Annotated in this window: 128 protein-coding genes and 1 tRNA gene (1 of these 129 running past the window's edge); 39 read left to right on the plus strand and 90 right to left on the minus strand. The window is 71.2% G+C overall.

Going from position 1 to position 107,384, the window contains the following annotated elements:
- Window positions 1–429: 429 nt before the first annotated feature.
- The gene (locus ACZ4TV_RS21620; RefSeq protein WP_468136320.1) at window positions 430–1,467 is read right to left on the minus strand and encodes a rod shape-determining protein; all 1,038 of its coding nucleotides are present in this window, start codon (window positions 1,465–1,467) and stop codon (window positions 430–432) included.
- A gap of 212 nt (window positions 1,468–1,679) precedes the next feature.
- On the opposite strand from ACZ4TV_RS21620, the gene ACZ4TV_RS21625 reads away from it, so the two are divergent.
- Complete coding sequence (locus tag ACZ4TV_RS21625) at window positions 1,680–2,393, plus strand: esterase/lipase family protein (RefSeq protein ID WP_468136321.1); 714 nt, start codon at window positions 1,680–1,682, stop codon at window positions 2,391–2,393.
- A 59-nt stretch (window positions 2,394–2,452) separates the two neighbouring features.
- On the opposite strand, the gene ACZ4TV_RS21630 is transcribed toward ACZ4TV_RS21625, so the two are convergent.
- Complete coding sequence (locus ACZ4TV_RS21630; protein ID WP_468136322.1) at window positions 2,453–3,064, minus strand: hypothetical protein; 612 nt, start codon at window positions 3,062–3,064, stop codon at window positions 2,453–2,455.
- Window positions 3,065–3,142: 78 nt separating this feature from the next.
- Here ACZ4TV_RS21630 and ACZ4TV_RS21635 point away from each other — a divergent pair, with 78 nt between their 5' ends.
- Entirely contained in the window at window positions 3,143–3,868 is a 726-nt protein-coding gene (locus ACZ4TV_RS21635; RefSeq protein ID WP_468136323.1) for an SCO2400 family protein, read from the plus strand.
- A 9-nt stretch (window positions 3,869–3,877) separates the two neighbouring features.
- On the opposite strand, the gene ACZ4TV_RS21640 is transcribed toward ACZ4TV_RS21635, so the two are convergent.
- A complete protein-coding gene (locus ACZ4TV_RS21640) occupies window positions 3,878–4,300 on the minus strand; it encodes a MarR family winged helix-turn-helix transcriptional regulator (protein ID WP_468136324.1) in 423 nt (140 codons plus the stop codon).
- A 94-nt stretch (window positions 4,301–4,394) separates the two neighbouring features.
- On the opposite strand from ACZ4TV_RS21640, the gene ACZ4TV_RS21645 reads away from it, so the two are divergent.
- The 3 genes from ACZ4TV_RS21645 to ACZ4TV_RS21655 all read left to right on the plus strand — a co-directional run bounded on the left by ACZ4TV_RS21645 (window position 4,395) and on the right by ACZ4TV_RS21655 (window position 6,770).
- Window positions 4,395–5,417, plus strand: a complete 1,023-nt coding sequence (locus ACZ4TV_RS21645; RefSeq protein ID WP_468136325.1) for an NADP-dependent oxidoreductase — start codon at window positions 4,395–4,397, stop codon at window positions 5,415–5,417.
- A gap of 64 nt (window positions 5,418–5,481) precedes the next feature.
- A complete protein-coding gene (locus tag ACZ4TV_RS21650) occupies window positions 5,482–5,904 on the plus strand; it encodes an organic hydroperoxide resistance protein (RefSeq protein WP_328925522.1) in 423 nt (140 codons plus the stop codon).
- Between the two features lie 65 nt (window positions 5,905–5,969).
- The gene (locus ACZ4TV_RS21655; RefSeq protein WP_468136326.1) at window positions 5,970–6,770 is read left to right on the plus strand and encodes an EI24 domain-containing protein; all 801 of its coding nucleotides are present in this window, start codon (window positions 5,970–5,972) and stop codon (window positions 6,768–6,770) included.
- A gap of 19 nt (window positions 6,771–6,789) precedes the next feature.
- Here the strand turns inward: ACZ4TV_RS21655 and ACZ4TV_RS21660 are convergent, their stop codons facing one another.
- Complete coding sequence (locus ACZ4TV_RS21660; RefSeq protein ID WP_468136327.1) at window positions 6,790–7,677, minus strand: NAD(P)-dependent oxidoreductase; 888 nt, start codon at window positions 7,675–7,677, stop codon at window positions 6,790–6,792.
- A gap of 96 nt (window positions 7,678–7,773) precedes the next feature.
- Between ACZ4TV_RS21660 and ACZ4TV_RS21665 the strand changes: the two genes are divergently transcribed.
- Window positions 7,774–8,109, plus strand: a complete 336-nt coding sequence (locus tag ACZ4TV_RS21665) for a winged helix-turn-helix transcriptional regulator (RefSeq protein WP_468136328.1) — start codon at window positions 7,774–7,776, stop codon at window positions 8,107–8,109.
- Between the two features lie 16 nt (window positions 8,110–8,125).
- Here ACZ4TV_RS21665 and ACZ4TV_RS21670 read toward each other — a convergent pair whose 3' ends face one another.
- The 4 genes from ACZ4TV_RS21670 to ACZ4TV_RS21685 form a co-directional block, all read right to left on the minus strand.
- A complete protein-coding gene (locus tag ACZ4TV_RS21670; protein ID WP_468136329.1) occupies window positions 8,126–8,848 on the minus strand; it encodes a hypothetical protein in 723 nt (240 codons plus the stop codon).
- A 13-nt stretch (window positions 8,849–8,861) separates the two neighbouring features.
- Window positions 8,862–9,566 (minus strand): carbon-nitrogen hydrolase family protein, encoded by a 705-nt coding sequence (locus tag ACZ4TV_RS21675; protein ID WP_468136330.1) that lies wholly within the window; start codon window positions 9,564–9,566, stop codon window positions 8,862–8,864.
- Between the two features lie 94 nt (window positions 9,567–9,660).
- A complete protein-coding gene (locus tag ACZ4TV_RS21680; RefSeq protein WP_468136331.1) occupies window positions 9,661–10,557 on the minus strand; it encodes an endonuclease/exonuclease/phosphatase family protein in 897 nt (298 codons plus the stop codon).
- Between the two features lie 70 nt (window positions 10,558–10,627).
- Window positions 10,628–11,209, minus strand: a complete 582-nt coding sequence (locus tag ACZ4TV_RS21685) for a TetR/AcrR family transcriptional regulator (protein WP_468136332.1) — start codon at window positions 11,207–11,209, stop codon at window positions 10,628–10,630.
- Between the two features lie 181 nt (window positions 11,210–11,390).
- On the opposite strand from ACZ4TV_RS21685, the gene ACZ4TV_RS21690 reads away from it, so the two are divergent.
- Entirely contained in the window at window positions 11,391–13,868 is a 2,478-nt protein-coding gene (locus tag ACZ4TV_RS21690) for a beta-glucosidase (protein ID WP_468136333.1), read from the plus strand.
- A gap of 87 nt (window positions 13,869–13,955) precedes the next feature.
- Here ACZ4TV_RS21690 and ACZ4TV_RS21695 read toward each other — a convergent pair whose 3' ends face one another.
- The gene (locus ACZ4TV_RS21695; RefSeq protein ID WP_468136334.1) at window positions 13,956–14,852 is read right to left on the minus strand and encodes an SGNH/GDSL hydrolase family protein; all 897 of its coding nucleotides are present in this window, start codon (window positions 14,850–14,852) and stop codon (window positions 13,956–13,958) included.
- A gap of 249 nt (window positions 14,853–15,101) precedes the next feature.
- On the opposite strand from ACZ4TV_RS21695, the gene ACZ4TV_RS21700 reads away from it, so the two are divergent.
- Window positions 15,102–15,596 carry a DUF3145 domain-containing protein gene (locus ACZ4TV_RS21700; protein WP_052875531.1) on the plus strand — a complete coding sequence of 165 codons (495 nt, stop codon included), beginning with the start codon at window positions 15,102–15,104 and terminating at the stop codon, window positions 15,594–15,596.
- Between the two features lie 68 nt (window positions 15,597–15,664).
- Here the strand turns inward: ACZ4TV_RS21700 and fabF are convergent, their stop codons facing one another.
- From fabF to ACZ4TV_RS21725, 5 genes are all read right to left on the minus strand, one after another.
- Window positions 15,665–16,930 carry a beta-ketoacyl-ACP synthase II gene (gene fabF / locus ACZ4TV_RS21705; RefSeq protein WP_468136335.1) on the minus strand — a complete coding sequence of 422 codons (1,266 nt, stop codon included), beginning with the start codon at window positions 16,928–16,930 and terminating at the stop codon, window positions 15,665–15,667.
- Between the two features lie 79 nt (window positions 16,931–17,009).
- Window positions 17,010–17,258 (minus strand): acyl carrier protein, encoded by a 249-nt coding sequence (locus tag ACZ4TV_RS21710; RefSeq protein ID WP_360899160.1) that lies wholly within the window; start codon window positions 17,256–17,258, stop codon window positions 17,010–17,012.
- A gap of 55 nt (window positions 17,259–17,313) precedes the next feature.
- On the minus strand, window positions 17,314–18,318 hold the full coding sequence (locus ACZ4TV_RS21715; protein ID WP_468136336.1) for a beta-ketoacyl-ACP synthase 3: 1,005 nt from the start codon (window positions 18,316–18,318) through the stop codon (window positions 17,314–17,316).
- 19 nt (window positions 18,319–18,337) lie between these two features.
- Window positions 18,338–19,255, minus strand: coding sequence for an ACP S-malonyltransferase (locus ACZ4TV_RS21720; protein WP_468136337.1), 918 nt, complete (start codon window positions 19,253–19,255; stop codon window positions 18,338–18,340).
- A gap of 89 nt (window positions 19,256–19,344) precedes the next feature.
- On the minus strand, window positions 19,345–20,571 hold the full coding sequence (locus ACZ4TV_RS21725) for a PucR family transcriptional regulator (RefSeq protein WP_468136338.1): 1,227 nt from the start codon (window positions 20,569–20,571) through the stop codon (window positions 19,345–19,347).
- 92 nt (window positions 20,572–20,663) lie between these two features.
- On the opposite strand from ACZ4TV_RS21725, the gene ACZ4TV_RS21730 reads away from it, so the two are divergent.
- Window positions 20,664–21,326, plus strand: a complete 663-nt coding sequence (locus tag ACZ4TV_RS21730; RefSeq protein WP_468136339.1) for a pirin family protein — start codon at window positions 20,664–20,666, stop codon at window positions 21,324–21,326.
- Here ACZ4TV_RS21730 and ACZ4TV_RS21735 read toward each other — a convergent pair.
- Window positions 21,323–22,138, minus strand: a complete 816-nt coding sequence (locus ACZ4TV_RS21735; RefSeq protein ID WP_468136524.1) for a serine hydrolase domain-containing protein — start codon at window positions 22,136–22,138, stop codon at window positions 21,323–21,325. The two genes, ACZ4TV_RS21730 and ACZ4TV_RS21735, sit on opposite strands and share 4 nt — an antisense overlap.
- Before the next feature lie 78 nt (window positions 22,139–22,216).
- Between ACZ4TV_RS21735 and ACZ4TV_RS21740 the strand changes: the two genes are divergently transcribed.
- Both ACZ4TV_RS21740 and ACZ4TV_RS21745 read left to right on the plus strand, forming a co-directional pair.
- The gene (locus tag ACZ4TV_RS21740; protein ID WP_468136340.1) at window positions 22,217–22,630 is read left to right on the plus strand and encodes a MerR family transcriptional regulator; all 414 of its coding nucleotides are present in this window, start codon (window positions 22,217–22,219) and stop codon (window positions 22,628–22,630) included.
- Window positions 22,627–23,667 (plus strand): aldo/keto reductase, encoded by a 1,041-nt coding sequence (locus tag ACZ4TV_RS21745; protein ID WP_468136341.1) that lies wholly within the window; start codon window positions 22,627–22,629, stop codon window positions 23,665–23,667. Before ACZ4TV_RS21740 ends, ACZ4TV_RS21745 begins: the two co-directional genes overlap by 4 nt.
- A gap of 49 nt (window positions 23,668–23,716) precedes the next feature.
- Here ACZ4TV_RS21745 and ACZ4TV_RS21750 read toward each other — a convergent pair whose 3' ends face one another.
- The 3 genes from ACZ4TV_RS21750 to ACZ4TV_RS21760 all read right to left on the minus strand — a co-directional run bounded on the left by ACZ4TV_RS21750 (window position 23,717) and on the right by ACZ4TV_RS21760 (window position 26,691).
- Window positions 23,717–24,562, minus strand: a complete 846-nt coding sequence (locus tag ACZ4TV_RS21750; RefSeq protein WP_468136342.1) for a DUF4429 domain-containing protein — start codon at window positions 24,560–24,562, stop codon at window positions 23,717–23,719.
- 74 nt (window positions 24,563–24,636) lie between these two features.
- Entirely contained in the window at window positions 24,637–25,866 is a 1,230-nt protein-coding gene (locus ACZ4TV_RS21755; RefSeq protein WP_468136525.1) for an alpha/beta hydrolase, read from the minus strand.
- Window positions 25,867–26,025: 159 nt separating this feature from the next.
- Complete coding sequence (locus ACZ4TV_RS21760) at window positions 26,026–26,691, minus strand: TetR/AcrR family transcriptional regulator (RefSeq protein WP_468136343.1); 666 nt, start codon at window positions 26,689–26,691, stop codon at window positions 26,026–26,028.
- 381 nt (window positions 26,692–27,072) lie between these two features.
- Between ACZ4TV_RS21760 and ACZ4TV_RS21765 the strand changes: the two genes are divergently transcribed.
- Window positions 27,073–27,483: a peptidase inhibitor family I36 protein gene (locus ACZ4TV_RS21765; RefSeq protein WP_468136344.1), complete on the plus strand. Its 411-nt coding sequence runs from the start codon at window positions 27,073–27,075 to the stop codon at window positions 27,481–27,483.
- On the opposite strand, the gene ACZ4TV_RS21770 is transcribed toward ACZ4TV_RS21765, so the two are convergent.
- On the minus strand, window positions 27,464–28,315 hold the full coding sequence (locus ACZ4TV_RS21770) for a potassium channel family protein (protein WP_468136345.1): 852 nt from the start codon (window positions 28,313–28,315) through the stop codon (window positions 27,464–27,466). The genes ACZ4TV_RS21765 and ACZ4TV_RS21770 overlap by 20 nt on opposite strands.
- 71 nt (window positions 28,316–28,386) lie before the next feature.
- Window positions 28,387–31,119: a pyruvate dehydrogenase (acetyl-transferring), homodimeric type gene (gene aceE, locus ACZ4TV_RS21775; RefSeq protein WP_468136346.1), complete on the minus strand. Its 2,733-nt coding sequence runs from the start codon at window positions 31,117–31,119 to the stop codon at window positions 28,387–28,389.
- 441 nt (window positions 31,120–31,560) lie between these two features.
- Between aceE and ACZ4TV_RS21780 the strand changes: the two genes are divergently transcribed.
- From ACZ4TV_RS21780 to ACZ4TV_RS21805, 6 genes are all read left to right on the plus strand, one after another.
- Window positions 31,561–31,989 carry a DUF3052 domain-containing protein gene (locus ACZ4TV_RS21780; protein WP_468136347.1) on the plus strand — a complete coding sequence of 143 codons (429 nt, stop codon included), beginning with the start codon at window positions 31,561–31,563 and terminating at the stop codon, window positions 31,987–31,989.
- Window positions 31,990–32,167: 178 nt separating this feature from the next.
- Window positions 32,168–32,626 (plus strand): peroxiredoxin, encoded by a 459-nt coding sequence (locus tag ACZ4TV_RS21785; protein WP_468136526.1) that lies wholly within the window; start codon window positions 32,168–32,170, stop codon window positions 32,624–32,626.
- A gap of 147 nt (window positions 32,627–32,773) precedes the next feature.
- Window positions 32,774–33,349, plus strand: coding sequence for a TerD family protein (locus ACZ4TV_RS21790; RefSeq protein ID WP_468136348.1), 576 nt, complete (start codon window positions 32,774–32,776; stop codon window positions 33,347–33,349).
- Between the two features lie 171 nt (window positions 33,350–33,520).
- The gene (locus ACZ4TV_RS21795) at window positions 33,521–34,096 is read left to right on the plus strand and encodes a TerD family protein (protein ID WP_468136349.1); all 576 of its coding nucleotides are present in this window, start codon (window positions 33,521–33,523) and stop codon (window positions 34,094–34,096) included.
- A gap of 34 nt (window positions 34,097–34,130) precedes the next feature.
- Window positions 34,131–35,243 (plus strand): DUF475 domain-containing protein, encoded by a 1,113-nt coding sequence (locus tag ACZ4TV_RS21800; RefSeq protein ID WP_468136527.1) that lies wholly within the window; start codon window positions 34,131–34,133, stop codon window positions 35,241–35,243.
- 122 nt (window positions 35,244–35,365) lie between these two features.
- Entirely contained in the window at window positions 35,366–36,106 is a 741-nt protein-coding gene (locus tag ACZ4TV_RS21805) for a TerD family protein (RefSeq protein ID WP_468136351.1), read from the plus strand.
- Between the two features lie 24 nt (window positions 36,107–36,130).
- Here ACZ4TV_RS21805 and ACZ4TV_RS21810 read toward each other — a convergent pair whose 3' ends face one another.
- A complete protein-coding gene (locus ACZ4TV_RS21810; protein ID WP_468136353.1) occupies window positions 36,131–36,943 on the minus strand; it encodes a TerD family protein in 813 nt (270 codons plus the stop codon).
- Between the two features lie 194 nt (window positions 36,944–37,137).
- Here ACZ4TV_RS21810 and ACZ4TV_RS21815 point away from each other — a divergent pair, with 194 nt between their 5' ends.
- Genes ACZ4TV_RS21815 through ACZ4TV_RS21830 form a run of 4 tightly spaced genes read left to right on the plus strand, consistent with a single transcriptional unit; the run spans window position 37,138 to window position 42,318 of the window.
- Window positions 37,138–38,304, plus strand: coding sequence for an HpcH/HpaI aldolase/citrate lyase family protein (locus ACZ4TV_RS21815; protein WP_468136355.1), 1,167 nt, complete (start codon window positions 37,138–37,140; stop codon window positions 38,302–38,304).
- A gap of 20 nt (window positions 38,305–38,324) precedes the next feature.
- The gene (locus ACZ4TV_RS21820; RefSeq protein WP_468136356.1) at window positions 38,325–40,835 is read left to right on the plus strand and encodes a phosphoribosyltransferase; all 2,511 of its coding nucleotides are present in this window, start codon (window positions 38,325–38,327) and stop codon (window positions 40,833–40,835) included.
- Window positions 40,832–41,662, plus strand: coding sequence for an HAD family hydrolase (locus tag ACZ4TV_RS21825; protein WP_468136357.1), 831 nt, complete (start codon window positions 40,832–40,834; stop codon window positions 41,660–41,662). The genes ACZ4TV_RS21820 and ACZ4TV_RS21825 overlap by 4 nt, the downstream gene beginning before the upstream one ends.
- Window positions 41,659–42,318 (plus strand): O-methyltransferase, encoded by a 660-nt coding sequence (locus ACZ4TV_RS21830; protein WP_468136358.1) that lies wholly within the window; start codon window positions 41,659–41,661, stop codon window positions 42,316–42,318. Before ACZ4TV_RS21825 ends, ACZ4TV_RS21830 begins: the two co-directional genes overlap by 4 nt.
- A gap of 22 nt (window positions 42,319–42,340) precedes the next feature.
- On the opposite strand, the gene ACZ4TV_RS21835 is transcribed toward ACZ4TV_RS21830, so the two are convergent.
- From ACZ4TV_RS21835 to ACZ4TV_RS21845, 3 genes are all read right to left on the minus strand, one after another.
- The gene (locus ACZ4TV_RS21835) at window positions 42,341–42,556 is read right to left on the minus strand and encodes an FmdB family zinc ribbon protein (protein ID WP_468136359.1); all 216 of its coding nucleotides are present in this window, start codon (window positions 42,554–42,556) and stop codon (window positions 42,341–42,343) included.
- Between the two features lie 56 nt (window positions 42,557–42,612).
- Window positions 42,613–43,224, minus strand: a complete 612-nt coding sequence (locus tag ACZ4TV_RS21840; protein ID WP_468136528.1) for a DUF4383 domain-containing protein — start codon at window positions 43,222–43,224, stop codon at window positions 42,613–42,615.
- 273 nt (window positions 43,225–43,497) lie between these two features.
- On the minus strand, window positions 43,498–44,790 hold the full coding sequence (locus tag ACZ4TV_RS21845; RefSeq protein WP_468136360.1) for a hypothetical protein: 1,293 nt from the start codon (window positions 44,788–44,790) through the stop codon (window positions 43,498–43,500).
- Between the two features lie 65 nt (window positions 44,791–44,855).
- Between ACZ4TV_RS21845 and ACZ4TV_RS21850 the strand changes: the two genes are divergently transcribed.
- A tRNA-Val gene (locus tag ACZ4TV_RS21850) sits at window positions 44,856–44,930 on the plus strand.
- A gap of 531 nt (window positions 44,931–45,461) precedes the next feature.
- On the plus strand, window positions 45,462–45,704 hold the full coding sequence (locus ACZ4TV_RS21855) for a helix-turn-helix domain-containing protein (RefSeq protein ID WP_468136361.1): 243 nt from the start codon (window positions 45,462–45,464) through the stop codon (window positions 45,702–45,704).
- A gap of 33 nt (window positions 45,705–45,737) precedes the next feature.
- Here the strand turns inward: ACZ4TV_RS21855 and ACZ4TV_RS21860 are convergent, their stop codons facing one another.
- The 5 genes from ACZ4TV_RS21860 to ACZ4TV_RS21880 all read right to left on the minus strand — a co-directional run bounded on the left by ACZ4TV_RS21860 (window position 45,738) and on the right by ACZ4TV_RS21880 (window position 49,416).
- Window positions 45,738–46,058, minus strand: a complete 321-nt coding sequence (locus ACZ4TV_RS21860; RefSeq protein WP_468136362.1) for a hypothetical protein — start codon at window positions 46,056–46,058, stop codon at window positions 45,738–45,740.
- 24 nt (window positions 46,059–46,082) lie between these two features.
- The gene (locus tag ACZ4TV_RS21865) at window positions 46,083–46,991 is read right to left on the minus strand and encodes a radical SAM/SPASM domain-containing protein (RefSeq protein WP_468136363.1); all 909 of its coding nucleotides are present in this window, start codon (window positions 46,989–46,991) and stop codon (window positions 46,083–46,085) included.
- Between the two features lie 365 nt (window positions 46,992–47,356).
- A complete protein-coding gene (locus tag ACZ4TV_RS21870) occupies window positions 47,357–47,797 on the minus strand; it encodes a hypothetical protein (RefSeq protein ID WP_468136364.1) in 441 nt (146 codons plus the stop codon).
- Window positions 47,794–48,144 (minus strand): DUF6415 family natural product biosynthesis protein, encoded by a 351-nt coding sequence (locus tag ACZ4TV_RS21875; protein ID WP_468136365.1) that lies wholly within the window; start codon window positions 48,142–48,144, stop codon window positions 47,794–47,796. Before ACZ4TV_RS21875 ends, ACZ4TV_RS21870 begins: the two co-directional genes overlap by 4 nt.
- A 96-nt stretch (window positions 48,145–48,240) precedes the next feature.
- A complete protein-coding gene (locus tag ACZ4TV_RS21880) occupies window positions 48,241–49,416 on the minus strand; it encodes a helix-turn-helix domain-containing protein (protein WP_468136366.1) in 1,176 nt (391 codons plus the stop codon).
- Window positions 49,417–49,509: 93 nt separating this feature from the next.
- Here ACZ4TV_RS21880 and ACZ4TV_RS21885 point away from each other — a divergent pair, with 93 nt between their 5' ends.
- Entirely contained in the window at window positions 49,510–50,055 is a 546-nt protein-coding gene (locus ACZ4TV_RS21885; RefSeq protein ID WP_468136367.1) for a flavoprotein, read from the plus strand.
- A gap of 54 nt (window positions 50,056–50,109) precedes the next feature.
- Here ACZ4TV_RS21885 and ACZ4TV_RS21890 read toward each other — a convergent pair whose 3' ends face one another.
- The 28 genes from ACZ4TV_RS21890 to ACZ4TV_RS22025 form a co-directional block, all read right to left on the minus strand.
- Window positions 50,110–51,723 carry an SGNH/GDSL hydrolase family protein gene (locus ACZ4TV_RS21890; protein WP_468136368.1) on the minus strand — a complete coding sequence of 538 codons (1,614 nt, stop codon included), beginning with the start codon at window positions 51,721–51,723 and terminating at the stop codon, window positions 50,110–50,112.
- A 10-nt stretch (window positions 51,724–51,733) separates the two neighbouring features.
- On the minus strand, window positions 51,734–51,940 hold the full coding sequence (locus tag ACZ4TV_RS21895) for a hypothetical protein (RefSeq protein ID WP_468136370.1): 207 nt from the start codon (window positions 51,938–51,940) through the stop codon (window positions 51,734–51,736).
- A 53-nt stretch (window positions 51,941–51,993) separates the two neighbouring features.
- On the minus strand, window positions 51,994–52,377 hold the full coding sequence (locus ACZ4TV_RS21900) for a hypothetical protein (protein WP_468136371.1): 384 nt from the start codon (window positions 52,375–52,377) through the stop codon (window positions 51,994–51,996).
- Between the two features lie 3 nt (window positions 52,378–52,380).
- Window positions 52,381–53,175: a peptidoglycan recognition protein family protein gene (locus tag ACZ4TV_RS21905; RefSeq protein WP_468136373.1), complete on the minus strand. Its 795-nt coding sequence runs from the start codon at window positions 53,173–53,175 to the stop codon at window positions 52,381–52,383.
- Between the two features lie 89 nt (window positions 53,176–53,264).
- Complete coding sequence (locus tag ACZ4TV_RS21910) at window positions 53,265–53,780, minus strand: hypothetical protein (RefSeq protein WP_468136375.1); 516 nt, start codon at window positions 53,778–53,780, stop codon at window positions 53,265–53,267.
- Between the two features lie 8 nt (window positions 53,781–53,788).
- The gene (locus ACZ4TV_RS21915; RefSeq protein WP_468136376.1) at window positions 53,789–56,497 is read right to left on the minus strand and encodes a hypothetical protein; all 2,709 of its coding nucleotides are present in this window, start codon (window positions 56,495–56,497) and stop codon (window positions 53,789–53,791) included.
- A 10-nt stretch (window positions 56,498–56,507) separates the two neighbouring features.
- Window positions 56,508–58,988 carry a phage tail protein gene (locus ACZ4TV_RS21920; protein WP_468136377.1) on the minus strand — a complete coding sequence of 827 codons (2,481 nt, stop codon included), beginning with the start codon at window positions 58,986–58,988 and terminating at the stop codon, window positions 56,508–56,510.
- 156 nt (window positions 58,989–59,144) lie between these two features.
- Complete coding sequence (locus ACZ4TV_RS21925; RefSeq protein WP_468136379.1) at window positions 59,145–59,612, minus strand: hypothetical protein; 468 nt, start codon at window positions 59,610–59,612, stop codon at window positions 59,145–59,147.
- On the minus strand, window positions 59,609–60,067 hold the full coding sequence (locus tag ACZ4TV_RS21930; RefSeq protein WP_468136380.1) for a phage tail tube protein: 459 nt from the start codon (window positions 60,065–60,067) through the stop codon (window positions 59,609–59,611). The genes ACZ4TV_RS21925 and ACZ4TV_RS21930 overlap by 4 nt, the downstream gene beginning before the upstream one ends.
- 64 nt (window positions 60,068–60,131) lie before the next feature.
- Window positions 60,132–60,554: a minor capsid protein gene (locus tag ACZ4TV_RS21935; RefSeq protein WP_468136381.1), complete on the minus strand. Its 423-nt coding sequence runs from the start codon at window positions 60,552–60,554 to the stop codon at window positions 60,132–60,134.
- Entirely contained in the window at window positions 60,547–60,897 is a 351-nt protein-coding gene (locus tag ACZ4TV_RS21940; protein WP_468136383.1) for a hypothetical protein, read from the minus strand. Before ACZ4TV_RS21940 ends, ACZ4TV_RS21935 begins: the two co-directional genes overlap by 8 nt.
- Window positions 60,894–61,211, minus strand: a complete 318-nt coding sequence (locus ACZ4TV_RS21945) for a hypothetical protein (RefSeq protein WP_468136384.1) — start codon at window positions 61,209–61,211, stop codon at window positions 60,894–60,896. The genes ACZ4TV_RS21940 and ACZ4TV_RS21945 overlap by 4 nt, the downstream gene beginning before the upstream one ends.
- Window positions 61,208–61,621 (minus strand): hypothetical protein, encoded by a 414-nt coding sequence (locus ACZ4TV_RS21950; RefSeq protein WP_468136385.1) that lies wholly within the window; start codon window positions 61,619–61,621, stop codon window positions 61,208–61,210. Before ACZ4TV_RS21950 ends, ACZ4TV_RS21945 begins: the two co-directional genes overlap by 4 nt.
- A gap of 8 nt (window positions 61,622–61,629) precedes the next feature.
- On the minus strand, window positions 61,630–62,136 hold the full coding sequence (locus ACZ4TV_RS21955) for a hypothetical protein (RefSeq protein WP_468136386.1): 507 nt from the start codon (window positions 62,134–62,136) through the stop codon (window positions 61,630–61,632).
- Complete coding sequence (locus tag ACZ4TV_RS21960; protein ID WP_468136387.1) at window positions 62,136–62,309, minus strand: hypothetical protein; 174 nt, start codon at window positions 62,307–62,309, stop codon at window positions 62,136–62,138. The genes ACZ4TV_RS21955 and ACZ4TV_RS21960 overlap by 1 nt, the downstream gene beginning before the upstream one ends.
- Window positions 62,310–62,314: 5 nt before the next feature.
- Window positions 62,315–63,514 carry an SU10 major capsid protein gene (locus tag ACZ4TV_RS21965; protein WP_468136388.1) on the minus strand — a complete coding sequence of 400 codons (1,200 nt, stop codon included), beginning with the start codon at window positions 63,512–63,514 and terminating at the stop codon, window positions 62,315–62,317.
- A gap of 20 nt (window positions 63,515–63,534) precedes the next feature.
- The gene (locus ACZ4TV_RS21970; RefSeq protein WP_468136389.1) at window positions 63,535–64,113 is read right to left on the minus strand and encodes a hypothetical protein; all 579 of its coding nucleotides are present in this window, start codon (window positions 64,111–64,113) and stop codon (window positions 63,535–63,537) included.
- Window positions 64,114–64,166: 53 nt separating this feature from the next.
- Window positions 64,167–65,306, minus strand: coding sequence for a phage minor capsid protein (locus tag ACZ4TV_RS21975; RefSeq protein WP_468136390.1), 1,140 nt, complete (start codon window positions 65,304–65,306; stop codon window positions 64,167–64,169).
- Window positions 65,306–66,883 (minus strand): phage portal protein, encoded by a 1,578-nt coding sequence (locus ACZ4TV_RS21980; RefSeq protein ID WP_468136391.1) that lies wholly within the window; start codon window positions 66,881–66,883, stop codon window positions 65,306–65,308. The genes ACZ4TV_RS21975 and ACZ4TV_RS21980 overlap by 1 nt, the downstream gene beginning before the upstream one ends.
- Window positions 66,883–68,157, minus strand: a complete 1,275-nt coding sequence (locus ACZ4TV_RS21985) for a PBSX family phage terminase large subunit (protein ID WP_468136393.1) — start codon at window positions 68,155–68,157, stop codon at window positions 66,883–66,885. Before ACZ4TV_RS21985 ends, ACZ4TV_RS21980 begins: the two co-directional genes overlap by 1 nt.
- The gene (locus ACZ4TV_RS21990) at window positions 68,144–68,695 is read right to left on the minus strand and encodes a helix-turn-helix domain-containing protein (RefSeq protein WP_468136394.1); all 552 of its coding nucleotides are present in this window, start codon (window positions 68,693–68,695) and stop codon (window positions 68,144–68,146) included. Before ACZ4TV_RS21990 ends, ACZ4TV_RS21985 begins: the two co-directional genes overlap by 14 nt.
- Window positions 68,696–68,788: 93 nt before the next feature.
- Window positions 68,789–69,244: a hypothetical protein gene (locus ACZ4TV_RS21995; RefSeq protein WP_468136395.1), complete on the minus strand. Its 456-nt coding sequence runs from the start codon at window positions 69,242–69,244 to the stop codon at window positions 68,789–68,791.
- Window positions 69,245–69,516: 272 nt separating this feature from the next.
- Window positions 69,517–69,648, minus strand: a complete 132-nt coding sequence (locus ACZ4TV_RS22000) for a hypothetical protein (protein WP_468136396.1) — start codon at window positions 69,646–69,648, stop codon at window positions 69,517–69,519.
- Between the two features lie 76 nt (window positions 69,649–69,724).
- Window positions 69,725–70,330: a hypothetical protein gene (locus tag ACZ4TV_RS22005; protein WP_468136397.1), complete on the minus strand. Its 606-nt coding sequence runs from the start codon at window positions 70,328–70,330 to the stop codon at window positions 69,725–69,727.
- A complete protein-coding gene (locus ACZ4TV_RS22010; protein ID WP_468136398.1) occupies window positions 70,327–70,827 on the minus strand; it encodes a hypothetical protein in 501 nt (166 codons plus the stop codon). The genes ACZ4TV_RS22005 and ACZ4TV_RS22010 overlap by 4 nt, the downstream gene beginning before the upstream one ends.
- Window positions 70,824–71,660 carry a protein transporter Sec31 gene (locus ACZ4TV_RS22015; protein ID WP_468136399.1) on the minus strand — a complete coding sequence of 279 codons (837 nt, stop codon included), beginning with the start codon at window positions 71,658–71,660 and terminating at the stop codon, window positions 70,824–70,826. Before ACZ4TV_RS22015 ends, ACZ4TV_RS22010 begins: the two co-directional genes overlap by 4 nt.
- A gap of 61 nt (window positions 71,661–71,721) precedes the next feature.
- Window positions 71,722–72,015 carry a hypothetical protein gene (locus tag ACZ4TV_RS22020; RefSeq protein WP_468136400.1) on the minus strand — a complete coding sequence of 98 codons (294 nt, stop codon included), beginning with the start codon at window positions 72,013–72,015 and terminating at the stop codon, window positions 71,722–71,724.
- On the minus strand, window positions 72,012–72,428 hold the full coding sequence (locus ACZ4TV_RS22025) for a hypothetical protein (RefSeq protein WP_468136402.1): 417 nt from the start codon (window positions 72,426–72,428) through the stop codon (window positions 72,012–72,014). Before ACZ4TV_RS22025 ends, ACZ4TV_RS22020 begins: the two co-directional genes overlap by 4 nt.
- A 184-nt stretch (window positions 72,429–72,612) precedes the next feature.
- Here ACZ4TV_RS22025 and ACZ4TV_RS22030 point away from each other — a divergent pair, with 184 nt between their 5' ends.
- Window positions 72,613–72,879: a helix-turn-helix domain-containing protein gene (locus tag ACZ4TV_RS22030; protein ID WP_468136403.1), complete on the plus strand. Its 267-nt coding sequence runs from the start codon at window positions 72,613–72,615 to the stop codon at window positions 72,877–72,879.
- Between the two features lie 100 nt (window positions 72,880–72,979).
- Window positions 72,980–73,204 carry a hypothetical protein gene (locus ACZ4TV_RS22035; RefSeq protein ID WP_468136405.1) on the plus strand — a complete coding sequence of 75 codons (225 nt, stop codon included), beginning with the start codon at window positions 72,980–72,982 and terminating at the stop codon, window positions 73,202–73,204.
- Window position 73,205: 1 nt separating this feature from the next.
- Here ACZ4TV_RS22035 and ACZ4TV_RS22040 read toward each other — a convergent pair whose 3' ends face one another.
- The 22 genes from ACZ4TV_RS22040 to ACZ4TV_RS22145 all read right to left on the minus strand — a co-directional run bounded on the left by ACZ4TV_RS22040 (window position 73,206) and on the right by ACZ4TV_RS22145 (window position 86,142).
- A complete protein-coding gene (locus ACZ4TV_RS22040) occupies window positions 73,206–74,264 on the minus strand; it encodes a hypothetical protein (RefSeq protein WP_468136406.1) in 1,059 nt (352 codons plus the stop codon).
- A 282-nt stretch (window positions 74,265–74,546) separates the two neighbouring features.
- Window positions 74,547–74,855: a hypothetical protein gene (locus ACZ4TV_RS22045; RefSeq protein WP_468136407.1), complete on the minus strand. Its 309-nt coding sequence runs from the start codon at window positions 74,853–74,855 to the stop codon at window positions 74,547–74,549.
- Complete coding sequence (locus tag ACZ4TV_RS22050; protein ID WP_468136409.1) at window positions 74,855–75,271, minus strand: hypothetical protein; 417 nt, start codon at window positions 75,269–75,271, stop codon at window positions 74,855–74,857. The genes ACZ4TV_RS22045 and ACZ4TV_RS22050 overlap by 1 nt, the downstream gene beginning before the upstream one ends.
- A 73-nt stretch (window positions 75,272–75,344) precedes the next feature.
- Complete coding sequence (locus tag ACZ4TV_RS22055; RefSeq protein WP_468136410.1) at window positions 75,345–75,599, minus strand: hypothetical protein; 255 nt, start codon at window positions 75,597–75,599, stop codon at window positions 75,345–75,347.
- A gap of 48 nt (window positions 75,600–75,647) precedes the next feature.
- On the minus strand, window positions 75,648–75,926 hold the full coding sequence (locus ACZ4TV_RS22060) for a hypothetical protein (protein ID WP_468136411.1): 279 nt from the start codon (window positions 75,924–75,926) through the stop codon (window positions 75,648–75,650).
- Between the two features lie 47 nt (window positions 75,927–75,973).
- Complete coding sequence (locus ACZ4TV_RS22065; RefSeq protein ID WP_468136412.1) at window positions 75,974–76,516, minus strand: WhiB family transcriptional regulator; 543 nt, start codon at window positions 76,514–76,516, stop codon at window positions 75,974–75,976.
- Complete coding sequence (locus ACZ4TV_RS22070) at window positions 76,513–76,953, minus strand: RusA family crossover junction endodeoxyribonuclease (protein WP_468136413.1); 441 nt, start codon at window positions 76,951–76,953, stop codon at window positions 76,513–76,515. Before ACZ4TV_RS22070 ends, ACZ4TV_RS22065 begins: the two co-directional genes overlap by 4 nt.
- On the minus strand, window positions 76,950–77,276 hold the full coding sequence (locus tag ACZ4TV_RS22075) for a hypothetical protein (protein WP_468136414.1): 327 nt from the start codon (window positions 77,274–77,276) through the stop codon (window positions 76,950–76,952). Before ACZ4TV_RS22075 ends, ACZ4TV_RS22070 begins: the two co-directional genes overlap by 4 nt.
- Before the next feature lie 426 nt (window positions 77,277–77,702).
- The gene (locus tag ACZ4TV_RS22080; protein WP_468136416.1) at window positions 77,703–80,438 is read right to left on the minus strand and encodes a bifunctional DNA primase/polymerase; all 2,736 of its coding nucleotides are present in this window, start codon (window positions 80,436–80,438) and stop codon (window positions 77,703–77,705) included.
- A 99-nt stretch (window positions 80,439–80,537) separates the two neighbouring features.
- Window positions 80,538–80,912: a VVA0879 family protein gene (locus tag ACZ4TV_RS22085; protein ID WP_468136417.1), complete on the minus strand. Its 375-nt coding sequence runs from the start codon at window positions 80,910–80,912 to the stop codon at window positions 80,538–80,540.
- Between the two features lie 91 nt (window positions 80,913–81,003).
- Window positions 81,004–81,720, minus strand: coding sequence for a hypothetical protein (locus ACZ4TV_RS22090; protein ID WP_468136418.1), 717 nt, complete (start codon window positions 81,718–81,720; stop codon window positions 81,004–81,006).
- A gap of 25 nt (window positions 81,721–81,745) precedes the next feature.
- Window positions 81,746–82,552, minus strand: coding sequence for a hypothetical protein (locus tag ACZ4TV_RS22095; RefSeq protein ID WP_468136419.1), 807 nt, complete (start codon window positions 82,550–82,552; stop codon window positions 81,746–81,748).
- Entirely contained in the window at window positions 82,549–83,355 is an 807-nt protein-coding gene (locus ACZ4TV_RS22100; RefSeq protein WP_468136420.1) for a phosphoadenosine phosphosulfate reductase, read from the minus strand. The genes ACZ4TV_RS22095 and ACZ4TV_RS22100 overlap by 4 nt, the downstream gene beginning before the upstream one ends.
- Window positions 83,352–83,690 (minus strand): hypothetical protein, encoded by a 339-nt coding sequence (locus ACZ4TV_RS22105; RefSeq protein ID WP_468136421.1) that lies wholly within the window; start codon window positions 83,688–83,690, stop codon window positions 83,352–83,354. Before ACZ4TV_RS22105 ends, ACZ4TV_RS22100 begins: the two co-directional genes overlap by 4 nt.
- Entirely contained in the window at window positions 83,690–84,193 is a 504-nt protein-coding gene (locus ACZ4TV_RS22110) for a hypothetical protein (protein ID WP_468136422.1), read from the minus strand. The genes ACZ4TV_RS22105 and ACZ4TV_RS22110 overlap by 1 nt, the downstream gene beginning before the upstream one ends.
- A complete protein-coding gene (locus ACZ4TV_RS22115) occupies window positions 84,190–84,540 on the minus strand; it encodes a hypothetical protein (protein WP_468136424.1) in 351 nt (116 codons plus the stop codon). The genes ACZ4TV_RS22110 and ACZ4TV_RS22115 overlap by 4 nt, the downstream gene beginning before the upstream one ends.
- Window positions 84,537–84,743: a hypothetical protein gene (locus ACZ4TV_RS22120; RefSeq protein WP_468136425.1), complete on the minus strand. Its 207-nt coding sequence runs from the start codon at window positions 84,741–84,743 to the stop codon at window positions 84,537–84,539. The genes ACZ4TV_RS22115 and ACZ4TV_RS22120 overlap by 4 nt, the downstream gene beginning before the upstream one ends.
- The gene (locus tag ACZ4TV_RS22125) at window positions 84,736–85,110 is read right to left on the minus strand and encodes a hypothetical protein (protein ID WP_468136426.1); all 375 of its coding nucleotides are present in this window, start codon (window positions 85,108–85,110) and stop codon (window positions 84,736–84,738) included. Before ACZ4TV_RS22125 ends, ACZ4TV_RS22120 begins: the two co-directional genes overlap by 8 nt.
- Window positions 85,107–85,322 carry a hypothetical protein gene (locus ACZ4TV_RS22130; RefSeq protein WP_468136427.1) on the minus strand — a complete coding sequence of 72 codons (216 nt, stop codon included), beginning with the start codon at window positions 85,320–85,322 and terminating at the stop codon, window positions 85,107–85,109. Before ACZ4TV_RS22130 ends, ACZ4TV_RS22125 begins: the two co-directional genes overlap by 4 nt.
- Window positions 85,319–85,552 carry a hypothetical protein gene (locus ACZ4TV_RS22135; protein ID WP_468136428.1) on the minus strand — a complete coding sequence of 78 codons (234 nt, stop codon included), beginning with the start codon at window positions 85,550–85,552 and terminating at the stop codon, window positions 85,319–85,321. Before ACZ4TV_RS22135 ends, ACZ4TV_RS22130 begins: the two co-directional genes overlap by 4 nt.
- A gap of 81 nt (window positions 85,553–85,633) precedes the next feature.
- Complete coding sequence (locus tag ACZ4TV_RS22140; RefSeq protein ID WP_468136429.1) at window positions 85,634–85,855, minus strand: helix-turn-helix transcriptional regulator; 222 nt, start codon at window positions 85,853–85,855, stop codon at window positions 85,634–85,636.
- Window positions 85,856–85,863: 8 nt separating this feature from the next.
- Window positions 85,864–86,142, minus strand: coding sequence for an XRE family transcriptional regulator (locus ACZ4TV_RS22145; protein WP_468136431.1), 279 nt, complete (start codon window positions 86,140–86,142; stop codon window positions 85,864–85,866).
- 269 nt (window positions 86,143–86,411) lie between these two features.
- On the opposite strand from ACZ4TV_RS22145, the gene ACZ4TV_RS22150 reads away from it, so the two are divergent.
- The 5 genes from ACZ4TV_RS22150 (at window position 86,412) to ACZ4TV_RS22170 (ending at window position 90,177) form a co-directional block, all read left to right on the plus strand.
- The gene (locus ACZ4TV_RS22150; RefSeq protein ID WP_468136432.1) at window positions 86,412–86,786 is read left to right on the plus strand and encodes a hypothetical protein; all 375 of its coding nucleotides are present in this window, start codon (window positions 86,412–86,414) and stop codon (window positions 86,784–86,786) included.
- Window positions 86,787–86,990: 204 nt separating this feature from the next.
- A complete protein-coding gene (locus ACZ4TV_RS22155; RefSeq protein ID WP_468136433.1) occupies window positions 86,991–87,245 on the plus strand; it encodes a hypothetical protein in 255 nt (84 codons plus the stop codon).
- Window positions 87,235–88,533 carry a tyrosine-type recombinase/integrase gene (locus ACZ4TV_RS22160; RefSeq protein ID WP_468136434.1) on the plus strand — a complete coding sequence of 433 codons (1,299 nt, stop codon included), beginning with the start codon at window positions 87,235–87,237 and terminating at the stop codon, window positions 88,531–88,533. The genes ACZ4TV_RS22155 and ACZ4TV_RS22160 overlap by 11 nt, the downstream gene beginning before the upstream one ends.
- Window positions 88,534–89,315: 782 nt before the next feature.
- On the plus strand, window positions 89,316–89,579 hold the full coding sequence (locus ACZ4TV_RS22165; protein ID WP_468136435.1) for a hypothetical protein: 264 nt from the start codon (window positions 89,316–89,318) through the stop codon (window positions 89,577–89,579).
- A 226-nt stretch (window positions 89,580–89,805) separates the two neighbouring features.
- Window positions 89,806–90,177, plus strand: coding sequence for a hypothetical protein (locus ACZ4TV_RS22170; RefSeq protein ID WP_468136437.1), 372 nt, complete (start codon window positions 89,806–89,808; stop codon window positions 90,175–90,177).
- Between the two features lie 119 nt (window positions 90,178–90,296).
- Here ACZ4TV_RS22170 and ACZ4TV_RS22175 read toward each other — a convergent pair whose 3' ends face one another.
- Window positions 90,297–90,371 carry a 50S ribosomal protein bL37 gene (locus ACZ4TV_RS22175; RefSeq protein WP_100661309.1) on the minus strand — a complete coding sequence of 25 codons (75 nt, stop codon included), beginning with the start codon at window positions 90,369–90,371 and terminating at the stop codon, window positions 90,297–90,299.
- Between the two features lie 110 nt (window positions 90,372–90,481).
- Window positions 90,482–91,828, minus strand: coding sequence for a TerD family protein (locus ACZ4TV_RS22180; RefSeq protein WP_468136438.1), 1,347 nt, complete (start codon window positions 91,826–91,828; stop codon window positions 90,482–90,484).
- A 99-nt stretch (window positions 91,829–91,927) separates the two neighbouring features.
- Between ACZ4TV_RS22180 and ACZ4TV_RS22185 the strand changes: the two genes are divergently transcribed.
- Window positions 91,928–92,677: a TRADD-N-associated membrane domain-containing protein gene (locus ACZ4TV_RS22185; RefSeq protein ID WP_468136440.1), complete on the plus strand. Its 750-nt coding sequence runs from the start codon at window positions 91,928–91,930 to the stop codon at window positions 92,675–92,677.
- A 15-nt stretch (window positions 92,678–92,692) separates the two neighbouring features.
- Entirely contained in the window at window positions 92,693–92,917 is a 225-nt protein-coding gene (locus ACZ4TV_RS22190; protein ID WP_468136442.1) for a DUF2277 domain-containing protein, read from the plus strand.
- Window positions 92,918–93,135: 218 nt separating this feature from the next.
- On the opposite strand, the gene ACZ4TV_RS22195 is transcribed toward ACZ4TV_RS22190, so the two are convergent.
- The 4 genes from ACZ4TV_RS22195 to ACZ4TV_RS22210 all read right to left on the minus strand — a co-directional run bounded on the left by ACZ4TV_RS22195 (window position 93,136) and on the right by ACZ4TV_RS22210 (window position 97,138).
- Complete coding sequence (locus ACZ4TV_RS22195; RefSeq protein ID WP_468136443.1) at window positions 93,136–93,675, minus strand: hypothetical protein; 540 nt, start codon at window positions 93,673–93,675, stop codon at window positions 93,136–93,138.
- A 198-nt stretch (window positions 93,676–93,873) separates the two neighbouring features.
- Window positions 93,874–94,509, minus strand: coding sequence for a DedA family protein (locus ACZ4TV_RS22200; RefSeq protein WP_468136444.1), 636 nt, complete (start codon window positions 94,507–94,509; stop codon window positions 93,874–93,876).
- Window positions 94,510–94,710: 201 nt separating this feature from the next.
- Window positions 94,711–96,399 (minus strand): alkaline phosphatase D family protein, encoded by a 1,689-nt coding sequence (locus tag ACZ4TV_RS22205; protein WP_468136445.1) that lies wholly within the window; start codon window positions 96,397–96,399, stop codon window positions 94,711–94,713.
- 94 nt (window positions 96,400–96,493) lie between these two features.
- Window positions 96,494–97,138, minus strand: coding sequence for an HNH endonuclease family protein (locus ACZ4TV_RS22210; protein ID WP_468136530.1), 645 nt, complete (start codon window positions 97,136–97,138; stop codon window positions 96,494–96,496).
- Between the two features lie 545 nt (window positions 97,139–97,683).
- Between ACZ4TV_RS22210 and ACZ4TV_RS22215 the strand changes: the two genes are divergently transcribed.
- Entirely contained in the window at window positions 97,684–98,265 is a 582-nt protein-coding gene (locus tag ACZ4TV_RS22215) for a TMEM165/GDT1 family protein (protein WP_468136446.1), read from the plus strand.
- Window positions 98,266–98,534: 269 nt separating this feature from the next.
- The gene (locus tag ACZ4TV_RS22220) at window positions 98,535–99,056 is read left to right on the plus strand and encodes a DinB family protein (protein ID WP_468136531.1); all 522 of its coding nucleotides are present in this window, start codon (window positions 98,535–98,537) and stop codon (window positions 99,054–99,056) included.
- A gap of 86 nt (window positions 99,057–99,142) precedes the next feature.
- On the opposite strand, the gene ACZ4TV_RS22225 is transcribed toward ACZ4TV_RS22220, so the two are convergent.
- From ACZ4TV_RS22225 to ACZ4TV_RS22235, 3 genes are all read right to left on the minus strand, one after another.
- Window positions 99,143–99,835: a helix-turn-helix domain-containing protein gene (locus ACZ4TV_RS22225; RefSeq protein ID WP_468136448.1), complete on the minus strand. Its 693-nt coding sequence runs from the start codon at window positions 99,833–99,835 to the stop codon at window positions 99,143–99,145.
- A gap of 135 nt (window positions 99,836–99,970) precedes the next feature.
- Window positions 99,971–100,654 carry an HAD-IA family hydrolase gene (locus ACZ4TV_RS22230; protein WP_468136449.1) on the minus strand — a complete coding sequence of 228 codons (684 nt, stop codon included), beginning with the start codon at window positions 100,652–100,654 and terminating at the stop codon, window positions 99,971–99,973.
- 134 nt (window positions 100,655–100,788) lie between these two features.
- Window positions 100,789–101,640, minus strand: a complete 852-nt coding sequence (locus ACZ4TV_RS22235; RefSeq protein WP_468136451.1) for a peptidoglycan-binding domain-containing protein — start codon at window positions 101,638–101,640, stop codon at window positions 100,789–100,791.
- 231 nt (window positions 101,641–101,871) lie between these two features.
- Here ACZ4TV_RS22235 and ACZ4TV_RS22240 point away from each other — a divergent pair, with 231 nt between their 5' ends.
- Window positions 101,872–103,914 carry a DHA2 family efflux MFS transporter permease subunit gene (locus ACZ4TV_RS22240; protein ID WP_468136532.1) on the plus strand — a complete coding sequence of 681 codons (2,043 nt, stop codon included), beginning with the start codon at window positions 101,872–101,874 and terminating at the stop codon, window positions 103,912–103,914.
- Window positions 103,915–103,931: 17 nt separating this feature from the next.
- On the opposite strand, the gene ACZ4TV_RS22245 is transcribed toward ACZ4TV_RS22240, so the two are convergent.
- Window positions 103,932–104,453, minus strand: a complete 522-nt coding sequence (locus ACZ4TV_RS22245) for a GNAT family N-acetyltransferase (RefSeq protein ID WP_468136453.1) — start codon at window positions 104,451–104,453, stop codon at window positions 103,932–103,934.
- A gap of 106 nt (window positions 104,454–104,559) precedes the next feature.
- On the opposite strand from ACZ4TV_RS22245, the gene ACZ4TV_RS22250 reads away from it, so the two are divergent.
- Window positions 104,560–104,955 carry a nuclear transport factor 2 family protein gene (locus tag ACZ4TV_RS22250; RefSeq protein WP_468136454.1) on the plus strand — a complete coding sequence of 132 codons (396 nt, stop codon included), beginning with the start codon at window positions 104,560–104,562 and terminating at the stop codon, window positions 104,953–104,955.
- 169 nt (window positions 104,956–105,124) lie between these two features.
- Here ACZ4TV_RS22250 and ACZ4TV_RS22255 read toward each other — a convergent pair whose 3' ends face one another.
- A complete protein-coding gene (locus tag ACZ4TV_RS22255; protein WP_468136455.1) occupies window positions 105,125–105,466 on the minus strand; it encodes an antibiotic biosynthesis monooxygenase family protein in 342 nt (113 codons plus the stop codon).
- Window positions 105,467–105,573: 107 nt separating this feature from the next.
- On the opposite strand from ACZ4TV_RS22255, the gene ACZ4TV_RS22260 reads away from it, so the two are divergent.
- Window positions 105,574–107,384: the 5' portion of a bifunctional glycosyltransferase 87/phosphatase PAP2 family protein gene (locus ACZ4TV_RS22260; protein ID WP_468136456.1), read on the plus strand. 274 nt of this gene lie beyond the right edge of the window; the window shows 1,811 of its 2,085 coding nt (coding positions 1–1,811); the start codon lies at window positions 105,574–105,576; its stop codon lies beyond the right edge, outside the window.

Consider the following 107,384-nt stretch of genomic DNA (forward strand, 5'->3'; position numbering starts at 1 on the left):
AGGAACACATGGGGGGAGTGTTTTCTGGTGGGGGAGTGGTTTGGGTTCTTTCGCCCTTGACGGTGCGTTTGTTGTGCTTTTTTCCCCCCCCCCCCCCCCTTCCCCCCCTCCCCCCCTTCCCCCCCCCCCCCCCCCCCCCCCCGTACCGGGCCGTGCACAGCTCGGTCGCGGAATCCACGATGTGCTGGAGGGTCGCGTGCAGCTCCAGCTCGGAGCCGACGCCGAGAACGGCTTCGAGCAGGACCGGGAGGCGCGCCGTGCCCTCATGGGGCTCCGTGCGGGCCTGCCCGTCGAGGACCGCCCTGTCGAGGACCGCCCCGTTGAGGGCCGCCCCGTCGAGGGCCTCGCCGGGCTCCTCGACGGGTTCGTCACCGCGCGTCTCACCGCGCGTCTCGCCGCGCTCGTCGTCGGGCTCCTGCCCGGCGTCCGTCATTCGGCCAGCGGGTTGAGGACCATCGGGGCGATCTTCCCTTCGAGCATCGCGCCGAGACCGAGCACGGCGCACACGTCCGGCCGTTCCGCGATGGCGACGGGCATTCCGGTGGCGCCGCGCAGCATCTGGTCCAGGCCCGGCAGCAGGGCGCTGCCGCCCACCATCATGATCCCCTTGTCCGTCAGGTCCGCGACCAGGTCCGGCGGGCAGTCCCGCAGCACCTTGCCGATGCCGTCGAGGACGGCGGTCAGCGGAGTGTGGATGGCGTCCCGTACGGCCGCGGTGTCCACGTGGACGGAGCGGGCCAGTCCGGTGGCCACGTCGCGGCCGTGGATCAGCGTGGAAGCCGGTCCCTCCGCGGTGATGCCGTTGCCGTGCAGGGCCAGTTGGAGCGGCCGTACGGCCTGGCTGGGCAGCATCAGCTCGTGCGCGTGGCGCAGGTGCTGGACGACCGCGTGGTCGATGGCCTCGCCGCCGACCGGGATCCGCTGGGCGGTGACGATCGAACCGAGGGAGAGGACGGCGACCTGGGTGGCCGCGGCCCCGCAGACCATGATCATCGTCGCGGTCGGCTGCTCCACGGGCAGTCCGCAGCCGACGGCCGCCGCGATCAGGGTGTCGACCAGTTCGACGCGGCGTGCGCCGAGACCGACGAGGGTTTCCACGGTCGCCCGCTGGGCCAGCGGGTCCGCGTCGTGCGGGGTGCAGGCGGCGGCCCGCAGCCGCGGCTTGCGGCGCAGGGCGCGCCGCAGCTTCTCGCCGAGCAGGTGGCGCAGCATCCGCTGGGCCATCTCGATGTCGACGACGGTGCCGCCGGAGACGGGGCGTACGACCCGGATGTAGTCGGGCGTGCGGCCGGTCATCCGCTCGGCGAAGGTGCCGACGGCGATGAGTGCGCCGGTGCGCGTGTTGACCGCGGCGACGCTGGGCTCGTCGACCACGAGGCCGGCGCCCTTGACGTACACGCGGGTCCGTGCCGCCCCAAGGTCGACGGCGACGTGGCAGCGGCGCAACTGCTCAAGACTGACGGTCACGGCAGATCCTCCCGAGAGCGCTGACGCAAGAGGACCGGCGGAAATGCCGGTCACTTTTCATATCTTCTCGGGCATTTCGGGCTAACCGCCCGTTGAGCTGCTCCGGCCGGGGGGTCAGTCGCGGCTGCATGGGGGTGGATTTCTGTACCGACAGGCACCACCATGCCCCCACCGCACGCGCTACTCGCGCGTAACAAGGTAAAGGGGACTCGATGCTGACGGCCCGCCAGAGATTGTCGGCACTCCTGATGCTCTGCCTGGCGCTGCTGGCGGCGCCCTTCCCGGTCCATGCCGCCGACCGGGTCACGACCCCTGTCGCTGACCAGGTGTCACCGCGCAATCCGGTGGTCCTCGTGCACGGCTACAACGCGGATCCGGGCGTCTGGGGAGCCCTGCGCGCGGACCTGCGCGCCGCCGGCTACGCGGACTCGGAGCTCTTCTCCTGGGGCTACGACACCCACCTGTCCGTCAACGAGGTCCTCGCCGGGCGGCTGGGCGCCTACGTCGACCAGGTCCGCCGGGAGACCGGCGCCGCCAAGGTCGACGTCGTGGCGCACTCGTTCGGCTCGCTGGTGAGCCGCTGGTACGTGAAGTTCGGCGGCGGCGCGGCGACGGTGGACCACTGGGTCTCGCTGGCCGGGCCCAACCGCGGCACCTCCACCGCGTGGGCCTGCGCCCTGTGGGACCAGGCGTGCCGGGACATGACCCCCGGGTCGTACGTGGTGAGGAACCTGAACGGCGGGGACGAGACCCCGGGCGCGGTGAAGTACGCGACCTTCTGGTCCCCCTGCGACGAGGTCGTGAACCCGGACGACAGCGTCCCGCTGACCGGAGCCGCCAACGCGCCGGTCGGCTGCCTCAAGCACAACGACCTGCTCGGCGACGACGGCACGTCGGCGGGGGTCCGGGCCTTCCTCGCCGCCTAGGTTGTCTCTTTCGGATCTTGCCGGGCAGCGCGGGCCCGGCAAGATCCGAAAGAGACGACCTAAAGGGTGTCTTGTCCTGTCCTCCTCTCCTCCTCGCCGAGCGCGACCCGCTGGAGCAGGCCGTACGTGAACTCCGCCACGCAGGGCCGGGCCCGCGCGGTGAAGGCGAGGCGCCAGCGGGTCGGCGCGGTGCCCTCCATCGGCCGCACCGGGGCGAAGGCCCGCGCCACCTCGTCCACCGTCGCCGACCAGGGCCGCAGATCGTCCGGCGACTCCAGTACGGGCCCCCGCGCGCCCGGGGCCCGTACGAGCCATTCGTTCCACACCGCTCCGTCCGGCGCGGCCAGCACCTCGAAGCGCAGGTCCGGCCAGAGCGGCACCGGCCACAGCAGGGCCTCGCACTCCAGATCGCCGATCGTGCGGCGCTCCGCGGACTCCGGCGGGCCGAGCACCGAGCGGTAGCGGGCCAGGGCGCCGCGGGCGCGGGACTGGGGGTCCCCCCGGACGGAGTCTGGGGGATGGACCATCGCCTGCCAGCGCTTGTTCGCCTCGCGCTGGTCCGCGAGCGAGGCGCCCAGCCGGCGGCGGGCCTCGTCGGCGAGTTCCGGCTGGAAATCCGCCATCCGCCGCAACAGCACCAACTGGAAGGCGGTCGGCCCGAAGGTTGTCATGGAGGAAACGATTCCACACAGGATCCTTACGTTCTCGGGATATGGATGTTGCCAGGGACCACGTAGCCTGCGGGCGCCATGAACTACTGCCACGCCTGCCAGAGGCACCTCAACGGCGCACTGGCGTGCGCCGGATGCGGAACCCCGGCCGAGTACCTGATGCCCGCCGCGCCTGCTGCCGCGCCGGCGCCCTCGGTCGTCGCGCCGCCCGCCGGCCCGACGCCGACGCCGGCGCTGGCAGACGTGTACGCCGACTCCGTCGTCGTGCTGTCCGTCCCGAACGAGCGCCGGGCCGGCGCGCGCCGCAGGGCCGCGCACCGACGCCGCCGCCGGACCGTGCTGACCATCGGGCTCGGCCTGGTGGTCGCGGTCGGGGGCTCGCTGGCGGTGGCTCGCATGGCCACCGACGGGCAGCGCACCGACCGGGCCGCCAATGTGGTGCTCACCGACGACGGCCCCCGGCAGCCCGCCCCGCTGCCGGACCTGCCGACGGCGGGCGCGCCCGCCGGCCCCTCCGGGAAGGCCACGGCGAAGGTCGCCGCCGGGCCCACGAAGAAGGCCGGGGCCGGGGCGGCTTCCGGAGGCGTCGTACAGCCGGGGCCGACGTCGTCCGCCGCCGCTTCCGCTTCCGCTTCCGCGACGTCGAGCCCGGGAGCCGGTACCCCCGACCCGGGGACCAACGTAAAGCCGACTACATCGGGAAAGCCGTCGCAGAGCGCCTCCAGCAGTCCGCCGCCCCCGCCGCCGCCGACACCCACGCCCACGCCGACGAAGGACTGCTGGCTGTTCTGCGGCTGGTTCTGAGCCGCCGCGTCAGCCCAGCATCCGCTTGAGCAGGTCCCGCAGCACCGCCCGCTCCGCCGGGGACAGCCCGGCCAGGGGCTCGCGCGCGAAGTCCAGCGACTCGCGCAGCCGCTCCGCCGTCTGCAGGCCCTCTTCGGTGGGGGCGGCCAGCTTGACCCGCCGGTCGGCGGGGTCCGGACGGCGCTCGACCAGGCCGCGGCTCTCCAGCCGGTCGACGATCCCGGTCACGTTCGAGGGCTCGCACCTCAGCTTCTGCGCGATGCGGCGCATCGGCATCGGCTCCAGGGAGAGCAGGTTCAGGACCTTGGCCTGGGCGCCGGTCAGCTGATGGCTGGCGGCCGCGTGCTCGTACTCCATGTGGTACCGGGTCACGACGTCACCGATGAGTTCGACGACTTCGACGGTCACTGGGTCTACACGACGACTGGGCATGGAAACAGCGTACCCATTTACTTGACAACATGAAATATCCAGGCGCATGGTTGTTTCACCTACTGAACCAATTCGTTCTGACCAGGAGCGCGCCATGTCCCAGATCCCCGCCGTCAGCCGCGAGTGGCACCTTGTCCGTCGCCCGCAGGGCTGGCCCGTCGCCGAGGACTTCGCCCTGCGCGAGGTGCCCGTGTCCGCCGAGCCCGCCGCCGGCCGGATCCTCGTGCGCAACCTGCACATGTCCGTGGACCCGTACATGCGCGGCCGGATGAACGACGTGAAGTCCTACGTCCCGCCCTTCCAGCTGGACCGGCCCATGGACGGCGGCGCGGTCGGCGAGGTCGTCGCCTCCGCCGCCGAGGGCTTCGCCGTCGGCGACCACGTCCTGCACGGCCTGGGCTGGCGCGAGTACGCGGACCTCGACGCGAAGCACGCCATCAAGGTCGACGCCTCGCTCGCCCCGCTCTCCGCCTACCTCGGCGTGCTCGGCATGCCGGGCCTGACCGCCTACGCGGGCCTCTTCGAGGTGGCCTCCTTCAAGGAGGGCGACGCCGTCTTCGTCTCCGGCGCGGCCGGTGCGGTCGGCAGCCTGGTGGGCCAGTTCGCCAAGATCAAGGGCGCGTCCCGGGTGATCGGCTCCGCCGGCTCGGACGAGAAGGTGACGCTGCTCACGGAGAAGTACGGCTTCGACGCCGCCTTCAACTACAAGAACGGCCCCGTCGGCGCGCAGCTGCGGGACTCCGCCCCCGAGGGCATCGACGTCTACTTCGACAATGTCGGCGGGGACCACCTGGAGGCCGCCATCTCCTCCCTGAACGTGAACGGCCGGGCCACCCTGTGCGGCGCGATCGCCCACTACAACGACACCGAGGCCGCGCCCGGTCCGCGCAACCTCATGCAGGTCATCGGCAAGCGGCTGCGGCTCCAGGGCATCCTCGTCAACGACCACGCCGGGCTGCAGCCGCGGTTCGTCGAGGACGTGGCCGGATGGCTGCGTTCCGGCGAGCTGCGCTACGACGAAACGGTCGTCGAGGGCGTCGAGAACGCGGCCTCCGCCTTCCTCGGCATGCTGCGCGGCGAGAACACCGGAAAGATGATCGTTTCCTTCACCGGTTAGGCTCACCCCACACCGTCGTGACCGTGGGCGCGAGTCGCGGCGATTACCAGGAGGATTTCCTTACATGTCCATCCAGTACTCCGACGTCGCGTACACCGCTGTCGCCACCGCCGAGAACGGCCGTGACGGTCGCGTCGCCACCAACGACGGCCAGCTCGACGTCGTCGTGAACCCGCCGAAGGAGCTCGGTGGCAGCGGCGCCGGTACCAACCCGGAGCAACTGTTCGCCGCCGGCTACAGCGCCTGCTTCCAGGGCGCCCTGGGTGTCGTCGCGAAGAACGTGAACGCCGACATCTCCGGCTCCACCGTCACCGCCGAGGTCGGCATAGGCAAGAACGACGAGGGCTTCGGCCTGATCGTCAAGATCTCCGCCGTGATCCCGAACGTGGACGCCGCCACCGCCAAGGACCTCATCGAGAAGGCCCACGAGGTCTGCCCGTACTCCAAGGCGACCCGCGGCAACATCACCGTCGAGCTCGCCGTCTGATCCGGCAGCCGCCGTGCGAAGGCCGCACCCCCATCGGGGTGCGGCCTTCGCCGTAAACTGGCCCCATGCATGATCTTGCGGGGGGCTTCCGGTATCTGCTGGCCGGACAGCGATGGGTTTTCCGGCACGGCCGGTGGCTGGGCTTCGGGCTGCTGCCCGGGCTCGTGGCGTTCGTCCTCTACGCCGGCGCGCTGATCGGGCTCGGCTACGGAGCCGACGACCTGACGGCCTGGGCCACCCCCTTCGCCGACGGCTGGTCCTCCCCGTGGCTCGGGCTCTTGCGCGGCTTCCTGACCGCGCTGGTCTTCAGTCTCGGGCTCTTCCTCGCGGTGATCACCTTCACCGCCGTGACCCTGCTGATCGGCCAGCCGTTCTACGAGTCCCTCTCGGAGCAGGTCGACCGCAGCGAGGGCGGCGATGTCCCCGAGTCCGGGCTCCCGCTCTGGCTGGAGCTGTGGGTCTCGGCCCGGGACAGCGTGAAGGTGCTCGGGCGGGTGCTGCTGTACGGGATCCTGCTCTTCGCCCTCGGCTTCGTCCCCGTCATCGGGCAGACCGTGATCCCGGTGCTCGGGTTCTGCGTCTCCGGATACTTCCTGACCCAGGAGCTCACCGCCGTGGCCCTCCAGCGGCGCAAGGTGGAGCTGCCCGAGCGGCTGGAGCTGCTGCGCTCGCGGCGGATGCTGGTGCTGGGCTTCGGGGTGCCGCTGGTGCTGGCGTTCCTGGTCCCGCTGGTCGCGGTGTTCCTGATGCCGGGCGCGGTGGCGGGCGCCACCCTCATGGCGAGGGATCTGATGCGGACCGACGAGGCCCCGGCCGTCGAAGCCGCCCCTGCCGGCTTCGGTCCGCCGCCGCCCACGTTCCCGTGACCACCGGTCCCCGGGCCTCCTACCGCTTCAGCAGCAGGACGGCCCCCGCCGTGTCCTCGCCGGCGTGGGCGGCCGGGTCGGCGGCCAGGCGGCGGCGCATCAGGTCCAGGTAGGGGGAGATCAGCTCGGTGCTGACACCCTGCTGCTCGGCGGTCCGCAGCAGGGTGCCGGTGGCCGCGACCTGCATGGCGAGGCCGGACACCACTCCGGTGGTGAAGTCCCGCGAGGTCAGCCGCTCGGCGGTGCTGCCGACGAAGAAGCCCATCGCGCCGAGCCACTCGGACAGCAGCGGAGCCAGGTCCTTCGGGGCGATGTCCTCGCCCTCGATCAGCGCGTAGGCGTGCGAGACGCCCGCGAAGAGCCCGTACATCGCGCTGAGCAGGGCCACGTCGTGCAGGGCGGCGTGACCGGGGTCCTCTCCGACGAAGCGGGCCCCCGCCGGGATCTGGAGCGTCGACCGGTGGGCGTCGAAGAGCGCGCGCGAGCCGCTGTAGAAGACGTACCCGCCGGCCTCGGGGACGCCGATCATCGTCGGCGTGGCCATGATCCCGCCGTCCACGAACCGGGCCCCGCGCTCCTCGGCCCAGGCGGCCCGGGCGCGCCCCTCGGCCGGGGTGCCGGTGGTGAGGTTGACGAGGTCCTTGCCGGTCAGGTCGACCCCGTCCAGGGCGGAGCCCACGGTGGCGTCGTCCAGCAGACAGACCACGACCAGCCCGTTCGCCGCGACCGCCGCGGCGGGGCTCGCGGCGACGACGGCCCCCTCGGCGGCCAGCGCCTCGGCCTTGGCGGCGGTGCGGTTCCATACGGTGAGGGGGTGCCCGGCGGCGAGCCAGGTACGGGCGAGGGCGGTGCCCATGTCGCCGAGTCCGAGCAGGGTGAGCGAGTTCTGCGATGTGTTGTCGGTCATGGCGTTTAGCCTGGTGGCAGGCCGTGAGGCGCTCAAGTACGCACTTTGGAGTGGGTGGTTACCCCAAGGTGAGCGAGCAGGTGGGGAGGGTGTGCGATGGCGGTGGCACGAAGGCCCGGTGCGGACCACTGCGGCATCGCCGCGGCGATGTCCGTGATCGACGGCAAGTGGAAGGTGTCGCTCCTGTGGGAGCTGGAGCAGTGCCCGCGCCGTTTCGGTGAACTGCGCAGGCTCGTTCCCGGCGTGTCCGAGAAGGTGCTCGCCGCGCAGCTGCGCGAGCTGGAGACGGACGGCATCGTGCACCGCGAGGTGTACGACGAGGTCCCGCCGCGCGTGGAGTACTCCCTGACCCCGCTGGGCCAGGACCTGAACGCGGCCCTGGAGGCCCTGGGCGAGTGGGGCAGCAAGCACCTGCTGCCCGACTCGGCGTGAGCCGCCCTTACGAGACCTACCGGCGCGGCTCCACCCACAGCGCCTCGGCGACGGCGCACAGCTCGCCGCCGGCGGTGGCCAGGGCCGTGCCCGCGGTGTACTTGCGCTCCGAGGCGGAGAGCATCCAGGCGTACGAGACGAGCCCCTCGCCCACGGGTACCGGCCGCAGCAGCCGTGCGGTCAGCGCGGCGGTGACCGCACCGGCCCGCCGCCCGTCGAGCAGGCGCCCGGCCGCGTTCCCGGGGCAGTCCAGCGCGCCCCACACCAGCTCGGGCGGCAGCAGTCCGTCCGGGCCGCCCAGTTCGGGCCCGGGGGTCCAGGCGGTGGCCACCACATCGCGGCCCGGCACCCGTCCGCAGTGCAGGCGCAGCCCGGTGGTGGGGGTCCGGTCCAGACCGCAGCCGAAGCAGTCGACCAGCCCGTCCGGCGGGGCCGTCCGGTAGGCCTCGGCCGCCGCCACGGCCTGTTCCCAGGAGGGGGCCCCGGGGGCGTCCGGGCCCGAGGATCCGGCCGGGGTCGCCACGGCCAGCAGCTGCTCGCCGTCCGTCAGTTCGCAGCCGCCGTCCGGGGTCCCGGTGAGGCGGACCGGCGCCCCCGTCGGCACGGGCCGCCGGAAGTCCACCCGTACGTTCTTCGCCGCGGCCCGTCCGGCCAGCACACCCGCCACGTAGCCGCCGAAGGCCACCCCGGGGTAGCCGTGGAGGCGTTCGGGAACCGTGATCGTCTCGAAGTCGCTCATGCCGCCCACCCCATCACACCGAGGCCGTCACCACGGACGGCCCGCGGTCGGCCGCCTCGGCCAGCAGGGCGCCGCCCGGGGCCCACACCGCCGCGCGCCCGCAGCCGGTCCACGGGCCCGCCGGGCCGACGTGGTTGGCGAGGACCACGTACAGGCCGTGCTCCTTCGCGATCCCGGGATGGACGGTGGCGCGCTCGCGGATCCCGTCGCCCGTCCCGTACAGGGAGCTCGCCAGGTGGACCCGGCAGCCGTCGGCCGCGCCTCGGCCGGGCAGCCCGGGGAAGTGGTTGTCGTAGCAGATGCCCAACGAGAAGCGGACCCCGCCGAGTTCAAAGCGCCCGTCGTCCTCGCCGGGCAGGAAGACCTGCTGCTCGTGCTGGTAGAGGTGCTGCTTGGCGTACGTCGTCACGTGCGCCCCGTCCGCGTCGTGGACCAGCGTCGCGATGGCTGGTCGCGGGCCGCCGGTGGGCAGCGCGACGTTCACGGCGGTGGCGATCCCGGCGGAACGCAGCGGGTCCAGGCGGGGGTCGTCGGCGGCCGTCCACAGCCCCGGGTCGGCGGCCAGCGCGGCCAACTCGTAGCCGGTCAGCGTGAGCTCGGGAAAGACGACCAGTTCGGCGCCCTGCTCGCGGGCCTGGGTGGCCAGGGCCGCGGCGTGCGCGGCGTTGGCCCGGACATCGGCGGGTACGCAGGTCATCTGCGCTGCGGCGATTCTCACCCGGCTCAGGATGCCAGCCCGCCGGCGACTTCCTTCAGCGGGGCGGGGAGGGCGCCCGGCATCCGGCCGGGCGCCGACGTGAGCGTCCGGCCGGTCAGGCGGTGGTGACGGCCACCGACTCGATCATGACGTGGTGGTCGGAGAAGGCCGAGTCGGCCACCGCGCACCAGCGCCGGGTCTCGCTGCTGAACAGGTAGTCGATCTTCCCGCCGAAGGAGTGCGTCGCCCGGCCGGTCCGCGAGGCGCCCTGCTGGTCGCACTCCAGGTAGCCCTCGGTGCCGGGACCGGTGGAGTACAGGCCGGCGGGCCAGATCCAGGCGTCCGTGCTGGTCGGGTCGTCGGGGGACTTCGCGTTGAAGTCACCGCCGAACACCGTCTTGGGGAAGGTGTTCACGATGGCCTTGATCTCCGCGAACTGGTCGTCCCGGTAGTCCCAGTCCGGGTGGTCCGGGTTGCTGCCCTTGCGCGAGGCGTGGACGTTGCACAGCCGTACGTCCCAGTACACCGCCGTCGCGCACTGGAAGGGGCTCTGCTGGCCGACGTACGGCTGCGTCACCGGGTACTCCCGGGCATCGGCCATCTGGCCCTTGAGCACGATCGCCGTGCCGATGCGGTCGGCCCGCCCGTCGTCCTCACCGCAGCGGTTGTTCCACTTGCCGGCGTCGCCCTGCGACCACTGGTACGGGGCGAAGCTCTTGCTCCATCCCGCGCCCAGCTGGTTCATCAGCAGGGTGAGGTCGTCCTCGCACACCTCCTGCAGGAGCGCGGCGTGGACGTAGTTGTTCTGGACGTGGTACGTGACCACGCCGATCTTCTGCTGCGGCGTGCCGGTGCCCTCGCAGTGCCAGGTGGAGCGCTGCGAGCCGCACATGTTCCAGGACATGACCTGGAGGTTCTTCGTCTCGGCGGCCACGGCCGACGGCGTCCCCAGGCCGGCGGCGAGCAGCAGCGTGCTCAGCACTCCCGCGGTTCTCTTCAGCAATCTTGACATTCCCACGGAATTTCCGCCCCCTTGATCGAAACGTTCTTGGCGATCAAGGTATACGCCGGTCCGGCGCGGGTCAGCTCCGGGCCTCGGGCCCCCGCAGCAGGGTCAGGAAGGAGCGGAAGGCGGCGGGCATGTCCACCGATTCGGGGGCCAGCAGCCACTGGTACTGGAGGCCGTCCATGACCGCCGTCAGCAGCGGGGCCGCCTCTTCGGGGGTGAGGCCCGAGGGGAGGCGGTCGCCGAACTCGGCGCGCAGCACCGCCGCCATCTCCGAGCGGACCTGGGCGTAGCGCTCGGTGAAGAACTCGCGCGCCGGATGTCCGTCGGTGACGCTCTCGCCCAGCAGCGCCGAGAAGGTCTGCACGATGCCCGGGCGCATGGCGTTGTACTCCACCAGCGAGGCCAGCAGGTCCAGGCGCCAGGCGCCGGCCGAGGCCCGCGAGCCGCCGCCCGTGTCCCAGCGGTCGCGCTCCTCCAGCACCGCGACCAGCAGCGCCTCCTTGGTCGGGAAGTAGTGCATCAGTCCCTGCTGGGTCAGGCCCACGCGCTCGGCGACCGTGCCCAGGGACGCACCCCGGTAGCCGCGCTCCGCGATCACCTCGACGGCCGCGCGGACGATCTCCCCGCGGCGCTCCTCGCTCCTCGTCCTGGCCATCGCCCCGCCACCCCTTCGCGTCCCACTCCTGCCAGCAGGACCGTACGCCATCTGATTATCACGAAGAGATTACAAACCCTACCGCTCAACAGGTAACAGGTCCACGATGGGGCCACCGCACCGCACCGCACCACGCAAGCGCACCGCGCAACCGCACCGCACTCAACGAGGAGGCACGGCCGTGACCGATGCCGATCAGGTCCGCGATCAGATACGCGACGACGCCGTGGAGGCGGCGCTGAGCAAGCTGGATCTCGACACCAAGACCCGTCTGCTGGCCGGGCAGGACATGTGGTCCCTGCCCGCCGTCCCCGGGATCGGGCTGAAGTCCCTGGTCATGTCCGACGGCCCCATCGGGGTCCGCGGCGTGCGCTGGACCGCCGACGACCCGTCCATCGCCCTGCCCTCCCCGACCGCGCTCGCCGCCGCCTGGGACCCCGGGCTCGCCCGCCGCGCCGGCCGGCTCCTCGCCCAGGAGGCCCGCCGCAAGGGCGTCCACGTCCTCCTCGCGCCCACCGTCAACCTGCACCGGTCCCCGCTCGGCGGCCGGCACTTCGAGTGCTACTCCGAGGACCCCCACCTCACCGGCGCCATCGGCAGCGGCTACGTGAACGGCGTCCAGGACGGCGGTGTGGGCACCACCGTCAAGCACTTCGTCGGCAACGACGCCGAGACCGAGCGGTTCACCGTCGACAGCGTCATCGACCCCCGCCCGCTGCGCGAGCTCTACCTCGCACCCTTCGAGGCCATCGTGGCCAACGCCCACCCCTGGGGCATCATGACCGCCTACAACCAGGTCAACGGCACGACCATGACCGAGCACCGGTACCTGGTGAACGAAGTCCTGCGCGGCGAATGGGGCTTCGACGGGTTCAACGTCTCCGACTGGATGGCCGCCCGCTCCACCACCGGCGACATCGAAGGTGGCCTGGACGTGGCCATGCCCGGCCCGACCACCGTCTACGGGGCCGCCCTCGCCGAGGCCGTCCGCGCCGGGGAGGTCCCCGAGGCGGCCGTCGACGAGGCCGTGCGCAACGTCCTGCGCCTCGCCGCCCGCGTCGGCCTCCTGGAGGGCGCCCCCGCCGTCGTCGAAGCCGCCCCGGCCCCGATCGACGGCCAGGCGCTGGCCCGCGAACTCGCCGCCCGCGGCTTCGTCCTGGTCCGCAACGAGAACGGGATCCTGCCGCTCGACGCCACCGCCGGACGCACCCTCGCCCTCACCGGCGCCGCAGCCCGCGACGCCCGCGTCCTCGGCGGCGGCTCCGCCACCGTCTTCCCCGAGCGGGTGGTCTCCCCGCTCGACGGCCTCACCACGGCCCTCCCCGAAGGGGCCTTGACCTACACCGTCGGCGCCGACCCCTCCGACGAACTCACTCCCGCCGGCCAGGGCTTCGAGCTCCGCGCCGTCTGCCGCGACGCGTCGGGGGCCGTCCTCGGCGAGGGCGGCCTGCCGTCCGGTCAGGTCCAGTGGATCGGTGACGACCTGCCCGCGGGCGCCACGTACGAGACCATGGCGAGCATCGAGGTCACCGGCACGTTCCTGCCGCGCGAGAGCGGCGAGCACGCCTTCGGCACCCGCGGACTCGGCGCCTTCACCCTCACCGTCGCCGGGCGGAGCCTCTGGGACGGCGTCCAGGAAATGGGCGACGAGGCCGACCCCTTCGAGGCCTTCTTCGGCGCTCCCAGCGAGCGCGCCCGCGTCACCCTCACCGAGGGCGAGCCCGTCGAGGTGTCGCTGACCTATCAGGTCCCCGACATGACCGCGCTGCCGCTCAAGGCGATCATGTTCTCGCTGCTCCACCTCGGCCCGCGGCGCGACGCCGACGAACTGATCGCCGAGGCCGTGGCGGCCGCCCGCGCCGCCGACACCGCCGTGGTGGTCGTCGCCACCACCGAGCGCGTGGAGTCCGAGGGCTTCGACCGGCGCGACCTCACCCTCCCGGGCCGCCAGGACGACCTGGTGCGCGCCGTCGCCGCCGTCAATCCGAACACCGTGGTCGTGGTCAACGCCGGCTCCCCGGTGGAGCTGCCGTGGCGGGAGGAGGTCGCCGCGGTGCTGCTGACGTGGTTCCCCGGACAGGAGGGCGGGGCCGCGCTGGCCGACGTACTCCTCGGCGACGCGGAGCCGGGCGGGCGGCTTCCCACCACCTGGCCCGCGCGGTTGGCGGACGCGCCCGTCACCGAGGTCGTCCCCACGGACGGCCGCCTGGAGTACCGCGAGGGGCTCTTCATCGGCTACCGGGCGTACGAGAAGCACGCCGTCGCCCCCGCCTACCCCTTCGGGCACGGCCTCGGCTACACCACATGGGCGTACGAATCCCTGGAGGCCACCGCCGACACCGTCCGGGTCCGCGTCACCAACACCGGCAGCCGGCCCGGCCGCGAGGTCGTCCAGGTCTATCTCGCGCCCGTGACCACCGCGCTCGACGGCGCGGGCAGCACGACCGTGGAGCGCCCGGCGAGCTGGCTGGCCGCCTTCGCGGGCGTCGAGGCGGGCCCCGGCGAGAGCGTCGAGGCCGAGATCGCCCTGCCCGCCCGGGCCTTCGAGATCTGGGACGAGGAGAGCCGCGGCTGGCGGCGGATCGGCGGCACCTACGAGGTCCGCGCGAGCCACTCGCACGGTGACACCCGGCTGACGGTGCCGCTCGACATCGCGTGACACGCCGTATGGCCGGAAATCACCCCTGAAAGCCGGTCCGGGGGCGGGCCCTGACACCCGCCCCCGGACCCCTCGGGCACGAGGGCGTCAACGGGGCGGTTCGGCCGCCGTCACCTGGCGGTGCGCCAGTTCCGCCAGCCGCGCCTGCCCGTCCTTGCCCGGATGGAACCAGTCCCAGCGGCTCAACTGGTCCGCCGCGAAGGGGTACTGGAAGACCGCGCCGCCGTCGTAGCGGCACAGCGCGTCCTTCGCGCATACCTGGCGCAGCACCTCGTTGTACTCCACCACCCGCGCCCGCACCTGCTCGCGCCGGGCCGTCGCCCCCGAGGCCGCCGACAGCGGATCGGCGAGCATCGACTGACAGATGCCCAGCTTCCAGATCTGCCGGACCATCGGGAGGTCCTTGCCCTGTTCCCACAGCCGTTGGAGGTCCGGCACGCTGGAGACGTACACCTGGGAGTGGGGGGACGCGGCCCGCAGGTCCGCGAGGGCCTTCTCGAACAGGGACCGGAACTCCTCCACCGGCGTCATCGACGAAGCCGTGGGCCGGCAGGCGTCGTTCGAGCCCACCATCACCGTGACCAGGTCGGGCTTGTGCGCGGCGGCCGCGGCCAGCTGGCCCGGCAGGTCCGCCATCCGTGAGCCGGTCACCGCGTAGTTCCAGCTGCGGGCGGGCGCCTCGGCGTCCCCGAGCAGCCGGGTGGCGAGGGAGCGGACCGCGGGATCGTTCCCGGTGGCCCAGGAAACCTCCGGACAGTCGGCCAGAACCGAACAGGCGTCGAAACCACGGGTGATGGAGTCGCCCACGGCCGCGATCGAGGAGGGTGCCGTGTTCCAGCGAGGTGCGGCCTGCGCCCCGCGCTCGCCCTCGGCGCCCGACCCGGCCGAGCTGCACCCGCTCACCGCCCCGGCCAGGAGCGCAACCGCCGCGCCCCCGCCCGCCAGAGTCCGGCGCGCGCGGCGGCGTGGAGCGGTGGTGCGCATGGGAAGGACGCCTCCTTGTCGCCCCCGCGTCGTTCGGGGGGTCCTGCTGAGTGAAAGCTCTGTGTTTACCGGCCTCGGAGCGACCGTACGTCACACCATGACCCCTGGCGCACGGTAGCTTTTTCCCGTGGCGTTTCGGCCGCAGGTCCCGTAGCGCAATGTCAAATAATTTCCGTTAGATTACATCACGTCACATACTGTCCGTTTTCTGGAGTTTATTCCCGACCTCGTCCCACACTGGAGGTCCCGGTGACGACACGTGGAGTTCTGTACGTGCATTCCGCACCGCGCGCGCTCTGCCCGCATGTGGAATGGGCTGTTGCGGGCGTGCTCGGGGTGCGGGTGAACCTCGACTGGATCAGGCAGCCCGCCTCCCCGGGCACCTGGAGAGCCGAGTTCTCCTGGCAGGCCGAAGCGGGCACCGCCTCGAAACTCGCCTCCGCGCTGCGCGGCTGGCACCTGCTGCGCTTCGAAGTGACCGCGGAACCCTGTCCGAACGCCGAGGGCGAGCGCTACAGCTCCACCCCGGAGCTCGGCATCTTCCACGCCGTCACCGGCATGCACGGCGACATCCTGATCCCGGAGGACCGGCTGCGCGCCGCCCTCGCCCGGTCCGCCCGCGGCGAGACCGACCTGGAGGCGGAGATCGCCAAACTGCTCGGCAAGCCCTGGGACGACGAACTGGAGCCCTTCCGCTACGCGGGCGAGGGCGCGCCGGTCCGCTGGCTCCACCAGGTGGTCTGAGCCTCTGATCCCGTACATGGAAGGGCCCCGCACGGCAGTCGCCGTGCGGGGCCCTTCCATGTACGGGATCAGACGGTACGGAACGCCAGCGTGACGTTGTGGCCGCCGAAGCCGAAGGAGTTGTTGATCGCGGAGATCGGGCCGTCGGCCGGCAGCTTGCGCGGCTCGCCGCAGACGATGTCCGCGTCGATGTCGTCGTCGAGCTGGTCGACGTTGATCGTCGGCGGCGCCAGCCGGTTGTAGAGCGCCAGCACCGTCGCGACGGTCTCGATACCGCCCGCGCCGCCCAGCAGGTGACCGGTCATCGACTTGGTCGCGGAGATCGCGATGTGGTCGAGGTCGTCGCCCAGCACCTTGCGCAGGGCCTTCAGCTCGGCCGTGTCACCCTGCGGGGTCGACGTGGCGTGCGCGTTCAGGTGGACCAGCTCGGCCGGGTCGAGACCCGTGTTGTCGAGCAGGTTCTGCACCGCGGCCGCGACACCGCGGCCGGTCGGCTCCGGCTGCGCGATGTGGTGGCTGTCGGCGGACAGCCCCTGGCCCAGCACCTCGCAGTAGACCCGGGCGCCGCGCGCGGCGGCGTGCTCGGCGGACTCCAGGATGACGACGCCCGCGCCTTCGCCCAGGACGAAGCCGTCACGGCCCTTGTCGTACGGGCGCGAGGCCTGCTCGGGGTTCTCGTTGTTCTTGGACATCGCCATCATGTTGGCGAACGCGGCGATCGGCAGCGGGTGGATGGCCGCCTCGGTGCCGCCCGCGACGACCACGTCGGCGCGACCGGTACGGATCATCTCGACGGCGTAGCCGATGGCCTCGGCGCCGGACGCGCAGGCGCTGACCGGAGTGTGCACGCCCGCCTGGGCGTTGACCTCCAGGCCGACGTTGGCCGACGGGCCGTTCGGCATGAGCATGGGGACGGTGTGCGGGGAGACCCGGCGCACACCCTTTTCCTTCAGAACGTCGTACTGGTCGAGCAGGGTCGTGACACCGCCGATACCGGAGGCGATCACGGTGCCCAGGCGATCGGGCGCGATGCCCGCGTCCTCGCCCGCGGGAGCGGTGTAGCCGGCGTCGGCCCACGCCTCCCGGGCCGCGATGACGGCGAACTGCGCCGAGCGGTCCAGCTTGCGGGCCAGCGGCCGGGGCAGGACCTCGCTCGGGTCCACGGCGGCCGGAGCGGCGATGCGTACCGGGAGTTCGGCGAAGCGCTCGCCCTCCAGGGGCTTTACGCCGGAGCGGCCGGCAAGCAGACCTTCCCAGGTCGAAGCGCTGTCGCCACCCAGCGGAGTGGTTGCGCCGATACCGGTGACGACCACGGTGCGATTGGTCGGGCTCACAGGAATTCTTTCTCCACGTCTCAGGGGGTGCTGAATTGTCACGGCGCCACCGCCAGGTGGCGACAAACGCTCGTCAGGCTCAGGCCTGGTGCTTCAGGATGTAGCTCGCGGCGTCGCCGACCGTCTTGAGGTTCTTGACGTCCTCGTCCGGGATCTTGACGTCGAAGCGCTCTTCGGCGGCGACGACGACCTCGACCATGGACAGGGAGTCGACGTCGAGGTCGTCGGTGAACGACTTGTCGATCTCCACGTCCTCGACGGGGATGCCGGCGATCTCGTTGACGATCTCCGCGAGACCGGCGACGATCTCTTCCTGCGTGGCGGCCATGTGGCGCTCCTTCTCTGGGTAACTGGTAATCAGACCGGGAATTGCGATCCCGGCCCTAGGGGAGGGTAACGACCGTCGCGGCGTAGACGAGTCCCGCCCCGAAGCCGATGACGAGCGCGGTGTCGCCGCTCTTCGCCGCTCCGGTCGCCAGGAGCCGCTCCATAGCGAGCGGGATCGAGGCGGCCGAGGTGTTGCCGGTGGTCTCCACGTCACGGGCGACCGTGACGTGTTCCGGCAGCTTCAGAGTCTTCACCATCGAGTCGATGATCCGCATGTTCGCCTGGTGCGGAATGAAGACGTCCAGGTCGTCCGCGGTGATCCCGGCGGCGTCGAGCGCCTGCTGGGCCACCTTGGCCATCTCGAAGACGGCCCAGCGGAAGACCGCCTGACCCTCCTGCGTGATGGCCGGGAACTTCTCGCCGCCGTCCTTGCCGAGGTACTCGTCCCACGGCACGGTCTGCTTGATGGTGTCGGACTTGTCACCCTCCGAACCCCACACCGTGGGGCCGATGGCCGGCTCGGCCGAGGGGCCGACGACCACGGCGCCGGCGCCGTCGCCGAACAGGAAGGCCGTCGCGCGGTCCTCCAGATCCGTCAGGTCCGAGAGCCGCTCCACGCCGATGACGAGCACGTGCTCCGCCGAGCCTTCCACCACCATGCCCTTGGCCAGGGTCAGGCCGTAGCCGAACCCGGCGCAGCCGGCGGAGATGTCGAAGGCGGCGGGCTTGACCGCGCCGATCCGGTGCGCGATCTCGGTCGCGATGGCCGGGGTCTGCTTGAAGTGCGAGACCGTCGAGACGATCACGGCGCCGATCTGCTCGGGGCGGACACCGGCATCGGCCAGCGCCTTCCCCGAGGCCTCCACCGACATCGCGGCGACGGTCTCCTCGGGCGAGGCCCAGTGCCGGGTCGCGATGCCGGAGCGGGAGCGGATCCACTCGTCGGACGAGTCGATGGTCTCGAGGATGACCTCGTTGGGCACCACGCGGGTCGGGCGGTAGCCGCCGACCCCGAGGATGCGGGCGTAGGGGGAGCCCTTGGCCGGCTTGATCTTGGACATGCTGTGTGGGCTCCTTCTCTCAGGCCGTCTGTTCGGCGACGAGCGCCGCGGCCTTGTCGAGATCGTCCGGGGTCTTCAGGGCCACGCTGGGTACGCCCTTCAGCGCGCGCTTGGCCAGACCCGTCAGGGTGCCACCGGGGCACAGTTCGATGATCCCCGTGACGCCCAGCTCGGCGAACGTCTCCATGCACAGGTCCCAGCGGACCGGGTTCGCGACCTGGCCGACCAGGCGGGCGACGACGTCGGCGCCCGTGGTGACGACGAGGCCGTCCTTGTTCGAGACGTACTTCAGCGCCGGGTCCGCCGGGGAAAGGGCCTCGGCGGCCTTCTCCAGCGTGGTGACCGCGGGGGCCATGTGGTGCGTGTGGAAGGCGCCCGCGACCTTGAGGGCGACGACCTTCATGGAGCCTTCGGGCTTGTCGGCCTGCAGGGCTTCGATCTGCTCCATCGTGCCGGCTGCCACGATCTGGCCCGCGCCGTTGATGTTGGCCGGGGTCAGGCCCAGCTTCTCCAGGTGCGCGACGACCACGTCGCGCTCACCGCCGAGGACCGCGGCCATGCCGGTCTCGGTGACGGCGGCGGCCTCGGCCATGCCCAGACCGCGGGTCCGGACGAACGACAGCGCGTCGGCCTCGGACAGTACGCCCGCGTAGGCGGCGGCGGTGATCTCACCGACGCTGTGCCCCGCGACGGCACCGAAGGCCGTGGGCGAACCGAGCGCCGAGGCGGACAGCAGACCCGCGGCGACCAGCAGGGGCTGGGCCACGGCCGTGTCGCGGATCTCGTCGGCGTCGGCGTTCGTGCCGTAGTGGGCAAGGTCCAGCCCGATGGCGTCCGACCAGGCGGCGACGCGGTCGGCGGCACCGGGAAGGTCGAGCCAGGGAGTCAAGAAGCCGGGCGTCTGAGCGCCTTGGCCGGGAGCGACGAGTACGAGCACCCTCACACTCTCTCTTGTGGATGGTCCCTGCCGCCCGTGGGGACAGGGACGAAGAACCGTCGGGGTAATTGTTGATGTCCGACAAAAGTCTAGGACTGGGGTTCGCCGTCGGCCAGACGCCCCAGAATCAGGGCGATCCGCAACGTGAACGCCGAGCGGACATCGGAAGGAGACCATCCGGTGACGTCGGTCACACGTCGCAGCCGGTAGCGCACCGTGTTGGGGTGCACGAACAGCATCCGCGCCGCCCCTTCCAGGCTGCTCGCCTGTTCCAGGTAGACGCTCAGCGTCTCCAACAGCGCCGATCCCGCCTCTTCCAGCGGTCTGTAGATCTCCTCCACCAGCTGTTCCCGGGCTGCGGGATCCGAGGCGATCGCCCGCTCCGGCAGGAGATCATCCGCCAGAACCGGCCGAGGGGCATCCTGCCACGCCGTGCAGGCCTTCAGTCCGGCCGCCGCGGCCTGCGCCGACTTCGTCGCGTTCAGCAGGTCGGACACCACCGGGCCGGCCACCACCGGACCGGCTGCGAACGGCCCGATCAGGGACTTCGCCACCTGCATCGGGTTGTCGCTGCCGCCCGCGATGACCACCAGACGGTCCCCGAGCACACCCGTCAGGACCTGGAGCTTGTGGTGGCGGGCCGCGCGCCGGATCGCCTCGACCGTCAGCTCGCTGTCCCCCTCCGGCGCGGTGCCCAGCACCACGCACACGTGCTCCGGAGAGTTCCAGCCCAGCGCCGCCGCCCGGGACAGCGCGCCCTCGTCGGCCTCACCGGACAGCACCGCGTTGACGACCAGGGACTCCAGCCGGGCGTCCCACGCCCCGCGCGCCTCCGCGGCCTGCGCGTACACCTGGGCGGTCGCGAAGGCGATCTCCCGGGCGTACACCAGGAGCGCCTCGCGCAGGATCGACTCGTCGCCCGGGGCCGCCACCTCCTCGATCGCGGTCTCCATGACCTCGATCGTGGTACGCACCATCTCGACGGTCTGCCGCAGGGTGATGGCCCGGGTCAGCTCGCGCGGAGCCGTCCCGAAGACGTCCGTGGAGATCGCCTGCGGCGTCTCCGGGTGCCGGAACCACTCCGTGAACGCGGCGATGCCCGCCTGCGCGACCAGGCCGATCCAGGACCGGTTCTCGGGCGGCATCGCCCGGTACCACGGCAGGGTCTCGTCCATGCGCGCGATCGCGTTGGCGGCGAGCCGCCCGGAGGACTTCTCCAGTCGGCGCAGCGTCGCGGCGTGCGGATGGGCGGGATGCGCGGGGTGCGCGGGGTGCGCGGGATGCGCGGGGAGATGCTCGCGTTCGGGTTGAGGCACGTGACAAGACTGCCTTATCGGGAAGGCTGCGCGGAGTCCGGTCCCGTGCCGGGCTCGCGCCCGGGGTCCGTCCGGGGTCTACGGTGGCCACCATGATTGATGTACGCCGCGGCGCCGACCGGTACGAGGGCGGGGATCCGGCCGCCGGGATCACCACCCGGCACGCCTTCTCCTTCGGATCCTTCTACGACCCGGACAACCTGCGCTTCGGTCCCGTCCTGGCCTGCAACGAGGAGATCCTCGCCCCGGGCGCCGGATTCGACGAGCACCCGCACAGCCACACCGAGATCGTGACCTGGGTGGTCGAGGGCGAGCTCACCCACCAGGACAGCACCGGGGAGAAGGGCCTCGTCCGCGCCGGAGACGTGCAGCGGCTCAGTGCCGGATCCGGGGCGCGCCACGTGGAGCGCAACGACGGCATCGGGCCGCTGCGCTTCGTGCAGATGTGGCTCGCGCCCCTCGCCGCGGGCGGCGAACCCTCGTACGAGGTGATCCGGGGCATCGCCGACAGCACCCCCTACGCGGTCCCCGGGGCCGGCGCCGTCCTGCACGTCCGGCGGCCCGGCGCGGGCGAGCGGGTCGCCGTACCGGCGGCGGATCGGGTGTACCTGCACGTCGTGCGCGGGGACCTGCGCCTGGACGGGGAGGAGCTGGGACCCGGGGATTCGGTACGGATCACCGCCGAGCGGGACCTGGAGATCACCGCCGGGTCACCCGGGGAGCTGCTGATCTGGGAACTCCCGGACGCCGCCTAGGGGGCCAGCTCGGCCAGGACCGCGTCGGTGAAGGGGGTCCAGGCCGCCACGGCCCACGGGCCGAAGGCGCGGTCCGTCAGGACCACGCACGCGGCGCGGGCGTCCGGGTCCACCCACAGGAAGGTGCCGGCCTGGCCGAAGTGCCCGAAGGTGCGCGGCGAGGACGTGGCGCCCGTCCAGTGCGGTGACTTGCCGTCGCGGATCTCCATGCCGAGCCCCCAGTCGTTGGGGGACTGGTGCCCGTAACCCGGCAGGACGCCCTTGAGGCCGGGGTGGACGACGGAGGTGGCCGCGGCGACCGTACGGACGTCGAGCAGCCGCGGCGCCTGCAGTTCGGCGGCGAACCGCAGGAGGTCGCGGACGGTGGAGACGCCGTCCTTGGCGGGCGAGCCCTCCAGGGTGGTCGAGGTCATGCCCAGCGGCTCGAAGACCGCCTGGTGCAGGTACTCCGTGAAGGGGATGCCGGTGGCTTTGGCGATGTGGTCGCCGAGCACCTCGAAACCGGCGTTCGAGTACAGCCGGCGCTGCCCGGGCGGGGCCGACACGCGGTGCTCGTCGAAGGCCAGGCCGCTGGTGTGCGCGAGGAGATGACGGACCGTCGATCCTTCGGGGCCGGCCGGTTCGTCCAGCTCGATCGCCCCCTCCTCGTAGGCGACGAGGGCGGCGTACGCGGCGAGCGGCTTGGTGACGGAGGCCAGCGCGAACCGGTGGTCGACGGGCCCGTGGGAACCGGCCGGGCTCCCGTCGGCACGTACGACGGCGGCCGCGGCGGTCTCCACCGGCCAGGTCTCGATGATCCGCAGGCTTTCCATGCCGTTGACGGCCTCCATGCTCTCCATGCGGCCGAGCCTACTTGCTTGGAGTGCACTCAAGGGTTTTAGCGTGGGGCCATGAGCCAGAGCCTGACGCAGACGCGGTACACGATCAGCGAGGTCGAGGCCCGGACCGGTCTGACCCAGCACACCCTGCGCTGGTACGAGCGGATCGGTCTGATGCCGCACGTGGACCGCTCGCACTCGGGACAGCGGCGCTTCACCGACAAGGACCTCCACTGGCTGGCCTTCGTGGGCAAGCTGCGATCCACCGGGATGTCGGTGGCGGACATGGTCCGGTACGCCGAGCTGGTCCGCGAGGGGGATCACACCGTGGAGGAACGCCGCGAGCTGCTGGAACGGACGCGGCGCGAGGTGCGGGCGCGGATCACGGAGCTGACGGACGCGCTCGCGGTACTGGACTACAAGATCGACATGTACTCGATGAACACCGTTGCGATGAAAGCGGTCGCGGGGAAGGCACGGCAATGACGGAGCACGGCACCATCACGGAGCGCGGAACCATCCTCGAACAGGCCGAACTGGGCAGGGGCGGCCCGCTGGTCGGCGTCCAGGGCCTCGGCTGCATGGGCATGAGCGAGTTCTACGGGGACACCGACGAGGCGGCGGCCCGGGAGACCCTGGAGGCGGCGCTGGCCGCGGGGGTCACCCTCTTCGACACCGCGGACGTCTACGGGCGGGGGAAGAACGAGGAGTTCCTCGCCCCCTTCGTGGCCGCGCACCGCGACGAGATCACCCTGGCGACGAAGTTCGCCATAGAGCGCACCGACGACCCGCACTACCGGGGCGTCCGCAACGACCGCGGGTACCTCCGCCAAGCCGTCGAGGACAGCCTGCGCCGGCTCGGCGTGGACGTCATCGACCTGTACTACATGCACCGGCGCGACCCGGCCGTGCCGCTCGCCGAGTCGGTCGGCGCGATGGCGGAGCTGGTGCGGGAGGGGAAGGTGCGCCACCTCGGGCTCAGCGAGGTCACCGGCGCGGAGCTGCGCGAGGCGCACGCCGTGCACCCGATCGCGGCGCTCCAGTCGGAGTGGTCGCTGTTCAGCCGGGACGTGGAGCGCAGCGCGGTGGGCGCGGCGGCGGAGCTGGGCGTGGGCCTCGTGCCGTACTCCCCGCTGGGCCGGGGCTTCTTGACCGGGGCCTTCGCGGACGCGTCCGTGGAGCTGTCCGAGGGCGACTTCCGGCGCTACCAGCCGCGGTTCACCGGCGACAACGCGAAGACCAACGCGGCGCTGCTGGCCCCGGTCCGGGAGATCGCGCGGGAGCTCGGGGCGAGCCCGGCGCAGATCGCCCTGGCCTGGGTGCAGCAGCGGGCGCAGGTGCACGGGCTGACCGTGGTCCCGATCCCGGGCACCCGCAAGCCGGGACGCCTGCGCGAGAACACGGCGGCGACGCGGATCACTTTGACGCCGGCGCAGCTGGCCCTGCTGGAGCCGATCGCCGCCCAGGTCGCGGGAGACCGGTACCCGGACATGAGCTCCACCTCGGCGGCGCGCGAAGCGTAAGCCCGCCCCGGCCGCATCCGGCCCCGCCGGCGATTAGGGGGTGTCCCCGCTACAGGGCCTCCGCGGCGAACCGGTCCCGCAGCGCCGAGTACTCGGCGTCCGTGAGGAGCCCCGCGGTGTGCAGCTCGCTGAAGTGCCGCAGGCGGTCGTCACCGGAGCGGGCCCGGGGCACCGAAGAGACCGGCGTGCGGCCGCGCAGACCCGCGAGGACGGCCGCGGCGAACGGCAGCGACTCGTGCACCGCCCCGTAGCCCACGCCGAAGACGGCCGCCGCGAGGTCGTGGTCCGGCCGGGGGTCACCGGCGGCGTCCCGCAGCCGCAGCCGCAGGTGGCCACCGGGGCCCTCCGGCGAGCTCCACTCGACGCCGGTGACGGCCGCCAGCGGGTACTGCTGATCGCCCGCCTTCCACTTGGTGCTGGTGGCCCCGGTACGGGACCAGTGGAAGGTGATCGCCGAGCCGTCGAAGCCCACCCGCGCGTCGTACGCCTTCAGGTGCACCGGCGGCTGCGGCACCTCGACCAGGAAGCTCGCCGCCGGCTCCTCGGCATCCGGCCCGAGCCGCGACCGCAGTGCGTCGGCGAACGCGGCTGCGGCCGGCGCCCGTTCGCCCGGCAGCACCAGCCGGTACGGGTCGCAGGTCTCCTTCAGCTGTCCGGCGGCGGCCTCCATCAGCGGATCCGCGCCCGGCCGCGGGGCGACACGCAGCACCACCGTGTCCCGCTTCCCGGCGGTCACGGTCACCTCGGACACCGCTTCGAGGGGGATCCGGCGCGAGCCCAGCGCGTGAAAGAGCCTCGGCGTCCTCGGCGTTCTTATCCCCCGTGTGAAGCGGATGAGCATCGAGTCCGAGTCGAACTCCCAGACGGCATGGTTTCCGGCCAGTACGTCACCCATGCGCCACATGGTAAAGGGAGCCGCCCCCGCGCGTCCCCCTCGTTGCGGGGACCGTTTCCGCGCCTCTACGCGCGTCAGTCCTGCTCTGTCCCGGAAATTTCACGCCGACAGGCATCGTCCCCGGTAGCGCACACAACGGAACCGAACGCACCGGTTCCGATTTTGGCGAAGTTGTCCACCGAGTCGGTTCCTGGCGCGAAATAGCCGGTGTGACTCCTGGCCCTGGCCGCGGACAGCAGCCGCGCACCGAAGTCCGGGGAGACCGGATCCGCGCCGTGGCCCAGCCCGCCGACCTCCAGGTGCGGTACGTCCGCGATCCAGTCGCCCTCGTCGCGCATCGCCCAGACCCGCGCCGAAGTGCGCAGCCCGGCGACGTTCTCGGCCCGCATCCCGGGACTGCCCGCCACCACCACGTCCGTCACCCGGTCCGGCAGCTCGTGCGCGGCGACCCCGCACACCACCGATCCGTAGCTGTGGCAGAACAGCGCCACGCTCGCGTCCCCGGGCAGGGCCGTGGTCAGCGCCTTCAGCCGGACGGCGCCGTCGACGGCCATGCGGCCGGTCGCGGCGTCCATGCCGACCCCGGCGGGCGCGGTGTAGCCGGCCCAGGCGATGACCGCCGTGCGGCTGTCCGGCGCGGCCGCGCGCTGGGCCTCGTACAGGGACTCGGCCATGCCGACGGGGGAGGTCAGGCGGCGCTGCGTGCGCTCGAAGGTGATCAGGTCGGTGTCGACGCCGGGGACGATCACCGAGATCCGCTCGGCCCGGTCGAGGTCGCCGAAGACCTCGGCCACGTGGCCACCACCGGTCGGGTCGAAGGCGAGGATCTGCCGGCCCGGCTCGGCGAGCGAGGCGAAGCGGTGGGAGCGGCGGGTGGCCGCGGCCCGGTCGGCCGGGGGCAGGGTGACATCGCGGCTGCGGGCTTCCTCGACCCGGCCGGCCCGCTCCAGGCCGCGCAGGTTGGCCCGGTAGCGGGTGGCGGTGGGGGCCCCGTCGAGGTTGCCGACGACGAGGGGGTAGCCGTCGGCGAGCCGGGCCCGCTGGTCGCCGTCGAGGCCGGCGAAGAAGCGGGCCACCGTCCGTACGGGCGCGTCCGCGGGCGGCACCGGGCGGCCGTCGATCCGGGCCTTGGCCCAGGCGTTGAGGGCGGCGGCCCGCAACGGGCTGCCCCCCTCGGGCCGGTGCACGGCGGTCCAGCCGGTGGTCGCGAGCAGGACGAAGACCACCGCCAGCGCGAGCAGGGTGCGCAGGGCGGCGGGGCGCGGGTCGGCATCGGGGACGGTGGGGTGGGCGAGGCCGGGCAGATTCACTGAGACCAGGGTAGGAGACCATTTCCGGCCGCGGCACGCCGGGTGACAGGGCTCACGGCCGACCGGGGGACCCCGTACGGGCGACGCGGGGACGACAGGGGGACGATGACGGGACGGTGCGGGGACGACGCGCCGCAGGGCATGGGCGACCGGTTACGGGGTTTCGCGCCAGCTCGCGGCCAGCGCCGGGCCGATCCGGTCGAGGTACGCCTCCGTCAACCGCCGGATCGCCTCCACGCTGGTGTCCTCGCCCTGCCCCCAGAGCCGCCCGGTGACCCGCATCACGCCGCAGAACGCGGCGACGGCCACCCGCGGCCTCGGGTCGGCGTCCACGTCCAGTCCCTCGCGGGCGGCGATCAACCGGGAGAGCCGCTCCTCCAGTTCGGCGGAGCGCCGCAGGTGCACGGCGAGCAGGGCCGGGGTGGACTCGATCAGTCGGTAGCCGCGCATGTAGAGGTCGACGGGGACCACCTCGGAGAGGGCCTCCTCGACGGTGTCCCAGGCGGCGAGCACGGCGCCCCGCATGGCTTCGAGGGGGCCCTCGGCGGCCGGCCGGGCGCGCAGCGCGGCGACGAAGTGCGACTCGACCAGGTCCTGGACGGCGAAGACGACTTCTTCCTTGTTGGCGAAGTAGCGGAAGAAGGTGCGCTGGGACACCGCCACGGTGTCGGTGATCTCGTCGACGGTGGTGCGCTCGTAGCCCTGGGAGATGAAGAGCAGGAGGGCCGCGCGCAGCAGCGCGTCACGGGTACGCCGTTTCTTGCGTTCGCGCAGTCCGGCCGCCGGCGCGGCCGGCGCCGAGCGCTCGTCGGTCCTCACCGTGGGCTCCTCTCCGACGCCGAGTGGGCGGTCAGAGTACCCATGACCGAGGGCGCGGCGACTGCTCCGTTAAGCCGTTTGCGACGTGCCTTCCGCCGCTGCCGGACCGTTCGTCCGACCGGTCGCGCGTGACACGTTCGGGTCGGACCCGGCCCGTCCCCGCACGCCTGCCGGGACGGGCGCGGGCCCGTCCGAAGGCTCGTGGAAGCGTCAACTCCGCACGAACGACAGCCCCGCCGGATGGTTCCGGTGCGGCTGTCGCCTATCAGGGTGGACCGGTCCCGGGGCCCTTCCGCCCGCCCGTCGCCGCAGGTCAGCGTGGTGTCGTCGGAGCCCCGGAAACGGTCCGGGCGCCCGCCGTCCACAAGGAGTTGACCCGTCATGCGTACGTGTGGAACCACTCGCTTCACCACCACCCGCGTCACCACCACCCTGGCCGCGATCGCCCTGGCCCTCACCGCCCTCATCCCCAGTACGGCCACCACGGCGCACGCCGCGGGCCCGCCGGTCCTCGGCGCCTGCGCGACCGGGCAGCTGTGCCTGTGGGCGAAACCGGAGTTCAAGGGCGCCCGGCAGACCCACGAGCTGAGCACCCTGGACATCAACAGCTGCACCGCGCTGCCCGCCGGGACCAGCGCCCAGTCGCTCACCAACCGCACCGGGCGCCCGGTGACCACCTACCAGTCGGCGGAGTGCGCGGAGACGGGCGAGTTCCAGACCTATCCGGGCGACGGGGTCTGGCTGCCCCAGTCGCCCTACCAGGTACGGGCGTTCAAGGTGTGGGAGAGGTAGCTTCCCGCGGCGCCGGGGCGTTCGGCCGGCCGGTGGCCGCGGTGGCCGCGGTGGCCGCGGTGGCCGTGGTGGCCGTGGTGGCCGTGGTGGCCGCGGTGGCGTCGGCCGCCGCGTCGCCCAGCCGGGCGACCTCGCCGCGCAGCGCCCGTACCTCTTCCCGGAGTTCCTGGATGGCCGCCAGCTGGAGCCTTTCCACCTGGTCGTCGCGCTCGAAGCGGGAGATGAACCAGGCGGCGATGTTGGCGGTCACCACACCGAGCAGGGCGATCCCGGACAGCATCAGGCCGACGGCCAGGAACCGGCCGAGCCCGGTGGTGGGCGAGTGGTCGCCGTACCCGACCGTCGTCATCGTGGTGAAGGACCACCACACGGCGTCGCCCAGGTTCTTGATGTTCCCGCCGGGGGCGTCGCGCTCCACGCTCAGCACCGCCAGCGAGCCGAACATCAGCAGTCCCACGACGGCCCCGGCCACGTACGTCGTCAGCTGGATCTGCGGGGCCATCCGGGCCCGCCGGCCCACCAGCAGCAGCGTCGACACCAGCCGCAGCAGCCGCAGCGGCTGTACGAGCGGCAGCACCACGGCGGCCAGGTCCAGCCAGTGGGTCCGCAGGAAGTGCTTGCGGTCCGCCGCAAGGGCAAGCCGCACCACGTAGTCGGCCGCGAAGGCACCCCACACCGCCCACTCCGCGTGGGTGCAGGCCCGGTGCACCGCCGGATCCGCGTCGGGCGCGACGATGGGCACGGCGTAGGCGATGGCGAACGCCACGGCGAGCACCAGCAGGGGAGCCTGCGTACGGCGCTCCCAGCGCGCCCGGCGGGAGGGTTCCTTCATGCGGAGCATCGTAAAGAACGAGTAAGGGGTGCTGGGACACCTGTCCCAGCACCCCCACGCAAGGGTGACGGCTACGCGTCGCCGCCCGCCGCGCCCGGGTCGGCCGCCGTGACGTCCAGCAGCTGGTACCGGTCGACGGCCTGCTTCAGCGCCGAACGGTCGATCTTCCCCGCCTTGGCGAGCTCGGTGAGCGTCGCCAGGACCACCGACTGCGCGTCGATGTGGAAGAAGCGCCGGGCCGCACCGCGGGTGTCCGCGAAGCCGAAACCGTCCGCGCCGAGCGAGGTGTACGGACCGGGAACCCACCGCGAGATCTGGTCCGGAACAGTCCGCATCCAGTCCGAGACCGCCACGAACGGCCCCTCCGCACCCGACAGCTTCCGCGTCACGTACGGGGCGCGCTGATCCTCCTCCGGGTGGAGCAGATTGTGCCGCTCCACCTCGACGGCCTCGCGGCGCAGCTCGTTCCAGGAGGTCGCCGACCAGACGTCCGCCTTGACGTCCCAGTCTGCGGCCAGGATCCGCTGCGCCTCCAGCGCCCACGGCACCGCCACGCCCGAGGCCATGAGCTGCGCCCCGATGGTGCCCGAGGTGCCCCGGGACACCCGGTGGATGCCCTTGAGGATGCCGTCCACGTCGACGTCGGCCGGCTCCGCCGGGTGCTGGATCGGCTCGTTGTAGACGGTCAGGTAGTAGAAGACGTCCTCCGCCTGCGGCCCGTACATCCGCCGCAGACCGTCCTTGACGATGTGCGCGATCTCGTAGCCGTAGGCCGGGTCGTACGCCACGCAGCCCGGGTTCGTCGAGGCCAGCAGCTGGGAGTGACCGTCGGCGTGCTGGAGGCCCTCACCCGTGAGGGTGGTCCGCCCGGCGGTCGCGCCGAGCACGAAACCGCGCGCCAGCTGGTCGGCCATCTGCCAGAACTGGTCACCGGTGCGCTGGAAACCGAACATCGAGTAGAAGACGTACACCGGGATCAGCGGCTCGCCGTGCGTCGCGTACGCCGAACCCGCGGCGATCAGCGAGGCCGTGCAGCCCGCCTCCGAGATGCCGTCGTGCAGCATCTGGCCGGTCGGCGACTCCTTGTACGCGAGCAGCAGCTCGCGGTCGACCGCCTCGTACTGCTGGCCCAGCGGGTTGTAGATCTTGGCGCTCGGGAAGAAGGCGTCCATGCCGAAGGTGCGGTACTCGTCGGGCGCGATCAGCACGAAGCGCTTGCCGATCTCCTTGTCCCGCATCAGGTCCTTCAGGATGCGGACGAAGGCCATCGTGGTGGCGATCGACTGGTGGCCCGAGCCCTTCTTGGCGGCCGCGTACGCGCTGTCGCCCGGCAGCTGGAGCGGCTTCGCGCGCACCACACGGGTCGGCACGTAGCCGCCCAGGGCGCTGCGCTGGTCGTGCATGTACTGGATCTCGGGCGAGTCCGGGCCCGGGTGGTAGTACGGCGGCGCGCCGCTCTCCAACTGCGCGTCCGTGATGGGGATGTGCAGGCGGTCGCGGAAGCGCTTGAGGTCGTCGACCGTCAGCTTCTTCATCTGGTGCGTCGCGTTGCGGCCCTCGAAGTTCGGGCCCAGCGTCCAGCCCTTGACGGTCTGCGCCAGGATCACCGTCGGCTGGCCCTTGTGGGCCTTGGCCGCCGCGTACGCCGCGTAGACCTTCTTGTGGTCGTGGCCGCCGCGGCCCAGGTGCTGGATCTGCCGGTCGGACATGTTCTCGACCATCGCGCGCAGCCGCTGGTCGTCGCCGAAGAAGTGCTCACGGATGTACGCACCCGATTCGGTGGCGTACGTCTGGAACTGCCCGTCCGGGGTGGTGTTCATCTTGTTGACGAGGATGCCGTCGCGGTCCTGGGCCAGCAGCGGATCCCAGGAGCGGTCCCAGATCAGCTTGATGACGTTCCAGCCGGCGCCGCGGAACTGCGACTCCAGCTCCTGGATGATCTTGCCGTTCCCGCGCACCGGGCCGTCGAGGCGCTGGAGGTTGCAGTTGACGACGAAGGTCAGGTTGTCCAGGCCCTCGCGGGCGGCGATCGACAGCTGGCCGAGCGACTCCGGCTCGTCCATCTCGCCGTCGCCGAGATACGCCCAAACGTGGGACTTGGAGGTGTCCGCGATCCCGCGCGCCTCCATGTACCGGTTCATCCGCGCCTGGTAGATCGCACTGATCGGGCCGAGGCCCATCGAGACGGTCGGGAACTCCCAGAAGTCCGGCATCAGACGCGGGTGCGGGTAGCTGGAAAGGCCGTACGGGGCCTTCGACTTCTCCTGGCGGAACGCGTCGAGCTGCTGCTCGGAGAGCCGGTCCAGGAGGTAGGCGCGGGCGTAGATACCGGGGGAGGCGTGGCCCTGGAAGAAGATCTGGTCGCCGCCGTCGCCCTCGTCCTTGCCCCGGAAGAAGTGGTTGAAGCCCACGTCGTAGAGGGAGGCGGAGGAGGCGAACGTGGCGATGTGGCCGCCGACGCCGATACCGGGACGCTGGGCGCGCGAGACCATGACGGCCGCGTTCCACCGGGTGGCGTTGAGGACCTTGCGCTCGATCTCCTCGTTGCCGGGGAAGAACGGCTCGTCCTTGGTGGCGATCGTGTTGACGTAGTCCGTGCTGCGCATCTCGGGCACGGCCACGCGCTTCTCGCGGGCCCGCTCCATCAGCCGCAGCATCAGGTAGCGGGCGCGCTCACGGCCCCGCTCGTCGACTGCGGCGTCCAGGGAGTCGAGCCACTCCTGCGTCTCCTCCGGATCGAAGTCCGGGACCTGGCTCGGCAGGCCGCCAATGATGATCGGATTGCGATCGGATGCGGAAGCCACGCTGTTCCTTCGCTGTCAGGGGAGTCGTGCCTTGGGTTTCGCCGCCTCCCATGGTCTTACTCTCAGCCGAAATCGTCATCTTTACCACCGGGTAACCCCTGGAGCGGGTTGGGGTGCGGGGAGGAGCGGATCGGCGGCAGTCCGGCCGAACCGCCACCTTACGCTCAAGCCGGGCATCGCCTTCGTAAGGCCGTTCGTCCCTCAAACAGGTAGGAAAGACCTCATGCGATGCCGAACGAGCTGGAATGCTGTGGGATGAATCACGGCAGGTGCACGCGGGCAGGCTGAAAGTTGCGGCGAGACGGCCGCAATCGTCACCGTTTCGACGGTCTCGACGGCCGGGTACTTGCGCGATCCGCCGCGCCCGTGTGGACTACGCCCAATGCTGCGCGTACGCGCGCCGCCGAAAGACATTCACCGAACATGAGCAGGAGGCACCCCGTGAGCGCGACCGCGGACCACGCGGAGAGCCTGGCCGCCCGGCTGGGTTTCCAGTCCGAACAGGTGGTCCAGGAGATCGGCTACGACGACGACGTCGATCAGGAATTCCGTGACGCCGTTGAGAGTCACATCGGCAACGATCTCGTCGACGAGGAGTACGACGACGTCGCCGACGCGGTGCTGCTGTGGTTCCGCGACGAGGACGGCGACCTGACGGACGCCCTGGTCGACGCGACCGAGCTGGTCGAGGACGGCGCACTGATCCTGCTGCTGACCCCCAAGACGGGCCAGGACGGCTTCGTCGAGCCCAGCGACATCAGCGAGGCCGCCGAAACCGCCGGCCTCTCGCTGGCCAAGGGCATGACCGTCGGCAAGCTGTGGACCTCCACCAAGCTCGTGACGCCCAAGGCAGCCAAGTCCAAGCGCTGAGCCGCGCCCCGCGATCCATGCGGACACACGCCCCGCCGACCAGGTGACCCCGGTCGGCGGGGCGTGTGCGTACGCGGCACCGCCCCGACCGGGCCCGCGTGGACACCCCCTAGGCTTTGACTCACCCGAACAGCCCCATGCAGAAATGCAGAAATGCAGGAACGAAGGGATGCGAGAGATGGCGATCGAGGTCGGCGACAAGGCCCCGGACTTCGAGCTCAAGGACAACCACGGCGCGACCGTGCGGCTCTCCGACTTCCGGGGGGAGAAGGCAGTGGTGCTGCTCTTCTACCCGTTCGCCTTCACCGGCGTCTGCACCGGCGAGCTGTGCGAGCTGCGCGACCAGCTGCCGCGCTTCCAGAACGACGACGTCCAGCTCCTCGCGGTCTCCAACGACTCCGTGCCGACCCTGCGGGTCTTCGGGGAGCAGGAGGGCCTGGACTACCCGCTGCTGTCGGACTTCTGGCCGCACGGGGAGACCTCCCGCGCGTACGGGGTCTTCGACGAGCAGAAGGGATGCGCGGTCCGGGGCACCTTCATCATCGACAAGGACGGCGTGGTGCGCTGGACTGTCGTCAACGGGCTGCCGGACGCGCGTGACCTGAACGAGTACATCAAGGCGCTCGACAGCCTCTGAGCGTTCCTGCGCGGGCCGCACGCCGGTTCGCGGCAGATCCCTGCGAAAACCGCTTACAGGCGGGAACCCGTCACTAGGATCGAAACGTTGATCCGGTAGCAACCGCACGACGGGGCACCGCCCCACACAGAACCCAATGGAGGACCCGTGGGAGTCAGCCTCAGCAAGGGCGGCAACGTCTCGCTGACCAAGGCCGCGCCTAACCTGACGGCGGTCATCGTCGGTCTGGGCTGGGATGCTCGCACCACCACCGGTGTCGACTTCGACCTCGATGCCAGCGCGATCCTGACCAGCGACCAGGGCAAGGTCACCAGCGACGCGAACTTCGTCTTCTTCAACAACCTGAAGAGCCCCGACGGCTCGGTCGAGCACACCGGTGACAACACCACCGGCGAGGGCGAGGGCGACGACGAGGCGATCAAGGTGAACCTGGCCGGTGTCCCGGCCGATGTCGCCAAGATCGTCTTCCCGGTCTCGATCTACGAGGCCGAGAGCCGCCAGCAGAGCTTCGGCCAGGTCCGTAACGCGTACATCCGCGTCGTGAACCAGGCCGACAACACCGAGCTCGCCCGCTACGACCTCTCCGAGGACGCCTCGACCGAGACCGCCATGGTCTTCGGCGAGCTGTACCGCAACGGCCCGGAGTGGAAGTTCCGCGCCATCGGCCAGGGTTACGCCTCCGGCCTGCGCGGCATCGCGCAGGACTTCGGCGTCAACGTCTGAGTCCGAAAGCAGTTCATCCGTCCGGCGCCGTGCACAGTGTGTACGGCGCCGGACCCGCTTCACCGGCCTTACGGCCTCACGGCCCGACGGCTTCGCCTTGCAGACCGCGCCGCACTGCCGCACTGCCGCACGCGGCACACCGCCACACCGTCGTCCGGGGAGGACCACAACATGGGCGTCACACTCGCCAAGGGGGGCAATGTCTCCCTCTCCAAGGCCGCACCGAACCTCACCAGGGTTCTGATCGGGCTCGGATGGGACGCGCGCTCGACCACGGGCGCCGACTTCGACCTGGACGCCAGCGCGCTGCTGTGCAACAGCGGCCGAGTGCTGGGGGACGAGTACTTCGTCTTCTACAACAACCTCAAGAGCCCCGAGGGCTCCGTCGAACACACGGGGGACAACCTCACCGGCGAGGGGGACGGCGACGACGAGTCGATCATCATCGACCTCACTAAGGTGCCGGAGCGCGTGGACAAGATCGTCTTTCCGGTCTCGATCCACGAGGCGGACTCCCGCCGGCAGAGCTTCGGGCAGGTCAGCAATGCCTTCATCCGCGTGGTGAACCAGGCCGACGGCCAGGAACTGGCCCGCTACGACCTCTCGGAGGACGCCTCCAGCGAGACCGCGATGATCTTCGGCGAGGTCTACCGGTACGGGGCCGAGTGGAAGTTCCGTGCCGTGGGGCAGGGGTACGCGTCGGGGCTCAGGGGCATCGCTCTAGACTTCGGGGTCAACGTTTCGTAAAGCCGTACCAAGACGCATGGGGTGCCAGGTGCCAGTGGTTCTGAAAACCTTCGGCTGGTCGTTCGCCATCACGGCGCTCGGCCTCGCCTTTGCCGCGTGGCAGTGGGGGTGGGAGGCGTTCGGGGTCGTACTGATCCTGTCGATCCTCGAGATCTCGCTGTCCTTCGACAACGCGGTCGTCAATGCCGGAATCCTGAAGAAGATGAACGCCTTCTGGCAGAAGATCTTCCTCACCGTCGGCATCCTGATCGCCGTCTTCGGAATGCGGTTGGTCTTCCCGGTGGCGATCGTCGCCATCAGTGCCAAGGTCGGCCCGATCGAGGCCATCCAACTGGCGCTGGACCACCCCGAGCAGTACGAGGCCCTGGTCACCGACGCCCACCCGGCCATCGCCGCTTTCGGTGGCATGTTCCTGCTGATGATCTTCCTCGACTTCATCTTCGACGAGCGTGAGCACAAGTGGCTCGCCTGGCTGGAGCGTCCGCTGGCCAAGCTCGGCAAGGTCGACATGCTGTCGGTCTGCATCGCCCTGATCGCGCTGCTCGTCTCGGCGATGACCTTCGCCGTCAACGCCCACACCAGCACCGGCCACGCGGACAAGTCCGCCACCGTGCTGCTCGCCGGCGTCGCCGGCCTGATCACGTACCTCATCGTCGGCGGCCTGTCCTCGTTCTTCGAGAACAAGCTGGAGGAGGAAGAGGAGCGCGAGCACGAGGAGGAGGAGAAGGCCCAGGCCGCGGGCAAGCCCGTCTCCGCCGTCGGCCTGGCCGGCAAGGCCGCTTTCTTCCTCTTCCTCTACCTGGAGGTCCTCGACGCCTCGTTCTCCTTCGACGGGGTCATCGGCGCTTTCGCCATCACCAACCACATCTTCTGGATGGCGCTCGGCCTCGGCATCGGCGCCATGTACGTCCGTTCGCTCACGGTCTACCTGGTCCGCCAGGGCACGCTGGACGACTACGTCTACCTGGAGCACGGCGCGCACTACGCGATCGGCGCGCTCGCGGTCATCCTGCTGATCACCATCCAGCACGAGATCAGCGAAATCATCACCGGCCTCATCGGCGTGGTGCTGATCGCCGGCTCCTTCTGGTCCTCGCTGCGCCGCAACAAGCGCCTGGAACTGGAGGGTTCCGCCGCCGAGGCATGATCGCGGCGGTAATGCGGAACGCTCAACTGCGGGGCGGTCCGCCGGGTCGACGGACCCGGCGGGCCGCCCCGTTTCCGTAGGCTTCAACGGGACCAGGGCACCAGGGGACAGGGGGGTAGGGGATGGGCTTCTTCGACGGCATCTTGGGCAGCCGGGCCGTGCAGTTCCAGTCGGGCAGCGCCTCGTCGAACGCGATCGAGCTGACGAAGCGACATTCGACGGTGTCGCTCACCAAACAGGGGGCCGTCCACGGCAATCTGCGCGTCAACCTGTCCTGGCGCATGCGCACCTCGGACATCGGCGGCCGCTCCGGCCAGAGCGGCCAGCTCTTCCGGCACCCCTTCAAGCTGTTCAAGCCGGACATGGTGCAGGCCCACACCCAGGGCATGGTCAATGTCGACCTCGACATGGGCTGCCTGTACGAACTGACCGACGGCACCCGCGGCGCCGTGCAGCCGCTGGGGAACCTGCTGGGCGACCTCAACGACCCGCCGTTCGTCAAGCTCAGCGGGGACGACCGGTTCGGCTCGGCGTCGGGGGAGACCCTCTACGTCAATCTCGACCACGCGGACGAGATCAAGCGGCTGCTGATCTTCGTCTACATCTACGACCAGACCCCGGCCTTCGACCGGACGCACGCCATGGTGACCCTCTACCCCGTGACGGGGCCGCGGATCGAGATCCCGCTGGACGAGCGGCACCCCCAGGCCCGCTCCTGCGCGGTCGTCTCCCTGGAGAAGGTCAAGGGCGAGCTCGTCGTGCGGCGCGAGGTGAAGTTCGTGTACGGGTTCCAGGCCGAGCTGGACCGGCTGTACGGCTGGGGGCTCCAGTGGGGGCGGGGCTACAAGAGCACCAAGAGCTGACCGGAGCCCCGGGGCGCGGCGACGTCAGCGGCGGATGAACTGCGGCCCCTGCACCGGCAGCCGGAAGGACGGATCGCCGCCCGGCCCCGGCACCGGCGCCGGGGACACCGGCTGCGGGTACCCGTAGGCGGGCTGGACGGCCGGCGGAGCCTGCGTGGGCGGGGCCGGCGGGGCCATCGCCGCCGTCTGCTCCGCGGTGGGCCCGCCCGCGCCCCCGGACATGCTTCCGCTCGCGGCGGCTCCGGCCGGGGCCGGCCCGGCGGACTCGGCGGGCTCGGCGGGCTCGGCGGCGTTCTCGTCGACCGAGATCCCGTGGTCGGTCGCCAGGCCCACCAGCCCGTCGGAGTAGCCCTCGCCGAGCGCGCGGAACTTCCACCCCTCGCCCCGGCGGTACAGCTCGCCGCAGATCAACGCCGTCTCGGCGCCGGTCTCGGGCCGTACGTCGAAGTGGGCCAGCGGTTCGGAGCCGCCGGTCGCGCCGGCGTCGTAGAGGAGGATCCGCAGGTCGTGGACCCGGCGGAAGGGGACGTCCTCGGCCGAGGCGACCACCAGGATCCGGTCCACCGCCGGGGTCACGGTGCGCAGGTCCGCCTGGACGGCGTCGGTGACCGCGTCGCCGAGCTGCTTCTTGCCGAGTCGCCAGACGGCCCCGGAGGGGTGCCGGGGCTGGTTGTAGAAGACGAAGTCCTCGTCCGAACGCACCCGGCCGTCCGGGCCCACGAGCAGCGCGGAGGCGTCCACGTCCGGAACCTCGGGGCCGCCGGTCCAGCGCAGCACCGCCCGGACCGCCACGGCGGCCACCGGGATGTTCGAGCCCTTCTGCATCGCGTGCGTCATGCACGTCATCCTGCCCTCCCGGGGTGGAGCGGGACAATGCGGCCCCCCGTAGGGCCTTGTCTCGAACGCCAGAGCTGGGCATGGTGCAAGAGGGTTACCTGAACTTCATGTGCTTGAGGAACTCTTGACTCACGTTCGTACGTACTATTACCGGCCATGCCAGTTGGGCCGCCGAGGCAGTACGGGGGAAGCACATGCGTCACTTTGGGCACATAACGCCCACCGTCCGTAAGGACCTCTTCCATCAGGAACCGGCGGAATTCACCGGAGCCTCACCGGCCCGTGTCCTCGCGGCGGCGCTCGGAGCGACGCTCTACAGTCCGGCCACCCGCCCCTCGCTCGCCGCGGACATCCGCAAGCAGGCCGGCCGCGGAGTCGTCTCCATGGTCCTCTGCCTGGAGGATTCCATCAGCGACACCGATGTCGCCGGCGCCGAGGAGAACCTCGTCCGGCAGTTCTCCGAGCTCGACGGCGATGGCGCGGAGCTCCCGCTGCTCTTCATCCGCGTCCGCACGCCCGAGCAGATACCCGACCTGGTGCGCCGCCTGGGCGGCTCCGTACGGCAGCTGGCCGGATTCGTGCTCCCGAAGTTCGACGAGAGCCGCGGGATCGCCTTCCTGGAAGCCGTCGCCCAGGCGGAGGCCGCCAGCGGACAGCCCCGTCTGTATGCCATGCCCGTCCTGGAGACCCCGGGCCTCCTCCACCTGGAAACGCGCGTGGAGACCCTGGCCGGCATCTCCCGTACGGTCAACAGCCACCGCGAGCGGGTCCTGGCCCTGCGGCTCGGCGTGACCGACTTCTGCTCGGCCTACGGCCTGCGGCGCACTCCCGACATGACCGCCTACGACGTCCAGATCGTCGCGGGCGTCATCGCGGACGTCGTCAACGTCCTCAGCCGCGCCGACGGCACCGGATTCACCGTGACCGGCCCCGTCTGGGAGTACTTCCGCAGCCAGCAGCGCCTCTTCAAGCCCCAGCTGCGCCGCAGCCCCTTCCTGGAGGAGGGCGTGGAGGAGCTGCGCACCGCACTGATCGAGCACGACCTGGACGGCCTGCTGCGCGAGATCGAACTCGACCGGGCCAACGGCCTGCTCGGCAAGACCTGCATCCACCCCGCCCACGTCACGCCGGTGCACGCGCTGTCCGTGGTCTCCCACGAGGAGTTCTGCGACGCCCAGGACATCCTGCGGCCCGAGCGCGGCGGTGGCGGAGTGATGCGTTCCGCCTATACGAACAAGATGAACGAGGTGAAGCCCCACCGGGCCTGGGCCGAGCGCACCATGCTGCGCGCCGAGGTCTTCGGTGTGGCGAAGGAGGAGGTCGGCTTCGTCGACCTGCTCACGGCCGGACTCCAGGTGTGAACACGCTGGTGACGGCGCCGATGACGAGGAAAGGCAAGACGATCGAAGCGGTGTGGTCGGGTACCTGGGTCGCGGACCGGCTGGGCGTGAGCCTGCAGGACTCCGAGGAGGGTCCGCAGCTCACGGAGCTGCTCGGACTGGCCCTGCGGCGCAACCCCAAGCGCGCGCACCTGCTGGTCTCGCAGGTGCTGGGCAAGCACGTCCCGCAGGCCCCGGAGGTCGTGTACGCCGCCGGGTACGGCCTCGGCGAACGGGTACGGGCCCTGCTCGGCGAGGACGCGGCCAGGGCGGCCGTGGTCCTCGGCTACGCCGAGACCGCCACCGGGCTCGGCCACTGCGTGGCCGACGGCCTGGGCACCGCCCCCTACCTGCACTCCACCCGCCGGCCCGTGCCGGGCGTGGAGCCCGCCGGCGGCTTCGAGGAGGCGCATTCGCACGCCACCTCGCACCTGCTGCTGCCCGAGGACCCGACGCTGCTCGCGGGCAGCGGACCGCTGGTCCTCGTCGACGACGAGTTCTCCACCGGCAACACGGTCCTCAACACCATCCGTGACCTGCACGCCCGCCACCCCCGCGCGCACTACGTGGTCGTCGCCCTCGTCGACATGCGCTCCCCGGCCGACCGCGACCGGCTCACCGCCTTCGCCGCCGACCTGGGCGCGCGCGTGGACCTGATCGCCCTCGCCTCGGGCACGGTCACCCTCCCGGACGGCGTCCTGGCGAAGGGCCGGGCACTGGTCGAGGAGTACGAGAGCCAGACGGAGCCCCAGGCGCACACGGAGGCCCCTGCCGGGCAAATCCAGCCCCGCCGGCGTTTGAGGCGCGGGGTCTGGGGCGGAGCCCCAGCAGACGGCCCGCGGCCGATCACGCGCGTCTCGCTCGACTGGCCCACCGGCCTCCCGGACGGCGGCCGCCACGGCTTCACCCCCGCGCACCGCGCAGCGCTGAACGAGGCCCTGCCCACCCTGGCCCGCCAGCTCTCCGCCGCGCTCGGCGCCGCAGCCGCACGGGTCCTCGTACTCGGCAACGAAGAGCTGATGTACGCGCCGCTGCGCCTCGCCAAGGCCCTGGAGGAGGTGGGCGCGGCCCGCGAGGTCCGCTTCTCCACCACCACCCGCTCGCCGGTGCTCGCCGTCGACGACCCCGGCTACGCCATCCGCACCCGGCTCGTCTTCCCGGCCCACGACGCCCCGGCCGACGGCCCCGGCGACCGCTACGCCTACAACGTCGCGGGCGCCGGCTTCGACACCGTCGTCGCCGTCGTCGACTCGGCCGGCGACACCCCGGAACTGGAAGCGGGCCTGCTCGCGGCCCTCGCCCCGCACACCGGCCGCGTCGTGCTGGCCGTCGTCCCGTCCTACATACCCGACCGGCGGGAGCTGGAGCCGATCATGCCCGAGCCGTTGCGCGGCCCCGCCTTCTCCTCGTACGCCCCCGAGGACGTCGGCTGGCTGCTCCAGGACTTCTCCGACGTCGAGCTGGAGGCCCCGACCGAGGAGCGCGAGGAGGCGATCCAGGCCGGCGGCGCCCACTACGCCGAGTCCCTGCCGGTCGAGTACCAGCCGTCCCGCCAGTACCAGGAGCTCTACCGCAGCGCGCTGACCGCCTCCGCCGCCCGGATGGCCCGCGCCGTCGGCACGGTCACCGAGACCGTCCTCGCCGAGCGTTCCCCCTCCCCGGTCCTGGTCTCCCTGGCCCGCGCCGGCACCCCCGTCGGCGTACTGATGCGCCGCTGGGCCCGCGCCCGGCACGGCCTGGACCTGCCGCACTACGCCGTCTCCATCGTGCGCGGCCGCGGCATCGACGCCAACGCCCTGCGCTGGCTGGCCGCCCACCACGACCCGGCCGACGTCGTCTTCGTGGACGGCTGGACGGGCAAGGGCGCCATCACCCGCGAGCTGAAGGTCGCCCTGGAGCAGTACCCGGGCTTCGACCCCGAGATCGTCGTCCTCGCCGATCCCGGCTCGTGCGTGTCGACGTACGGCACCCGCGAGGACTTCCTGATCCCCTCGGCCTGTCTCAATTCCACCGTGTCCGGTCTCATCTCGCGTACGGTTCTGAGGTCCGACCTGGTCGGTCCCGCCGACTTCCACGGCGCGAAGTTCTACCGCGAGCTCGCCGGAGCCGACGTCTCCGTCGCTTTCGTCGACACCGTCGCCGCCCACTTCGACCAGGTGGCCGACGCCGTCGACGAGGAGGTCAAGGAACTGCTCGCGGCCGACCGCACACCGACCTGGGAGGGCTGGGCGGCGGTCGAGCGGATCAGCGAGGAGTACGGCATCCACGACGTGAACCTCGTCAAGCCCGGCGTCGGCGAGACCACCCGCGTCCTGCTGCGCCGGGTGCCGTGGAAGATCCTGGCGCAGCGCGGCGCCGGGGCCGACCTGGACCACGTACGGCTGCTCGCCGAGCAGCGCGGCGTCCCGGTGGAAGAGGTCGACGGGCTGCCCTACACGTGCGTAGGACTCATCCACCCCCGATACACGCGCGGCGCCACCGGCGCCGACGGAAAGGCTGTGGCCTCGAAGTGACTGTCCTCGTAGCCAGTGATCTCGACCGTACGCTCATCTACTCGGCGGCCGCCCTCGGTCTGACCATGCCCGACTCGGTGGCCCCACGGCTGCTGTGCGTCGAGGTCCACGAGAGCAAGCCGCTGTCCTACATGACGGAGACGGCGGCGGGACTGCTGGCGGAGCTGACGGCCGATCCTTCGGTGGTCTTCGTGCCCACCACCACCCGTACGCGCAAGCAGTACCAGCGCATCCGCTTCCCCGGCCGCCCGGCCGCGTACGCCATCTGCGCCAATGGCGGGCAGCTGCTCGTCGACGGGGTCCCGGACCGGGACTGGCGCCGGCAGGTCGCGGCGCACCTGGCGCGGGACTGCGCCCCGCTGGAGGACGTCCACCAACACCTGCTGGCCGTGGCCGACCCGGCGTGGCTGCGCAAGGCGCGCGTGGCGGAGGACCTCTTCGCGTACCTCGTCGTCGAACGCGCCCTGGTCCCGGACGAATGGCTCAAGTCCCTGGCGGAGTGGTCCGAGAGCCGCGGCTGGACGATCTCGCTCCAGGGCCGGAAGATCTACGCCGTCCCGCGCCCGCTCACCAAGAGCGCGGCCATGCACGAGGTCGCCCGCCGTACGGGAGCGACCGCGACCCTCGCCGCGGGAGACTCCCTCCTGGACGCGGACCTGCTGCTGGCGGCCGACGCCGGATGGCGCCCCGGCCACGGCGAACTGGCCGACGCGGCCTGGACGGCGCCGACGGTGACGGCCCTGGCCGCGGCGGGTGTCCTCGCCGGCGAGGAAATCGTGCGCGCTTTGACCCGCGAGGCGGGCCGACTCGGCACACTGGGCGCATGACCAAGGGCAACAGCACCAAGATCACGGACGAGCTCTACCAGTACATGCTCGACCACAACCCCCCGCTGGACGCGGTCCAGCGGGAGCTGGTGGCGACGACCTACGCCACGTTCCCCGACGTCGCCGGCATGCAGTCGGCGCAGGAGCAGGGGCCGCTGCTGGCCTTCCTGGTCCGGCTGACGGGCGCGCGCCACGTCGTCGAGGTCGGCACCTTCACCGGCTTCTCGGCCCTGTCGATGGCCCAGGCGCTGCCCGCGGACGGCCGCCTCATCACCTGCGACATCTCCGAGGAGTGGACGGCGTACGGCAGGGAGGCCTGGGAGAAGGCGGGCGTCGCGGACCGCATCGAGCTGCGCATCGCGCCGGCGCTGGAGACCCTGCGCGCGATGCCGGCCGAACCCCACATCGACATGGCCTACGTGGACGCGGACAAGGAGAGCCAGATCGCCTACTGGGAGGAGCTCGTGCCGAGGATGCGTCCGGGCGGCCTGATCGTCACGGACAACACGCTGTTCCACGGCACGGTCCTCGATGAGTCGGCCACCGGCTCGGCGGCGGGCGTCCGCGCCTTCAACGAGCACGTCTCGGCGGACCCGCGCATGGACTCCGTCCTCCTGGCGATCTCGGACGGCCTGACCTTCTCGCGCAAGCGCTAGCCAGGGCGCTGGCCAGGGCGTGTCAGCCGCAGCCGCCGCCACCGCAGCAGCCCCCGCCGCCTGCCGCCCGGGCGGGCGCGGGCGCGCTGCTGGTCCCACCGACGGCGACGGCGGACAGCAGCTTGACGGTGTCGGCGTGACCTGCGGGACAGTCGGCGGGCGCGGAGGACGCGGCCATGGGCCGGCTGACCTCAAAGGTGTCGTCGCAGGTCCGGCAGCGGTATTCGTATCGAGGCATGCGCACAGGCTAAGCGGGGCCGGCTCCTGAGCGCTACGGGCGCCCTCTCCGGTGCGTCATGCGCGCCCTCTCCGCTGCGATACGGGCCCTCCGGCCCTCCCCGCGCTCCCCGCCCTGGCCGCTGCCCTGGCCGCTGCCCTGGCCGCGCCGGCCCGTGTGCGGTCCTCCAGGGCCGCCTGCTCGGGGTGTCGGGCCCGCCAGTACGGATTGTCGTGCGGCAGGGCGCTGCCCACCCGCCCGTACATCCCGAACCACATCAGCATCACGCCGACGACGAAGCTGAACAGCACGTTCTGGATCCGGAAGGCCAGGAAGTTGAAATCGCTGTCCAGCAGGGCGAGATTGACGAATCCGCTCAGGATGAACGCGACACCGAGCACGATGTTCAGGGTGGAGGCGAAGGTTCCGCCGATCACCATCCCCACGAACAACAGCCCCCCGATACAGATCGACAGGACACTCAGCGCGCCGTTGGTGTTCAGGGCGAGCACCGTGTCTCCACCGGTGTCGAAGAACCCGATCCGGTCGATGAGGCCCAGGATGCCGAAGGCGACCAGCAGCAGCCCGGTCAGGCCGGCGCCGACCCGGTAGATCTTGCTGAGCTTGTGATCGGTGGGCAGATGCTCGTCGAGCCGGGCATTGACGGGATTCAGAACGCGTCGCAGCACCGGGTGGGAGACCTGTGGTGGTTCGTTGGACGCATAAGGCTCATGGGGCACGTACGGCGCGTAGTTCTCATGGGGCTCGGTGCACCCGTAGAGCGCATGGGACACGTAAGACTCATGAGACTCATGCGGTACGGGGGGTGCCTGGCGTGTGCGGAACGCACGCGGCCTGTGGAAAATGTGGGCAGCCATACCGCCCTCCTCTGCTCCGTTCCCGGAACCTCCAGCATCCGCCGACGCCCACTCCCGGACAACTCCGGCCGGACAACTCCGGCCTCACCCGACGCCGCGTTCGGCCCGCATGTCCGCCACCACCCGGCCCACCGCCATCCGTACCTCCTCCATCTCCTGCAGGAAATGCCAGTAGTCGGGATGCCGCCCGTCCAGCGCCGCCAGCGCCCGGCCCACCCGTGCCACCGCGTCGTCCAGGGGCCGCGCGTGCCGCGGATCGGGCACGCTGCGGCCCGCCATCGCCAGCCGCTGCGCGTCCCGGATCGCGAAGCGGGTCCGGTCCACCTCCGCCTGCGGATCCCGCGCCACCGCCTCCAGGCGCGTCAGCCGGTCCTGCGCGGCCGACACCGCCTCGTCCGTCGCGTCCAGCGAGGCACGGACCGCCTCGATCAGCGTCCCCACGTCGGCCCAGCGCTGCTCGTCCCGGGCCCGGCCCGCCTCCTTGAGCCGGTCCTCGGCCTCCGCGACATCCCGTACCGCCTGGTCAGGGACGTGCTGGAGGTCCTGCCAGCACGCCGCCGTGAACCGCCGGCGCAACTCGCTCAGTACCGGATCCACCCGGTCCGCCCGGTTGCGCAACGCCTGCGCCCGCGTCCGCAGGCTCACCAACCGCCGGTCGATCTCCGCCGCCCGCTCCGGCAGCCGCGCCGCCTCGACCCGTATCGCCTCCGCGTCGCGCAGGATCCGGTCGGCGCGCTGCACGGTCTCCTGCACCCCGTGCCGGCCCGCGCCCTGGTTCAGCTTGGTCAGCTCCGGCCCCAGCGCCGCCAGCCGCGCCGCCAGGTCATCGGCCCGCATCCCCTTGGCCCGTACGGCGTCCAGCGCGTCACTGGCTGCGATCAGCGCGGCCTTGGCCCGCTCCCGGGCCGGCGCGACCCGGGCGAGCTGCGTCTCGGCCTTGTCCAGCAACGGCTGCAACCCCTGCGCGAACCGCTCCAGCTCCCCCTTGACCCGCACCAGCTCATCGCGCGCCCGGGTCAGCTGGTCGCACGCCCGCGTGGCGACCGAGGCCTCCAGCTCCGCCCGATCCAGATCGTGCGCGTCCACGGCCTCGATGTAGACATGGCTGACCTGGTCGATCCGCCGCCCGAGCGCGGCGAACCCCTCCGTGGCCTGCAGAGCGGCGGGCGACCCGTCCGCCGCGGCGATCGTCTCGATGGAGATCCGCAGATCCCGCTGCGCCGTATCCAGCTCGTAGAACGCGGCGGCGGCGGCATCCTTCGCCGCCTGCGCGTCCGCCCGCCGACTCTCGTCCCGCCCACCGAACCACCGCCGGGATGCCGTCGTCACAATGCCTCTCTCGTGCCGCGTCCGCTCGTCCGCCATGCCCCGGTCCATTCTCCCCCACGGAAACGGGTTTGCGTGGGGGGTGTGCCCGCCATGTAGGCTGTCCACTCATCCACGGGTGCGTAGCTCAGGGGTAGAGCGCTGCTCTTACAAAGCAGATGTCGGCGGTTCGAAACCGTCCGCGCCCACCAGTAGGAAGTAGCAGGTGAGAGCCTGTATTTGGCCCCCCGGTCGTGTTCGATTGGGGGGCCTTTCTCATGCCGGACGCCACATCGACGCCACATCGCCACCCGGATGCCCTCGGTCATCACCCATCTGGGGGCATACAACTGGCAGATCATCGGGTTATGGTGCAGGAGAGCGGGGCCGGTGCGACTCCCCACGCGCGCCAGATGTACGCCGCTCGGATTCTGTGCGCTGTGGCGGGGAGGCCCGGCGTACAGGCGGAAGGCCCCCGGCGCATGTGTCGCCGGGGGCCTTCTCGATGCCTACGTTAAACCGCCCGGCCCCGCAATGGGGACCGGGCGGCCGCCCCGATCGGAATCGGGGCCAGGACGGGCGCGCTCGGCGGATGTACGAACGCCGGCCGGGCCGTCCTGCTCACCCCTGATCGCGCGAGGCGCGGGGGGAGCTTGGGGGGTATGTGGAGGCCGGGCGTCCGGAATCACGTATGTAGGGTGCACCCTACATACATCCATTCATGATCACGCCAGCGTGTACGGGTGTCTCGTGCTCACCCCGTACCCGCTCACGTCATCGTCAGACGACGGCGCATCGCCGCGCAGATCCGGGCGGCCCGGGTGGACAGGAAGCTGACGCAAGAGGTCGTCGCCGACCGCGCCGGCGGGATGGACCGGGCCTCATACGTCCGCATCGAGCAAGGCCAGGCCTCCCCGCTCCTCGACACGCTCATCCTCATCGCGGACGCCATCGGCGTACCGCTCGCACATCTGGTCAGGGAGTAGCCCCGGCCGGAAGGGGGCCCGGCCGGGGCGGTCTCACACGGCCAATTCGCGCAGGGCGCTTAGCCGTTCCTTGAACAGTGGCCCAGCCGCGTAGCTCGCGGCCTCTGCCGATGGCGCGTACACCTCGATCAGGTGGTGCGAGCGGGCCTTCAGCTCGGCGGCCCAAGCCAACGCGTGCTGCTGCGCGGACCGCCCGCACTGCCGGGGCTCACCCGGCAAGCAGGCAGGCAGCGCGGGCCCGAGCTTGTTCACGGCGTGCCGGACCTGCCCGGCGATGGCCGCCCACTGCTCCTCGGTCCGCTCCTGTCCGGGCGGGGCCGGCCAGCTCAGCATGTGGTCGCCGTGCGGGTCCATCGCGGGTCCTCCAGGGTCAGGCGGTCAGGTGGTGGTGATCGTAGCGGCGCCGAGTGGCGCCTCCTCCGGGTCGCAGTGCCCCACCGACGGCACACATGGCCCGCACGGACCGCACATCGGAAGGAACTGGGGCGGCGCGCACGCGGCGGCGCCGGGGCCGTGGACGGCTGCGATGTCCGCGCGTGCCTGGGAGAGACGGTCGCCGGTCCAGATGTCGGCGAGCGCCTCCTCGCGGACGTTGCCGACGTCGATGAACCTGCCCAGGACGCACGGCCACACGGCGCCGTCCGGGCCGATCGCGCACTTCTCGTGCGCGCAGTGCCCGCAGAGATCCTTGATCAGCGGGCGGGCCCCGGCGCTGGCCCGGCCGAACGCGCGGATGCGATCACCGCCGACCTGCTCGACACCGATGGACTGGAGGTCGGTGACAGCCTCCATCGCACGCTGCCCCTCGCGGAGGGAGACGACGCCGCCGCGGATCGGGATCCCGAGGCCGACGGCCTTCGCCACGTTCGCACGTGTCTTGCGGTGAGCGCCCCGGAGCTGGGTGATCGAGTCGTGCTCGGCGGCGTCGTCGCTGTAGTACGAGGTAGCGAGCTTGGCGCCGTGCGCGGTGATGGCTTCCCAGACCTCGGGCCGGATGTGGGTCATGTTCGAGAAGACCTCGACGCCGAGCCCCCGGCCGGCCGCGTGCGCGATCAGCTCGGGCAAGTGCGGGTACAGGGTGGGCTCGCCCCCGATGAACTGCACATCCATGCCGCCCATCGCGGCGAGTTGGTCGATGACGGACACCCAGTCCGCGACCGTCATCGAGCCGTGGCCCTGGTCGGGCCCGGAGTCCGCGTAGCAGTGGTCGCAGCGTTCGTTGCAGAAGCCGGTGACCTCCAGCCACGCGAACTTCAGCGCGGTGCCGGGCGAGATGGTGGTACTCATGGGTGGTGCCTCCTCGTGGTGTTGGGGAGGTGCGGCCCGTCCGGTCGCGGTCCTGCCAGGGATGTGCGCGGCCGGACGGGGGTCAGTGGGTGCCGACGACGATCACGGCAAGAAGCGCGAGCAGGATGAGCACGAACAGGGCTTGTCCTCGCCAGTCGTTCACTGCGGCCGCCGGGAAGCACGCGGCGCCATGCGCATCCGGCGAGCGAAGCAGGCGGCGTGGGCGTACATCGACGGACGCGCCGCGGAGGCTGAGAAGTCGGGACCCACCCGGTTCGCGGCGACGGCCGCAACCGGCTTGTCGCAGTAAACGCAGTACTCGCTCGCGCTCAATTCGGCTCGTTCCTCTCTGGGTGGCGACTGGGTCAGTGGATGAGGCCGAGGCGCCTGTCTGCCTTGTAGCCCACGGTTCCGGTCAGTACGTGGTCGGGCCGGGACGGTGGCAGGACCGGGTCGAGGCAGACGCCGACGTGCGCGGCTCGGTCAGCCTGGGCGCGCAGGGCCCAGCCGTGCGGCGGTCGGGGGAGCGTGAGGAGCGTCTCCGGGTGCCCGTAGTCGAGGGCCCAGAACCCCTTCACGAAGTGCAGGACATGTGGAGTGGAGGGGTACCCCTCGCCCTCGTGCAGGCCGAGGCCGACAGCGATTCCGCGCAGATAGCGGTCGATCGTCGCTTCCCGTCGCACGTGCGCCTCGGGGTGGCCCATCATCACGTACGCGCATCCGTGGACGCCCCTTGAGAAGTTGATCCGCACCTCGTGTAGGAAGGCCGCGTCGGGCATGACGGCTCGGGGCAGGACGATGCTCACGCGTCTACCCGCCAGTGGCTTACCGCCTCGCGGCGCCGGCCTTCCTCCAGCAGTGCGTTGTGGAGGGTGCGCACGATGCGGGCGAGGGAGCGTGCGTGTCCCCAGTTCGCCAGTGGCTCCGGTCCGGGACCGGCTGCTGTCAGGGTGTCCCAGTCCGCGAGTGCGTCCGTCACCCGCGGGGCGCCAGCGTCCATCCTGCGGGCCCGGGCCACATACCGCTGTCCGTGTGCGACGAGTCGGTGCGTGAGGTCGTCGATCACCTCATCACCGGGTTTCAGGTTGTACGAGACGAGGATGCGCCGAACGAGTCGGGTGACCTCGTCGATCTCAGCTCTCGTCGGCTTCATGTCGGTGCTCCCTACCGTCGTCAGCGGGTGGTGACACCAGCCTGACGCCGCGGCGGAGCGTGAACACTCACAGATTTGTGAGTGCCTGTGAGCGCCCTACAAGCCGATCCAACGGGCCATCCCACCCAGGCTGTCCGGGGCCCGCCGCGACATGTGCACCAGCCCGCGGATCGTCGTCCGCGTACCCGGGAGATGCCGCGTCTGCTCCGGCGCCACGCGCCGAGCCTGCGCGAGGTAACGGAGCGACGCCTTGGGGGAACCGGCCTCCATCTCCACCAGCGCCCGATCCACCATGTAGCGGGCCCGCCGGGAGGTCAGCATTGTGTCCGGCACAGTGAGCACTCGGGCCTGGCCGAGGGCCGTGTCGAATTGCCTCATCGCGATCGACGCCCCCAGTTCGTGCAGGCGTACGTTGACCGCCCCGAAGCTCAGCCAGTGCACGTCTCCGGCCTCGCCGCCTACACGGCGGGCGAGGTCGCGGGCCGCGGCCAGGTGCGACTCAACCGCGGTTGCATCGCCGTCCTTCGCTGCCACGGTGGCCAAGCCCAGGTGCAGTTGGCCGGTCACCGCGAGGGCCTCCCGCGTCGTTTCACCCTCCAGCAGGGCCTGGCCGACGGTGATCAGGTGCGCGCTCGTCGCGCAGCGCCACAGCGTCGCCCGCTTGTACCGCTGGACCGCCTCGATGCACGGGTCCGAGGCGTGGCTGGCGGCCCAGCCCATCCGGTCCAGAGCGATGCGCGCCAGGTCTGGGTGATCGAGTTTCAGGGCGACGTCGTGGGCGGTTCGGTACGAGGACGCGAGCGCACGCCACGCCTCCGTAGACGAGGCCGTCCAGACGGTGTGCGTGAGCTCCAGAAGCAGCGCGGGCAGGGCCTTGGCTGCGGCGCGCAGGTGCGTCGCCCGAACCTTCTGGCACAGGACGTCCGCCGCGGTGGCCAGCTCCCGGACGGGCCGGACCGTCGGCAGCTCCGGAATCGGGCCGAGGTCGTAGCGGTCGAGGGCCTCACGGATGGGGGCGACCAGCGCGACCAGGCGGTCAGGCGGCAGCGACGTCACAGCGGGGGGTCCTGTCAGGTCAGACGAGTCCACCCCGAGGGCCTGCGCCACGGCCGCCACGAGACCGTCAGAGGCGCGGCGGGCGCCGCACTCCACCTGATTGAGGAGGCTGAGGCTGTACGGGATCCGGTCGGCTAGCTGCTGTTGCGTCAGGTGCTTCAATCGCCGCTGCTCCCGAATTCGGGATCCGGTGTGGTCATCGTCGGGTAGAGGCATACTGGTCTCCGTCCAAGACTCGTCATCATGGACGGTACCGCTATCGCCCCCGACTCCACCCGGACCGGGGGCGGTTGCATAGGCTCGGGCGTCATGACGACACGAACGCTGTACCTCTTCGGCTCGGCCGCCCCGCCTGTGTTCGACGTCGCCCACGTCATCGAGGACGCACAAGCGCGCGGCTGGGACGTCTGCCTCGGCCTCACCCCATCTGCTGCAGAGTGGCTGGAAGACGGCCTCGACGGGCTCGCCGCCCTCACCGGCCACCCGGTCCGGAGCCGGTACAAGCGGCCCGGACAGCCCGACGTATGGCCCAAGGCGGACGCGATCCTTGTGGCGCCGGCGACCTTCAACACGGTGAATGCGTGGGCGCTCGGGCTGACCGATCGATTCGTCGTCGGCGTCGTCGCCGAGGGCATCGGTAAGGGAATCCCGACCGCGGTGATGCCGTGCGTGAACGCGGCCTACGTGCAGCACCGGGCGTTCGATCGATCCGTGCAGGAGCTGCGAGGCATGGGGGTGCAGGTCTTGTATGGCGAGGGCGGCTTCGTGCCTAACCAGCCCGGCGAGAAGAAGCCGTACCCGTGGGGGCTCGCCCTGGACGCCGTAGAGGGCTTGGCCTCCACCCACGATCGGTAGACGCGCGAAAGCGCCCCCTCCCAGCCCGCAGGCTGAGAGGGGGCGTTGTGCTGTTCAGGCAGGCATGAGTTCGCGGATCGCTGCGGTAATCCGCCGGGCCAGGTACACGTGCCCGGCGTCGGTGGGGTGCACGTTGTCGCCGCCGATGTACCCGGCGACGAGGCCGGAGGTGATGAACGCCCCGTGCGTGGCCACCAGGGCGCCGGCCGCGTCGTAGCAGGACCCGGTGATTGGCGAGATGAACGGAATCCCGGCCGTCGCCGCAGCGGTGCGCAACGTGCTGTCGGTGTTCGTGATTCCGGCGGACGGACTGCCGCTCGGGGACCAGCAGCCGATGACGTACATCTCGCACGCGGGCAGCCCAGCCTTGAGGGTGGCGTACAGCGCGGCAGCTGCGGTGCCGATTGCTCCTTGGTCGCCCGAGCTGTCGTTGTAGCCGCCCCAGACGATCAGCCGGGTGGGCGCCCAGGGAATCACGTCTACCGGCGCCCGGGTCGTGAACGTGGCCGTGCTGCCGGCGGTGATGTAGCCGGTCCCGCCGCGGCCCTGTTCCCACGAGTCCGTGGCGCCGAGCAGCCGAGCCGCCCGGGACAGCCACGTGCCCGCGCCGGCGCCGGTGTTCTGCGATGCCCCGTCCGTGATGGAGTCGCCGAGGACCATGAGCCGGCCGCCCTCGGCCGGGACGTGCCACATGGTGGCCGTGGGCGGTAGGTAGACGCCGCCGAAGGGGAACGTGGCGAAGTCCAGGCGGATCCTGCGTGGGGCCGCGCTGCCGAGGTCGACGGTGATCAGGTGTCCGGAGCCCGGGGTGATGCCGCCGCTGGTCTGCATCAGGTCGGTGACCTTGCGGCCGTCGATGGACAGCCTGAACATGGTCGCGGCGCTGATGTACTTCATGCGGACCTGGAAAATGGCCGCATCCGTGCCGAACTCCAGGCTCCAGATGCTCTGGCCGGACGCGTAGGTGTTGGGGTACTTCGACGTCGGCAGGACGTAGCTGGTGTCCGGCGAGACGGTGCCGATCTGGAACCCGGCCGCGCCCAGATAGGTGAACGGCCCGGTGACGTCCGAGCCCGCAAGCGCCACCCCGGCCGGCGCCCACTTCACGTACCCAGCCGTGGGCGTCGTCGTCTGCGCCGTACCGATCGTCGGCGCGGTCCCCGCGTACAGGCTGTCCGCGGTTACCAGGTCGGGAAGGTCCCGCCGCCGCCACGTGGTCGCGATGGGCCCAACCGGTCCGGTGGCCCCCGTAGGGCCCGGCACACCTTGAGGGCCCGCCGGGCCCGTAGCACCGGTGGCCCCTGTCGCGCCGCGTACGTACCCAGGCAGGCCAGGATCGGCGACGATCAGATCGAGGATGTCGACCGAGGAGCCGTCGCCCGTCGGCAGCTCGAAGTAGCGGACCCGGACCGGCACCCCGTTGACCGAGTCGGTCACCCGGTAGTAGCGGCCCGTGGCGGGCTCGATCCCGGGCTCGTCGGTGGGCAGCAGCGACGCTGACCAGTCCCCGTTGGTGACCGTGACCGGATGGTCGGGCGCCGCCAGGACCCGGCCGCCGGTCTCGTCCGTCCAGCGGCGTGGCAGCGCCGCCAGGGTGACCACGGCGCCGGCGGCCGCCGTGTCGGTGAACAGGTCATCGAGCGTCCCGTGGACCGTACGCCTGGGCATGGCGTACCTCCTACCGGGCCAGTAGGGCGAGCGCCCCGGTCACGGCCCCGCCGACCCCGGCGAGGACGCCGATCGTCGGCAGGGGCCAGCGGGACCGCTCCAGGGTTCGTATCCGTGTCTCGTGGTCCGCGAAGTCCTTCCGGAGGTCCTTTGCGTCGTCGAGGATCCCGTCGAGCTTGGACTCGATGCGCCCGACCGTCTCTGACAGCCCCCTCACCTCCTTATACATCTGTGCTGGGCTGATGTAGACGCCAGGGTCGGGGGCCGTCATCACACCCCCTGAGGAGCGTTGATTTTGACCGGGCTCGACTGCTCGATCGCGAGCGCCGCGATCGGGGCCGTCACCTCACGGCGCAGCGCGAGCGCGACCGCGCCCTCTACGGCCGCCATCCACAGAGCCTGCTGTTCGGCCGCCATGTGCAGGCCGAAGGCCATGAAGAGGGCGAGCGCGCCTTGGGCGAGGTTCACGAGGGCGGCCGCTGCGGCGCCGGTGCGGAGCACGATGGCGCTGGCGAGGGCGACGATCAGGGAGAGGACGGCCATGATGGCGCCCTGCTGGGCGTCGGAGACGTCCACGCCGTATGCGGCGGATAGCTTCAGACCGATGGCGATGAAGGCGAGGATGTAGACGGGCTCACGTCCGAAGATGCGCATGGGTCAGCTTCCGTTCGCGGTGGTGGCGGGGGTGACGGTGATCTCGACCTTCAGGGTGCCGTCAGCGAGGGCCTCGGTGAGCTCGGCCGGGGTCATCTCGGCGGCGGCGAGGAGGGCCGTGTACGCCTTGAACTTGGCGTTCAGCTGCGGGACCACGTTGGCCAGCGGGTGGGTGCCCGCCTTCTCGGGGGTTTCGGACATTGCCTGGTTGAGCCAGTACAGGACGGAGTGCGCGACGTCGTCCGGGGTGAAGCCGGCCATAGGGTCCTCCTCGATGGGGGCGGGGGTGGTGGTCTGTCCGTTGGCGCGGGCGACGATGCCTGGGAAGACGACCTCGTGGAACTGCTTCGCGCGGGCGTCCCCGGGGCAGTCGGTGCCGCCGTCGGACCACTGCGGGAACATCCGGTGGTAGCCGAAGCCGGGGTCGTCCCAGGTGCGGCAGATCCGCAGCGGAATGCCGTGCTGTCGGTGCACCCACACTCCGAGCCGGATCATCGTTTCGATCTGCGCGGCGGTCCACGGGTCGCTGTGCTCCAGGTTGGAGGCGCTCTCCAGGGAGAGGGCTCCGGTCCCATCCGCCCGGCGGTTAGCTCGGAAACAGGCGTCGGCCCGGGTCTGCGTGCCGATGTACTGCGCCAGCGATCCGTCAAAGCCAAGCCCCCAGTGCGACTCCAGGTTCGTGCTGTCACGCCAGTACTCGTACGTCCGCTTGGGCGTCCACGGGGCGGCGATGCTGTGCAAGAGCAGCTGCGTCGGGACGATGGCTTGCTGGTTGTCCGACTCGGGTTGAAGCTCCATCCGGATCGCTCCGGGATACCAAGCCATGAGGCCTCCAGGGCATGAAAAAGGCCCCGGCCGTCGGCTCGGGGCGGGCAGGGTGAGGTCGGTCAGGTGTTGCGGAGCAGGCGGACCCACGATCCGGCGTACATGGTCGTCGCGGTCGCTGAGGACGAGTTCTGCGCCCACCTCAGCTGGAGGTTGCCGGCCGTGCCTCCGATCGTGACGTAGCCGCGTGGCGCGGCGCCGTTACGGGTGGCGCCGATGCCATACGCGCCAGCGGACAGGGCCGTGGTGTTGGCGCCTGTGGTGGACGTGTACTTCTGCGTCAGGTCGCCGCTGGCGTTACCCAGCAGCCCCCAGCGCAGGGTCGCGCCGGCGGGGATGGTCCAGTCGAATTTGATGTCGCCCGGGGCCCCGACGTTGCCGTCGTAGTCGAAGAACCCGTCCAGCATGTAGGTCGCGTTGGCGACCACCGGCAGGATCAGATGCGTGTCGTTGGTCAGCGTCGTGGACGAGACCGCGGACTGGTTCGCGGTCTTCACCGCGGTGGTGAACTGCATGGACGTCAGGGCAGCGGCGGTGACGCGCTGGCCTGCGGTCCAGGTCGGGTAGGACGTTGCCACTGTGCCTCCTACAGGGCGAGGATCATGGGCTGGGCGAGACGAACGTCAGCGGCCGCCAAGTGGGCCTTGACGACCCCGTTGACGGAGCGGGTGACCGTGACGGTCTGCGGGGAGGAGGCGCCGGTGAGGTTGGTGACCGTCATGACCTCGCCGCCGATCTCGATGTCGAAGGGCCGCTCGCCGGATGATGTGGACCAGAGATTGCCGGTGGTCGTCGCTACGGACAGGGACGTTGCGGTGCTCGTGATTCCTGAGACCAGGCTGGCCCCCGCGGTGTCGAGCCGGTCGAGCGTCGAGTCATCGAGCACCCCAACCGACCATGGGCCGGCAGGCGAGCACGACAAGGTGATCGTCCACTCCAGCGTCTTGAAGACCTCCTCGGCGCCCTCGACCATCAAGTCGATCGGGCCAGGCGGCAGCCACACGGGCAGGTCGGTGATGCGGATGATGTCGCCGGGGCGGAGCGCGGCCACCGAAGGGACCAGTGCCGGGTACTTGTGGAGGTAGATCCGCACGCGCGGGTAGCGGGCCTCGTCCCACGTCCCACGGTGAAGGAGCCATGCAGCGATGTCCTGGATCACGTCATCTGAGGCGACGTTGACGGTGCGGGAGTCGTCGTATGTGCCCACCCCGGCCGGCGGCGCGGCCGTGGACAGGGACCCGGTGGTCAGGACCGCCCGCGCGCTGCTGCCGCCCGTCCTTTGGACGGTGCGGTCGTTGCGGAGCCACCGGTCATCGTCGACAGGCTCCAGCGGCGGAGCGAGCTGCCCGTACGGGATGGTGACGGTCGGAGTCTGGCTGTAGAGAGTGGTGCGGGTGCGGTAGAAGAGGGCGGCCCGCTCACGGTCCTCGAAGAGGATGCCGCCGTCGGCCTCTTCGCATTCGGCGAACAGGTCCATGAGAGTGTTCGAGCGCTGCGGGCCCAGGACGGTTGTCGTGTGGGGGCCCTGGGAGATGGTGATCGGCACGTTTTCTTCGCGGCCGAGCCGGAAGAAACGCGCGCCGCCGGTTTCGCCCCTGTATCCGTTGTCGGCCTGGCCCCAGACCGTTACGTCGGAGCTCGGGAAAACGGCCAGGTGACCCACCCGCATGCCCGACAGCAGCGACCCGAACGCGGTCCCGATGTAAACGACGTTGCCCGGGGTCCCCGCGACAGAGAAGTTCCATTGGACGCCGGCGCCTTCCACGTCGACAAAGCCGAGATGGAAATCAGTGTTCGCCCCATTGAGCTGGGCGGTGACGTCGAGGCGGAACCACTTGTCCGGCCCGAACACGCTGGAGTTGCCGAACGCCTGCGAGGTGATCAGCGAACCGGCGGCGTCGTATAGGTCGGCGACGACCTGCGTGGACGTGAAAGAGAGGACGACCTCAGCCGCGGTGCCGGAGGTAGAGAAGGCAAACCACCTGCTCTTCGACGCGGGCATCGTGTCGATGGCGTAGATCATGGCGACGAGGTAGCCGTTCGTGGCGCTCGTGTATGCCGGTACGGGGCCCTGCATGACGGCGGCCGTCCCGATGGAGGGGAGGGCGTCGGAGCCGGGGCAGGAGTCATCTGACGCGAACGAGAAGTCGTCGACCGACAGTGGCACACACCCAGTGATCGGCGAGTAGGCATGGGTGGCTTCCGTGCCGTCTTCGAGGGGCCAGTACGCCACCGGGCCCACCGTGGGAAGGCGGCGGCGCAGCGTGCTGGCGAGTGGCTTGGCGCCCTGGCCGAGGCGGCGCAGGATCCCCGCCGCATCGATGGGCGCGGTGACGTCGTGGCCGCTGGCGCCCCAGCGGGGGGCCCAAGACGAGGCCTCCAGCTCGGCGCGGATCCGACGGTCGGTGACTTCGGCGCCGTTCGCGACGGTCCAGGCCCGGCCTGCCGCATCCGCGAACGACGTGGTGCCGGAAGCCTGCGCGGTGAAGACGGGGTTGGCGACCGCCGAGCCGCTGATCCCGTTGCGGATCTCCACGGCGTGGAACTGCCTGGAGACAGGCGCGTAGCTGGTTACGGCGAAGTCGCCGACCTCGACCCCTGTTGTGGAGTTGAAGATCGACGTCACTCCGGAGCCGGTGACCGTATTGCCGAGCTGCGTCCAGGGCCCCGCCATGGTGGGCGCCGTGTAGAACACGACCGTCCAGCCGCCGGAGCCGTTGTTGACGTCGAGGGTGACGCGTACGGCCCCGCGCTGGCCGGGGGCGAACGGCGTGTACTGGGTTGCGACGGCTGCAACCGTGTTCGTGCCGTCGGGCGACCACGCGAAGTAGAGGCCGCTGCCAAGCTGAAGGAACACCCACGACCGCTGACCCGCGGCCCCGTACTTTCCGACGAACTCCCAGGCGGCGCCTGTGTGAGTGCCCTCCCAGGCGGATGGGGTGACGTCCACTCGGATGTCTATGTCTCCGGTGATGTCGAGCGCGGCCGTGTCGGGGGTGGTGGCGCGGCCCTGCGTGCCGCTGGGGATGACGAGGGCGACGGGTGCACCCCCGTGCGTGATCCGCACGGGGGTGTTGCGCCCCAGCTGTCCGTAGTAGGGGCTGTTCGGGTTTCGGTTGGAGTACGTCCCCGTCGGATTGCGCAGGCCCAGGGAGGCTGCGGCAGGGTCCGTACGGGCGCCCTCGCCGCGACGGCCCCAGCTGTACCGGATAGCACGGTCGTTGAGGACGTCGTTGGTGACGTCCGTCCAGGTTCCGGCGATCCGGAGCTCCACCCGGGCATCAGGCACGGCCATGCGGTCCTCCTCAGTTCTCTCCGAATGCGGTCTGGACGCTGCCGCGGCCGACGGTGGCGGTGATTTCCCGGATGAGCCGGGTCATGGACTCCGGGCCGTCGACGGTCACCCGGACATTCACCGGAACGCCGCCCCCGGCCATGCCGCCGCTCGCGCCCATGGGCCCGAGCGCCATTCCGGGCAGGGCGCCGGTGAGGCCGCCGAGCTGCTGTTGAAGCGCCGGTGTCTGCGCGGCGATACCGCGCTGGAAGCCCTCGATCAGGGAGCGGCCGGCGGGAGTGAGGATCTTCGCGTCGACCGCGGCCGGGCCCTTCCAGTCCGGCAGCATCCCCGTGAGCGTGCTGAGGGTGGACCGGACTCGCCCGAACTGGGCTCGGATGCCATCGATAAAGCCGCTGATCAGGCGCGAGCCCGCGTTCCACAACAGGGAGCCGAGGTCGCCGAGAGCGTTCCTGGCCATGGCCGGCAGCTCCCGGACCCGGGCAACGGCCTCGTCCCGCTTCTGGCGGAGGCTGTCGACCATCCGGCCGCCGGCCTCCGATACACGGGACCAGAGCGCCCCGGCGAGCCCGGCGAGCGCTTCGGACGCGCGGGCGGGCAGGTCGCGGAACATGCGGATCCAGGAGTCGATGATCCCGGACACCATGCGCTTTGCGGCTTCCCAGGCGCCGGAGAAGTCTCCGGCGAGGACCGCGGCGATCATCTGGAACGCGGGGACGACCACGCCCGAGATGACGGCCGCCAGCTCGTCACCCAACACGCCAGCCAGCTTCGCCACGAGTTCGATGATGGGGATCAGGATCGGCGTCATCTTGGTGAGGATGTCCGCGACGAGCAGGATCAACTGCGTGATGACCGGGGCCAGTGCGACGAGCAGCGTCGCGAAGGTCTGCGCGAGCTGAGCCACGAGCGGAGCGAACGCGGCGGCCTGCGCGGACAGGATCGGGAAGATGGCCTGCACCAGCACCATCAGCGCGTCGACGATCGGCTGGATGACCGGGATCAGCGCGGCGAGGATCGGGGCGAGCGCCGACATCAGGATCTGCGCGAACTGGGCGACCAGCGGCGCCAGCGCCTTGAAGATGCCCGCCACCAGGGTCAGCAGCGGGGTCAGCGCGGGCAGGAGCTGCGCGATCAGCGAGCCGATGACGGGCAGCAGGGGAGAGATCGCGTCGAGGAAGGCGCCCACCGCGCCGGCGGCCGCCGCCAGGACGGGCCCGAGGGCGGTGATGATGGGCCCCAGTGCTGCACCCAGCATGGTGATGAGCCGCTGGATCGGCGGCCCGAGGGCCGTGAACACGGGCGCGATGCCCTGGAGTGCCATGACGAGGAGCGGGCCCACCGTGCTGGCGAGCGTCGCCATCGTCTGGAAGATGGCCTGCAAGCCGGATTGGACGGCCGGGCTGGCGAACGCTGTCTTCAGGGAGCCCGTGATCTGCTGGAGGACCCCGAGGAAGCCGCCACCGGACACCTGCGCAGCGCCGAAGATCGAGCCGATGATCGACCCGACGTTGCCGAGGATGGCCCCGAGCTGACCGATCGTTGCGATCGCCGTCTCGATGGCCCGCTGCACGCCACCGTCATGGAAGGCCTTCGAGAACCGCTCCGAGAACCGTTCGAGCGCACTGCCAGCGCCAGCCGTGACCCGAGCGAACGCAGGCCCGGCCGCCGCAGCCACCTGCGTCAGCGCGCCGAGGAAGATGGCCGGGGCGCCCGCCAGGTTGTAGAGCCCGGCGTTGGCGCCGCTGATGGCGCGGCCGAGGGTCCCGGACGTCGACAGGCCGATAGCGGCGTTCCCGACGTTCTTGGCCATCAAGTTGAGGGCGCCAGCGCTGTTGGTCAGCCCGGTCTTGAGGATGGGCAGCGTGCTCGTGCCCATCTCGCGGAGGATGCCGTCCAGGCCCTGGAACAGCTGCTCCTGCACGGACTGCTGGAGGGCCTTGAACTCGGGCTGAAGGGTACGGACCTCGCGCGCGAAGGCCTGCGCGGAGGGCGTCAGCTTCTTCAGCGCCTCCTCAAACGCTGCCGGGGTGCTCGGGTCCATGGCGGCCTTGACCGCGTCCCCAACACCCTTCATGCCGAGCTTGAGTGCCTGCGACGCCAGGACCACCGCGAACAGACCCGTCGCGGCCAGGCCGGCCGCCGGAGCGATCTGCGCCACGGTCGAGGCCAGTCCCGCCAGCAGGGGCGCGGCAGCGCCGAGCATCGCGGCGATCTTTCCAACGGACAGGGCCACCCCGCCGAGGCCGCCCGCCATACCCACGATCCGGCCGAGCCCCAGGTGGAAGGACCGCCCTGACCGCTCGGCCTCGGCGAACCCCATGCTGATGCGCTCGGCGAGGGTGGCGAACGTGCCGTCCAGGCGCCGGAGGCGGCCCTCGGCGTCCTGCGTGAATCCCCTCAGGCGCAGCTCGGCAGAGTTGAGGCCGGCCCGCATCCCAGAGTCGTCGGCGTCGATGTTCGCGACGAGTTCGCCCACGGTGAGCGCCATGAATGCCACCTCCGGGCTGTGGTCAGCCGCGGAGTGCGGCGCGGATCTCGTCTGGGTCGTCGATCACTGCGATCTCGTCGCCCGCGACCCGTCGGAACATGGCCTCGGCAGAGAGCCCGGAGAGCAGGGTGTAGAAGCGGCGGCCAGTCAGGTCCGCTATCGCTTGCGGGCCGAGCTGGTACTCACGGAGGAAGTCGCTTTCGACCGCCCACCAGTAGCGGCGGACCGCTGCCTCCGTGCGGCTCGGTTCGGCGGTGCCGCCAGGGCTTTTCCCTCTTCGCCCTTGCGGACGGCGTCCAAGGCCTGCTCGAAGCTGAAGTCTGCGCGGCCGGTGGCCTGCGCGATGCCCCACGTGAGGATCACCTGGAACTCGAAGGCGCCGATGCCGGCCTCTTCCCAGGCCCCGTAGACGTCCTGGCCGAAGAGCAGCGCGACGAGCTCGGCGATGTGCTCCTCGTCCCCCGAGTCCTGGAGCTCCTCGATCCGCCGGCGCAGCCGCATGGGCATGTCGCCCGGCACCGGGACTTCGATGTCACGGATGACGGTCGTACGGCTGCCGGTGACCTCGCTCCAGAACGCATCCCAGGACTGCTCTGCGGCCGCAACTGTCTTGCGGGCCGTCACGGCTTGGCCGCAGTGGTCGACGGGCCGCTGCGCGTGAACGTCGCCGACCAGCTGACGACGTCGTTGTTGCCGCCGCCCTGCTCGCCGAGAGTGACGCGGGCCTGCGCCCACACGACCCATGTGGTGTCGGTGGTGTGCGCGTACCGGAAGCCGCTGAGGGAGTTCAGCCCCAGCCGCTCGTTGAGCCCTTCGACGAGGGCCTGACCAGGGTCAAGCGCGCCGGTCGCGGGGTCCCGCAGGCGGAAGCCTTCCAGTTGCATCGTCTTGCCGATCTCCATCTTCTGTGATTCGGCCTGACCCGCCGACCCGAACGTCGTCGTCGGGGTGACCTCCTCCTCCTCGCCCTTCGTGAAGGTGGTGATCGCGCCGGGCGCGATGCTCACCCACGTGCCGGGGCTGGCGTAGTTCTCGATCTGGAACACGACGTCGCGTGCGTTGTACTTCTGCACTGCCATGGCTTTCTCCTCCGGGCATGGCGAGGAGCCCGCCGGCACTGCCGGCGGGCTGGAAGGAAGGGGGTCAGACGCGGTGCGCGGTCACGGACCGGACGTGCAGCCGCAGGTTGACGACGTGCTCGTGGCGCCGGTTCTCGTCGGCCCCGAGGGAGGCGGCCGCGTGGGTGGCGCGGGCCAGAATCAGGCCGGTGCCGTCCGGGAGGACGGTCTCGCCGAGACCGTGCAGCTCCGAGCGGATGGACTGCGCCAGCGTGCGGGACACCCGCGGGTCTGTCGTGCCTCGCACGCGGACTTGGACGGGCACGTCGTCGTAGCCCAGCCGGGTATCCGCCTCGCCGCCGTCGTCGTAGATGGTGAGCACGATGCAGGTGTCGGGGGTGCTGGGCAGTGCTTCGATGAAAATGTTTCCGGTCGCGCCGGTGGGGTCGTAGGTGCCGTGCCCGCGGGCGGCAAGGTAGCGGGCGAGGCCGTCGAGGAGGTCAGCCACGCAGCCACCTCCGCAGGGACACCCGCATCAGCTCGCGGGTCGTCTCCACCGACCGCATGAGCGCCTTCTCCAGGTACTTGGCCTCTCGGCCCGGGGCGTGGCGCCAGGTGAGTTCCTCGTGCTGGCGGCGGGCGTACACGGTGTCGTAGCTGACGGTGCCCTCCAGCCCGTCGCGGGTGACGCGGCCGGAGCGCTCCAGGGTCCCCTCGTCCAGCGGTACCAGCTTGTTGGACTCCGTGAGGACATGCTCCAGGCTCTTCTGCACCCCCTCCTCGGCGAGGCGCCGGCCGCGGCCGCCCCACATCCGGTCACCGTCCCACCGCATCGTGACGCGCTGGCTCATGTGAGGGTCACCTCCCGGTGGTCGGGTGTGGGCAGGCCGCCGCCGTCGTGGAGCGCGCTGGTGATGACGGAGGCGACCCGGCCGGAGGGGCCGGTGAGTCGGGACTCCGGCGGACAGTCCTGGGTGGGAAGGAGGTAGACCGTGGTCGACGCGGTGACCTCCTCGCCCGCCTTGTCGCGGACGGTGCGGATCTTCTCCTCCACGAACGCGCGCGCAGTGACCGCGGGCCCGTACTTCGGCCCGTACGCGGTGTCGCCCAGGTAGGGCTCGATCGTCACCGTGTGCCGGAGCAGCCAGCCCGGAATCACGCTCACCACGCCACCGCCCCAAGCTGCCACCGATCCGGAGCCAGGTCCGGGCTGCGCAGCGCATCCCACACTGCGGGAGCAATCTGCCGGCCCGGGGCATCGTCGCCGGACACCGAGGTGACTGAGCGGCCAAGCTGGACGGAGCCGATCGACACGTTGCCCCAGCCGACTCCGGCCGCCCCGGTGACGTCTCCGACCTCCACACCCCACTGGACCTGGGCGCACACGGCGCGGGCGATGGCCGCTGCAACGATGCTGTCGGACGGGAGACCGGCGTCGTCCACGGCGTACGCGCAGAGACGAAGGACCTGGCTGTCGAGGAATTCGGAGGCCCTCGCGAGCCGGTACTGGATGTCGGCGGGGGCCGCCGCGTAGGTGTACTCCTCGTACTGCTCGGCGGTGGCGTACACGCGCATGACGCCTCCTAAGCGGAGCAGCCGACGATAACCACGTCGTAGGTGACCGACGATCCGGCCGCCGAGTTGGCCACCTTGAGGATGTCGCCGGTCCCTGCGGTGACCGCGTAGCCGGTGGCATCCGCCGCCCCCGCGAAGAACCCGCAGGCCGCGCCGGGGCGGAGCGTGACGGTACCGGTTGCGTTGAGCATCGTCGCCCAGGGGTTGGTGCCAGCCCCGATCACCACGTTGTTGGTGTTCGCGGCGGACGCGGCGACGAACAGGCCCTTGACCCTGGCGAACGTGAGGACGGTTCCGAACACGTCCGTCAGGACGGCGGCCAGGTCGAGATCCTCGGTCGCGGACGCGGCCAGAGTCCGGGTGTCGTGGAACACCCTGTCGGCCAGGCCGGCGCCGGTACCGGAGTCCAGGTGTGCGGCCCAAACCTTGGCGAGCGGGTCGGACGATGTGGTGAGGTCGTTGGCCTTGGTCTGGAGGACCGAGGTGGTGAGCGAAAAGTCGCTGATCACGGGCATCAGGAGCCCTCCTTGCCCTTGCTACGGGTGGTCTTCTTGGGCTCCTCGACGACGCGCCAGCCGGACGCCGGATCCTCGGCGAGCGCCGCGTAGGCGGTCTCCTCCTCGGATCCGGGCAGGGTCTGTACGCGGTCGGCAACGTGGCCGCCGACCGCTCGCTGGTAGATGGTCACACCCATCACACCTTCAGGCCGGTCATGGCAGCGTGGGCGCGCTCGTTGCCGTACTCCAGGCCGATCTCGCCGTACAGCTGGACCTCGTCGGAGGCGCCCGTCTTGGCCAGGGGCTCCTCGAACATGACGCCCTTGCCCGGCACGTTGAGGAAGACGGGGGAGCACTGCTCCAGGGAGACGACCGTGATCGTGTCCTGCGGGGCGTGGCGGTCCATCATCACGTTGAGCGTGCCGAAGTCAGTGATGATCGTGTCGACGGCGACACCGCCGACGGTCCGGCTGGTCTCCTGGAACTGGCCGTACGCCGAGGCGAACGCCTTGGTCAGGGCCCGGCGCTGCGCCGAGTTGACCAGCAGCGTCGCGGTCTCCTGCTCGGAGATGCCGCCGTTGTCGTAGGCGAGCTGGAGCAGGTCCGAAACGTGGTCCGGGGTCAGCGCGGTCGCCCACGGCTTGACGTAAGCGATGCCCGTGACGGTGCCCAGGGTGATCGCGGCGCCGCCGCTGGAGGTCGACACCTTGAAGGTGTTCACGTCGATCTGGTCGACGAAGTAGATCCGGCCAGCGGTGATGCCGGTCGCGGTGCTGGTGTTCGTGAACACGATCTTGTCACCGTCGACGAGGCCGTGAGCGGTCGAGGTGACCGTGTCGGTGGCCGCGGTCGCACCGGTGACCGTGGTCGCCTTCGCGATGCGGTTCGTGGTGATCGCGGCGAGGAGGCCGCGGGTCTTGCGCGCGGTGGCGTTCGTCGTCGGGTTGGAGAACGAGCCGTTGATGAACGAGTAGTTCACGTCCAGTGCGATGGACTTGAGGGCCTGGGCGACCTGCCAGTCCAGCTCATTGCTGACCGGGTTGGAGCCGTCCACGCTCCGGAACGGCGCCGCACCCGGGGTGGCGAGCATCCCCATGGTGGCCTGCTTGGTGTAGCTGACCGACACCTTCTCCTGGTGGACCTGCACGACGTTCCGGGCGTTCGCGCGGATGCGTTCCTCGGCGGTCGGCGCGGTCGCTCCTTCCACGCGGGTGCGCTGGGACGGGTCGCGCAGGTCGTAGGTCTGCCACTCGAACTCGGTGCCGGTCGTCATCCGGCCGCCGGTCAGGCCGCCGATCGCGGACAGGAACGGCGTGTCGGCCGGCGTCAGGGCGAAAAGTTCGCCCGCGTAGTTGGGAAGGTCGAACGTGGTCGCCAGTCCGGTGATACCGGCCATGGGGTCCTCCAGTCAGGGGGTTACGTCTGCGCGGCGCGTTGCCGCTTGAGTCGGATGACGGTTGCGAAGTCCCGCCGTGCGGTCGCCTCGGCGATCTGCTTGTCGAGGGACGCGGGGGTCTCACCGCCGGCGCCGTGGTCCGCTCCGGACCGTCCGGGGCTGCGGGGGGCGAGCTTGGCGAGCTTCTTGACCGCGGCCTTGATGGCGTCGGTGTCGACCTCGCCGTCGGTGACGAACTTGCTGGTGTCGATGAGGTCGGTGGCCTCGCCGAGGTCGATTCCGGCGGCCGCTGTGGCGGCCCGGAACTCGGCGGCGGCCAGACGGACGGCGTACTCGGCGGCGGCGGCCGTGCGGCCGTTCTTCTCCGCGGCCGCTACGGCCTTCTCCTGGTCGGTCATCGCCTGCTCGCGCAGCTTGGCCAGCTCGTCAGAGGCGCCCTTGTTCTCCTTGGCGCGCTGCTCCCACTTGCGGGCCTCGACCTTCCAGTCCGTGTCGTCACCGCCGGGGGCGGGGGCGACCGGAGGTACGGACAGGGGTGTCGCGGGCGGGATCAGCGGGGTGACTTCGGGCGGACCGGCGGCGGGCGGAGGGGTACTCATGTGCTGCTCCCTTTTCGGGTGTGCCCGTGGCCGTGCGGCCGTGGGCGGGTGGGTCAGCGCGCGGAGCCGATCTGCTCGCGCGCAGGCTTACGGACGATGGCGTCGTGCGCGGCCACGTGTTCGCGGGCGGCGGCCTGCCATTCGCGGACCTTCGCGCGGGCCCGGGCCCGGGCTGTGTCGTCGATCGCTGCGGCCTCGGCGCGTTTCCAGCGGCGGATGTGCCGCTCGATCTCGCGTTGCCGCTGCGTGTGCTCGTAGGTGGTGCCAGGGGTCGCCACGTGCGGGGGGCGGGTGGTCACGCCAGGCAGGTACAGGCCCAAACTGTGACGGCAGTTGGGGTGGAAGAGGCCTGCCGCGCGGGCCTCCGTGAGGGACCCGGCAACGTGCACCGCAACGGTCTCCGTGCGGGCGAACAGGCCGCGGGGCTGGATCGCATGGTCGAGACGGACCGTGCGCGGTCCGGGCTCGCCCTGGAGGGCCAGGACTTCACCCTCCCAGGGCCGGCAGAGCGGGCACTCCAACGGCGCGTCGGAGACCATGACCAGCGCGGCGCCGACCTCGCCGAGGGCGTCAATGTGGCCCTCGATCGCGGCACGCGCGGTCACAGATCGCACGGACATCTCGGCGTACGCGGCCAGCTCCCACGAGCGGCCGCGGGAGTCGATGAAGCCGGTGACGCCGCGGCGGGCGAACTCGTTCAGGGCTCGCTGGGAGGCGTCCCGGCGGGACTGCCCCGTGAGGAGCTGCGCGCCGGCCGCTCGCGAGGTCACGCTCCGGTACACGTCCACAACGGCCCGGGTGATGCGCTGGTACAGCGGCCGGGTGTCCTCGGCGTACGACGCGGCGAGCCGGTCGACGGCGGGCGCGCCCGCCAGGATACGGCGGGCGTGGAGCTCCCGACCGATATCCAGTGCGCCGAGCTCGGCGACGGCGGCTTGCCGGCCCCGCCCGTACGCCGTGGCGAGGGCCTCGGCCACGGCGCCGTTGGCGTCGGTCTGGAGCGCGTTGGCGACTGTCTCGATGGCCTCGCGGAGGTCACCGATGGAGCGGAGTTTGACCTCGGCCCAGCGGGGGCTGTCGATTCCCTCGGCCAGGGCCTTTCGCAGGATCTCGATCAGGGCGAGCTCGGCGTCCTCGTACAGCACGGTGATGGCTGCGGCGAGGTCTTCGGCCATGGCGGGGGAGACGGGCATCAGTCCGCCTCCTCACCGCCTGCTCCGCCGAAGCTGGGCACCCCAGGGCCCTCAGCGCCGGTCATCATCGGGTCCGCGGTCACTCGCCCGGACTCGCCGAGGATCAGATCCACCTCGGCGGTCACCTGGGTGTCATCCCAGTCCGGATGCTGCATCCGTACCAGCGTGTCCGTGGACGCGGCCTCGGCACGCCGCAGCAGCTCGGCGGTGGTGGCCAGCTCGACCGGGCCCTCCGAGATGGAGTCCTGGAATTCGACGTCCGGCGGGGTCAGCTCCAGCCCGGCCACGCCGAACAGCGGGCCCACCTCCACCGCTAGGAGCGCGGCCGTGATGTCGGCGACCGCCGGTTTCCAGTACAGGGCCTTACGGGCACGGGTACCCATGCTGCGCCGGGAGCGGGCCCGGATCTCGGTCGCGGTGACCGCGGCTCCGTCGCCGGACTCCCCGAACGTGCTGGCGGAGTAGCCGGCCTGGCGCACGGCCTGCTCGATCAGCTCGGCGCAGGTGTCGCGGTGCTCGGCAACCCGGATGGCGAACTGCACGTCGGTGATGGGGTTGGGGTCGCCGGCGCGCGGGAGCATGTTCAGCCCGGCGTAGACCTCGCGGTCCTCGTCCCAGGCGGCGCCCTCTCCGGGGCCGCCGGACTGAAGCAGGGTGTTGGCGACGATGATGCGGCCCTTGCCCTGCCGGACGTCCCGCATCCACGAGGAGTACGTCTCGTCGAGCGCGTCGAGGATGCCCTCGATGCCCTGGTAGTCGGACTGCCCCCAGTACGCGGCGGACGGGATGTGCCTCCAGGCGCGCGCCGGGCGCACGTTGGGGATGTAGGCGGCGGTGAGGTGGTCGGGGGCGCCGGTGTCGATGCCGCCGTACGCGTCGACCATCGCGGCGAGGGGGGCGGTGGCTGGGTGGTCCTGGAGGGGAACGGCCCGGCCGAGGCTGCCCGTGCCGCCCTCATACAGCCCGTGGTAGATGACGCCCTTCTCGTGGCGTTCCAGGTGCCGCCACACGCGCCGGTCGTTCGGGTCGCCGGAGTCGAGGAGTGTCCAGAACGTGACGGCGCGCAGACGCCCGTACGTGAACTCGGGAACGGCGCAGTCCGCGGCGACCGGGGCGATCCACGGCCGGTCGGCAACATCCTCGTCCCACACGATCCGCAGGTACGACCCGCCGAGCGCGGCACCCAGCTCGCCAGCCTCCAGCAGAGTCGGGTGGAGGCCCTTCTCGACCAGCTCATCCAGGCGGGACTGGGTGGTCTCGTTCTCGCTGCTGAGCTTGGGGGGCTCGGAGAACAGCAGCTCGGATGACGTGCGGGCGATGTCCCCGGCGAGGGGGACGTGCAGCTTGGTGCGCTTCTGCCCGGCGGTGGTGGGGTTGCCCCAGAACCAGCGGGCGAGACGGCCGCGGACGCCGGTGGCGTACTGGGCGGGCCGGTCGGTGCCGCGGTAGCCGCGGCCTTCGTAGCGCTGCTCCAGGCGGTCGGGGTCGGCGGAGAACCAGGCGTCCCAGTCGGCGAGCGCGGTCTGGACGCGCGCGTCGGTGGGCGGCCAGACCTGGTCAGAGGTGGGCAGGGGCATCAGGCCACCTCCATCAGGGTCGGGATGTGCGGCCGCCACAGGGCCTCGGTCGTACGGACGCCGTACCGCAGCGCATCGCACGAGTGGTCGTCGAGCTTGATCGGGGCGTCTTCGCCCTTCTCGGCCTTCTCGTCGTCCCAGGAGTAGCCGGGGATCTCCTCGATCAGGCCCCGCGCGGACGCGTGGATCCTCAGCCGGTCCCCGGCGAGCAGGGAGCCGACCGTGCGGATCCCGTCCAGGACCGTGTTGTCGGCCGGCATGACGCCGGACACGCCGTCGCGGTGGAGCTGTTCGATGTACGAGGCTGCTGACGGGTCCACGATGGTCCACTCCGGCCGGATCCCGAGCACGTTGGTGCCGGGGTGGGGGACGGCCTGGAGCCAGGCGCGGCGGGCCGCGGAGTACTCGGCGTCGGTCTTCTTCCGGCGCTGGGCGCGGGAGTCCCACCGGTACTCGGAGGCCACGTACAGGCGCTGGTCGACGCCGAGCCCGATGAGCAGGTCGGCGTACGGGTTGGTGGTGCCGTAGTCGATGGCGTCGCACAGCCAGCGGGTGATGTGCGGGACCTCGGCGACGACGTGGCGTTCCTCGTCGAACGCGTCGTAGATCGCGCCTTCGGCCTGCACCCAGTGCCCGAGGATGTTCCGCCGGTAGAACAGGCCGGTGTAGGTGGCCTTCAGGGCGGCGACGTACTCGGGGTCGAGGAACGGATTGTCGTCGAGGACGAAGTGCCAGGACGCGAGGCGGGTGGCTGCGGCCCGCTTGAGGTAGTCGCGCTTCACCCAGTGCCCGGGGTTGTCCGGGTTCGTCGTGGCGAAGATCTGCGCCCCGGGGACGGAGCAGCGGGCGACGAGCTGGTCGAAGAACGTCTTGGGGAGGGTGGTGAGCTCGTCGACGTACGCGCCAGCGCAGGTCATGCCTCGGACTTTGGGTTCGGCCTTGGCGTCGTTCGCGCCGAGGACGTGCACGGTCCGGCCGAGGATCGTCGCCATGGGGGCGCCGTTGTTCGCCCGGGTCTGGGAGGCGAGTTCCCCGAACAGGTCGGGGTTCATCAGGGGCGCGATGATGTTGCGGTAGAGGCTGTCGCGGGTCCGGCCGACCATGACGAGTTCCCCGCCGCGTGGCGCGGACGCCACGTAGATCAGCCAGCGGAGCAGGGACGCGATCGTCTTCCCGGAGCGGACCGAGCCTTCCCACAGGTTGATGCGGGCGTCGGCCTGGACGATCGAAAGGATCTGCTTACGGGACAGGGGCAGGGCATCAAGGAGACTCACCGTCCGTCGCCTCCTCGGCCTGGTCCTCCTTCGCGACCTCGGCCAGGCCCTGGAACAGCTTGCCAAGCATCGACCGGGCGTCGGCCGCGCCGGACTCCTCGGCCGGCGGGACGAGCCGGACGGACTGGGCGGCGGCGGCCGCGGCGGCGGCCATCAGGGCGCGCTTGTCGGCGGCGAGGGGCTCGGGGATGTCCCGGGAGTTGTAGGTGTGGTCCTTCCCGCCGAAGGAGTGGATCGTGGCGGGCTCCCACACCTGCGCGGACAGCCGCAGCGCGTCATCGGTGAGGGCCTCGGCCAAAATGACCCGCTTCTCCTCCAGATCTGCCTTCCGGGCGCGGGTGGCTTCCTCGGTCGCGGTCCGGTCGAAGGACAGGTGGAGGCGAGCGGCGTAGATGCTGATCGTGCGGAGGCCGCGGCCCATCTCGCGGGCGATCGCGTTCCGTCCGAGGCCCTGCGCATGGAGCCGCTTCAGGGTCTCGATCTCCTCGTCGGTGACGCGGCCGCCGGGGCTGAACTGGTTGGCGCCCATCTCGGCCATGGCGGTCACCTCCCGGGGGGGGGGCCCGCCGTCCGGGGCGTCTACCGCGCGCCCTCGTGCGCGGGAGCCTGCCGGACGGCGGACGTGTTGGGGTCAGCAGCCGTCGTACCGCCAGGTGCCGGCCTCGCGCGCCCAGGGCTGGCTGCTCTGGTTGAGCTTGGGCACCGAGTACGTGTAGGAGACGCGGGCCATGTCGCCGGCGAGCTGGTCGATGGTGAGCGTTTGGATTTCCTGCTTGCCGTAGGCCTTGGCCGAGGTGTCGACGACGATCGCGAACACGTCGGCGTCGCCTGCCTTTTCCTGGCAGCGCTTTGACAGGGTGGCGTAGGCGGTGGCGCCGTCGGGCTTGAAGTAGGCGTCGCTGTAGGCGCGTACGGCCTTCTCCAGGTCGGCGCGGGCGGGGTCCACCTTGGGGGCGGGGGTGGCGCTGCTGCCGGCGGGCGCCGGGGCGGGGTCGTCGGTCTTGGCGGGGGCCGGGTCGGTGGAGCAGCCGGTGAGGGCGAGGAGCCCGGCGGCGGTGAGGAGGGTGATGGTGTGGTGTGTGCGCATCGCGCCACTCTGTCGGGGCGCGGGATGCTGTGGGGTGGCTGTGACCGGTCTGTGACGCGGGAAAGCCCCGCGCGGTGGCGGGGCTTCAGTGTCCGGGCACGCCGGAGATGGCCCCAGGATGGGGCACGGGCGCCGGTTTTGCAACTAGGTGCAGAAGAGCCCCGCCGCGCGGGGGGCGAACGGCGGGGCTCCTCCGGTGGTGGCCCCACCGTCAGCGGTGCTCACGCTACGCCCGGGATGGCTGGAACAACACCCCTCAGGCGTGGCCGGTTTCAGGTCTTCGGAGTGCCCGGGACGGGCTTCGGCTGGCTCGGGTAGTGGCCGCCGCGGGACGCGCTGTACGTCGTCTGGTGGTCCTTCAGGCGGGGGTCGCCGGCCGGGGGCTTGGGCGGGCGCAGTGCCATGATGGCGGTCCTGTCTCTCGTGAGGGATGGGTGTCCGGGGCGGCCGGTCAGCTGCCAGGCGGCGGCCGCCCCGGGGTCAGACCTTGTACGCGCGGCGCTCGGTCGGAACGCGGACGACGGCGCCGCTCTGGCCGATGGGCTCTACACGCAACCCCTCTCGGGGTTCGTCGGGCGCCGCGTTGTTGGTGTTGGTGTTGGCCGGTGAGCTGCACAAACAACCCCCAGAAGGGGCGGCCTTCCCAACGCTCGGAAGGGGCGGCACATCGGTGTGGTGTACGCCGGGCCCATTGCGGCCGCCGGCGCGGACCCCTGGCCGCCACGGGATCCCCGCCTCGACGAGGAGCGCGCGGACGACCTTGGTGTCCGGGAGCTTGGCAGCCTCTTGAAGCTGGGTAAGGCGGACGTGTTCACCGCCCGCGGCCAAGCCCTGGAGGACGGCGACGATGTCGACGGGCTCCTCGTCCTGCTCCCCGCCCGCAGCGCGGCGTCCGGCCGCCCACGCGCGGGCCCTGCGCACGCCGGACGCGGCGAGGAGTCCAGTCACGAAGTAGGCGGTCTCCGGTACGGCGTAGGCCACGCCCCCCGCGCCAGCAAGGGCGACGGCGAGGACACAGCCACCCGCAACTCGGTTGCCACCCTCCCCCACCTCATCGACGTCCGGGGCCTGCTCGGCGGCGGTCACGACACGATCCCCGTCAGCCAGACCCCGGCCACGTTCACGGCGGACGCCAGAGGGACTGCGGCGTACCGGGCGACGCCGGCGGAGAGGCCCATGCCGATGCCGGACAGCCAGCCGCGCAGCTTGGAGCCCTTGGCGCCCTTCTTGCGGCGGGCGATGAAGCCGCCGAGGACGAGCACGGTCATGAACAGGCCGCCCTGGGTGAGGGGTGCGGCCTCGGAGCCGGGTGCTGTGCCGGTGCTGGCTCCGACGCCGAAGACGAGGAGTCCGTCTCCGAACGTGTTGAGGCCCCACAGGGCGGTGTCGCCGGCCCAGCCGACGACTCCGCCGACGACCATCACGGTGAGGGCGCCGATGCCCCAGCAGAGGACGAAGGGCAGGAGGTCGCCGAGGTACTCCAGGGCGTTGGTTCGGAGGGTTTTCACGCCGGGGTACCAGACGGCGATCTCCCAGACGAGGAAGAGGAGGCCGACGAGGACGGCGCCGAGAGTGGGGTTCATGACGCGCTCCGGACCATCGTGCGGAGGTACCGGTTGACGGTCTCTTCGGAGGCGTTGGCGTCGGCCCGCTTCCGGACGTATCCGAGGACGAACTCCGGATTGCGGATCCCGCTGTCCACGGCGGTCCGGACCGCATCCTTGATGGTCATGGGTGCGGTGAGCTTCGACGCGGGCTCCTCGTCCGGACTGTCCGCGGACTCGTCCGGACGGTCCGGATTGGTGTCCGGACTGGTCCGGATCGGGGTCCGGGCCTCGATCCGGGCGAGGTGCCGGAGTTGTCCCTGGAGGGCGAGGCGGGCGCCGGCGCGGGCCTGCCGCTGGAGCAGCCAGGCTTGGGTGCGGGCGTCGAGGGGCCGGGAGTGGGCGCGGAGGACGAGCGTCCAGCCCGCCTTGGCGAGGGCGGAGATCGCGGCGGCGGCGAGGCCGACGGTGAGGGAGTCCTCCAGCCAGCCGTGGGCGCCGACGGCGAGCATGGCGATACCGAGCGCGGCGTGCCCGGCGCGGCGCGGGAGGGTGGCGCGCGCGGGGTCGTAGCGGGCGAGCCACTCCAAAATCATGCAGTTGATCCACACGAGGTCGAAGGCGATCGCGGCCGAGTAGGCGACGCCAACGGCCGCGGCGCGGGCGAGGAGGTCGCCGGCGCTGGCGGTGGACCAGACGACGGACGCCAGGACGAGGGCTGCGGTGGACGCGGTGACGGCGTTCAGTGCGATGTGGTCCCAGTCCCGCGGGGGGAGGGGCACGGCGACGGTGTAGGTCTCCTCGACCAGTTCGGTCTCTCCGTCGATGGTGTGGGCGACCTGGCGGGTGCGGGTCTCAGTGCGGGTGCGCACAGGGTGCTCCGGGGCGGTGGGGCCGGGCGCGCGAGGGCGGGCCCGGCCGGCTGGTGAGGGGTCAGGCTCGGACGGCGGCACGGAGGCGCAGCGCGTACTCGCCGCGGGTCTCCGAGGCGTACGGGACCGGCATCGTGGCGAGGAGGCTGCGGAGGAGCTCGGCGGCACGGTCGGAGTCCATGGCGTTGCCCGCGATGCTCTTCGCGGAGGCGAGGTACAGCCGCGAGGCTTCGCGGATCGAGTCCATGGGGCGGGCTTCGGTGAGGTAGTCGGCGACCTCGGTGACGAGCTTGCGCACGGTGTCGTCGGCCTGGGCGCGGCGGAGGGCTTCTTCGGCCTGCTGCTGGGCGCTCACCGGGCACCGGCCAGGATGTGCAGCAGCGCGACGGCGGCCGGGGCGCCGGTGGTGCGGGCGGCCTCGACGAGGCTGTCGACGGGGGCGTCGACGGCGCTGATGATGGCGCGGACGGTGGTGGGGAAGTGCTCGTCGGACGGCTGGACAGCGAGGCCGAGCATGGCCGCGACGTCGCAGCCGCGGCGCATGCGGAAGGCGTCGGCCCTGTTGGCGGCCTCAAAGCCGCGGCCGAACGGCCGGTCGTAGCCCATGGGCAGCCGGCGGCCGTCGATCTGGTCGATGTACTCCTGGGCGGCTTCGGCGGTGTAGCGGCGGAGGCCGGGGCTCATGCGGGCGAGCGCGGTGAGGGCGTGGGCCATCTGGCGCTGGGCGGGGCTGTTGGCGTGGTGCGGGTGGTCGGTACGGTGTCCCATGGCTGTCCAATCCTGTTCGCGCAGGTGGATGGCTGGCCCCGGCCAATGGCGTTCGCGCGCCGGCCGGGGCCAACTTGCTTTGTAGCTGGGCTACTTCCATGGAGCGTATGGGACCCATACACTCTTGGCAAGTAGCCCGCCCGAACGGAGAGGTGCGGCTGTGAGCGACGAGGAGGTACGGCGAGTGTCCGAAGCCCTTGACGCCGTGGAGCGGATCGCGGACCCAGAGGCGCGCGTCCGCGCGATGAGCCAGGCCATGGCCGAGCAGGTGAAGCGCACCGCGGCCTGGAAGGAGGAGCGCCGCGCCCTGGTACTCCAGCTGCGCGAGGAGAAGGTGTCGCTCCGGAAGATCGCCGAGCGGGTCGGTACGTCGCTGGGTACGGTGCAGGACATTCTGCGCGGGCACTCCGGATCGTGGAGCGCGCGCCCGAAGCCGCCGGCCGTCGAGTAGCCCCCGCAGGACGGAGCCCCCGGTCCCGGCGGATCGGGGGCCCTGTGCTGTCCGGACCTGTCCGGATGCGTCCGGGGTCGTCCGGCGGCAGGGTGGAGGCATGTCGGACCAGACGCAGATCATCGTGCATCCGGTGTCGCCGCAGGGCGGCCGGAAGGTGACCGCTCACGTCCACGGCGTCGACGCGGACCTCGGGCGGGCGCACACGCCTGCGGACGTGGTGGAGTTCCTGCGCCGGGCCGGGCTGGAGGATGTGGACCTGTCCGAGGACGGGCCGATCCGGTGGGAGGGCGGCGGCCCCGAGGTGTGGACCGCCGCCGAGTGACCTACGCGGCTATCGGCTCGGGCAGTGTCCAGCCGCGCGCGCAGTCCTCGCAGCGCGCCGACGGGGGGCGGCCGGCGCCGGTGGTGACGAGGATCCGGCCGGAGCAGAGCGGGCACGGTCGGGCTGCGGGTACGGCACGGGTGGTGAGGTCGAGGGCGGACGCGATCCGTCCGGCGCAACCTGCGGCGACCTGCTCGACGTGGTGCAGCTGGGCGGCGGACAGGGGTCGGAAGGGCCCGTCCTCGCCCTGGACGCGGGCGTGGAGCCACCCCGCGGCGTACTCGGCCGTCCGTAGCCCGACGTACCGCCAGCGCCGCGGGTCGGCCTGCTCGTCGTCGGCGCACTGGTTGCGCAGCGCCCGGTCGACTGGAGTCCAGCCGCGGGCCTCCCAGTCTGCCGGCGCATGGCTGATGGCGGGCCGGGTGATCTGGGGGGCGATCGTGTCGGCGAGGTGGACGAGGGTGGCTTCCACGAGTCGGGCGGTGTCGAGGATGCGCAGGGACACGGGGGCCGGCGTCTCCCCGATCTGCTGGGGGTCGCGCTCCAGGGCGCGGAGGGCTGCGGCTTCCTCCCGGTCGACCGTGTCGAGGGCGCGGATGAGGTCGGCCTTTCCGGCGGGCGGCCAGGTGTCGGCGCCGCGGCCGTCGAGCATGTCGTTGAGGTGGGGCCAGAGGATGCCGATGCGGGCGAGGTGGTGTGCGGCGGTGGGGCTGGTGGTCATCGTGTGCTCCGTGGGTGCGTCGCGGTACGGTGATCGCACCTGGGGGCGCATCCGGTCTGTGGCGGACGGTGGATGCGCCCCTCGCGCGTGCTCAGGCGGGCTCGTCCAGGGCGGTGCGGAGGGCGCGGGCGGCCTCGTGGATGTAGACGTGTCGGTCGCTCGGCATCTGTTCCCAGCACGTTCGGTCTCGCGGACGCGGGCGTTGGCGGCCTCGGCGCTGGCATAGAACGCGGCGTAGCCGTTGGTGACCTGTCGGAGCTGCTCCAGCTCGGCGTACAGCTGGTCGAGGGCGTCGCTGGTGATCGTGTCGACGGTGTGCCGGACGGGCTGCTCGGTCATCGCCAGTCCTTCCACGCGCGGTAGAGGGCGTACAGGCCTGTGAGGAGGCCGAGGGCGGACCAGGCGGCGACGATCGCGACGAGGTAGGGCGGGACGGTGACGGTCATCGGTGTCTCCGGTGTTGGTTGGTTCGGGCCCATGCGGGTGTGTGGCGGCGCGCTGCGAGGGCTCGGGCGCGGGCGGTGTGCTGGCGGCGGGCGCGGCGGTTTCCGGCGGCGAGGAAGATGCACAGCGGTACGACGGCAATGACCCATAGCGCGGGGCCGGCCAACGCCCAGCCGCTCACCGGGGGGCCTCGGGCGGCCAAGGCGAGGAGCGGATGGGCGCCGGGCTGCGCGGGGGCGGGTCGTGGCGGGTCCGCCAGGCGTGCAGGGTTTTGCGGGGCTGGGTAGCGAGGAGCCAGAGGAACAGCGGGAAGTAGATGGCCTCGCGCGCCCACCAGCGCCACTGTCGGCGGGTCAGCGGCGGTCGGTGGTAGTCGAGGCGGTCGGCCCAGTCCCAGAGGGCGGTCGCGGTATGACGGACGGGCTGGACGCGGCCGAGGATGTAGCCGACGAGCAGCGCGGCGAGGGCCAGCAGCGGGGCGGCCATCAGAGCCTGCTCGGGTGCGCGGCGATGTCGGCCTCGGCCATGGCACGCAAGCACGCGGCCTCCGGGTCCTCAGCCTTGCGGAGGGCGTCCGCGGTGATGCGGACGCCGGGCGGCAGGATGGCCGCGGCACGGGCGCGCTGCTCGGCGGCGATCGGCGCTCCGGCGAGGACGGCGGCCGGGTCGACGACGTGCTCGGTGACGTCCTGGCCGCCGAGGTCGACGCGGAGCCTGCCGGCCTGGCGGGCCATGTCGCGGAGACCTGCGATGACCTCCTCCAGCCGGTCGAGCGGGATGAACACGGCAGCATGCTCGGCCCGAGTGTTGGTGACGCTGAGCCAGACGTGCGGACCATCGGCGGTCGTGGCAATGTCGGCGCGGATGCGGCCACCAGCCCGGGGCCTGAACGTGAACGTCATGAGGGCGGGTCCTTCCGGTGGTGTGGGTGGTGTCCGGGCCGGCCGCCCCGGGAGGACGACCGGCAGGCGGAGGTCAGGCGGACGGGACGGCCAGGCCCACGGCGGCAGCGAGTGCCTTGTGCCCCTCGTCATCGGTGGAGCACAGGACCCGGCCGTCCTTCAGCACCTGCCACTCGGCACCTCGGACGATGTCGTGGGCTTCCTCGACGGAGCTGAAGTGGTGGACGAACTCGTCCTCGTCGAACTTGTAGCCGCAGACGGTGCAGGCGACGGTGATGCAGGTGTGCGTCCTGAAGCCGATGGGGAGGGTGGCGGATTGCTCGGGCATGTGGGCTTCTCCTTGTGCGCGCGGGACGGGGAACCGGATAGGCCGCGGTCAGGCGTCGGGCGCGTCGTGGTCGTCATCGCCAACGAGCGGGTACCCGGCGGTGCGGAGTCGGTCGGCGAGGTCGTTGCAGTCGATGCCGCCGACGTCGTTCGACTCGATGACGTAGTCGGTGACGATCTGCATGACGGGGGCGACGGCTTCGTAGGCGTGGTTGTTGAGGAGCTTGTTGGCCTCGTAGGAGTTGAGGCCGTGGCTTTCCGAGACGGGGTTCCAGGTGGGCCACATGAGGCGGCTGTAGGCGGCTGTGCGGGCGGGCTTGTCGGTCATGGGGTGCTCGCTTTCAGGCGGCGTCGGGGTGGCTGCCGGTGGTGGGGTCAGGCCGCGGCGGTCTGCCGGAACGGGCGGCGCCGGCGTCGGCCTGCGGCAATGCGGTTGGCTTCGCAGCGGGCGCGGTTGACTTCGCGGCAGGCGTCGCAGGGGTCTTCGCCGAGGGCGACGTGCGCGTGGTAGCCGATCATTGAGCCGCCGTGCGCCGCGTGTTCCGCGTCGAGGCGGGCCCGGCGTTCCCGCGTCAGCTGGGCGGCGCGTTTGGCCTCGCAGGGTTCGCAGGCTTCCTTGCGGCGCCGGTGCTGGAAGAACGAGGTTGGGCTGTCGCAGTCGACTGGTACGACGCTGCTGCGTCTCGGTGCGGCGGGCTTCACCCGGTCCGAACGCCGGGCCCGCTCGGTGAGGCCGCCCCAGATGCCGTGCGTGGGGCGCTGTTCCAGGGCGTACTGCTGGCACGGGACGAGCAGCGGGCAGCGCTCGCATAGGGCTACCGCGGTCTTCTGGTCCTTGCGGTCCGAGGAGAACCAGCGCTCCGGGTCCGTCTGGCAGGGGCGGGCGACGGGTGTGGCCATCCAGGCGGGGGTGGTCATGATGCGGTCCTCCACTGGAACGCGGCGAAGGTGAGCTCGTCGACGGCCTGGATGTGCAGGGAGATCCGGCCGCCCTTGACCACGGGGCCGATGCGCATGTCTGGCCCGACGACGCGGGTGTGGTCGTCGTCCTCCAACACGCCCGCGTCGACGAGCCCGTCGACCGCGGCCTTGAACGACGGGTAGAAGTTCGCCGGGTCGACGCGGTTGCGGCGGGCCGGGTGGAACACGCCGAGGATGTAGGCGCGCTGCATGACCGGACCGTCCCCGGCGGCGACGAGCGCGGCACGCATGGTCGGGTCTTCGGAGCAGGCTTCCTGTGCGGCGCCGCGGATGGCGCGGGTGAGGTCGCCACGGACGCGGTGGTGCACGCGGTCGTTCGCGTTGAGCAGGGCCAGGCCTGCGGGGAGGTGGATGGTGAAGTGCTGTTGTGTCACAGCAGGGCCTCCTGAACGGGCTGGGGTGGGCAGCGGTGGTCACGGAGCACGGGGTGCTTGTGGTGGGGGACGGTGAGCGGGTCGCGCCAGATGATGCGGCGGACACCGAGGGAGCTGGTGAGCAGCCGCCAGGTGAGGCGGCCCTCCAGCCGGGCCTGGATCTCTCCGGTCAGGTCGAGTGGCGTCGGGTCTGCGGTCACGTGGACTGCGGCGACCCGGCCGGCCCATGCGGTGAGGATCGGGGCCCGGCAGCGGGGGCAGGTGCGTGCGATCGCGTGGTCTGCGGCGGCTGCGATGCGTGCGGCGATGCCGGGATTCGTCATCGTCGGCCCGCCCTGTTGGTGACGATGTGTAGAGCAGGGGAGGGCTGCGGGGACTTGCGGGTACTAGTTCCGGTCGATCCGCTGCTATACGTGAAAACGTCTTTAGCGTTCTCTCTATACGTAAAGGTCAGAAAATAGTCCCCGCTAGTACCCGCTAGTACCCGCAGTGTGCCTTTAACCAGGCAGTTCTCAAGATCGAAAGTGCGGGGACTAGAGCCGGACGGCACCGCAGCTAGTCCCGCAACCCGCCGCGTAGTACCCGCAGTACCCGCGTCGGAGATGGCGGCGCCCGGGTTCGGCGCGCTGAACGCGCACTGCTCGGCGGGGCCAGTCCCGCTAGTACCCGCAAATGCGGGTACTGCGGGGACTACAAAATCCCAGTACCCGCAGCCTGATTGTCGACGGAGAGTGACACGAGCGGCCATGTCAGGCCCCCTCAGCAGGCGCGCCGACGGTGCCGTTCGGGTCCTGTTCCACGTGGTAGAACCAGGTCTTCTTGTGGCTGTCGTAGTCGCCGCGCAGGACCAGCTCGCCGAAGTACCGGCCGCGCCGGCTGGCCAGCATCATGCCCAGCCCCCGCGGGGTGGGCAGCGTCCCGTTGGCGCGGGTGACGAAAGTGCCGTTCCACGGATCCGGGAGACCGAACCCGGGCGCGGTCTGCGTGCTCTGCAACAGATCGGTGGCCGTCTTCGGCTCGGTCCCGTAGCGCTCATCCCACGCGGTGAGGAACGCGGCCCACGACGCGGCCTCCTCGTCCTGCTGCTCCAGCTGCGCCGTGTTCCCGAGGAATCCGCCGATCTCGTGGAACGCGAGGAACCCCCCGAGGCTGCGCGCCCACCGGCGGAACGACCGCATGGCGTACTCCCCTTTCGGGGCGCCGCCTACGATCCACGCGCGGGCCAGCAGCAGCAGACTGTGCAGCAGCTTGGCCCGATGGTCCGGGTCCTCCAGCCATTCGCCGAGGTCGGGGATCTGGAACCCGGTGCGCAGGTCGGGCCGGGCGCACTTCGGGTCGAGCTGGACCAGCACGGTGCGCTGCGCGAGGTCGCCGCCGAAGCGGATGTTGTTGCCGGTGACAAGCCACAGCCGGTCGTTGGTGAGCCGGGCCTGCTCGCTGCGGCCGAGTACCCGGTCGTCCCATGCAGGGCTCGTCAGCAGCTTGGCCAGGGTCGGGGCTTCGACGCTGTCCTGGTCGCCGACGTTGTCGAAGGTGACGACCGCACTGGTACCCATGAGGGCCGCAGTCACGGCCTTCCGCAGTTCGTCGTCATCGCTGACCCAGGGCCGGACGACCGCGCCGTACAGGGTGCCGATCACGTCGGCGAGCAGGGTCTTGCCGGAGCCCCGGTCCGAGGCGCTGATTGCGCCGAGGGGGATGAGGCCGCCGACGTACGGGCGGAGGATCGGCGAGACGAGCAGCGCCACGAAGTTCGCGCGGTCAGAGTCGGTCGCCCAAGGGAAGTCGCCGAGGACGTGGTCGAGGACGAACTCCAACGCGGCCGCGACCTGCTCGGCCGTGGGGGTGGCCGGGACCACGGGCAGTTCGGAGTGCGGCGCGTAGTAGAACGCGGTCGCCGCGTCGTACCCGGGGGTCTGGAGTACGGTGCCGTCCGGCCGGAGCACGGGCGCACCGACGAGGTTGACAAGCGGCTTGACCCCGGGCCAGTTCGTCTCGGTGAGCACGGCCTTGCAGATGGCCACGGCCGGGCTGGCCGGGACCTCGCCCGGCGGCTCGCCCTTCTTGCCGGCCTTCACGCGGTAGACGTCCGCGTGCCGGGCGAGGAGGCGGCGGAGACTGTCCGGGCCGATGCCCTGGATGGTGCTCTTCAGCATCTGCCGCTGCTCGGTGAGGACGTCGCCGCTGACCTCGGCCACCTGGACCAGCTCGCCGTTGCGGACGTACGAGTCCGGGATCGTGCCGTTGCACACCGCATCGGTGATGTGGATGATCGCGTCCGGGTCGTAGGAGATGTCCACGCCGTAGCGGGCGGGGATCTGCTGCGGCTGGGGTGCGAGCGCGGCCGTACCGTCGATGGCCGGCCGGGCGCTGGGGACCGCGGACAGGTGCCGGACCGGTTCCGCGGCGCGCTCCCCGAAGCCCTGGCGGCGGAGCTCGCGCGCGGCCGCGGAGTGGTCGCCGCTGTGGTTGAGCGCGGCGTAGGCCCCGAACTTCGTGTAGGGGCGTTCCGCGGTGAGCTCGGTGCTCGTAGTGAAGACGTACAGCCGGTCGCGGTCCATCGCCCGGCCGGTCGTGGCGCTCGGTTCCCGGCCGTCCTTCCCGGGGCGCTGCCAGTACGTGGTCGCCCCGGAGCGGAAGAGTGCCTTCCAGCCATGCGGGGTGAGGATGTCCGGCCAGGTGGCGCGGGCCTCGAAGTCGTCCCCCGGGGTGAGGCCACCCTCGACGCTGGCCGGGCGGTCGCCGCCGAAGAGGAACGCTGCGGCCTCATCGAGTTCCGGCGCGGCCTGCGCTGCGATGGCGACCGGCTCGTCGGCAGGGACGGTGTCGAGCATGCGGCACACCGCGTGCAGGGCCCGGTGCTCCTCGGCGGTGATCGTCGGAAGGGCCCCCGGTCCCCCGGAGAGGAGTTCGTACGGACGCCCGGACGCGTGCACGGCTCCGTGCGAGGGCGCGGTGACGACGAAGCCGCCCTCGCCGCGGGTCTCGATGAGGCCGCGCACGATCTTCTTGTGGGGGTGCTTGGCGAGGAGGTCGCGTTCCTGCTCGGTGAGTTCCTCGTCGCGGGCCAGGCGGTTGGCGAGCTTGGTGTTCCCGGGGGCGCCACCCTCGACTCGGTAGTGGAAGTGGAGGCCGCCGGATGGGCTTCGCTCCAGCCACCCGGTGGCGACGCGCTGCCACAGCTCGGCCATGCCGGAGTTGGCGAGGATCTCGACGAGCTGGGCGAGCACGCCCTCCTCGACGGCGCGGCCCTCCAGTTCGAGGAGTTCCAGGCCACCCGACACCGCACCGCAGACGACACCCACCCCCGGGTGCCCGTTGGCGAACAAGGCGCGCACCTGTTCTTCCGTGGCGCGCTCAGCTTGCGCTGCCTTCCAGTCGCCCTGGGGTCTTTTCGAGCCGTCCGCTCTGACGGCGACGACCGAGCAGCCGGCCGCGTGCAGCGCAAGCGCCGCGGCGAGCATGTCGGGTGCGGTGTCGCTCAAGATGGCTCCTTGTGCCGTGGTGCGTGTGCGGTCGGGTTCAGTGCCCCGGGCGGGAGTCGATCCCGCGCCCTCGCGGCTGGATGCCGGGGCGGTGGCGGGTCAGGGGGTGGCGAGCGGGAAGCCCCAGATGCTGCGGCCGTCCGGCAGGGTGATTTCCCAGGGGCCGCGGAACAGGCCGTATGCGGTCCACGTGCAGCCGCGCCCGGACCACTCCTCGTCGGTCTTGGCGGCGAGCGCGCCGAGGGTGCGGCCGATGCACTCCTGGCCGACGATGCTGTACGCCTCGACGGGCTCGCCCTTGCGGTCGCGGGGGTGCTCGGCCAGGGCCTGCTGGAAGTCGCGGCCGTTCGCGGAGTCGCCGCAGCTGGGGCAGCGGAACGCCCAGAGGGCGGGGTCGTCGCCGAACGCGGCCTGCGCCTCGGCGACGAGTTCCGGCTGGGTGAGCTTGCGGTGCGTGTTCGCGGTGAGGGTCATCTGCTTCTCCTGGTGAGGGCTGAGAGCTGGCCCGCCCGGGGCTGCGGAGCGGGAGGTCGGCGCAGCCCCGGACGGTGGCGGAGGGGCGGGGCTAGAACGGCGGCGGACTCAGCGGGGGCTGGGCCTGCTGGGCCGCGGCCTGCTGGGCCAGGAGCGCGACGATCGCCGGGTTCTGGACCGCGGACTGGAGCTGTTCCGCGGTCAGCCCGGGGACGACGTTGCCCGGGTTCCCGGGGACCATCGGCGGGTTCGCCGGGTACTGCTGCACTGGGGCGGCGGCCGCGGGCGGAGCGGCCGGGACGTGCTGCTGCGGCGCCGGTGCGGCGTACTGGGGTGCCGCGGTACCCGGGTCCGGGGTGAGCAGGGCGTTCGCCGCGGCCGGGGTGTACGTCGCCGAATACTGCTTCGGCGGGTCGAATCCGCGCTGCGTGGCCACCCCGTCGTGCGTGTACGTGACGGTGAGGGTGCCTCCCACCTCCAGGCCCTTGGCGCCGGCCGAGCGGACCGCGTCGGCGATCGCGTTCTTCATCACGCTCTTGACGAAGAGGCGCCGCTTGCCGTCGTCGTCCTCGATGGAGGGGTCGCGCTGGTCGGTCTGGACGGTGACGACGAGCTGCATCATCGGGTCGCCGTTGTTCCAGAACTTCTTGTCACCGGTCTTGATGTCGCGCTGCTGCTCGACCGTGGGGCGCTCGGTGATCCGTCCGCCGACTGAGGCGCCCGGCTGGGGGAATTTGGCGCTGGCCGCGCCGCCTCCGCCCATGAGGAAGTCGTCGGCGCTGGGGGCCTGGTAGGGCTGCTGGGTCATTTTCTTCTCGCTTCTGCTTTGGTGTTCAGGCGATGAGCGCTTCGAGCGAAGCGCCCGCGTTCGGGGTGGGGGCACCGGGGCATCCGGTGGCGAGGTCGTCGCTGCCGGGCTTTAGCCAGGGGCAGAACCGGCAGTTCGGCTTCTCGGGGATGGGGATCTGCGCCCAGTTCTCTGGGTGGAGATCGAGCTCCAGGGCTTGGGCTTGGTCGCGGATCCGGTCGAGGCGGGTGAGCGCGTCGAGGGCGATCTGCGGGTCGTAGGGCTCGGACCACACGTGGACCATGAGCTCGTGGTGTCGGCCGATGAAGGTCACGGCGACCCGGGCGGGCCGGTGCCCGCCGTTTTCTTGGCCGAGACCGTAGAGGTGGGCCTGGATGCGGTACTTCTCGCCGGGGCCCTGCCGCCGGTACTTGTCGTGGCTGCTCTTGCCGACGAGCTTCCAGTCGTTGTTGAGCATGGCGAGCCGGTCGTACAGGTCGGAGCTGCCCGCGAGCGTGCCGGCCTCGGTGTGGCCCTGCCGCACGGTGACGCGTTCTTCGATGCGGTACCGGGGCTGCCCGTCGGGCATCACGGTCTGCCGGGCCTCGAACTTCTCGGCCATCCACATGTGGAACCCGGTGCCGATGATCGCCGCGATCGGGTCCCGGGACGTGTTGGTCTCGGGCCAGTCGAGGATCTTGTAGGAGAGCTGCCGCTCGCACGGCTCGCCCACCTCGGAGGGTCCGATGGCGCGCTGCCGGGACCGGGCGCTGCCCGCGTCCGCGTCGATGATGAACTGCCCGATGCGCTGCGCGAGCAGCTCGCCGTACTCGTCGTTGCCGGTGGCGATCACGTCATGCACCACCCTGCGTCGCAGAGGCCGTCGGCCTCGTCGAACATGGGGAGCAGGTCGACGCCGTCGGGGATGGCCTCGCGGAGGGGCTTGCCGAAGCGGGTCAGGTAGACGTGGTCCTTGCCGAGGACGTCGCGGCGCTCGTTGAGAAGGTCTTCGAGCAGGCACGATTTCTCGAACAGGTCCGGCTCGTTGCGGCGCATGTCGTGCCAGGTCTCGGGCCGGTGGAACGGGCAGAAGTAGCAGCTGCTCTTGGGCGGGACCGGCAGGCCGGCGTCACGGATGATCCGCGCGCAGTCCGTCCGACGGAGGCCGAGGTCGAGGAGCGGGTAGACGATGTCCTCGTGCGGCTCGCAGTGACGCTTGTTCGCCCGGTGGATCTCGTCCACGCTGATGCCGATACCGATGGTGGCGGGGGCCTCCTTGGTGGCGCCCCGACGCTTCAGCTCTCGACCGATGACCTTGATCTTGAAGTCGGCCGTACAGGAGCGGGTGCCGGGTGCCCCGTTGGACATCCGCACCGGGATCGCCAGCGATCGTGAGCCCTCCTTGACGAGCTGGCCGTGCAGCGTGCGGGTCTCTCCGCTCCGGACCATTACGCGGTCCAGGAGGACCAGCTCGATGCCGTGCTCAGTGGCATACGGGCGGGCGTACTCGTCGAGGTAGCGGAGGGTGGCCGGGTGCTCGGAGTCGTCGCCAACGTTGGCCATCAGGAACGTCTTGAAGTCGATGCGGCCGGTCGCGGCGAGGACGAGCAGGGCGGTGGACTGGACGCCGCCGCCGTAGCTGACGGTTCGGATCACTTCGCCACCGCCGTCGGGGTGTACGGCTTGTCGGGGCGGCGCTGCTGCCAGCGAGCTCCGGCCAGCACCTGGTCGGAGTTGAGGCCGAGCACCTCGTCGAGCTGCTCCTGCAGGTGGTCGATGCGGCGCTGCTGCCGGGCGAGCGTGGCCTCATGGCTGGTGCGCTGCTCGGCGAGCTCGGCCCGGTACCGGGCGCAGGCCCTGGCGAGCCGCTCGCGGCGATCCGCTGTGGGTGCGGTCTTGCGGTGCTCGGCACGCCGGGCCGCGACGTACGCCTCGGCGTAGGCCTCGGCGCGGGCGACGAGCCGCTGGTAGGTGCTGCGGCGGATGAACATCAGTGGCCGCCCTTCGTGTAGTTCGGGGTGTAGGAGACTCGGCCCGGGTCGCGGCGCTCGTGGAGGTAGCCGTGCGCGGCGAGGGCCTGGAGGGAGTGCCGGGTGAAATGAATCGGCGGCTTCGGGCGGATCGCCTCGGTCACCCAGCGGTGAGCCTTCCCGGTGGTCCACACCCCGCCGGTGTTGACGATGTGGTCGGCGAGTCGGAGCGCCCGCTCGTCCAGGCCGGGACCGGAGGCACCGATCAGGCCGGCGAGCTTGGCCCGCGCCTCGTCGTCGAGGAGGAGCGCCACCGGACGCCCGTCCTCGGCGATGCAGCACACGACCATCTCGGTCTCGCCACTGTCGCGGTCGGGCTCGATGGAGCAGTCGACACGGCGGACTACCAGCGGCGTAGAAGCGACCTCGGCCAGTACTTCCCGCCGGTGGTCACCGATGTGGTCGTGGTCGTCGCGGGTGCAGCCCACGTCGATGGCCTCGGCCAGGTGCTCGGCGGCGCTCACGCGGCACCTCGCTGCCCCGGGATGGCTCGCGGGGCGACGGTGCGGGTCAGGGTCTCGGCGAGCCGCAGGACTTGCTGCCCGTATACGGGGATCCGGCCGCCGGCCACCAGCTCGTCGAGCAGCTGCTCAACCGCGGTGTCCCGCTCGTGCAAGGCCGGGGAGTCCGGGCCAGCGTGGGCCAGCGACGCGATGTGCTGCAGCTCGTCGAGGAGGCTCTCGCCGTCCTCGTCGGCGATGTGCGCAAGCTGGAGGACCAGCGCGTTGAGGTAGTGGCTGATGTCCAGCTCGGCGCCGCTCGGGCTCGCGGTGACGCTGATGCGGAACGGGCCGTCCACGGGGTAGGTCATCGGGTGCCGCCCTTCGTGTGGATGCGGTCGGACGGGCGGAGGGTGCAGCGGCGGCAGCGGGTGTGCGGGGTGCTCGTCCAGGACGGGACGACGCGGACCGGGTCGACCTGGTGGGGCGTCTCGGCCTCGTGGTCGCAGCCGGGGCAGGAGTCCTGCATGAGCACGTAGTTGTGGGCGCAGAGCACCCGGGCGCGGTCAGGCATTGCGGGTCTCCGGGAGGTCGCGGCCGAGGCGGTAGGCGTGCGGCTCGGGGCCCTCGTGCGGGGCGTCGACGGGGTCCGGTCGGCAGGGCGTGAGGCTGGAGTGCGCGTCCTTGCCGCAGCCGCAGCGGTAGCCGCGCGGCCCGTAGGCGATGGGGTCCGGGTCCAGCGCGAGCGCGGCCTCCAGCTCGGCCACCCGGGCCCGCAGTCGGGACAGTTCGGCGGCCGTCTCGGGGGACTGGAGCAGCTGCGCGGAGCCGAGCGCGAACACGATCGTGGCCGCGAAGTCGTACGAGGAGTCCGCCGACATGAGGGCCGCGTTCGCGGTCTTCAGCGCCAGCAGCTCCGTCGGGGTCGGCGAGTGCGTCATGCCGCACCGCCGAGGGGCTGGATCGTGAACGTTGCGAGGAGCGAGCGGCCGGAGAACGCGGCCCCGGCGCCCTGCTCCAGGTCGACGGTGACCTCGGACGGGTCAGCCACGCGGCGGAGGTAGCGGGCGATCTGGCCCTCGGCGGTAGCGGCCATGGCCGTGAGGGGCTCCAGGTCGGTGGAGGCGTCGAAGGTGACGCGGACGATGCTCACGCGGCACGCTCCACACGGGTCAGCGGGCCAAGCGCGTCGATCAGCTCGGACGCCTTCGCCCACACCCAGCGCGGGCAGGTCTCCGGGTTCGACTCCGCGGGGATGAGCAGCAGACCGGCGGCGTCGGTTCCGACGACCTGCCACGTCTTGCCGTTCGGGGAGGCGTACAGCTCAACCGGGTGCCCGGTGAAGCCGTTCTGCCCGGGGAGGTTGGTGGGTAGGGTGGTCATGAGGTGTTCCTCGATTCGTTGGGTTGAGGAATGCCGGGGGCTGTTCCGGATGGCCGTCCGGGCGGCCCCGCATTTCGTTGATCAGGCGGCGGCGGCGTGCTCGTCCGCGATCCAGGCCTGTACGCGCTCCAGGTCGAAGCGCCGGCCCCGGAACGGGGTGGGCTCGATGGGGCAGCCGCGCTGAACCCACTGGTTGACGGTCCAGTTGGAGACGCCGTAGCGGGCCATGAGCTGCTCGGTCGTCAGCAGCGGCGTGAGCCCAGTCGGCCGGAGGGTCTCGGTGCGAGTGGCGAGAGTCGCCATCAGGGGCTTTACCTTTCTACTGTGTCAGTTGAAACTGAGGGCATGAGGAAGAGCCGTTGCAGGGGCTCATCAAGGGCGGTGGCGATCAGCCACGCGGTCCGGAGCCGGCATTCATCTACTGCCGTCTCCCCTTTCCCTGCGATCTTGTGGACGGTGCCGGCGCTTATGCCGCGCCCGGCCACATCGATAGCCCTGGTGGCCTCCGCGAGCCTCTCGCCAGACAGTCCGTGGCGCTTCATCGCGTCTCGGATTGGCTTGCCAGCGCCCTTGCGGAGCAGGTGGGTCATGGATGCCTCGGTGCCGTAGTGGACGGTTGGAAGCGGTGCGCTTCGCCGTTGACACATTTCTACTGTGTCAGTTGAAGCTGTGTCAATGAGTCTTGGTGAGTTTGGGTGAGGTTTCTGGTGGGCTTAATCGGGTATCGCAAGCTCGTTCGAGTCTGATTGCATATGCCAGTACGCCGGAGCGTGACGGGGAGGTCGCGCGCCGCGTTCAATCACGCCATTCCTGCTACTTTCACTTGCAAAAGTAGAAGATCAGCAGGCACTCTTACCCCGTGGAGCATGAGGGGCAAACGACCGCTGGCGAGGATCTCGCGCAGCTGATCAAGCGACTCAAGGACGTCTACGGCGTCAACGAGTCCGAGATCGCGCGCGCCATCGGCGCTGCTCCGGCGACGGTTAACGCCTGGGTGAACCGCAAGCGCGGCGGGGTCAAGGGTCCGCGCCGCAGTCTCCTGGAGAGGCTCCACACGGCGTACCCGAACTTCTCCCGTGAGGAGATCTTCGCGGCGGCCAGCAGGCAGGTGCCGGGCGAGCTGTCCGAGACGGATCAAGCCGAACTCTTCGAGCTGTTCGGCGGCCTCACTGCGGAACAGCAGAAACTCACGAAGATCCAGATGAAGGCGTGGATCGCCGCCAACTCCCAGTGATGGCCGTTTTTCGCGTCGCGTACAACCTTCCGAGCTCTTCACAGGTCTGACACAAACGGCCTTCGTCACTCCATGTGAAGGTGCCCCCACTTTTTGTACGCACAGTGGTCGCATATTCACCTAACACCCGGTAGTTTCGGTCACACGGCCGACGTCCTCCCCCGCGGCTGACATCCCGTCGATCCTGCCCACGGGGGAATCAGCATGTGCATCCGCATCACCTTCACCAGCCGCCCCGCGCACTCATACCGGACCTACGACCCCTCCACACAGGTCATAGCCCTGCCGGCCTCCCTGCCCCAGGAGTTCATCGAGTTCGCCGTGCGAGCGGTTCTCTCCAAACTCGCAGTGCCGCAGCCCCGAGTTGGTGCACGCTGCCACTGCGGGGCCGCCATCCGGCTGCTGCCCCGCGTACCCCAGCAGCGGAGGAGCGAGCAGGTGAGCCACCATGGCGCCTAAGAAGGCGGCGACCAACCCCCGGCAGATGCGTAGCAAGACGTGCGGCTGCCCCCTGTGCCTGGCCGAGTTCCCGCCCGGCCAGTACAAGGAGCGGGCCCCCCGCCGGGACTGCACCGGCAACTGGCAGGCCCGGTACCGGGACCCGAACGGCAAGCAGTGCGGGCCATTGTTCCCCAGCCAGAAGGAAGCGGCCGCCCACCTCGACAAGGTGCGCACCCAGGTCCGCGAGGGTACCTACCAGGACCCGAAGCGTGGCGCCGTCACGCTCGACGAGTGGTACGCGATCTGGTGGCCCACCGTGAAGAAGAAGTCCGTGACGACCACGAACCGCAAGCTCAGCGCGTGGACCGTCCACGTGCAACCGAAGTGGGGCCGGCGGAAGCTCAACAGCCTCACCTGGGTTCAGGTCCAGGACTGGATCACCAACGAGGTCAAGGGCCACGCGACACAGAAAAAGGTGCTGGAGCTCCTCCGGCACATGATGGTGGCGGCGCTCCGCGACCGGCGGATCAGCGTCAACCCGTGTCTCGACATCGAGGTGTCCCCGGCCCCGGCCAAGCACCCCGACGACCTCATCCCGCCGACAGAGGCTCAGTGCGACCTGATCCGCGAGCACCTCACGACGTACTACCATCCCCTCATGGTGTTCGCCCAGGAGACCGGGATGCGGTGGGGCGAGTACACCGGCCTGAGGGCCTGCAATGTCGACCTTCAGCGTTGCACGGTGAAGGTCAAGGAAGTTCTCATCGACGACAAGGGCAGGATTCGGCGCAAGATGGCGCCCAAGTCCAAGGCGGGATTCCGCACGGTGCCCCTCACTCCGGCCGCAGTCGAGGCAGTCAAGACAATGATGGAGCAGCACCACCCCGCGGCGACCGAGTCATCGATTGAGGACGGCATGCACCCGGAAGAGCTGGTCTTCCGCGGGCCGCTGGCCGGCCGGTCGAGGAAGGGCAAGGACGGGGTCGCGGTCGACCTGGACGCGGTACTGACCCGCCCGAACTTCCGGCGCCACTGGCTGCCCGCCATCAAGGCGGCCGGGCTGGCCCGCATCGTCAAGAACCCAGAGACCGGCCGCAGCGAGTACTGGCCGCGCGTGCACGACCTGCGGCACACCTTCGCCACACGCCTGAAGGATGCCGGCGTTCCTGAGAAGGACGTTCAGGTCATCATGGGGCACGAGCGGGGTGGCCGCGTGACGTGGCTGTACCAGCACGCTGGGCCCGAGCTGGTCGAGGAAGTGCGTGCTGCGCTGGTCAGGGGCCGGACGCTGCGGGCCGTGTCGTGAGGGATCGACGCCACGCGACGCCACATCGACGCCACAACACCCCCTCACTGAGACTCACTGAGACTCACTGAAACCGAGGATTGGGATGTGGAAGGCTCCAAATCGAGGCTCACTGAGCCTCACCGAGACTCATTCACCCTCACTTTGGGTTTACGGGTTCTTACAAAGCAGATGTCGGCGGTTCGAAACCGTCCGCGCCCACCAGCACAAAGGCCCCCAACCGATCATGGTTGGGGGCCTTTGGCATCCATATCTGACATCAACGGGGACGGTCCGAGGTCTGCATCGCCACTCGAGGCGGCACCCCGGAGGCAGTCAGCAGAGTGGCGGTCCCGTGCCGCGCGTCGTGCAGGCGGACCACCCGGAGTCTGGCCTCCTTGGCCACCGCGGCCGGCGGGCACACCTTGACTGCGTTTCGAGCCGCGCCAACGAACACCAAGTCCGGCTCGACGGCACGGGGATTGAGCAGTGGCTCTCCAGAACTGCGCGAACGCGCAGCAGGCGTTCAGAGCCGGTAGCGCTTGCCGTACAACGGTGGGCCGTGAAGGAGGGGTGGCCTCTTTCGCGTGGTCGGCCGTCTGCCGAGGGCGCGCGGGGGCGCATTGAGGGCAAGGGTCGCACCACTTCGCGCCTGGTATCGCCGTAGACGGCGGCCCTCGCCGAGAATTAGCATCACATCACAATTTCGCCAAACGGCCAGAAGAGCACAGCAACCCCGGGACATTCTGGCGGCGCTGGGCGACGAACCCACCCACGATCCACGGCTACTTGCCAACTTTCTCGTGGAAAAGAACCGGATCATGGATCGGCAGTTTAAAGAATGGCTGGCAATTCCGGGTCCTAAGGGTAGCGAGCAGGTTTTGAATGAAATCGGATCGCTTCTCTCAAGCTTTGTGCACCAAACCAATCTGGCGATCCAATCCTTCCGTCTCGGTGACAGCGAGCAGGGTAACCGGCACATCGAAAAGTCAGGAGACTATGGTGCCCAGGCCCAACAGAAGGCCCGCGGCTTCGGGCTCATGATGTGCCCCACAGGGAGGCGCTGACCTTTGGTTTCAACCGGGTCGCAACGCTTTCGTGCGGCGTCAGCGTCAGCGTCCGCGTCGAGTGCTCACCGATCGGACTGGCGGTGCGCATCGAATACCACAGGGCCGACCTCCTTGGCTGGGGAATGGAGGTGACTTCACCCGAAGAGTGGTGACAGCTGGCGCGGGCTCATGACGGCTCGCTAAGAAGTGCTCGTTGGATTTAGCACTTCTTAGGGAGGGGCGCATGTCGACCTCTGACGAGGTTCAGGCATTGAGGCTGCGCAAGTTGAAGATCATGGACGACCATCGCAAGAGGGCCCGAGAGCTTCAGCGGGAGCTCGACGGAAAGCTGTGGAAGCTGGACAGCGAGATCGCCAAGCTCGCGGACACCAGCGCCAAGCTTCCCTGTTTTGTGCGCCGCACGCCGGGTCCAGAGCTGACCGTGTACCACTCCAAGGACGCGCCGTGCGGGCGGGTCCAGAACCAGCGCAATTTCATGGTCATGTCTGAGGCGAGGGCCATTGACGCATCGCCGTTCGCCTACTTGGGACGCTGCTCTGCATGCCGTTGGAGGGAGGCGGCCAGAATTCACGGTAACCGCTTGATGGAAGAGTGACCCCCCGTCAGCCCCACCACACGATTACGGCGTGAGCGTCCTCGGCCTCGCCTAGCGGCCTCACGTCATGGAAGACCCCCGTCCGGGGTGGGGTGGGCGGGGGTCTCTTGCCTTGGCGGTCAGGCGTTGGGGCGCTTGCCGTGGTTGGCCTTCTTCTTCTTGCGGGCGCGGCGCTTGTTGCCTCGTTTGGCCATGGTGTGGGTCTCCCTCGTCGGCGACTTTTCATGCCTCGGCCAGTCTAGGTTCGGCCCGGTTCGTCCGCATCAGCGGACTTTGGTCCTCCGCTGTGAGGGGGCGGGGCGGGTCAGCGCCGCTTGAACTCCACGGGGCCGCCGTTCATCTCGATGGCGCCGTCCGCGTGGAGGACCGGGCGGCGTTCGGTCATACGGGCGCTGTAGGCCTCGATGTGGCGGATGGCCACGCCGTCGGGCGCCGTGAAATCGACCAGGGCGATGGCGACCCAGTAGCGGGTCCTGGTGTTCTCGAAGAGGGGCACGGTGACCGTGGAGCCGCGGCCATCCGTGATGACCACCTTCGCCCCGAAGCTGCGGAAGGAGCCGAAGCCGTTGCTCACCGCGGAGTACGCGCAGAGCAGGACGTACCCCTGCTCCTCGGGACGCACGATCCGCAAGGTCTCGCAGCCGGGCTCGCGCGCATCCCCGTCCAGCTGGATGAACGGCCGCTCGCGCAGCGACCCCAGACGCTTGTAGTAGACGACGTCGGGGCCCTCCCCGCCGTGGTTCCCGGAGGTCAGAGGGGCGCCCCGGGGGACGTGGCCCGACTTGACGAGGCTGCCGGGCTCCGTGACGCCGTGCAGGGCCCCCGACGCCGGCACGAAGACGGCGTAGAGGTCGAGGTCGGCGCCCCGCTTGCGCCGCTGCGCGCTGCCGCCGTCCCACTCCAGGGCGGCGGTGACCACCAGCTCGCGGTCCTGCTTGTCCAGGCCGATCGAGACCTGGCCGCCCTTGTCGAGGCTGACCGTGCCGAGTGGTGGCTTGAGCAGGCTCGGTGGCGGTGCGGGGATCGATGGCGGCGCGGGTGCCGGTGGCGGTGTGGGGGCCCCCGGCCCGGCGGCCTGCTGCGGCCCGGCGGCCTCGGCTGCCCGGAGCGGGGGTTCGCCGGTTCCCGTCGGTTCCGCCGCCACCCGTACGCCGAAATCCGTGGCCAGCCCCGCGAGGCCGTTCGCGTACCCCTGGCCGATGGCGCGGAGCTTCCATCCCGGTCCGCGGCGGTAGACCTCCAGCAGCAGTACGGCGCGTTCGCCGTCGGTGAGCGGTGGCGGAAGGAAATCGACCGGCTCGGCGCCGTCCTGCGTGGCGCGGACCCGTACTCCCCGCACGTCGCGGAAGGTGCGCGTGGCGTCGTCGGGATCGCAACTGCCGATCAGGATCACCCGGTCCACGTCGGTGGGCAGGGCCGCCGGGTCCACCTCGACGCGCTCGGGGCCACCGGCGTCCGCCGCGAGGTGGCGGACCGCGCCGGACTCGGCCGACGGCTGGTTGTAGAAGACCATGTCGTCGTCGGACCTGACCCTGCCGTCCGCGGTGACCAGCAGGGCGCTGAGGTCGACGGGGGCACCCGCGCAGTGCAGTTCGACGGTGAGGCGCTCCACGCCGATGACCGTGTTCGCTCCCTTGCCGAGCTCTGGCATACCCGCACACCTACCCGCTCTCCCGACGGCCTTTCGGCCACTGTGCCACAGCCCTCCAACTCCCTTGGCCGCAGCGTCGGGGCGTGGGATCGTCGGGAGATGGGCGAGTGGCTCGCGTGGGGTGGGGTGGTCGTGGCGGTGGTCGCGGCCGCGGTGATGCTGACGCTGATGGAGCGGTCCCTGGGGGCGGGATTCGAACGCAGACGGGCCGAGGAACGGGCACGGCTGCTCGCGCACCTCACCGAGCCCGCCGAGCCCGCCGAGCCCGCCGAGCCCGCCGATCCGGCCGATCCGGCCGAACCCGGCGAATCCGCCGCACCGGGCGGACCCGCCGGACCCGCCCGACCCGTCTGGCCCTCCGCCCTGCCGGGGGCCCGTAAGTTCGAGGACGTGGGCGGGATCCGGTTCCGGTACCCGCCCGCGCAACCCGGCGACCGGCGGGACGACTTCACCCCGGTGCTCGTGGAGTACTACGCCTACGGGCTGACCCAGGCGCGGAGCAGCTTCGCCACCAGCCAGCGGTTCGCCGGGGCCGGGGCGGCGATCCTGCTCGCCGGGGTGGCGCTGGCCGTGTGGAAGGCCGAAGCCGGCGGGGAGCTGTACCTCGGGATCGTCACCAGCTCCGTGGGACTGGTCACGGCCCTGATCGGGCAGCTCTTCCACCGCCGGGCCGACATCGCGCTCCGGCACATGGCCGACCAGACGGCTTCGCTGCGCGACGACCGGCGGGCCGCGGAGACCACCCAGCAGGCGATCGCGCTGCTGGAGACGGTCGAGGACCCGGGGCTGAGGGCCCGACTCCAGGCCGGACTGATCATGAAATTGTCCGGGGCCGAGCTGCCCCGGTAGCGGGATAGTAGGAGTATGTGCCGTTCCATTAAGACCCTGCGCCCGCCCGCCATCCCCGAGAAGGCGACCGAGGAGGAGATCCGGGCCGCCGCCCTGCAGTACGTACGGAAGGTGTCCGGGTTCCGGGCGCCGGCCGCCCACAACCGTGAGGTGTTCGACGTGGCCGTGGACGCCGTCGCCGAGGCCACGGCGGCGCTGCTCGACGGGATGCACGTACGGGGGCAGGCCGCCCCGGCGTGACCCGGAAGCGGCTTACGAGGCCTACGAGGCTTGCGCGGCCTACGCGGCCTACGCGGCCTACGCGGCTTACCGGGCCGTGTGGGGCTGACGTGGCCTACGGGGCGTACGGGCTCTCGGGCCCCACGCAGCCGCCAGGGCCGCCGCAGGCAGTCGCCCGTCCCCGCCCCGCCGCCGCCACGCGGGCCCGCCGTGCGCGGGCCGCTGACGGCGGTCGGGGATCAGGTGGCGGAGCGGCGGCGCAGCACCCACACGCCGGCGCCGAGCGCGCCGGCGGCGAGGGCGCCGCCGATGGTGATCTGCCATCGGCTCATCGAGCCGATGCTGCCGCCGGTCCCACCGCGTGCGCCGGCCGGGGTGACCAGGAGGGAGAGCGTGACGCGCTCGCCGCCGGGGCCGCCGCACTCGAAGACGACGCGGTGCGTGCCCGGGTTGGCGTTGCGGTAGACGGTGGCGCTGCCGAAGAGGTTGGCATCCGGATTGCCGGCGGTCAGGCGTACGTCGCCGAAGGCGCTCGACGTCACCCTGGCGGTCCTGGTGCCGCAGCCCGCGAGATTGAGGGCGACCCGGCCGCCCGGGGCGACGGTGCTGGGGGAGACGGTGGCGGAGGGGATGGCGTAGGCGAGTGTGGTGGGGGTTGCGGCGGCGGCGATGAGGGTCGCGGCCGCGACGGTCATCAGACGGCGCGCCACGGCGGACCCTGCGGCGGGCGGCGTGGCGGACGATGTGGCGGGCGGCGTGGCGGGCGGTTTGGCGGGCATGGAGAGAACTCCTCGGCTCCTCGAAACGGCGCGGCCAGGGCACGGATGTGACGCGGATTCGGTTGCGCACCGTGTGGTGGACGCTAGGAGCCCGGGCCGGGCGCGGCGATCGGGGCCGGGTGAACGGGTGAGCCACTGCTCCGCCCGGGGGAGCCCAGGGGGCCCAGGGGAGCCCGCCGGGGCACCCGAGGACCCGGCCTACGCCGCCGGGGCCGCTGCCGTCGCCGGGGTCGGGCGGCGGACGAGGAAGGCCGCCAAGGCACCCGCGGCGAAGAGGGCGACGATCGAGAGCGCGGTGCCGAGCCACTGGGTGCCGAGCCACTGGGTGCCGAAATACCCGAGGGCCACGCTGTAGCCCGCCCAGGCCATGCCCGCCAGGACCGACCAGGGCAGGAACTCCGCCACCTTGCGCTGGGTCTTGCCCGCGCCCAGGGACACCACCGAGCGCCCGGCCGGGGCGAAGCGGGCGATCACCACCAGGGCGCCGCCGCCACGTGCCAGAGCCGTGCCCAGGCGCTCCTGGGCCCGGGTCAGCCGACGGGAGCGCGCGATGGCCCGGTCCAGCCGGGCTCCACCGCGCCGGGCCAGCCGGTACGCGGCCATGTCACCCAGCACCGAGGCGGTCGTGGCGATCACGAGCAGGAGCAGGATGTCGGGCACTTGCGCGGGCACGGGCACCGGACCCGCCGCCCCGGCAGCCGCCGCGGCCGCTGCGGCGGTGATCACCAGAACCCCGCTCGGCAGCACGGGGAGGAAGACGTCGAGCACGACGGACACCGCCACCAGGGCGTAGATCCATGGGCTCGCGGTCAGCGAGCCCAGAGTCTCAAACAAAGCGGGACTCCCCAGTCCGGTTGACGTGCTGCGGCATGAAGCGCCGCGACGTCGCGGGGAGCGGCAGGAGCGGCTTGACAGCCATACAGCGTACGCCCGGCGCTCGCGCCCGGGGTGCCCGGGGCGGTTCCCACACCGCCGCCGCGTCAACTCCGCCGCCCCGCACCGCCGGAGCCAGCCGGATACCCTGCTCCGGCCCGGTCAGCTCGCGGTCAGCTCCCCGTCAGCTCCCGGTCGGCTCTCCGTCAGTTCCCGGTCCAGCACCGTCACCAGCCGCGCCCCTGCCCGGTTCTTGCGCGCCTGGTCCAGCCGCAGCCGCGCCGTCCGCCCCGACAGCGCCAGCGTCATCAGCTGATTCCCGAACCAGGGGCCGCCCGTACGCCGCCAGTTCAGCGGAGGCCGCCCCGTACGCCCGTGCAAGGAGAAACCGCGCCCCAGCCACCGCCCCGTCCGCGACCAGCCCAGCCGGAAACCCCACTTCACGGCGGTGTGGATGGAATTGTGAACCGGCGAACAGGTCAACTGGAACACCCGCGCCGTACTCGGTATTCGAGGCTCGGCCACATACGCGTGATGCACGTCCCCCGACAGCACGCACACCGTCGCCGGCGCCCGCGGCCCCGTCCCCACCTCCTCGATCAGGTCCGTCAGCGCCGCGAACGACGCCGGGAACGCCGCCCAGTGCTCCAGATCGCTGCGCCGGCGCAGATCCTCCCCGATCCGCGCCCACCGCGGCCCCCGCTCCCCGCGGCACAGCGCGGCATTCCACGTCTCGGCATCGTGGACCAGCGGCGGCATCAGCCAGGGCAGCGAGGACCCGATCAGCAGGTGGTCATAACCGCCGTGCCCGGCGAGGGCGTTCTCCCGGAGCCACTGCTGCTCCGCCGGATCGAGCATCGCCCGCCCGTCCTCGGCCAGCACCCGCGCCGCCCGGGTGTCCACCATCAGCAGCCGGGTCCGGCCGAAGTCACGCCGGTAGCTCCAGCGCACCGTGCCCGGATCGGCATCCGCCGCGGAAGCGAAGGCCCGTAGCGCGTCCGTACCGTCAGGGGTCTGCCGTATCGACTCGTACAGCCCGTCGGCCGCCAGCTCGGCGGGCGAGAGATTGCCCATGTGCTGGTACACCCAGTACGACATCAGTCCGCTGAGCACACGCTCCCGCCACCACGGCGTCGCCCGCATCTCCGCCAGCCAGGCCTCGCTCGTGTTCCAGTCGTCGATGACGTCGTGGTCGTCGAATATGTGCAGGCTCGGCACGGTCGACAGCAGCCAGCGGATGTCCGGATCGAGCCAGGACTCGTAGTAGAGCCGGGTGTACTCCTCGTAGTCCGCGACCTGGGCGCCGGGCGCCTCCCGCAGGTCCCGCCGGGCCGCCAGCCACTGCCGGGTCTCGCGGGACAACGCGTCGGCGTAGACCTGGTCGCCGAGCAGCAGCAGGACGTCCGGGCGCACCGCCTCCGGGTCGGCCGCCAGCCGGGCCGCGAGGGTGTCCAGCGCGTCCGCGCCGTGCGGCCCGTGCCGGCCCGCGGGCGGCGCGGCCTGCCGGCAGGAGCCGAAGGTGACCCGCAGCCCCGTCGCGGGCCGGCCGGGGCCCGCCACGGCCGGAGTGGTGATCGTGCTCGGCGGGAAGCCGCTGTCGGGCAGCGGCCACACCCGCCGGCCGTCGAGCAGCACCTCATACGCCGTCGTCGCGCCCGGGGTCAGGCCGGTCACCGGCACCAGCGCGTAGTGATGACCGGCTATCTGGAAGGTGCGCACACTGCCGCCCGCCCCGTCGGCGCACCGCACCTCGGCCGTGCACGGGCGGTCCACCTCGACCCATATCGTGGCCGATCCGCCCGTGTCCCAGTCGACGTGGCGTAGCAGCGGCCCCAGACGCAGTCCGGCCATGTAACTCCCCCTCCTCCGTATCCCCTTCGATCACGGTACGACGGGGAGGGGGAGCCACGCCTCCCCCTGACGGGGGAAAGATCGGCCGGCTTCGTCAGCAGCCGTTGAGGACGTTGACCAGGGCCGTCTTCTCGCCGGAGTCCATGCTCAGGCCCCAGTACTGCTTCACGTGGACCCACATCCGCGCGTACGTACAACGGTAGGCCGTCCGCGGCGGCAGCCACTCGCCCGGGTCGAGGTCGCTCTTGGCCTGGTTGACGTTGTCGGTGACCGCGATGAGCTGCGGGCGGCTGAGGTCGTTGGCGAACTGCTGGCGCTTGCTGGTGGTCCAGGAGCTGGCACCGGAACGCCAGGCCTCGGCGAGCGCGACGACGTGGTCGATGTCGAGGTCCGAGGCGGCGGTCCAGGTGGCGCCGTCGTACTCGGAGTACCAGCTGCCGCTCACCGCGGCGCAGGCGGAGTCCTGGACGACGTTCACGCCGTCCCGCTTGAGGACGGTCTCGCGGGTGTTGCAGGTGCCGGAGACGGTGCTCCAGTGCGGGAAGAGATCGCGGCTGTAGCCGGTGGTGGATCCTTCCGCCCTCGGCGTGACGGTCGCCAGGTACGAGCGGGCGGCCGAGGCGCTCATGGGGGTGGGCGGGGCGGCCTGGGCGGTCGGGGCGTTGAGGAGGGACGTGAGTGCCGCGAGCGCGGCTGCTGACGCGAGCACGCCAATTCGACGCGCGTAGACGCTGGGTATGAGTGCCATGAGGGGCTCCCTGTGTGCGGGGGGTGTGGCCGTACGGCCCCGGCGGGGCGTGGCCATGCTGGCGGCGCCGGGTTTCGCGGGGATGGGCGCCAGGTGACAGCCTGGCGACATGAGCACGTCACATCAAGGCGGGCAACGGCTCGCATTTAAGTGGAAGTTGAGCTTCCGCGACTGCGAGGGCGGCGAGGTGGCCGTGGATCAGGGTCGACCCGCAGGGATCGGCCGGGTCAAGGCAGGACCAAAGGCCCATTCCGCCCCGGCGTGGGCGTCACGTACGCTGTCCGGAGCAGAAGGGGAGTAGCTCTTCGCCGGACCGTCGACATACTGCTGGGTCACCCCAGCCGGCGCCCGGAGGCAGGCCGCGGACAGCGGCCGGCCAGCGAGACCTTCGGCCGCAGTGTCCTGTTCCGGCGTAGGCGCGTTTCTCCGTACGCGCATACGCACGCCAGGGCGCCGCCGAGCCGAAGCGACCCCTGACACACCCAGGTCTCTCGGTACCGATGGCGTCCTGCCCGACCGATTGAGGTTCCACCCCCGTGTTCAGCTTCAGCATCACGGCGATCGCCTTCGGCGTCGTCTTCCTTGCCGAACTCCCCGACAAGACGGCCCTCGCCGGCCTGATGCTCGGCACGCGCTACCGCGCCTCGTACGTCTTCGCGGGCGTCGCCGCCGCCTTCGCCGTGCACGTCGCGCTCGCCATCGCCGCCGGCAGCGTGCTCACGCTGCTCCCGCACCGGCTCGTCCAGGCCGTCGTCGGCATCCTCTTCCTCCTGGGGGCGGCCATGCTGCTCCTGAAGAAGGACGACGGGGACGAGGAGATCAAGCCGCCCGCCGACCAGTCCTTCTGGAAGGTCTCGGGGGCCGGCTTCATGCTGATCCTGGTGGCCGAGTTCGGCGACCTGACGCAGATCATGACCGCCAACCTCGCCGCGCGGTATGACGACCCCCTCTCCGTCGGGGTCGGCGCCGTGCTGGCCCTGTGGGCGGTCGCGGCCATCGGCATCCTGGGCGGGCGCACCCTGATGAGGTACGTGCCGCTGCGGCTGATCACCAAGGTCGCGGCCGCGGTGATGGCGGCACTGGCCGTGTTCTCGCTGTACGAGGCGATCGCGGGCTGACGGATCGGGGCGGGAACGCGGAACGTGGGACGCGGAGCGCGGAGCGCGGAACGCAGAACCCGGGAGCGGCGGGCCGGGGGCGGAGCAGGGGGACCGGACCTGCGGCGGATACTCCGTTGCGGGAAGCACGGACAGGGATCACGCTCGTACGCGTGACCGAAACCAGTGGCCCCGCCGCCCCCACCAGCCAGACCAGCCCCACCAGCCCCACCAGCCCCACCATCAAGCCCGTGGCCGCCGCGTCGGACCGGCACTTCGGCTGGTCCAACATGTTCGTCCACCCCGATGAGGACACCCGGACCGACGGAGGGTTCCAGGGCGAACGGGCCGTGCTCGCCGGCTACCTGCGCGACCAACGGCTGACGCTGGAACTCAAGTGCGCGGGCCTCGACGCGGAGGCCCTGGCGCGGCGCTCCGTGGAACCGTCCGACCTGTCCCTGCTGGGTCTCGTACGCCACCTCGCGGGCGTCGAGCAGCACTGGTTCCGGCAGGTCATGGCAGGCCAGGACGTACGCAGGCACTACCGCTCGGAGGAAGACCGCGCGGGGGAGTTCACCGGCGCGGTGGCCGACCCGGCGGTGGTCGCGGACGCGTGGGCGACCTGGCGAGCCGAAGTCGCCTTCGCGGAACAACTCGTCGCGCAGGCCCCCAGCATGGACGTCACGGGTGACAACGACGGTGAACCGATGGAGCTCCGCGAGGTCCTGGTCCACATGATCGAGGAGTACGCCCGCCACAACGGCCACGCGGACTTCCTGCGGGAGCGCATCGACGGACGGGTGGGGCAGTAAGGGAGGCCGCCGCCGCGGCCGGGGAAATCCGCGGCCGGTGTGAGGGACCCGTCGGACGGAACAGCGATGACGGGGGCGGATGTTCCTCAGTCGTCGAGGAGCCGCCATGCGGCGAGGGCGAGCGAGGCCCGTATCAGTCCGGTGGGCTCGGTGAGTTCGATGCCCAGGGTCCTTCCGATCTGTTCCAGCCGGCGGGCGACGCTGCTGTGGTGCAGGTGGAGAAGATCAGCGGCCCGGCGCAGGGAGCCGGTGGCGCAGTAGGCATCCAGAGTCCCCAGATCTTCCGGGCTGTCAGCCATGCGGGCCATCGCGGCCACATCGGCGTTGTCCCGCGCGACGTCCCGGGGTACGTCGGCCAGGAGCGCCAGCGCGCCCAGGTCGGCGTAGCGGATGACGGGTTCGCGCTGGGTGGTGAAGCGGAGGGCGGTGCGGGCTTCCCGCCAGGACCGGTCGGGGCTCGCGGCAGCGCCGATGCCCGCGCGGGCACCCGCCGGAAACCGGTCCGGGTCCACGGTCGTGGCCAGGATGACGCCCACGCCGGCGAGCGGCGCCGCCTTCACCGGTCGGCCCGGGCACACCAGGCCGCCGAGCTGGTCGAGCGGCAGCCGCGACCGTACAGCGACGGCCCGGAGCGGCAGGTCGGCGGCGAAACCCAGGAGCCGCAGCGCGCGGGCGCGGGCCGCCTCGTCGCTGTCGGAGCTGATCGCCAGCTCGACGAGGGCGGGGTCGGCCATGGTGGTCCGGGCCGGGCCCCTCGCGGATCCCGTAGTTCGCGCCATGGCCGGAGTGCCGCAGGCACCGCCGGAGTACGCGGTCGCCCGCCTCGGGCTGCCCGCCTCGGGCCGCGCAGATCGCGCCGCCCGCATCGCGCCGTAGGCCGCCCCGTGCACGGGCCGGGCCGGAGTTTGTGGCGCTCAGGCCTTCGGGGGCAGCGTGATGCGGATCGAGCCGTCGGGGGTGGTCGTGATGTGGAGGGGCGTCAGGTCCGGGACGTGTGCCGTGGGGGCGTGGGCGGCCGCGCGGGGACCCACGCCGATCACGCGCATGCCCGCCGCCCGGCCGGCGGCGATGCCCGCGGCCGAGTCCTCGAACACGATGCAGTCGGCCGGGTCCACGCCCAGCGCGGCCGCGCCCTTGAGGAAGCCCTCGGGGTCGGGCTTGCTGGCCCGGACGGACTCGGCCGTGACCCGTACCGCGGGCATCGGCAGGGCGGCGGCGGTCATCCGGGCCGCGGCCAGCGCGGCGTCGGCGGAGGTGACCAGGGCGTGCGGCAGGCCGTCGATCGCCGCCATGAACGCGGGGGCGCCCGCGACCGGGACCACGCCGTCGGTGTCGGCCGTCTCGCGGGCCAGCATCACCGCGTTCTCGGCGTGGTTGACCTCCATCGGGCGGTCCGGCAGGAGCACGGCCATGGTGGCGTAGCCCTGGCGGCCGTGGACCACCTTCAGGGCCTCCTGCGGGTCGAGACCGTGGGACACCGCCCAGTCGTGCCAGCAGCGCTCGACCACCGCGTCGGAGTTGACGATCGTGCCGTCCATGTCCAGGAGCAGCGCCTTGGCGGTGAGGACTACGGGTGCGGTGGTGGTGCTGGCCGGCATCGCGGGGCTCCAGACGGGGCGGGAAAAGAGAACAAGTGGTTCCGTCCACCGGTCAGGGAGTGAGGACGGAACCACTTTGTTCCAACACGATACAAAACGAAGGGCGGTCCGCGCCACCAGCGGGCGTGTGAGCCTTATCCCTCCAGCGCCTTGCGGGTCACCGGGCCGTAGAAGCCCCACTCCTGGTCGTCGATGCCGTTGTCGTACTGGAACTCCGACAGGGCCTCCTCCACCCTCGTGTCGAACCTCCCGTGGATCTTGCCCCGGTACAGGCCCTCCGCCGCGAGCAGCCGCTGCAGCTTCTCCACCTCCGGACCCGAGTCCCCGTACCGCAGGATCGGGGCCGCCGCGGGCGGCGGGCTGGAGGAGCGGCTCGCGCTGGGCGACGGGGCCGCTGAAGGGGGCGCCGACGAGCGGGACGCGCTCGGTGACGGTGACGGGGACGGCGACGCCGACTTCGAGGCGCTCGGCGACGGGGAGGCCGAGGCGGACGGGCTGCCCGGCGTCGGGCTCCCGGACGGGGCCGCCGGAGCGGCGCTCACCGCAGGCGCCGTCGCCTTCGCCTCCAGCAGGGCGGCATCACTGCCCGCGGAGCTCGGCAACACCCACACCGCCATGGCCGTCCCGCCGAGGGCGACCACCGCAGCGGCGCCGAGCAGCAGCGCCAGCGGCCGTCGGGTCGCCGAGCCGGTCCGCTCCTCCGGGCCCCCGCCCCCACCCCCTCCGCCACCATCGATGCCACCGGATATGTGCCCTGCGTCCGGGATCGCCTGGAACTGGGCCGTGTCGGCCGGGCGCGGCGCATGCTCCGGCACGTCCGGCCACGGTTCGTGCACCGGCGGTACGGGCGTCCCGTACGCCGGGGTGTCGTTCCGCGCCGCCACCGGGCGCGGGTCCGGGGTCACCACGCCGGATATCGGCGGCGGGGACGCCGGGGCGTCCGGCTCGCCCGGGTCCGGCAACGTGACGTACGGACGGATGCGCAAGGGGTTGAAACCCACACCCGGCGCACACCCGCAGCCGGCGCCGACGACGCCGCAATCCGGACAGTGCTCACCGCTCACTGGACTCCCTCCCTGGCCGTTGCCTGCGATTATGCAGACCCGTCAAGGCCCTCCCAACCCGCCCGAGAGGCCATAACCGGACACACCGCTCAGGATGGAGATGTTGATCCGGCCTGAGGAGGAAACGTGGCTCAGGATGTGACCAGGGAGGCCGTGGACCCCGGTCCCGGCCCGCGGAAGTCCGGACCCGCCACCGAGCACGCCTCCCGGGAAGTGCTCGTCTCCATCGGCGCCCTGCTGCTGGGCCTGCTGATCGCCGCACTCGACCAGACCATCGTCTCCACCGCCCTGCCCACCATCGTCAGCGACCTCGGCGGCATGGCGCACCTGTCCTGGGTCGTCACCGCCTACATGCTCGCCTCCACCGCCGCCACCCCCCTGTGGGGCAAGCTCGGCGACCAGTACGGACGCAAGAAGCTCTTCCAGTACGCCATCGTCCTCTTCCTGATCGGGTCGGCGCTGTGCGGACTCGCCCAGGACATGCCCCAGCTCATCGGCTTCCGCGCGCTGCAGGGCCTGGGCGGCGGCGGACTGATCGTGCTGTCGATGGCGATCGTTGGCGACATCGTCCCGCCCCGCGAACGCGGCAAGTACCAAGGCCTCTTCGGCGCCGTCTTCGGCGCCACCAGCGTGCTGGGTCCCCTGCTGGGCGGCCTGTTCGTGGACCACCTGTCCTGGCGCTGGGTCTTCTACATCAACCTCCCCATCGGTCTCGTCGCCCTCCTCGTCATCGCCGCCGCCCTGCGCATCCCGGCGCGTGCCTCGAAGCACACCATCGACTACCTCGGCACCTTCCTCATCGCCTCCGTCGCCACGTGCCTCGTGCTCGTCGCCTCCCTCGGCGGCACCTGGGGCTGGGGCTCGGCCCGGATCATCGGCCTCGCCGTCCTCGGCGCCGTGCTGCTCGTCGCCTTCGTCGCCGTGGAGCGCAAGGCCGCCGAACCCGTCCTGCCGCTCGGACTGTTCCGCATCCGCACCTTCACCCTCTGCTCGGCGATCAGCTTCGTCGTCGGCTTCGCGATGTTCGGCGCGATGGTCTACCTCCCGACCTTCCTCCAAGTCGTCCAAGGCGTCTCGCCCACCATGTCCGGCGTCCACATGCTGCCCATGGTGCTCGGCATGCTGATCGCCTCCACCGCCTCCGGCCAGATCGTCAGCCGCACCGGCCGGTGGAAGGTCTTCCCGCTCACCGGCACCGCCATCACCGCCATCGGCCTGCTCCTCCTGCACCAGCTGCACCGCACCAGCTCGACCTGGGAGATGAGCGCCTACTTCTTCGTCTTCGGCGCCGGACTCGGTCTGGTCATGCAGGTACTCGTCCTGGCGGTGCAGAACGCCGTCCGCTACGCCGACCTCGGCGTCGCCACCTCCGGTGCCACCTTCTTCCGCTCCATCGGCGCCTCCTTCGGCGTCGCGATCTTCGGCACGGTCTTCACCAACCGGCTCGACGACAAACTGGCCGCCGGCCTCGCGGGCGTCCAACTACCGCCCGGCGCGGGCGTCGCGCAGCTGGAGGCCGACCCCCGCGCCATCGGCGCACTCCCCGCCGAGCTCCGCCCCCGCGTGCTCGACGCCTACGCCACCGCCATCACCGACGTCTTCCTCTACGCCGCGCCCATCGTGCTGGTCGCCTTCGTGGTCGCCTGCTTCCTGAACGAGGACAAGCTCCGCGGCTCGGTCACCGCACCCGATGTGACCGAAACCCTCGCCTCCAATCCCGTGCACCGCTCCTCACACGACGAGGTCGCCCGCGCGCTGTCGGTCCTCGGCACCCGCGAGGGCCGCCGCCACGTCTACGAGAAGATCACCGAGAAGGCCGGCTACGACCTGCTGCCCGCCGCCAGCTGGCTGCTGCTGCGGATCAACAAATACGGCTCTGCCGAGCCCGCCATGCTGGCCGAGCGCACCAACGTGCCACTGAAGGCCATCACGGACGCCGGCCGCCAGGTCGAGGAGCGCGGGCTCGCCGTCCGGGACGGGCTGGCGCTGATCCTGACCGACCGGGGGCGCGAGACCGCTGCGAGGCTCGCCGAGGCGCGGCAGGAGTCCCTCGCCGAACTGCTCGGTGACTGGTGGGGCCCCGACCGCCCGACCGACCTGGTCAAGCTGGTCCAGGAGATCAACAGGGAGCTCTGCGGCTCCGACGCCGAGGAGCCCTACGACTCCGCACCCCGGCGGGACCACGCCGCGCGCTAGGGGGTGTCCGCGAGGGATCAGACCAGGCGCTTCTCGAACCAGTGCTGCGCATACGGGCCGGAGTTGTACGCGGGTATCTCCGCATACCCGTGACGCGCGTACAACGCCCGGGCCTCCACGAGATCCGACCGCGTGTCCAGCCGGACCCGCTCGGCGCCCAGCGCACGGCCCTGCGCCTCCAGGACCTCCAGCAGCGCCGCCCCGCCGCCGGTACCGCGGGCGCGCTGGTCGACGTACACCCGGGTGAGCTCGGCGGTGACAGGGTCGAGCAGGCGTATCCCGCCGCACGCCATTGGCTCGCCGCCCCACCGGCCGACGACGAACTGGCCCGTCGGCGGGACCAGCCCGTCGTCCGGGAAGTCCAGCAGCCCTTGATCGATCTCGGCCTCGGTGACCTGCCGCTTCCAGTACCGGCCGGCGACCTCGGCGTAGTACGCGCGGCGCAGGAGCGTGGCATCCGGGGTGGTGAACGGCTCGGGGGCCACGGCCCACGTCCTGGTGGCTGTTGTTGTCGTGCGGTGCTCGCTGTGAGTGTTCATGGGGTCATTGTGGAGGTCGCGGTGGAACTCCCGCGTGGAATATCCACAAGGGCGGGCTGATGATAGGAAAAAGGACAAAACGCGTACCCGGAGGGTGTGAAACGCCATGTCAGAGCATCCCGACTGTGCCCTGGTCCGCCGCGGCTACGAGGCCTTCGCCAAGGGTGACTTGGACACGCTGAGCACGCTGTTCACGGCCGACGTCATCTACCACGTGCCCGGCAACAACCCGCTGTCCGGGCACCACAAGGGGCGGGAGAACGTCCTCGACCTCTACCGCCGGCTCGGCGCGGAGACGAACGGCACCTTCCAGGTGCACCTGGAATCGGTGCTGGCGGACGGGCGGGGGCACGTGATGAGTTTCCACACGGCGCGCGGCGACCGCGGCGACCGCGGCATCGAGATCCGCCAAGGACTCTTCTGCACGATCGTCGGCAACAAGGTCACCGACATCGACCAGTGCACCGCGGACATCGACGAGGAAGACACCTTCTGGAGCTGACGCTCCGCAAAGCACCGCAAAGCACGGCAAAAGTACGGTAAACCACCGCAAGGCAACTGCAAGGCAACTGCAAGGCAACTGCAAGGCATCGCGCCGCAGTACCGCGCCGCAGCCGACACGGCCCGGTTCGGGGCCCGGAGCCCCCGAACCGGGTGAGTCAGGCCAGCCGTCAGGCCTTCTTCGGCGCCGCCTGCTGCACGACCTCGAACGACCACACCGTCGACGCCGAAGCCGCCGGCTTCGGCCGCTCGCCGCCGCCCTCCCCGCCGCCCGCGGCACCACCCTGGTGAGCGGCCTTCATCGGCCCCTCCATCCACGCCTGGAAGTCCTCCTCCGACCGCCACCGCGTGTAGACGAGGTACTGGTCGGTGCCCTCCACCGGGCGCAGCAGCTCGAACCATTCGAACCCGTCCGAACCCTCCACCGCCCCCGCCCGAGAGGCGAAGCGCCGCTCCAGAACTTCCCGCTGCTCGGCGGGAACCGTCAGTGCGTTGATCTTCACGATGCTCATGGGAGCCATCCTAGGTATCCCGCGGGGGATATCGTCGTGCGGGTAATGGAGCGCGGCAGCCAGGCAAAGTCAGGGTTGCGGTCAACAGGGCGGGAGGCCGGCGAGGCGTGGCTAACGCGGCAGAGCACAGCGGTGCGAACGGACATGCCGGGGTCATAGGCGATAACGGCAGGCTCGGGGCGGCACGTCTCCTCCTGTGGGCACTGGCGGGCGCCCTCGCCGTCAGACAGGCCGCCGCCGTGCTGCGCGTGCCCCCCGGAGAGTGGCTCAGCGGCTTCCACCTCCCCGGCAGCCTGCCCGGATCGCTGTACGACACCGGCCAATTCGCCGGCACGCCCTTCGCGGGGCTGGTCCTCAAACCGCTCGTCGGCTTCGGCGCGCCGTCACTGGAGGTCGCCTGGACCTGCGTGACGCTGCTGTTCGTCGCCGCCATCGGGCTCGTCGCCGCCCGCGGCCTGCCCGACCCCGTGCCACGGCGCACCGCGCTGCTCGCAGCGCCCGTGCTGACGGCCCTGATGATGGTCTCGCTGCCCGTCCGCGAGGCCGCCTCCCCGGGCCAGACCGCCGTCCTGCCCGTGCTGCTGGTGCTCCTGGCCGTCTTCCGCGTGCCCGGCGACCGGCCCGCGGGCTTCCTCGTCGGCCTCGCCGCCGCGCTCCAGCCCGCACTGCTGCTCTTCGCCCCGCTGCTGTGGCTGACCGGGCGCCGCCCCACCGCCCGGACCGCCGCCGTGACCTTCGCCGCAGCCACCGCGCTGTCCTGGGGGGCCATGCCGCGCGACTCCTGGACGTACTGGGTCCAGTACCTGGTCGGCACCGGCCTCGGCGGCGCCCCCGACGGCCTCGCCAACCAGTCCGTGCACGGCGCGCTGCTGCGCCTGGGCCTGAGCGGACCCGCCGAGATCCTGCTCTACGTCGCCCTCGCGGCCGCCATCGTCTTCTTCGGCCTGCGCCGCGCGGTCCGCTACGCCCACGACGGCCAGCTGCTGCTCGCCGTCGCCGTCACCGGCTGCGTGGCCGTCGCCGTGTCCCCGGCCGGCTGGCGCCACCAGCTGCTGTGGGTGCTGCTGGCCGTCGCCGGCAAGGTGGGCAAGCGCGCCGCCGACCGGCCCGTGTGGCCGGTGGCCGTGGTCCTCGCCATGACCCTGCCGAGCGCCGTGCTGCTGCCGAACCTGGCCGCCTTGGCCCCCGTACGCGACAACGTGCTGCTGCTCACCGCGGTCGCCGCGGCCTGCGCCGTACCGTTCCTGCCGCGCTCGTCGCCGTACTGGCGCGAGCCCGTCCCGACCGCCTACGGGCGGCCGGCGGCGGCCCGCTGGGCGCGGGTTCCCCTGCTGCCGTTCTGGCGGCGCGTGCTGTCCCGCCCGAACCTGCTGTTGGAACTCCTGCTGATACGGGTCGGCTACTCGCTCTACTCGCACATCCGGGCGGCCGCCCCCACCAGCCGCTCGCTCGCCGAGGGCAACGGCAGCCAGATCCTCGGGATGGAGCGGGTGCTGGGCCTCGACATCGAGCACGCCGTGAACCTCGCGGTGGTCAACACGCCCTGGCTGGAGGCCTTCTTCAACTTCTACTACACCTCCTTCCACTTCGTGGTCCCGCTGACGATCCTGGCGGTCCTGTACTGGCGGCGCCCGGGCGACTACCGCTGGGCCCGGGCCTCCCTGGGCCTGGCCACCGTCCTGGCCCTCATAGGCTTCTGGCTGTACCCGCTGGCGCCGCCGCGCCTGATGCCCGGTCTCGGCTTCGTCGACACCGTGCACGGACCGCAGGACCTGGCCAACCCGTCGTACGGGGCCATGACCGCGATCTCCAACCAGTACGCGGCGATGCCCTCGCTGCACTTCGGCTGGTCGCTGTGGTGCGGGGTCGTGATCGTGGTGCTGGCGCCGAAGGGCTGGCAGAAGCTGCTCGGGGCGCT

The organism is Streptomyces sp. NPDC028910, assembly GCF_055564955.1.

Coding starts and splice junctions, on each gene's coding strand:
- ACZ4TV_RS21625 (WP_468136321.1), top strand. CDS start 1,680: ATGCTGACGGCCCGCCAGAGATTGTCGGCACTCCTGATGCTCTGCCTG.
- ACZ4TV_RS21630 (WP_468136322.1), bottom strand. CDS start 3,064: ATGACAACCTTCGGGCCGACCGCCTTCCAGTTGGTGCTGTTGCGGCGG.
- ACZ4TV_RS21635 (WP_468136323.1), top strand. CDS start 3,143: ATGAACTACTGCCACGCCTGCCAGAGGCACCTCAACGGCGCACTGGCG.
- ACZ4TV_RS21640 (WP_468136324.1), bottom strand. CDS start 4,300: ATGCCCAGTCGTCGTGTAGACCCAGTGACCGTCGAAGTCGTCGAACTC.
- ACZ4TV_RS21645 (WP_468136325.1), top strand. CDS start 4,395: ATGTCCCAGATCCCCGCCGTCAGCCGCGAGTGGCACCTTGTCCGTCGC.
- ACZ4TV_RS21650 (WP_328925522.1), top strand. CDS start 5,482: ATGTCCATCCAGTACTCCGACGTCGCGTACACCGCTGTCGCCACCGCC.
- ACZ4TV_RS21655 (WP_468136326.1), top strand. CDS start 5,970: ATGCATGATCTTGCGGGGGGCTTCCGGTATCTGCTGGCCGGACAGCGA.
- ACZ4TV_RS21660 (WP_468136327.1), bottom strand. CDS start 7,677: ATGACCGACAACACATCGCAGAACTCGCTCACCCTGCTCGGACTCGGC.
- ACZ4TV_RS21665 (WP_468136328.1), top strand. CDS start 7,774: ATGGCGGTGGCACGAAGGCCCGGTGCGGACCACTGCGGCATCGCCGCG.
- ACZ4TV_RS21670 (WP_468136329.1), bottom strand. CDS start 8,848: ATGAGCGACTTCGAGACGATCACGGTTCCCGAACGCCTCCACGGCTAC.
- ACZ4TV_RS21680 (WP_468136331.1), bottom strand. CDS start 10,557: ATGTCAAGATTGCTGAAGAGAACCGCGGGAGTGCTGAGCACGCTGCTG.
- ACZ4TV_RS21685 (WP_468136332.1), bottom strand. CDS start 11,209: ATGGCCAGGACGAGGAGCGAGGAGCGCCGCGGGGAGATCGTCCGCGCG.
- ACZ4TV_RS21695 (WP_468136334.1), bottom strand. CDS start 14,852: ATGCGCACCACCGCTCCACGCCGCCGCGCGCGCCGGACTCTGGCGGGC.
- ACZ4TV_RS21710 (WP_360899160.1), bottom strand. CDS start 17,258: ATGGCCGCCACGCAGGAAGAGATCGTCGCCGGTCTCGCGGAGATCGTC.
- ACZ4TV_RS21715 (WP_468136336.1), bottom strand. CDS start 18,318: ATGTCCAAGATCAAGCCGGCCAAGGGCTCCCCCTACGCCCGCATCCTC.
- ACZ4TV_RS21730 (WP_468136339.1), top strand. CDS start 20,664: ATGATTGATGTACGCCGCGGCGCCGACCGGTACGAGGGCGGGGATCCG.
- ACZ4TV_RS21735 (WP_468136524.1), bottom strand. CDS start 22,138: ATGGAAAGCCTGCGGATCATCGAGACCTGGCCGGTGGAGACCGCCGCG.
- ACZ4TV_RS21740 (WP_468136340.1), top strand. CDS start 22,217: ATGAGCCAGAGCCTGACGCAGACGCGGTACACGATCAGCGAGGTCGAG.
- ACZ4TV_RS21745 (WP_468136341.1), top strand. CDS start 22,627: ATGACGGAGCACGGCACCATCACGGAGCGCGGAACCATCCTCGAACAG.
- ACZ4TV_RS21750 (WP_468136342.1), bottom strand. CDS start 24,562: ATGGGTGACGTACTGGCCGGAAACCATGCCGTCTGGGAGTTCGACTCG.
- ACZ4TV_RS21765 (WP_468136344.1), top strand. CDS start 27,073: ATGCGTACGTGTGGAACCACTCGCTTCACCACCACCCGCGTCACCACC.
- ACZ4TV_RS21770 (WP_468136345.1), bottom strand. CDS start 28,315: ATGAAGGAACCCTCCCGCCGGGCGCGCTGGGAGCGCCGTACGCAGGCT.
- ACZ4TV_RS21785 (WP_468136526.1), top strand. CDS start 32,168: ATGGCGATCGAGGTCGGCGACAAGGCCCCGGACTTCGAGCTCAAGGAC.
- ACZ4TV_RS21795 (WP_468136349.1), top strand. CDS start 33,521: ATGGGCGTCACACTCGCCAAGGGGGGCAATGTCTCCCTCTCCAAGGCC.
- ACZ4TV_RS21805 (WP_468136351.1), top strand. CDS start 35,366: ATGGGCTTCTTCGACGGCATCTTGGGCAGCCGGGCCGTGCAGTTCCAG.
- ACZ4TV_RS21810 (WP_468136353.1), bottom strand. CDS start 36,943: ATGACGCACGCGATGCAGAAGGGCTCGAACATCCCGGTGGCCGCCGTG.
- ACZ4TV_RS21815 (WP_468136355.1), top strand. CDS start 37,138: ATGCGTCACTTTGGGCACATAACGCCCACCGTCCGTAAGGACCTCTTC.
- ACZ4TV_RS21820 (WP_468136356.1), top strand. CDS start 38,325: ATGACGAGGAAAGGCAAGACGATCGAAGCGGTGTGGTCGGGTACCTGG.
- ACZ4TV_RS21830 (WP_468136358.1), top strand. CDS start 41,659: ATGACCAAGGGCAACAGCACCAAGATCACGGACGAGCTCTACCAGTAC.
- ACZ4TV_RS21835 (WP_468136359.1), bottom strand. CDS start 42,556: ATGCCTCGATACGAATACCGCTGCCGGACCTGCGACGACACCTTTGAG.
- ACZ4TV_RS21845 (WP_468136360.1), bottom strand. CDS start 44,790: ATGGACCGGGGCATGGCGGACGAGCGGACGCGGCACGAGAGAGGCATT.
- ACZ4TV_RS21860 (WP_468136362.1), bottom strand. CDS start 46,058: ATGGACCCGCACGGCGACCACATGCTGAGCTGGCCGGCCCCGCCCGGA.
- ACZ4TV_RS21865 (WP_468136363.1), bottom strand. CDS start 46,991: ATGAGTACCACCATCTCGCCCGGCACCGCGCTGAAGTTCGCGTGGCTG.
- ACZ4TV_RS21875 (WP_468136365.1), bottom strand. CDS start 48,144: ATGAAGCCGACGAGAGCTGAGATCGACGAGGTCACCCGACTCGTTCGG.
- ACZ4TV_RS21880 (WP_468136366.1), bottom strand. CDS start 49,416: ATGCCTCTACCCGACGATGACCACACCGGATCCCGAATTCGGGAGCAG.
- ACZ4TV_RS21885 (WP_468136367.1), top strand. CDS start 49,510: ATGACGACACGAACGCTGTACCTCTTCGGCTCGGCCGCCCCGCCTGTG.
- ACZ4TV_RS21890 (WP_468136368.1), bottom strand. CDS start 51,723: ATGCCCAGGCGTACGGTCCACGGGACGCTCGATGACCTGTTCACCGAC.
- ACZ4TV_RS21900 (WP_468136371.1), bottom strand. CDS start 52,377: ATGCGCATCTTCGGACGTGAGCCCGTCTACATCCTCGCCTTCATCGCC.
- ACZ4TV_RS21905 (WP_468136373.1), bottom strand. CDS start 53,175: ATGGAGCTTCAACCCGAGTCGGACAACCAGCAAGCCATCGTCCCGACG.
- ACZ4TV_RS21915 (WP_468136376.1), bottom strand. CDS start 56,497: ATGGCCGTGCCTGATGCCCGGGTGGAGCTCCGGATCGCCGGAACCTGG.
- ACZ4TV_RS21920 (WP_468136377.1), bottom strand. CDS start 58,988: ATGGCGCTCACCGTGGGCGAACTCGTCGCGAACATCGACGCCGACGAC.
- ACZ4TV_RS21930 (WP_468136380.1), bottom strand. CDS start 60,067: ATGGCAGTGCAGAAGTACAACGCACGCGACGTCGTGTTCCAGATCGAG.
- ACZ4TV_RS21940 (WP_468136383.1), bottom strand. CDS start 60,897: ATGAGCCAGCGCGTCACGATGCGGTGGGACGGTGACCGGATGTGGGGC.
- ACZ4TV_RS21950 (WP_468136385.1), bottom strand. CDS start 61,621: ATGCGCGTGTACGCCACCGCCGAGCAGTACGAGGAGTACACCTACGCG.
- ACZ4TV_RS21955 (WP_468136386.1), bottom strand. CDS start 62,136: ATGCCCGTGATCAGCGACTTTTCGCTCACCACCTCGGTCCTCCAGACC.
- ACZ4TV_RS21965 (WP_468136388.1), bottom strand. CDS start 63,514: ATGGCCGGTATCACCGGACTGGCGACCACGTTCGACCTTCCCAACTAC.
- ACZ4TV_RS21970 (WP_468136389.1), bottom strand. CDS start 64,113: ATGAGTACCCCTCCGCCCGCCGCCGGTCCGCCCGAAGTCACCCCGCTG.
- ACZ4TV_RS21975 (WP_468136390.1), bottom strand. CDS start 65,306: ATGCCCGTCTCCCCCGCCATGGCCGAAGACCTCGCCGCAGCCATCACC.
- ACZ4TV_RS21980 (WP_468136391.1), bottom strand. CDS start 66,883: ATGCCCCTGCCCACCTCTGACCAGGTCTGGCCGCCCACCGACGCGCGC.
- ACZ4TV_RS21990 (WP_468136394.1), bottom strand. CDS start 68,695: ATGGCCGAGATGGGCGCCAACCAGTTCAGCCCCGGCGGCCGCGTCACC.
- ACZ4TV_RS21995 (WP_468136395.1), bottom strand. CDS start 69,244: ATGCGCACACACCACACCATCACCCTCCTCACCGCCGCCGGGCTCCTC.
- ACZ4TV_RS22000 (WP_468136396.1), bottom strand. CDS start 69,648: ATGGCACTGCGCCCGCCCAAGCCCCCGGCCGGCGACCCCCGCCTGAAG.
- ACZ4TV_RS22010 (WP_468136398.1), bottom strand. CDS start 70,827: ATGAACCCCACTCTCGGCGCCGTCCTCGTCGGCCTCCTCTTCCTCGTC.
- ACZ4TV_RS22025 (WP_468136402.1), bottom strand. CDS start 72,428: ATGGGACACCGTACCGACCACCCGCACCACGCCAACAGCCCCGCCCAG.
- ACZ4TV_RS22035 (WP_468136405.1), top strand. CDS start 72,980: ATGTCGGACCAGACGCAGATCATCGTGCATCCGGTGTCGCCGCAGGGC.
- ACZ4TV_RS22040 (WP_468136406.1), bottom strand. CDS start 74,264: ATGACCGAGCAGCCCGTCCGGCACACCGTCGACACGATCACCAGCGAC.
- ACZ4TV_RS22045 (WP_468136407.1), bottom strand. CDS start 74,855: ATGGCCGCCCCGCTGCTGGCCCTCGCCGCGCTGCTCGTCGGCTACATC.
- ACZ4TV_RS22050 (WP_468136409.1), bottom strand. CDS start 75,271: ATGACGTTCACGTTCAGGCCCCGGGCTGGTGGCCGCATCCGCGCCGAC.
- ACZ4TV_RS22055 (WP_468136410.1), bottom strand. CDS start 75,599: ATGCCCGAGCAATCCGCCACCCTCCCCATCGGCTTCAGGACGCACACC.
- ACZ4TV_RS22060 (WP_468136411.1), bottom strand. CDS start 75,926: ATGACCGACAAGCCCGCCCGCACAGCCGCCTACAGCCGCCTCATGTGG.
- ACZ4TV_RS22065 (WP_468136412.1), bottom strand. CDS start 76,516: ATGACCACCCCCGCCTGGATGGCCACACCCGTCGCCCGCCCCTGCCAG.
- ACZ4TV_RS22075 (WP_468136414.1), bottom strand. CDS start 77,276: ATGACGAATCCCGGCATCGCCGCACGCATCGCAGCCGCCGCAGACCAC.
- ACZ4TV_RS22085 (WP_468136417.1), bottom strand. CDS start 80,912: ATGACCCTCACCGCGAACACGCACCGCAAGCTCACCCAGCCGGAACTC.
- ACZ4TV_RS22090 (WP_468136418.1), bottom strand. CDS start 81,720: ATGACCCAGCAGCCCTACCAGGCCCCCAGCGCCGACGACTTCCTCATG.
- ACZ4TV_RS22105 (WP_468136421.1), bottom strand. CDS start 83,690: ATGTTCATCCGCCGCAGCACCTACCAGCGGCTCGTCGCCCGCGCCGAG.
- ACZ4TV_RS22115 (WP_468136424.1), bottom strand. CDS start 84,540: ATGACCTACCCCGTGGACGGCCCGTTCCGCATCAGCGTCACCGCGAGC.
- ACZ4TV_RS22120 (WP_468136425.1), bottom strand. CDS start 84,743: ATGCCTGACCGCGCCCGGGTGCTCTGCGCCCACAACTACGTGCTCATG.
- ACZ4TV_RS22125 (WP_468136426.1), bottom strand. CDS start 85,110: ATGACGCACTCGCCGACCCCGACGGAGCTGCTGGCGCTGAAGACCGCG.
- ACZ4TV_RS22135 (WP_468136428.1), bottom strand. CDS start 85,552: ATGACCACCCTACCCACCAACCTCCCCGGGCAGAACGGCTTCACCGGG.
- ACZ4TV_RS22140 (WP_468136429.1), bottom strand. CDS start 85,855: ATGGCGACTCTCGCCACTCGCACCGAGACCCTCCGGCCGACTGGGCTC.
- ACZ4TV_RS22145 (WP_468136431.1), bottom strand. CDS start 86,142: ATGACCCACCTGCTCCGCAAGGGCGCTGGCAAGCCAATCCGAGACGCG.
- ACZ4TV_RS22155 (WP_468136433.1), top strand. CDS start 86,991: ATGTGCATCCGCATCACCTTCACCAGCCGCCCCGCGCACTCATACCGG.
- ACZ4TV_RS22160 (WP_468136434.1), top strand. CDS start 87,235: ATGGCGCCTAAGAAGGCGGCGACCAACCCCCGGCAGATGCGTAGCAAG.
- ACZ4TV_RS22170 (WP_468136437.1), top strand. CDS start 89,806: ATGTCGACCTCTGACGAGGTTCAGGCATTGAGGCTGCGCAAGTTGAAG.
- ACZ4TV_RS22180 (WP_468136438.1), bottom strand. CDS start 91,828: ATGCCAGAGCTCGGCAAGGGAGCGAACACGGTCATCGGCGTGGAGCGC.
- ACZ4TV_RS22185 (WP_468136440.1), top strand. CDS start 91,928: ATGGGCGAGTGGCTCGCGTGGGGTGGGGTGGTCGTGGCGGTGGTCGCG.
- ACZ4TV_RS22190 (WP_468136442.1), top strand. CDS start 92,693: ATGTGCCGTTCCATTAAGACCCTGCGCCCGCCCGCCATCCCCGAGAAG.
- ACZ4TV_RS22195 (WP_468136443.1), bottom strand. CDS start 93,675: ATGCCCGCCAAACCGCCCGCCACGCCGCCCGCCACATCGTCCGCCACG.
- ACZ4TV_RS22205 (WP_468136445.1), bottom strand. CDS start 96,399: ATGGCCGGACTGCGTCTGGGGCCGCTGCTACGCCACGTCGACTGGGAC.
- ACZ4TV_RS22220 (WP_468136531.1), top strand. CDS start 98,535: ATGTTCGTCCACCCCGATGAGGACACCCGGACCGACGGAGGGTTCCAG.
- ACZ4TV_RS22225 (WP_468136448.1), bottom strand. CDS start 99,835: ATGGCGCGAACTACGGGATCCGCGAGGGGCCCGGCCCGGACCACCATG.
- ACZ4TV_RS22230 (WP_468136449.1), bottom strand. CDS start 100,654: ATGCCGGCCAGCACCACCACCGCACCCGTAGTCCTCACCGCCAAGGCG.
- ACZ4TV_RS22245 (WP_468136453.1), bottom strand. CDS start 104,453: ATGAACACTCACAGCGAGCACCGCACGACAACAACAGCCACCAGGACG.
- ACZ4TV_RS22250 (WP_468136454.1), top strand. CDS start 104,560: ATGTCAGAGCATCCCGACTGTGCCCTGGTCCGCCGCGGCTACGAGGCC.
- ACZ4TV_RS22255 (WP_468136455.1), bottom strand. CDS start 105,466: ATGAGCATCGTGAAGATCAACGCACTGACGGTTCCCGCCGAGCAGCGG.